Source organism: Mycolicibacter heraklionensis (assembly GCF_019645815.1).
In the GTDB taxonomy this organism is placed as follows: Bacteria; Actinomycetota; Actinomycetes; order Mycobacteriales; family Mycobacteriaceae; genus Mycobacterium; species Mycobacterium heraklionense.
The window spans coordinates 4,574,834-4,687,899 of record NZ_CP080997.1 but is presented as its reverse complement, the minus strand read 5'-3'; the positions used below and the strand labels follow the sequence as shown (position 1 = coordinate 4,687,899).

109 protein-coding genes, 3 tRNA genes and 1 other RNA gene (2 of these 113 running past the window's edge) are annotated in these 113,066 nt (G+C 68.1%); 61 read left to right on the top strand and 52 right to left on the bottom strand.

The features are described from left to right. The 3 genes from K3U94_RS22135 to K3U94_RS22125 form a co-directional block, all read right to left on the bottom strand. Positions 1-141: the 5' end (the start) of an amidohydrolase gene (locus K3U94_RS22135; RefSeq protein WP_220695043.1), read on the bottom strand. The gene continues 1,104 nt to the left of window position 1, outside the view; 141 of the gene's 1,245 nt are visible here — the first part of the coding sequence; the start codon lies at positions 139-141; its stop codon lies beyond the left edge, outside the window. Further along, the gene (locus K3U94_RS22130; RefSeq protein WP_230987659.1) at positions 138-1,136 is read right to left on the bottom strand and encodes a phosphotransferase family protein; all 999 of its coding nucleotides are present in this window, start codon (positions 1,134-1,136) and stop codon (positions 138-140) included. Before K3U94_RS22130 ends, K3U94_RS22135 begins: the two co-directional genes overlap by 4 nt. 92 nt (positions 1,137-1,228) lie before the next feature. After that, the gene (locus K3U94_RS22125) at positions 1,229-1,573 is read right to left on the bottom strand and encodes a nuclear transport factor 2 family protein (protein WP_220695041.1); all 345 of its coding nucleotides are present in this window, start codon (positions 1,571-1,573) and stop codon (positions 1,229-1,231) included. A gap of 75 nt (positions 1,574-1,648) precedes the next feature. On the opposite strand from K3U94_RS22125, the gene K3U94_RS22120 reads away from it, so the two are divergent. From K3U94_RS22120 to K3U94_RS22100, 6 genes are all read left to right on the top strand, one after another. After that, positions 1,649-2,353 carry a response regulator transcription factor gene (locus K3U94_RS22120; RefSeq protein ID WP_220696912.1) on the top strand — a complete coding sequence of 235 codons (705 nt, stop codon included), beginning with the start codon at positions 1,649-1,651 and terminating at the stop codon, positions 2,351-2,353. Next, a complete protein-coding gene (locus K3U94_RS22115; RefSeq protein ID WP_220695040.1) occupies positions 2,331-3,854 on the top strand; it encodes a sensor histidine kinase in 1,524 nt (507 codons plus the stop codon). The genes K3U94_RS22120 and K3U94_RS22115 overlap by 23 nt, the downstream gene beginning before the upstream one ends. A gap of 113 nt (positions 3,855-3,967) precedes the next feature. Next, entirely contained in the window at positions 3,968-4,126 is a 159-nt protein-coding gene (locus tag K3U94_RS22110; protein WP_220695039.1) for a hypothetical protein, read from the top strand. A gap of 3 nt (positions 4,127-4,129) precedes the next feature. Next, positions 4,130-4,264 carry a hypothetical protein gene (locus K3U94_RS24190; protein WP_267878332.1) on the top strand — a complete coding sequence of 45 codons (135 nt, stop codon included), beginning with the start codon at positions 4,130-4,132 and terminating at the stop codon, positions 4,262-4,264. Between the two features lie 47 nt (positions 4,265-4,311). Next, the gene (locus K3U94_RS22105) at positions 4,312-6,183 is read left to right on the top strand and encodes an alkyl/aryl-sulfatase (protein ID WP_220695038.1); all 1,872 of its coding nucleotides are present in this window, start codon (positions 4,312-4,314) and stop codon (positions 6,181-6,183) included. Between the two features lie 34 nt (positions 6,184-6,217). After that, positions 6,218-6,829, top strand: a complete 612-nt coding sequence (locus K3U94_RS22100; RefSeq protein WP_220695037.1) for a histidine phosphatase family protein — start codon at positions 6,218-6,220, stop codon at positions 6,827-6,829. Position 6,830: 1 nt separating this feature from the next. Here K3U94_RS22100 and K3U94_RS22095 read toward each other — a convergent pair whose 3' ends face one another. Next, the gene (locus K3U94_RS22095) at positions 6,831-7,163 is read right to left on the bottom strand and encodes a LapA family protein (protein WP_220695036.1); all 333 of its coding nucleotides are present in this window, start codon (positions 7,161-7,163) and stop codon (positions 6,831-6,833) included. A 103-nt stretch (positions 7,164-7,266) separates the two neighbouring features. Here K3U94_RS22095 and K3U94_RS22090 point away from each other — a divergent pair, with 103 nt between their 5' ends. Then, positions 7,267-7,863: a putative glycolipid-binding domain-containing protein gene (locus K3U94_RS22090; protein WP_047321509.1), complete on the top strand. Its 597-nt coding sequence runs from the start codon at positions 7,267-7,269 to the stop codon at positions 7,861-7,863. Here the strand turns inward: K3U94_RS22090 and K3U94_RS22085 are convergent. Next, positions 7,829-8,770 (bottom strand): prephenate dehydrogenase, encoded by a 942-nt coding sequence (locus K3U94_RS22085; RefSeq protein ID WP_047321508.1) that lies wholly within the window; start codon positions 8,768-8,770, stop codon positions 7,829-7,831. The genes K3U94_RS22090 and K3U94_RS22085 overlap by 35 nt on opposite strands. A gap of 84 nt (positions 8,771-8,854) precedes the next feature. Between K3U94_RS22085 and K3U94_RS22080 the strand changes: the two genes are divergently transcribed. From K3U94_RS22080 to K3U94_RS22070, 3 genes are all read left to right on the top strand, one after another. Next, positions 8,855-9,376, top strand: a complete 522-nt coding sequence (locus tag K3U94_RS22080; protein ID WP_047321507.1) for a tRNA adenosine deaminase-associated protein — start codon at positions 8,855-8,857, stop codon at positions 9,374-9,376. Then, positions 9,373-9,840 carry a nucleoside deaminase gene (locus tag K3U94_RS22075; RefSeq protein ID WP_047321506.1) on the top strand — a complete coding sequence of 156 codons (468 nt, stop codon included), beginning with the start codon at positions 9,373-9,375 and terminating at the stop codon, positions 9,838-9,840. Before K3U94_RS22080 ends, K3U94_RS22075 begins: the two co-directional genes overlap by 4 nt. Before the next feature lie 29 nt (positions 9,841-9,869). Then, positions 9,870-9,960, top strand: a tRNA-Ser gene (locus K3U94_RS22070). Positions 9,961-10,081: 121 nt separating this feature from the next. On the opposite strand, the gene K3U94_RS22065 is transcribed toward K3U94_RS22070, so the two are convergent. The 4 genes from K3U94_RS22065 to K3U94_RS22050 all read right to left on the bottom strand — a co-directional run bounded on the left by K3U94_RS22065 (position 10,082) and on the right by K3U94_RS22050 (position 13,861). Next, positions 10,082-10,924, bottom strand: a complete 843-nt coding sequence (locus K3U94_RS22065; RefSeq protein ID WP_220695035.1) for a formate/nitrite transporter family protein — start codon at positions 10,922-10,924, stop codon at positions 10,082-10,084. 165 nt (positions 10,925-11,089) lie between these two features. Beyond that, positions 11,090-11,413 carry a DUF4333 domain-containing protein gene (locus tag K3U94_RS22060; RefSeq protein WP_220695034.1) on the bottom strand — a complete coding sequence of 108 codons (324 nt, stop codon included), beginning with the start codon at positions 11,411-11,413 and terminating at the stop codon, positions 11,090-11,092. A gap of 298 nt (positions 11,414-11,711) precedes the next feature. Beyond that, a complete protein-coding gene (locus K3U94_RS22055; RefSeq protein ID WP_220696911.1) occupies positions 11,712-13,175 on the bottom strand; it encodes a neutral zinc metallopeptidase in 1,464 nt (487 codons plus the stop codon). Positions 13,176-13,177: 2 nt separating this feature from the next. Further along, positions 13,178-13,861: an Rv3717 family N-acetylmuramoyl-L-alanine amidase gene (locus K3U94_RS22050; protein WP_220696910.1), complete on the bottom strand. Its 684-nt coding sequence runs from the start codon at positions 13,859-13,861 to the stop codon at positions 13,178-13,180. A 107-nt stretch (positions 13,862-13,968) separates the two neighbouring features. Here K3U94_RS22050 and K3U94_RS22045 point away from each other — a divergent pair, with 107 nt between their 5' ends. Both K3U94_RS22045 and K3U94_RS22040 read left to right on the top strand, forming a co-directional pair. Continuing rightward, a complete protein-coding gene (locus tag K3U94_RS22045; protein ID WP_220695033.1) occupies positions 13,969-15,336 on the top strand; it encodes a WS/DGAT/MGAT family O-acyltransferase in 1,368 nt (455 codons plus the stop codon). Between the two features lie 3 nt (positions 15,337-15,339). Then, the gene (locus tag K3U94_RS22040; RefSeq protein ID WP_220695032.1) at positions 15,340-15,813 is read left to right on the top strand and encodes an NUDIX hydrolase; all 474 of its coding nucleotides are present in this window, start codon (positions 15,340-15,342) and stop codon (positions 15,811-15,813) included. Here the strand turns inward: K3U94_RS22040 and K3U94_RS22035 are convergent. Genes K3U94_RS22035 through K3U94_RS22030 form a run of 3 tightly spaced genes read right to left on the bottom strand, consistent with a single transcriptional unit; the run spans position 15,810 to position 18,264 of the window. Further along, positions 15,810-17,666: a fatty acyl-AMP ligase gene (locus tag K3U94_RS22035; RefSeq protein ID WP_220695031.1), complete on the bottom strand. Its 1,857-nt coding sequence runs from the start codon at positions 17,664-17,666 to the stop codon at positions 15,810-15,812. The genes K3U94_RS22040 and K3U94_RS22035 overlap by 4 nt on opposite strands. A 34-nt stretch (positions 17,667-17,700) precedes the next feature. Further along, positions 17,701-17,835 carry a DUF8730 family Cys-rich protein gene (locus K3U94_RS24470; RefSeq protein ID WP_491562383.1) on the bottom strand — a complete coding sequence of 45 codons (135 nt, stop codon included), beginning with the start codon at positions 17,833-17,835 and terminating at the stop codon, positions 17,701-17,703. Positions 17,836-17,847: 12 nt separating this feature from the next. Further along, a complete protein-coding gene (locus K3U94_RS22030; RefSeq protein WP_047319757.1) occupies positions 17,848-18,264 on the bottom strand; it encodes a DUF302 domain-containing protein in 417 nt (138 codons plus the stop codon). 76 nt (positions 18,265-18,340) lie between these two features. Between K3U94_RS22030 and K3U94_RS22025 the strand changes: the two genes are divergently transcribed. From K3U94_RS22025 to K3U94_RS22015, 3 genes are all read left to right on the top strand, one after another. Next, on the top strand, positions 18,341-19,246 hold the full coding sequence (locus K3U94_RS22025; protein ID WP_220695030.1) for a haloalkane dehalogenase: 906 nt from the start codon (positions 18,341-18,343) through the stop codon (positions 19,244-19,246). Between the two features lie 118 nt (positions 19,247-19,364). Further along, a complete protein-coding gene (locus K3U94_RS22020) occupies positions 19,365-20,399 on the top strand; it encodes an ATP-dependent DNA ligase (RefSeq protein ID WP_220696909.1) in 1,035 nt (344 codons plus the stop codon). Position 20,400: 1 nt separating this feature from the next. Further along, positions 20,401-21,423, top strand: a complete 1,023-nt coding sequence (locus tag K3U94_RS22015; RefSeq protein WP_220695029.1) for a DNA polymerase domain-containing protein — start codon at positions 20,401-20,403, stop codon at positions 21,421-21,423. A 4-nt stretch (positions 21,424-21,427) separates the two neighbouring features. On the opposite strand, the gene K3U94_RS22010 is transcribed toward K3U94_RS22015, so the two are convergent. The 4 genes from K3U94_RS22010 to K3U94_RS21995 form a co-directional block, all read right to left on the bottom strand. Then, positions 21,428-22,666 (bottom strand): GNAT family N-acetyltransferase, encoded by a 1,239-nt coding sequence (locus K3U94_RS22010; protein ID WP_220695028.1) that lies wholly within the window; start codon positions 22,664-22,666, stop codon positions 21,428-21,430. A gap of 50 nt (positions 22,667-22,716) precedes the next feature. Continuing rightward, the gene (locus K3U94_RS22005; protein WP_220695027.1) at positions 22,717-25,062 is read right to left on the bottom strand and encodes an MMPL family transporter; all 2,346 of its coding nucleotides are present in this window, start codon (positions 25,060-25,062) and stop codon (positions 22,717-22,719) included. 33 nt (positions 25,063-25,095) lie between these two features. Beyond that, positions 25,096-26,025, bottom strand: a complete 930-nt coding sequence (locus tag K3U94_RS22000; RefSeq protein WP_220695026.1) for a DMT family transporter — start codon at positions 26,023-26,025, stop codon at positions 25,096-25,098. A gap of 375 nt (positions 26,026-26,400) precedes the next feature. Then, on the bottom strand, positions 26,401-27,102 hold the full coding sequence (locus tag K3U94_RS21995) for a TetR/AcrR family transcriptional regulator (protein WP_220695025.1): 702 nt from the start codon (positions 27,100-27,102) through the stop codon (positions 26,401-26,403). A gap of 56 nt (positions 27,103-27,158) precedes the next feature. Between K3U94_RS21995 and K3U94_RS21990 the strand changes: the two genes are divergently transcribed. The 4 genes from K3U94_RS21990 (at position 27,159) to K3U94_RS21975 (ending at position 31,806) form a co-directional block, all read left to right on the top strand. Further along, the gene (locus K3U94_RS21990) at positions 27,159-27,635 is read left to right on the top strand and encodes an MmpS family transport accessory protein (protein WP_047319764.1); all 477 of its coding nucleotides are present in this window, start codon (positions 27,159-27,161) and stop codon (positions 27,633-27,635) included. Further along, positions 27,632-30,541: an MMPL/RND family transporter gene (locus tag K3U94_RS21985; RefSeq protein WP_220695024.1), complete on the top strand. Its 2,910-nt coding sequence runs from the start codon at positions 27,632-27,634 to the stop codon at positions 30,539-30,541. Before K3U94_RS21990 ends, K3U94_RS21985 begins: the two co-directional genes overlap by 4 nt. A gap of 217 nt (positions 30,542-30,758) precedes the next feature. Beyond that, complete coding sequence (locus tag K3U94_RS21980) at positions 30,759-31,232, top strand: DUF5078 domain-containing protein (protein WP_047319766.1); 474 nt, start codon at positions 30,759-30,761, stop codon at positions 31,230-31,232. Between the two features lie 10 nt (positions 31,233-31,242). Next, positions 31,243-31,806 (top strand): hypothetical protein, encoded by a 564-nt coding sequence (locus tag K3U94_RS21975; protein WP_220695023.1) that lies wholly within the window; start codon positions 31,243-31,245, stop codon positions 31,804-31,806. A 21-nt stretch (positions 31,807-31,827) separates the two neighbouring features. On the opposite strand, the gene K3U94_RS21970 is transcribed toward K3U94_RS21975, so the two are convergent. The 3 genes from K3U94_RS21970 to K3U94_RS21960 form a co-directional block, all read right to left on the bottom strand. Continuing rightward, entirely contained in the window at positions 31,828-33,162 is a 1,335-nt protein-coding gene (locus K3U94_RS21970) for a DUF4226 domain-containing protein (RefSeq protein ID WP_220695022.1), read from the bottom strand. A gap of 30 nt (positions 33,163-33,192) precedes the next feature. Continuing rightward, positions 33,193-33,933, bottom strand: a complete 741-nt coding sequence (gene lucA, locus K3U94_RS21965; RefSeq protein ID WP_220695021.1) for a lipid uptake coordinator LucA — start codon at positions 33,931-33,933, stop codon at positions 33,193-33,195. Positions 33,934-34,015: 82 nt separating this feature from the next. Further along, a tRNA-Ser gene (locus K3U94_RS21960) sits at positions 34,016-34,101 on the bottom strand. 90 nt (positions 34,102-34,191) lie between these two features. Here K3U94_RS21960 and ffs point away from each other — a divergent pair. The 4 genes from ffs to K3U94_RS21940 all read left to right on the top strand — a co-directional run bounded on the left by ffs (position 34,192) and on the right by K3U94_RS21940 (position 38,186). Then, an RNA gene (gene ffs / locus K3U94_RS21955) (signal recognition particle sRNA small type) lies at positions 34,192-34,286 on the top strand. Positions 34,287-34,318: 32 nt separating this feature from the next. Then, positions 34,319-35,593, top strand: a complete 1,275-nt coding sequence (locus tag K3U94_RS21950) for an aspartate aminotransferase type Ic (RefSeq protein WP_220695020.1) — start codon at positions 34,319-34,321, stop codon at positions 35,591-35,593. A gap of 1 nt (position 35,594) precedes the next feature. Continuing rightward, complete coding sequence (locus tag K3U94_RS21945) at positions 35,595-36,197, top strand: CHAP domain-containing protein (RefSeq protein WP_220695019.1); 603 nt, start codon at positions 35,595-35,597, stop codon at positions 36,195-36,197. 54 nt (positions 36,198-36,251) lie between these two features. After that, positions 36,252-38,186, top strand: a complete 1,935-nt coding sequence (locus K3U94_RS21940) for a DNA polymerase III subunits gamma/tau (RefSeq protein ID WP_220695018.1) — start codon at positions 36,252-36,254, stop codon at positions 38,184-38,186. A gap of 12 nt (positions 38,187-38,198) precedes the next feature. Here K3U94_RS21940 and K3U94_RS21935 read toward each other — a convergent pair whose 3' ends face one another. Next, positions 38,199-39,515 carry a class I SAM-dependent methyltransferase gene (locus K3U94_RS21935; protein ID WP_220695017.1) on the bottom strand — a complete coding sequence of 439 codons (1,317 nt, stop codon included), beginning with the start codon at positions 39,513-39,515 and terminating at the stop codon, positions 38,199-38,201. Between the two features lie 82 nt (positions 39,516-39,597). Between K3U94_RS21935 and K3U94_RS21930 the strand changes: the two genes are divergently transcribed. Then, positions 39,598-40,815: an FAD-dependent oxidoreductase gene (locus K3U94_RS21930; RefSeq protein ID WP_220695016.1), complete on the top strand. Its 1,218-nt coding sequence runs from the start codon at positions 39,598-39,600 to the stop codon at positions 40,813-40,815. 10 nt (positions 40,816-40,825) lie between these two features. Here the strand turns inward: K3U94_RS21930 and K3U94_RS21925 are convergent, their stop codons facing one another. The 3 genes from K3U94_RS21925 to K3U94_RS21915 are packed head-to-tail and all read right to left on the bottom strand — an operon-like array spanning position 40,826 to position 44,333. Then, on the bottom strand, positions 40,826-42,130 hold the full coding sequence (locus K3U94_RS21925; protein ID WP_220695015.1) for a class I SAM-dependent methyltransferase: 1,305 nt from the start codon (positions 42,128-42,130) through the stop codon (positions 40,826-40,828). Continuing rightward, positions 42,127-43,506: an FAD-binding oxidoreductase gene (locus K3U94_RS21920; RefSeq protein WP_220695014.1), complete on the bottom strand. Its 1,380-nt coding sequence runs from the start codon at positions 43,504-43,506 to the stop codon at positions 42,127-42,129. Before K3U94_RS21920 ends, K3U94_RS21925 begins: the two co-directional genes overlap by 4 nt. Positions 43,507-43,559: 53 nt before the next feature. Continuing rightward, positions 43,560-44,333: an Rv3717 family N-acetylmuramoyl-L-alanine amidase gene (locus K3U94_RS21915; RefSeq protein ID WP_220695013.1), complete on the bottom strand. Its 774-nt coding sequence runs from the start codon at positions 44,331-44,333 to the stop codon at positions 43,560-43,562. Positions 44,334-44,463: 130 nt separating this feature from the next. Between K3U94_RS21915 and K3U94_RS21910 the strand changes: the two genes are divergently transcribed. Both K3U94_RS21910 and recR read left to right on the top strand, forming a co-directional pair. Continuing rightward, positions 44,464-44,799, top strand: coding sequence for a YbaB/EbfC family nucleoid-associated protein (locus tag K3U94_RS21910; protein ID WP_220695012.1), 336 nt, complete (start codon positions 44,464-44,466; stop codon positions 44,797-44,799). Then, the gene (gene recR, locus K3U94_RS21905; RefSeq protein WP_047319776.1) at positions 44,800-45,411 is read left to right on the top strand and encodes a recombination mediator RecR; all 612 of its coding nucleotides are present in this window, start codon (positions 44,800-44,802) and stop codon (positions 45,409-45,411) included. A gap of 73 nt (positions 45,412-45,484) precedes the next feature. Here the strand turns inward: recR and K3U94_RS21900 are convergent, their stop codons facing one another. The 7 genes from K3U94_RS21900 to K3U94_RS21870 all read right to left on the bottom strand — a co-directional run bounded on the left by K3U94_RS21900 (position 45,485) and on the right by K3U94_RS21870 (position 51,572). Then, entirely contained in the window at positions 45,485-46,657 is a 1,173-nt protein-coding gene (locus tag K3U94_RS21900; protein ID WP_220695011.1) for an NAD(P)/FAD-dependent oxidoreductase, read from the bottom strand. Beyond that, complete coding sequence (locus K3U94_RS21895; protein ID WP_047319777.1) at positions 46,654-46,836, bottom strand: rubredoxin; 183 nt, start codon at positions 46,834-46,836, stop codon at positions 46,654-46,656. Before K3U94_RS21895 ends, K3U94_RS21900 begins: the two co-directional genes overlap by 4 nt. After that, a complete protein-coding gene (locus K3U94_RS21890; protein ID WP_047319778.1) occupies positions 46,833-47,006 on the bottom strand; it encodes a rubredoxin in 174 nt (57 codons plus the stop codon). The genes K3U94_RS21895 and K3U94_RS21890 overlap by 4 nt, the downstream gene beginning before the upstream one ends. Beyond that, on the bottom strand, positions 47,006-48,241 hold the full coding sequence (locus K3U94_RS21885; RefSeq protein WP_047319779.1) for an alkane 1-monooxygenase: 1,236 nt from the start codon (positions 48,239-48,241) through the stop codon (positions 47,006-47,008). Before K3U94_RS21885 ends, K3U94_RS21890 begins: the two co-directional genes overlap by 1 nt. A gap of 106 nt (positions 48,242-48,347) precedes the next feature. Continuing rightward, positions 48,348-49,616, bottom strand: a complete 1,269-nt coding sequence (locus K3U94_RS21880; RefSeq protein ID WP_220695010.1) for a PucR family transcriptional regulator — start codon at positions 49,614-49,616, stop codon at positions 48,348-48,350. A gap of 13 nt (positions 49,617-49,629) precedes the next feature. Next, the gene (locus K3U94_RS21875; protein WP_047319781.1) at positions 49,630-50,349 is read right to left on the bottom strand and encodes a type 1 glutamine amidotransferase; all 720 of its coding nucleotides are present in this window, start codon (positions 50,347-50,349) and stop codon (positions 49,630-49,632) included. Next, positions 50,346-51,572: a Mur ligase family protein gene (locus tag K3U94_RS21870; RefSeq protein ID WP_220695009.1), complete on the bottom strand. Its 1,227-nt coding sequence runs from the start codon at positions 51,570-51,572 to the stop codon at positions 50,346-50,348. The genes K3U94_RS21875 and K3U94_RS21870 overlap by 4 nt, the downstream gene beginning before the upstream one ends. Positions 51,573-51,645: 73 nt before the next feature. Between K3U94_RS21870 and K3U94_RS21865 the strand changes: the two genes are divergently transcribed. Further along, positions 51,646-52,635: a DEDDh family exonuclease gene (locus tag K3U94_RS21865; RefSeq protein ID WP_220695008.1), complete on the top strand. Its 990-nt coding sequence runs from the start codon at positions 51,646-51,648 to the stop codon at positions 52,633-52,635. A 108-nt stretch (positions 52,636-52,743) separates the two neighbouring features. Further along, positions 52,744-53,853, top strand: a complete 1,110-nt coding sequence (locus K3U94_RS21860; protein ID WP_082134115.1) for an alpha/beta hydrolase fold domain-containing protein — start codon at positions 52,744-52,746, stop codon at positions 53,851-53,853. Here the strand turns inward: K3U94_RS21860 and K3U94_RS21855 are convergent. Continuing rightward, positions 53,835-55,655 (bottom strand): sigma-54-dependent Fis family transcriptional regulator, encoded by a 1,821-nt coding sequence (locus K3U94_RS21855; protein ID WP_220695007.1) that lies wholly within the window; start codon positions 55,653-55,655, stop codon positions 53,835-53,837. The two genes, K3U94_RS21860 and K3U94_RS21855, sit on opposite strands and share 19 nt — an antisense overlap. 38 nt (positions 55,656-55,693) lie before the next feature. Beyond that, positions 55,694-57,502: a 2-isopropylmalate synthase gene (gene leuA, locus K3U94_RS21850; RefSeq protein ID WP_220695006.1), complete on the bottom strand. Its 1,809-nt coding sequence runs from the start codon at positions 57,500-57,502 to the stop codon at positions 55,694-55,696. 302 nt (positions 57,503-57,804) lie between these two features. Between leuA and K3U94_RS21845 the strand changes: the two genes are divergently transcribed. The 4 genes from K3U94_RS21845 (at position 57,805) to K3U94_RS21830 (ending at position 61,969) form a co-directional block, all read left to right on the top strand. Next, positions 57,805-58,263, top strand: a complete 459-nt coding sequence (locus tag K3U94_RS21845) for a hypothetical protein (protein WP_220695005.1) — start codon at positions 57,805-57,807, stop codon at positions 58,261-58,263. A gap of 195 nt (positions 58,264-58,458) precedes the next feature. Further along, positions 58,459-59,724 (top strand): aspartate kinase, encoded by a 1,266-nt coding sequence (locus tag K3U94_RS21840; protein ID WP_220695004.1) that lies wholly within the window; start codon positions 58,459-58,461, stop codon positions 59,722-59,724. Position 59,725: 1 nt separating this feature from the next. Continuing rightward, a complete protein-coding gene (locus K3U94_RS21835; RefSeq protein WP_220695003.1) occupies positions 59,726-60,772 on the top strand; it encodes an aspartate-semialdehyde dehydrogenase in 1,047 nt (348 codons plus the stop codon). Between the two features lie 84 nt (positions 60,773-60,856). Next, a complete protein-coding gene (locus K3U94_RS21830) occupies positions 60,857-61,969 on the top strand; it encodes a DUF4185 domain-containing protein (protein WP_220695002.1) in 1,113 nt (370 codons plus the stop codon). On the opposite strand, the gene K3U94_RS21825 is transcribed toward K3U94_RS21830, so the two are convergent. Further along, positions 61,962-62,681, bottom strand: a complete 720-nt coding sequence (locus K3U94_RS21825; RefSeq protein WP_220695001.1) for a hypothetical protein — start codon at positions 62,679-62,681, stop codon at positions 61,962-61,964. The genes K3U94_RS21830 and K3U94_RS21825 overlap by 8 nt on opposite strands. A gap of 218 nt (positions 62,682-62,899) precedes the next feature. Between K3U94_RS21825 and K3U94_RS23825 the strand changes: the two genes are divergently transcribed. The 17 genes from K3U94_RS23825 (at position 62,900) to K3U94_RS21740 (ending at position 81,574) form a co-directional block, all read left to right on the top strand. Next, positions 62,900-63,235, top strand: a complete 336-nt coding sequence (locus K3U94_RS23825; protein ID WP_047319791.1) for a hypothetical protein — start codon at positions 62,900-62,902, stop codon at positions 63,233-63,235. Positions 63,236-63,316: 81 nt separating this feature from the next. Beyond that, a complete protein-coding gene (locus K3U94_RS21815; protein ID WP_047319792.1) occupies positions 63,317-63,688 on the top strand; it encodes a hypothetical protein in 372 nt (123 codons plus the stop codon). A gap of 135 nt (positions 63,689-63,823) precedes the next feature. Beyond that, on the top strand, positions 63,824-65,272 hold the full coding sequence (locus K3U94_RS21810; RefSeq protein ID WP_220695000.1) for a catalase: 1,449 nt from the start codon (positions 63,824-63,826) through the stop codon (positions 65,270-65,272). Between the two features lie 22 nt (positions 65,273-65,294). Continuing rightward, positions 65,295-65,927 (top strand): sensor domain-containing protein, encoded by a 633-nt coding sequence (locus K3U94_RS21805; protein ID WP_434084938.1) that lies wholly within the window; start codon positions 65,295-65,297, stop codon positions 65,925-65,927. Between the two features lie 64 nt (positions 65,928-65,991). Further along, entirely contained in the window at positions 65,992-67,278 is a 1,287-nt protein-coding gene (gene egtA / locus K3U94_RS21800; protein WP_220694998.1) for an ergothioneine biosynthesis glutamate--cysteine ligase EgtA, read from the top strand. Then, positions 67,275-68,555, top strand: a complete 1,281-nt coding sequence (gene egtB, locus K3U94_RS21795) for an ergothioneine biosynthesis protein EgtB (protein ID WP_220694997.1) — start codon at positions 67,275-67,277, stop codon at positions 68,553-68,555. The genes egtA and egtB overlap by 4 nt, the downstream gene beginning before the upstream one ends. After that, entirely contained in the window at positions 68,555-69,256 is a 702-nt protein-coding gene (gene egtC / locus K3U94_RS21790; protein ID WP_220694996.1) for an ergothioneine biosynthesis protein EgtC, read from the top strand. Before egtB ends, egtC begins: the two co-directional genes overlap by 1 nt. Continuing rightward, positions 69,253-70,218 carry an L-histidine N(alpha)-methyltransferase gene (gene egtD, locus K3U94_RS21785; RefSeq protein WP_220694995.1) on the top strand — a complete coding sequence of 322 codons (966 nt, stop codon included), beginning with the start codon at positions 69,253-69,255 and terminating at the stop codon, positions 70,216-70,218. Before egtC ends, egtD begins: the two co-directional genes overlap by 4 nt. 176 nt (positions 70,219-70,394) lie before the next feature. Beyond that, on the top strand, positions 70,395-71,246 hold the full coding sequence (locus K3U94_RS21780; protein ID WP_131721500.1) for a hypothetical protein: 852 nt from the start codon (positions 70,395-70,397) through the stop codon (positions 71,244-71,246). A gap of 28 nt (positions 71,247-71,274) precedes the next feature. Then, positions 71,275-72,075, top strand: a complete 801-nt coding sequence (locus tag K3U94_RS21775; RefSeq protein WP_220694994.1) for a hypothetical protein — start codon at positions 71,275-71,277, stop codon at positions 72,073-72,075. Positions 72,076-72,147: 72 nt separating this feature from the next. Continuing rightward, a complete protein-coding gene (locus K3U94_RS21770; RefSeq protein ID WP_220694993.1) occupies positions 72,148-72,930 on the top strand; it encodes a hypothetical protein in 783 nt (260 codons plus the stop codon). Between the two features lie 110 nt (positions 72,931-73,040). Beyond that, the gene (locus K3U94_RS21765) at positions 73,041-73,577 is read left to right on the top strand and encodes a hypothetical protein (RefSeq protein ID WP_200900662.1); all 537 of its coding nucleotides are present in this window, start codon (positions 73,041-73,043) and stop codon (positions 73,575-73,577) included. 535 nt (positions 73,578-74,112) lie between these two features. Continuing rightward, complete coding sequence (locus tag K3U94_RS21760) at positions 74,113-74,628, top strand: hypothetical protein (RefSeq protein ID WP_220694992.1); 516 nt, start codon at positions 74,113-74,115, stop codon at positions 74,626-74,628. 186 nt (positions 74,629-74,814) lie between these two features. Beyond that, positions 74,815-77,595, top strand: a complete 2,781-nt coding sequence (locus K3U94_RS21755; RefSeq protein WP_220694991.1) for an AAA family ATPase — start codon at positions 74,815-74,817, stop codon at positions 77,593-77,595. 437 nt (positions 77,596-78,032) lie between these two features. After that, positions 78,033-79,574 (top strand): IS21 family transposase, encoded by a 1,542-nt coding sequence (gene istA, locus K3U94_RS21750; protein ID WP_047318348.1) that lies wholly within the window; start codon positions 78,033-78,035, stop codon positions 79,572-79,574. Positions 79,575-79,632: 58 nt separating this feature from the next. Continuing rightward, the gene (istB, locus tag K3U94_RS21745; RefSeq protein WP_046301961.1) at positions 79,633-80,388 is read left to right on the top strand and encodes an IS21-like element helper ATPase IstB; all 756 of its coding nucleotides are present in this window, start codon (positions 79,633-79,635) and stop codon (positions 80,386-80,388) included. A 355-nt stretch (positions 80,389-80,743) separates the two neighbouring features. Further along, the gene (locus tag K3U94_RS21740; RefSeq protein ID WP_220694990.1) at positions 80,744-81,574 is read left to right on the top strand and encodes a hypothetical protein; all 831 of its coding nucleotides are present in this window, start codon (positions 80,744-80,746) and stop codon (positions 81,572-81,574) included. Between the two features lie 21 nt (positions 81,575-81,595). On the opposite strand, the gene K3U94_RS21735 is transcribed toward K3U94_RS21740, so the two are convergent. The 3 genes from K3U94_RS21735 to K3U94_RS21725 all read right to left on the bottom strand — a co-directional run bounded on the left by K3U94_RS21735 (position 81,596) and on the right by K3U94_RS21725 (position 87,346). Beyond that, positions 81,596-81,892 (bottom strand): hypothetical protein, encoded by a 297-nt coding sequence (locus tag K3U94_RS21735; RefSeq protein WP_131721504.1) that lies wholly within the window; start codon positions 81,890-81,892, stop codon positions 81,596-81,598. A gap of 46 nt (positions 81,893-81,938) precedes the next feature. After that, entirely contained in the window at positions 81,939-84,806 is a 2,868-nt protein-coding gene (locus K3U94_RS21730) for an AAA family ATPase (protein ID WP_230987281.1), read from the bottom strand. A 212-nt stretch (positions 84,807-85,018) separates the two neighbouring features. Beyond that, a complete protein-coding gene (locus K3U94_RS21725) occupies positions 85,019-87,346 on the bottom strand; it encodes a DUF7159 family protein (RefSeq protein ID WP_220694989.1) in 2,328 nt (775 codons plus the stop codon). 293 nt (positions 87,347-87,639) lie between these two features. On the opposite strand from K3U94_RS21725, the gene glpK reads away from it, so the two are divergent. Together glpK and K3U94_RS21715 are read left to right on the top strand one after the other, a co-directional pair. Further along, the gene (gene glpK / locus K3U94_RS21720; protein ID WP_220694988.1) at positions 87,640-89,157 is read left to right on the top strand and encodes a glycerol kinase GlpK; all 1,518 of its coding nucleotides are present in this window, start codon (positions 87,640-87,642) and stop codon (positions 89,155-89,157) included. Positions 89,158-89,159: 2 nt separating this feature from the next. Further along, positions 89,160-89,888, top strand: a complete 729-nt coding sequence (locus K3U94_RS21715; protein WP_220694987.1) for an HNH endonuclease family protein — start codon at positions 89,160-89,162, stop codon at positions 89,886-89,888. 14 nt (positions 89,889-89,902) lie between these two features. Here K3U94_RS21715 and K3U94_RS21710 read toward each other — a convergent pair whose 3' ends face one another. Together K3U94_RS21710 and K3U94_RS21705 are read right to left on the bottom strand one after the other, a co-directional pair. Next, complete coding sequence (locus K3U94_RS21710) at positions 89,903-90,682, bottom strand: PadR family transcriptional regulator (protein WP_220694986.1); 780 nt, start codon at positions 90,680-90,682, stop codon at positions 89,903-89,905. A gap of 99 nt (positions 90,683-90,781) precedes the next feature. Beyond that, positions 90,782-91,612 (bottom strand): RDD family protein, encoded by an 831-nt coding sequence (locus K3U94_RS21705; RefSeq protein ID WP_047319808.1) that lies wholly within the window; start codon positions 91,610-91,612, stop codon positions 90,782-90,784. Positions 91,613-91,636: 24 nt separating this feature from the next. Here K3U94_RS21705 and K3U94_RS21700 point away from each other — a divergent pair, with 24 nt between their 5' ends. After that, the gene (locus K3U94_RS21700; RefSeq protein WP_220694985.1) at positions 91,637-92,629 is read left to right on the top strand and encodes a stage II sporulation protein M; all 993 of its coding nucleotides are present in this window, start codon (positions 91,637-91,639) and stop codon (positions 92,627-92,629) included. Positions 92,630-92,708: 79 nt separating this feature from the next. Here K3U94_RS21700 and K3U94_RS21695 read toward each other — a convergent pair whose 3' ends face one another. Genes K3U94_RS21695 through K3U94_RS21675 form a run of 5 tightly spaced genes read right to left on the bottom strand, consistent with a single transcriptional unit; the run spans position 92,709 to position 97,998 of the window. After that, a complete protein-coding gene (locus tag K3U94_RS21695) occupies positions 92,709-94,028 on the bottom strand; it encodes a DUF58 domain-containing protein (RefSeq protein ID WP_220694984.1) in 1,320 nt (439 codons plus the stop codon). Beyond that, entirely contained in the window at positions 94,025-95,002 is a 978-nt protein-coding gene (locus K3U94_RS21690) for an AAA family ATPase (protein ID WP_220694983.1), read from the bottom strand. The genes K3U94_RS21695 and K3U94_RS21690 overlap by 4 nt, the downstream gene beginning before the upstream one ends. Beyond that, positions 94,999-96,108, bottom strand: coding sequence for a DUF4350 domain-containing protein (locus K3U94_RS21685; RefSeq protein WP_220694982.1), 1,110 nt, complete (start codon positions 96,106-96,108; stop codon positions 94,999-95,001). The genes K3U94_RS21690 and K3U94_RS21685 overlap by 4 nt, the downstream gene beginning before the upstream one ends. After that, entirely contained in the window at positions 96,105-96,713 is a 609-nt protein-coding gene (locus tag K3U94_RS21680) for a DUF4129 domain-containing protein (protein WP_220694981.1), read from the bottom strand. Before K3U94_RS21680 ends, K3U94_RS21685 begins: the two co-directional genes overlap by 4 nt. A 10-nt stretch (positions 96,714-96,723) precedes the next feature. Then, positions 96,724-97,998 carry a hypothetical protein gene (locus K3U94_RS21675; RefSeq protein ID WP_220694980.1) on the bottom strand — a complete coding sequence of 425 codons (1,275 nt, stop codon included), beginning with the start codon at positions 97,996-97,998 and terminating at the stop codon, positions 96,724-96,726. Positions 97,999-98,023: 25 nt separating this feature from the next. Between K3U94_RS21675 and K3U94_RS21670 the strand changes: the two genes are divergently transcribed. Further along, on the top strand, positions 98,024-98,488 hold the full coding sequence (locus tag K3U94_RS21670; RefSeq protein WP_047319815.1) for a GatB/YqeY domain-containing protein: 465 nt from the start codon (positions 98,024-98,026) through the stop codon (positions 98,486-98,488). Here K3U94_RS21670 and K3U94_RS21665 read toward each other — a convergent pair. The 5 genes from K3U94_RS21665 to ponA2 form a co-directional block, all read right to left on the bottom strand. Continuing rightward, positions 98,485-98,886, bottom strand: coding sequence for a hypothetical protein (locus tag K3U94_RS21665; protein WP_220694979.1), 402 nt, complete (start codon positions 98,884-98,886; stop codon positions 98,485-98,487). The genes K3U94_RS21670 and K3U94_RS21665 overlap by 4 nt on opposite strands. A gap of 84 nt (positions 98,887-98,970) precedes the next feature. Next, positions 98,971-99,044, bottom strand: a tRNA-Pro gene (locus K3U94_RS21660). A gap of 306 nt (positions 99,045-99,350) precedes the next feature. After that, on the bottom strand, positions 99,351-100,463 hold the full coding sequence (gene cds1, locus K3U94_RS21655; RefSeq protein WP_220694978.1) for an L-cysteine desulfhydrase Cds1: 1,113 nt from the start codon (positions 100,461-100,463) through the stop codon (positions 99,351-99,353). Then, positions 100,460-101,425 (bottom strand): metallophosphoesterase, encoded by a 966-nt coding sequence (locus K3U94_RS21650; protein WP_047319818.1) that lies wholly within the window; start codon positions 101,423-101,425, stop codon positions 100,460-100,462. The genes cds1 and K3U94_RS21650 overlap by 4 nt, the downstream gene beginning before the upstream one ends. A gap of 38 nt (positions 101,426-101,463) precedes the next feature. Then, a complete protein-coding gene (gene ponA2, locus K3U94_RS21645; RefSeq protein ID WP_220694977.1) occupies positions 101,464-103,884 on the bottom strand; it encodes a transglycosylase/D,D-transpeptidase PonA2 in 2,421 nt (806 codons plus the stop codon). 373 nt (positions 103,885-104,257) lie between these two features. On the opposite strand from ponA2, the gene K3U94_RS21640 reads away from it, so the two are divergent. Further along, positions 104,258-104,602: a WhiB family transcriptional regulator gene (locus K3U94_RS21640; protein WP_047319820.1), complete on the top strand. Its 345-nt coding sequence runs from the start codon at positions 104,258-104,260 to the stop codon at positions 104,600-104,602. Between the two features lie 25 nt (positions 104,603-104,627). Here K3U94_RS21640 and bagB read toward each other — a convergent pair whose 3' ends face one another. Then, complete coding sequence (bagB, locus tag K3U94_RS21635; RefSeq protein WP_047319821.1) at positions 104,628-105,785, bottom strand: ATPase BagB; 1,158 nt, start codon at positions 105,783-105,785, stop codon at positions 104,628-104,630. Beyond that, the gene (gene bagA, locus K3U94_RS21630) at positions 105,782-106,804 is read right to left on the bottom strand and encodes an ATPase BagA (protein WP_220694976.1); all 1,023 of its coding nucleotides are present in this window, start codon (positions 106,802-106,804) and stop codon (positions 105,782-105,784) included. Before bagA ends, bagB begins: the two co-directional genes overlap by 4 nt. A 47-nt stretch (positions 106,805-106,851) precedes the next feature. Here bagA and sp36 point away from each other — a divergent pair, with 47 nt between their 5' ends. The 3 genes from sp36 to K3U94_RS21615 are packed head-to-tail and all read left to right on the top strand — an operon-like array spanning position 106,852 to position 108,261. Then, a complete protein-coding gene (gene sp36, locus K3U94_RS21625) occupies positions 106,852-107,013 on the top strand; it encodes a Sp36 family protein (RefSeq protein WP_109519602.1) in 162 nt (53 codons plus the stop codon). Then, positions 107,010-107,477, top strand: coding sequence for a RidA family protein (locus K3U94_RS21620; RefSeq protein WP_220694975.1), 468 nt, complete (start codon positions 107,010-107,012; stop codon positions 107,475-107,477). Before sp36 ends, K3U94_RS21620 begins: the two co-directional genes overlap by 4 nt. A gap of 7 nt (positions 107,478-107,484) precedes the next feature. Continuing rightward, positions 107,485-108,261 (top strand): MBL fold metallo-hydrolase, encoded by a 777-nt coding sequence (locus tag K3U94_RS21615; RefSeq protein ID WP_047319824.1) that lies wholly within the window; start codon positions 107,485-107,487, stop codon positions 108,259-108,261. A gap of 26 nt (positions 108,262-108,287) precedes the next feature. Here the strand turns inward: K3U94_RS21615 and crp are convergent, their stop codons facing one another. Further along, positions 108,288-108,962 carry a cAMP-activated global transcriptional regulator CRP gene (gene crp, locus K3U94_RS21610; RefSeq protein WP_013830875.1) on the bottom strand — a complete coding sequence of 225 codons (675 nt, stop codon included), beginning with the start codon at positions 108,960-108,962 and terminating at the stop codon, positions 108,288-108,290. 260 nt (positions 108,963-109,222) lie between these two features. Between crp and nth the strand changes: the two genes are divergently transcribed. Genes nth through marP form a run of 4 tightly spaced genes read left to right on the top strand, consistent with a single transcriptional unit; the run spans position 109,223 to position 112,641 of the window. Then, the gene (gene nth / locus K3U94_RS21605) at positions 109,223-110,020 is read left to right on the top strand and encodes an endonuclease III (RefSeq protein ID WP_200900664.1); all 798 of its coding nucleotides are present in this window, start codon (positions 109,223-109,225) and stop codon (positions 110,018-110,020) included. A 14-nt stretch (positions 110,021-110,034) separates the two neighbouring features. After that, positions 110,035-110,661 carry a TlpA family protein disulfide reductase gene (locus K3U94_RS21600; protein WP_220694974.1) on the top strand — a complete coding sequence of 209 codons (627 nt, stop codon included), beginning with the start codon at positions 110,035-110,037 and terminating at the stop codon, positions 110,659-110,661. A 37-nt stretch (positions 110,662-110,698) separates the two neighbouring features. Beyond that, positions 110,699-111,451 (top strand): NUDIX hydrolase, encoded by a 753-nt coding sequence (locus K3U94_RS21595; RefSeq protein WP_220694973.1) that lies wholly within the window; start codon positions 110,699-110,701, stop codon positions 111,449-111,451. Then, entirely contained in the window at positions 111,448-112,641 is a 1,194-nt protein-coding gene (gene marP / locus K3U94_RS21590) for an acid resistance serine protease MarP (protein ID WP_220694972.1), read from the top strand. Before K3U94_RS21595 ends, marP begins: the two co-directional genes overlap by 4 nt. Here the strand turns inward: marP and K3U94_RS21585 are convergent, their stop codons facing one another. Continuing rightward, a protein-coding gene (locus K3U94_RS21585) for an alpha/beta fold hydrolase (protein WP_220694971.1) crosses the window boundary here: on the bottom strand, positions 112,642-113,066 show its 3' portion. The gene runs 532 nt beyond the window's last position; 425 of the gene's 957 nt are visible here — the last part of the coding sequence; its start codon lies beyond the right edge, outside the window; its stop codon occupies positions 112,642-112,644.

Below are 113,066 nucleotides of genomic sequence, written 5' to 3'. Positions count from 1 at the left end.
CAGTGCCTGCGCGGCGGTCCGCGCGGTGCGCACTTCGTGGAACCCCAACTCCGGGTTGCGGTGCAGGTCCTTGAAGATGTCGACCAGCCGTCGTGTGTCGGCGGCGACGATCCTGTCGATCTCGTCGATGCGGTCCGTCATTTGGCGCTCGCCATCCAGGTCTGGGCCCGGTCGAAGAGCCAGACCGCGGCCTGGTGCAACTGGTCGCCGACTTCCTTCTGCGCCATGCCTGCCGACGCCCTGGCCAGAGTGCCCTCGATGACGATGGCCAGCTTGAAAGCGGCCATCACCGTGTACCACCCGATGTGCGTCAGGTCGCGAGAGCTGCCCGCGGCGTACCGCGCCACCAGGTCATCGGTGGAGGCCAGCCCGTCCATGCCGGTCAGCGTGTGGCTGAACACGCTGGACCCGTCATCCTGGCGCCAGGTGGCCAACAGCCAGCCCAGGTCCAGCAGCGGGTCCCCGATGGTCGACATCTCCCAGTCCACGATCGCCGCCACCTCCGGTCCGGTGGGGGAGAACATCACGTTGGCTGCGTGATAGTCGCCGTGCAGGATCCCCGGCTGCCAGGACGCCGGCACATTGCGCTGCAGCCAGGCGGCGACGTCGTCCAGGCCTGGCAAGTCGGGCCCCGGATAGTTCTCGAACTGCCGGTAGGAGTCCAGTTCGGCAAGCCATCGCGGCACTTGGCGTTCCAGGAAGCCGTCGGGCTTTCCGTAGTCGGCCAATCCCACCGCGACATGGTCGACGGCACCGAGCTTCGCCAGCGCGTCGGCCATCGACAGCCCCATCCCGTACCGGACCGCCGGATCGCCGGCGTGCAGCGCCGGCAGTTCCCCGCTCGCGTTGAACCCGTCGACCGGTTCCATCAGGTAGAACACCGCATCACCGAGCACCGCGGGGTTGTCGCAGACCGCGATCAATCCCGGATGCGGCACGTCGGTGCCGGCCAACGCCGCCAGCATCCGGGTCTCGCGAAGCATCACCGCGTTGCTGCGCGGTCGCAGATGCCGCGGGCCGCGTCGCAGCACATAGCTGCGACCGGATCGGGTGAACTGCAGCATGACGTTCTGGGTGCCGCCGGACAGCTCGGTGATGTCGTCCAGCTGGCCCTCGCCCAGGCCCTGGGCGGACATCCATCCCGCGACTGCTTCGAGGTTCACGGGTGGAAACCTAACCTGTCAGGCCGCAGCGGTTGAGTGATTTCGCGGGCACCGTTTCGACGGCGTCAGCTCTTGGGCCGCACCTGCTGGGAGATGGTCTGCACCCGGATCGAGTCATCGCCGAACAGGAAGGTGTCCACCCCGTCGACGCCGAAACCCGGTGCGTCCAGCGTCCATTCCAGCAGCAGCACGTTGCCGCTGTAGGTCTGCGACTTGATCTCGAAGTTCGCATCGGCCAGTGCGGCGGACAGCTGGCTGAACGCGGCCCGGATTCCACTGCTGCCCTGCGCCACGCCGGCGGCGGTGATCAGCTCGGATTCCTCGGTGTAGTCGACGAGCAGCTCGTCGACGTCGCGGGCGAGCAGAGCCTGGAGGTGGTGGTCGAAGATTTCCTGCGGTGAGCGTGCCATGCGATGAAGATATCGGCGCGACCGACATACTGGAACGTGATGTCTGCGCCACGGGGATCGGTCGAACGTGTCGTGATGTCGCGCGCCGACGGCAAGCCCATCACGGTGCTGGTGGTCGACGACGAGACGGTGCTGGCCGAGATGGTCTCGATGGCGCTGCGTTACGAGGGCTGGACCACCGCGACCGCAGGAGACGGCGCCTCGGCGATCGCCGCCGCCAAGGCCGAACGCCCCGACGTCGTGGTGCTCGACGTGATGCTTCCCGACATGAGCGGACTCGACGTGCTGGGAAAGCTGCGGGAGATCAACCCACGGCTACCGGTGCTGTTCTTGACCGCCAAGGACGCCCTGGAGGATCGCATCGCCGGGTTGACCGCGGGTGGCGATGACTACGTCACCAAGCCGTTCAGTATCGAGGAAGTGGTGTTGCGGCTACGGGCGCTGTTGCGCCGCGCCGGGGTGAGCACCGCCGAGGCCGGCGCCCAGATCGTGGTCGGGGACCTGGTTCTCGACGAGGACTCTCATGAGGTGACCCGTGGCGGTGACCCGATCACCTTGACGTCCACCGAATTCGAGCTGCTGCGCTACCTGATGCACAACGCCAAGCGGGTGCTGTCCAAGGCGCAGATCTTGGACCGGGTGTGGGACTACGACTTCGGCGGACGGGCCAACATCGTGGAGCTCTACATCTCCTACCTGCGCAAGAAGATCGACAACGGCCGCGCCCCGATGATCCACACGCTGCGCGGTGCGGGCTATGTGCTCAAGCCGGCTCCGTAAAACGCCGCGAGCCGGCACCTGGCGCAACTGGTCGCTGCGGGCGCGGCTGCTGGCCGGTCAGATCGTGCTGCTCACCGTGGCCTGCCTGGGCATTGGCGCGGTGACGGAGCTGGCCCTCTACCAGTATCTGGTCGGCCAACTCGACCACCAGCTCTCCGACGCCTCGCACCGCTCGGCGCGGCTGCACGGCCAGCCACCGCCCCCGCCTGGGCATCGGCACCACCGGCCGCGGCCGGGGCCCGGCCCGGACTTCCTGGACGCCCCCGGCCAGCCGGCCGGCATGGTCGGCGCCGTGGTGGAAAGCGGGGCCCCGCCCGGCTCGGGTCAAGACGTCGAGGCGGGCTACCTGAGCATCTCGGGTCAGCGGGAAGAGCTGAGTCCTTCCGCCACAACACGATTGACCGATGTGTCGGCCGGGGACCCGCCCGTGACCCGGCGCCTCGACGGCGTGGGCCGCTACCGCGTGGTGGCGACCACCGCCCGGCGCGGCGACGACGTGATCGTCACCGGGCTGCCGCTGGCCGCGGTGGACGACACCATGGTCCGGGTGTTGCTGATCTTCGGGCTGGTCACCCTGGTCGCCGTGGCAGCGGTGGCCACCGCCGGCAGCGCGGTGATCCGGCGAGCGCTGGCCCCGCTGCGCCGGGTCGCGCAGACCGCCGGTGCAGTCGCCGGTCTGCCGCTGGATCGCGGGGAGGCGACGCTGCCGGTGCGGGTCGCCGAATCCGACGCCAATCCCCGCACCGAGGTCGGACAACTGGGCGCCGCGGTCAACCGGATGCTCGACCACATCGCTGCCGCGCTGTCCACCCGGCAGGACAGTGAGACTCGGGTGCGTCAGTTCGTCGCCGACGCCAGCCATGAGCTCCGCACGCCGCTGACCGCAATCCGTGGTTACACCGAACTGGCACAACGAATTCCGATATCCGACAGCGCGGACTCGCAAGCCCTGACGCACGCTTTGAGCCGGGTGCAGTCCGAAACCGAGCGGATGACCCAGCTGGTCGAAGACCTGCTGCTGCTGGCGCGGCTGGACTCCGGCCGTCCGTTGGAGCACGAGCCGGTCGACCTGTCCCGGCTGGCGGTCGACGCGGTCAGCGACGCCCACGTCGGGGGTCCGGACCATCAGTGGCAACTCGATCTACCCGACGAGCCGGTGACCGTGCCCGGTGACGCCGCGCGGTTGCACCAGGTGATGGCCAACCTGCTCACCAACGCCCGGGTCCACACCGGCCCGGGAACCGTGGTGACCCTTCGGCTGGGTGTCGACGGCGACGACGCGGTGCTCAGCGTCACCGACGACGGCCCGGGCATTCCCGCGGAGTTCTTGCCGGAGATCTTTCAGCGGTTCGCCCGCGGGGACACCTCCCGGTCGCGCAAAGGGGGCAGCACCGGACTCGGGCTGGCGATCGCCTCGGCGGTGGTCCGGGCCCACCGTGGGACCATCGGCGTCACCAGCGAACCCGGCCGCACCGCGTTCACCGTCCGCCTACCCCGCTAGCGCCTTTATTTCCGCGAGGGTGCGTGTTTGTGCGGCAACACGCCGGGTTTGCCGTACAACTGCGCACGCTCGTCGGGGGTTTGCGTCCGCCGCCCGAGGGGTAGGCGACCCGAATGAATCCCGAACTGCCACCCGAACCGGGCCGGCCGGAAGAGCCGCCGCACCGGCGTGTTCCCGAGGAGCCACCGGAACGACTGGTGCCCGCGGAACCGCCGGAACGACTGGTGCCCGAAGACCCGCCGGCACCACCCGACGACTCCCCGGAGAAATGACCCATGCGTGCTGAAGAAGGCGACGAATCCATCCGCGACTACGCGCAGGAGGCGCGGGAGACCCGTGACCGGGTCGCCCGCCCCTCATGGCTGGGCCGGCTGCGCAACGCACTGACCGGGTGGCGGCGGCGCCCCTGACGCGTCGGGCCGCACCGCGGCACCGCATTGGTGGCAAGCTGGACGCCATGGAAAACCAGCCGGTGAGTGCGACGGTCGAGGCCGCCCATGCTGAGCACCGCAGAACGCTGCCCTTCAGTGACACAACGGATTTCGCCGACGCCGACCGCGGCTTCATCGCTGCGCTGAAGCCGTGCGTCATCACCGCCGCGGACGGCCGGGTGGTCTGGGACAACGACAGCTACGGCTTCCTCGCCGGTGATCCGCCGACCTCGGTGCATCCGTCCCTGTGGCGCCAATCCCAACTGGCCGCCAAGCAGGGACTCTACGAAGTCGTCGAGGGCATCTACCAGGTGCGCGGGTTCGACATCTCCAACATCACCTTCGTCGAGGGCGACTCCGGGGTGATCGTCATCGATCCGCTGATCTCCACCGAGGTCGCCGCCGCGGCGCTGGCGCTGTATCGAGAACATCGCGGCGGAGACCGCCCCGTCACCGCGGTCATCTACACACACAGTCACGCCGACCACTTCGGCGGTGTGCTGGGCGTGACTTCGCAGGCCGACGTCGACGCCGGCCGGGTGGCCGTGCTTGCCCCGGAGGGCTTCATCGAGCATGTGGTGGCCGAGAACGTCTACGCCGGCACCGCGATGCTGCGCCGGGCCGGCTACATGTACGGCACCGTGCTGGCGCGCGGTCCGCGCGGGCAGGTCGGCTGCGGCCTGGGACAGAACACCTCGACCGGGGAGGTGTCGGTCATCGTCCCCACCGTCACCATCTCCCAGACCGGCGAGACCCACGTCATCGACGGCGTGCAGATCGAGTTCCAAATGGCGCCGGGAACCGAGGCGCCGGCCGAGATGCACTTCTACTTCCCGCAATTCCGGGCGCTGTGCATGGCCGAGAACGCCACCCACAATCAGCACAACCTGCTGACGCTGCGTGGCGCGCTGGTGCGCGACCCGCATGCCTGGGCCGGCTACCTCACCGAAGCCATCGACACCTTCGCCGGACGGGCCGACGTCGTCTTCGCCTCGCACCACTGGCCGACCTGGGGAACCCAGCGGATCGCGGAATACCTCGGGCTGCAACGGGATCTGTACGCCTATCTGCATGACCAGACGCTGCGGCTGCTCAACCAGGGCTATACCGGTATCGAGATCGCCGAACAGCTCCAGCTGCCGCCCGCCCTGGACAACGCCTGGCACGCCCGCGGCTACTACGGATCGGTGAGCCACAACGTCAAGGCCGTCTACCAGCGTTATCTGGGCTGGTTCGACGGCAACCCGGCCCGGTTGTGGCCACACCCGCCCGAGGCGGCCGGCCCCCGCTACGTCGCGGCGATGGGCGGCGCGGACCGCGTCGTCGACCTGGCCAAGGATGCCTTCGACAGCGGTGACTTTCGTTGGGCGGCAACACTACTCGATCATGTGGTGTTCACCGACGCCAATCACGTCGCCGCCCGAAAACTCTATGCGGACACCCTCGAACAGCTGGCCTACGGCGCGGAGAACGCGACCTGGCGCAACTTCTTTCTGTCCGGCGCCACCGAATTGCGCACCGGCAACTTCGGCACCGTCGGCCAGGTCACCTCGGCGGCGCTGATCTCCCAACTCAGCCCCGAGCAGCTCTTCGAGAGCCTGGCGATCCGGGTCAACGGGCCACGGGCCTGGGATCTGGCACTGGCCCTGGATGTCTCGTTCGCCGACACCGGCGTCAACTATCGCCTCACCCTGCGCAACGGTGTACTCGTCCACCGCAAGACTCCGGCGGACCCGGCCAGCGCGGACGTCACCGTCACGGCGGCCACCAAGCTGGCGCTGCTGGCGGCGCTGCTCGGCGGTGGGGAGTTGGAGATCTCCGGCGACCAGACCGCGTGGGCGAACCTGCTGGGCGTACTGGACAAACCCGACCCGAACTTCAACATCGTCACCCCGTGAAGTCGGGCGGAACTGGCCCCTTAGGGTGACAGGCGTGCAGTTGCTGCTGATCCGCCATGCCCTGCCGCTGCGCAGCGAGTACGGCCAGGGCTCAGACCCCGAGCTGTCCGAGGTCGGGGTCGAACAGGCGCAGCGCCTGCCGGACGCGTTGGCGCGCTTCCCGATCACCCGGCTGGTCAGCAGCCCGCAGCGTCGTGCGATCCAGACCGCGGAGCCGCTGGCCGCGCAGCTCGGGCACAGCGTCGACATCGATGAGCGGTTCGCCGAGTACGACCGCGACCTGGCCGGCTATCTGCCCGTCGAACACCTACGCACCGAGCGACCGCAGGACTGGGCCCGGATGGCCCAGGGCCACCTGCCCGCCGACGTCGACGAGGCCGCGTTCTGCGCCCGGGTCGCCGCCGCCGTCGTCGACGTGGTGGCCGGCTCCGAGCCTGATGACACGGTCGCGGTGTTCAGCCACGGCGGCGTGATCAACGTGGTGCTGCACCAGATCCTGGGCACGCAGCGCCTGCTGTCGTTTCCCATCGACTACGTGTCGATCACCCGGCTGTTGTACTCGCGGTCCGGGCAGGGCGCCGCGGCATCGATCAACGGCACCGAGCATGTCTGGGACCTGCTGCCGCGCAATCAGGCGCGGTTCTGATCTACCGCTGAGCCGCGAGGGACTTCTTGGCGGCGCGACGCAGCTGGAAGATCCGCGCGGTACCCACCAGGGCCGTCACCAGCCCGCCGCAGATCGCCGCCAGCAGGATCGCCACGCCCTTCGGCAGGCTCCAGGTCCAGGTCAAAAACGCCAGATCGACCGGATCCGTGTTCTGGGTGACGAACACCAGCAACACGATCAGGACCAGAAAACCAGCGATCAGTGCGCTCCACAGCGCGCCGGCACGGGTGAACGGCATCGCCGCCGGGGGCGGCGGCGGTGTGCTGGCTTCGCCCTGAGACGGGTCGACGGGCACGCTGGGGTCGCTGCTCATGGGGACATCTTGCCGCGTGTGGCCCGGAAATGAACCGGTTCTGATGAGTTTGCGCACCGGGGGCCTCACTGCGGATCGTTGGGCCGTCGCTTACGGTGGATTGGTGAGCGCAGCCCCGTCCGGCCCGTGGCCGGCGATTCTGACCTGGCGGGCGCCCGACGCCCCGCGGATGGAGTCGGTACGTGTGCAGCTGTCCGGAAACCGGATCAGGGCCAACGGCCGGATCGTGGCCGGGGCCACCGCGGAGCATCCGGCGTTCGGCGTCTATTACGACCTGCACACCGATGAGTCCGGCGCCACCAAACGGCTGGGACTGACCGTCACGCTCGCCGAACGCGAACGCCAGCTGGTGATTGCCCGCGACGAAGAGAACATGTGGCTGGTCACTGATGCCCGGGGGCAGTCACGCGCCGGCTATGACGGTGCCCTGGACATCGACATGCTGTTCAGCCCGTTCTTCAACACGCTGCCGATCCGGCGGGCCCGGCTGCAGGAGCGATCGGCCGCGATCACCTTGCCCACGCTGTACCTGAACCTGCCGGACATGTCGGTGGTGGCGGCGACCGCCAGCTACAGCAGCGCCGGAAACCGGTCCGGCATCAAGGTGATCACACCGGGAACCGATGCCCGGGGCACCACCGTCACCGTCGACGCCGACGGGTTCGTCATCGACTATCCCGGGTTGGCAACGCGGATCTGATCACCCCGCCGGCCCGCCCGGCGGCGGCCAGTTCCCGGCGCCAGTCGCTGGCGCCGACGACGACGGTGACGATCTCGCTGCGGGGGAAATTGTCGTAGCGAGTGCGGGCGGCGTGGCCGTGATTGACCAGTTCGGCCACCGAGTCCGAGGCCGACAGCGAATCCCGCGCATCGGCCAGCAGCGCGATGGCGCGGTCCAGCGCCGGTAGCAGTCGTTGCCAGTTGGCCTCGCACATGGCCCGGACCAGGTCCGGTGCCGTCCCGGCGACCCGGGTGCCGTCGCGGAACGATCCGGCGGCCAGCGCGAACGCCAGCGGTACATCCGCTGCCGTCACGGCCAGCGCCTCCGCCATCAGGTGCGGCAGATGCGAGATGGCTGCCGCGGCCGCGTCGTGTTCCTCCGAGCGGGCCGGTACCGCCACCGATCCGCAGTCCAGAATCAGGTCCAGCACCGTCGAGAACACCGCCGGGTCCACGTGGTCGTCGACACTGATCACCCACGGTGCGCCGTGGAACAGATCGGCGTGCCCGGCCGGCCAACCGGAGTGCGCCGTCCCGGCCATCGGGTGCCCGCCGACGAAGCGGGCCTGCAGTCCCGCGGCGGTGATCTCGTCGAGCACCGGGCTCTTGACGCTGGTGACGTCGGTCAGGGGGCATTCGGGTGCCAGGCGGCTGATGGGGCCGAGCAGCATCGGCAGCGCCGGCACCGGGACGGCGATCACGATCAGCGCACCGGTCTGTGCGGCGCGCTTCAGGGCCGTTTCCAGCTCGGTGGTGGCGTCGAAGCCGTCGGCGACCGCGGCATTCACCCCGTCGGCCGACCTGTTGTAGCCGAACGCCGCCCGGCCCGCCGCCGCGGCCGCGCGCAGCACCGAACCGCCGATCAGGCCGAGCCCTAAGACGCACACCGGAGTTTTCACTGTGCTTACCGCCACCTGTCCAGGTTGGCACACGCTGGTCAAGGGCGTAACCGGCGACTACCGTAGGCGCCCATGGGAGCACAGAGCTCGTCCGCACCGGGCCGGCCCGCGGAGACGCTGGACGGATTTGGCGTGGCTGTTGTGCGCGAAGACGGCAAGTGGCGTTGCACGTCGATGCGTGCCGCGGCCTTGACCAGTTTGTCCATAGCAGAGACGGAGCTGCGGGAACTACGCAGTGCCGGAGCTGTTTTCGGTCTGATCAATGTCGACCACGAGTTCTTCGTGATCATCCGCCCGGGCCCGGCCGGCACTCGCTTGCTGCTCTCGGATGCCACGGCAGCGCTGGACTATGACCTCGCCGACGAGGTGCTCGAGGAGATCGACGCCGACATCGACGCCGACGACCTCGAGGACGCCGACCCGTTCGAGGAGGGCGACTTGGGGGTGCTGTCCGACATCGGCCTGCCCGCCGCGGTGCTCAGCGTCATCCTCGACGAGCCCGACCTTGCCGTCGAAGAGCAGCTGCACCGAATCGCCAACGAGATGGGATTCGACGAGCAGCTCACCGCGGCGCTGCCGCGCCGCGATCGGTGACCGCCCCGCCCACCGATGAGGACCTGATCCGCGCGGCCCTGGCGGCTGCCGGCCAGGCCGGGCCCCGCGATGTGCCGGTGGGTGCGGTGGTGGTCGGTCCTGACGGCACCGTACTGGCCCAGGCGGCCAACGCACGCGAAGCGCTTGGAGACCCGACCGCACACGCCGAACTGCTGGCGATCCGCGCTGCCGCAGCTGTCCTGGGTGACGGCTGGCGGCTGACCGGTGCGACGCTGGCTGTCACGCTGGAGCCGTGCACCATGTGCGCGGGCGCGCTGGTGGCCGCGCGCGTGGAACGGCTGGTGTTCGGGGCCTTCGAACCCAAGACCGGTGCGGTCGGCTCGCTGTGGGACGTGGTGCGGGATCGCCGGCTCAACCACCGGCCGCAGGTCCGCGGCGGAGTGCTGGCCGCCGAGTGCGCTGCGCCACTGGAAGCCTTCTTCTCCCGGCAGCGATTGGGCTGATGGCCCCCTCGTTGGGTACGCTGTCCCGCGGTGGCGTGTCCGAGCGGCCTAAGGAGCACGCCTCGAAAGCGTGTGTGGGGTAACCCCCCACCGAGGGTTCAAATCCCTCCGCCACCGCCATTGTGATGCTAGTGATCACCCCGGCCGCTGCCGGGGTGATCACTAACTCGCGAGATCCGGTCCACGCAGGAAAAGTTCGAGTAGCGGCCTGCGTCAGCCCGATCTCGCGGACTTATGGCCATCAGACTCCCGCAGTGACGTCCTTCTGCACCGCCGGAGTGCTGCGTTTGGGCGCGGTCCGCGAATGAGTCGCGTACATCGCCAACCCGGTGAATGCCAATCCACCCACCAGATTGCCCAGCACCGTGGGAATCTCGTTCCACTCGATGTAGTCCAGGATGGTGAAGTGCCCGCCGAGCATCAGGCCGGAGGGAAACAGGTACATGTTGACGACCGAGTGCTCGAATCCCATTGCGAAGAACAGCATCACCGGCAGCCACATGGCGATCACCTTTCCGGTGACGTCGGTGGCCAGCATGGCCCCGACTACCCCGGTGGACACCATCCAGTTGCACAGCATGCCGCGCACGAACAAGGTCAGCATGCCCGGAAAGCCGTGTGCGGCATAGCCGAGCGTGCGAGCCTCGCCGATGTGGCCGATCGCCTGACCGATTTCGTTGGGCGGGCTGGAGAAGCCGTAGGTGAACACGATCGCCATCAGCACCGCGACGGTGAAGGCACCGGCGAAGTTGCCGAGGAAAACCAGTCCCCAGTTCCGCAGCACCCCGCCGATGGTGACGCCCGGACGCTTGTCGAGCCAGGCCAGCGGCGCCAACACGAACACACCGGTCAGCAGGTCGTATCCGAGCAGGTAGAGGATGCAAAAGCCGGCCGGAAACAGCAGTGCCCCGATGATCGCCTGGCCGGTCTGCACGGTCATGGCCACCGCGAACGCCGCGCCCAGCGCCAGTGTCGCACCGGCCATGAATGCGCGGATCAGCGTGTCGCGGGTGGACATGAAAATCTTGGACTGGCCGGCGTCGATCATTGCATTGATCAACTCGGGCGGCTTGACGTAGGTCATCGAACTCCTCAGGTACCCCGGGGCGCAGTAGTTGTATCGGCGCATGTGAACCTACGGTGCCGCTACCCGCGCCGAGGAAGATCGCCAGCCAACTCCTAGTCAGCCCACAGACGTTGCCCAACAACGTCTTCGGGGGCCCTTTGCCGCGTTTCACCAGCTAAAACATCACCGAGGCCGGTCGACCGCATACGTCCCGGCGTCGTCGGTGAACTCCACGAGCACGCGGCGCTGAGCGCCGTCGACAGTGACCACACAGCTGAAACTGGTGCCCTTACGCACGGTCGGATTCACCCCGTTGTTGCATCGGACGTTGGTCACGTTGTCGCGTCCATAGCCGTTGATCGGGTCGGTGAGCACCTGGCGAACACCGTCTTGGGCCTTGTGCACATCGAGCTCGACGGAGCCCGAGCCGCCGACGGCGCCGCGCAGCACCAACGTCAGGAGCACACCGGCGGCGAGTAGTCCGGTCAGGCCCGCGGCGATCAGCACGGCGCGGTTCGACGGGGGTCGCGGGTCCGCCGGTTTCGGGGCACCAGTAGCGGAGGCCGTCCGCGGCTGGCGACGGTCCTGCGGTACCGGAGGCCGCGGGCCCGACGGTGGCGGCCGGTGCGCCCGTGGGGGCGGTGGCACTCGGGGCGGCGGGGGTGCCGGGGGCCGACGCAACTCCAGATACCAGGGCTGTTCCGGTGGACGTGGGCGCTGCGGCCCACGCGGTCGCGGAATCGGCGTGGTCCGCGGCTCCGGCGGCTCTTGCGGGTCTTGCGGACGGTTCATGACAGCTCGCTCATCACGGGAACCGCTCGAAGCATCCGTCGATGTCGCCGTGCAGCCCGGAGCGGAACGCGAGGATCCGGGTGAAACCCGCCGGCACGGTGTTGTCCTCGGCATCGCTGGCGACGATCCCGTTCATCAGCAGGCCGGTCACCGCCTCGTCGAGATCCCCGCCGGCCAGCGTCAAGCCCTGGCCGGATGACAGCGTCATGGGCTCGGCCATCCGACGCTGGGCCACCCCGGTCAGGCACGCGGTGCGCAACGCCGCCGCCGCCGACTCCAAGCCGACCTCGCGTTCCCGTTGCACCGCAAGCGCATACCGCGACGTGACGGCCGACAAACCAGTGTTGTCGCCCTGCGGCATACCCAGCGTCGACTGATCGGTCGGCGCGCTCATCTCCTGCAGTCCGGCCAGATCGACGACTATCAGGTTGGACTCCGGGCAGTAGGCCACCGGGTCGGGGCGGCGGCCACTGGGGCATTTGCCCGAGGTGGCCAGCTCCGGCGGGCGGGACAAGCCGAAGATCTGGCCCAGCTGCTCCATCAGGGTCGACAACACCGACTCGTCGATCGTGAGGTCGCTTTGCGGGTTCTCCGAATCGAACAGGGAATTGGGCAGATTGCCACGGCGCTTGCGGATCTCGTCCATGTCGATCTCGGCGCACATCGCCGCGCCGCCGTCGAAGCCGGTTTGGAAGGCGCCGACCCGGTCCAGTGCGGTGCCATGCTCATCAGAGATCGAGACCGGATTGTCCGGCGTCGACACCGGGTCGCGGATCACGATCAGCCCGGCCAGCACATGGTTGAGGCCGTCGCCGGTGCTCAACTGCACCCGTGCGGAACTGCCCGCGGCCACCCACTGCAGATACACCCCGGCAAAACAGTCGGCCTGCTGTTCGCGGACCAGGGTGCGCGTCAGCGGGTTGACGATTCCCGCCATGTTCTGCAGGGCGTGCCCGTATTCGTGAGCCAGCGTCCCATTGATCGCCATGTCGCCGAAGTACTTTCGGGCGGTGGGCAAGAATTTGGCGCGGTCCCAGGCCATCGTGTCCATCCGACGGCAATACATCGCGTTCGGCAGATGGTAGACGTCGCCGCCGCACACCGACGGGCCGTCTGCGTCGGTGGAGTCATACGACATCAGCGTCGAGACCGGCTGGAAGCGTCCGCGCAGCGCCTCGGCGTAGTGCTGCGTCCAGAAGTCCTCGATGTCATCGATTGCCAGCAGAGACAGCCGGTCGATGTCTCCGCCGTCGCTGTTTTGCACCCGGGCGGTGACCGCCGGAACGTCGCCGCGCGGGCCGCTGGGCCCCTCCGCGGTGGGCAGCCCGCCGACCCGTCCGGGGTCATACAACATCGATATCGCGTGCCCAGCGATCACCGTCGGCGTGGTGTTCTGTGCGCACCCCGCCAGCGCCAAGACCAGGGCTGTCACTCCGAAAACCGTTCTGGCGGTTCGGCCGAATCCGCGTTGCAACATCGTCACCTGCTGAGGTAAGCCACGATCCCACTGGTGACGGCCGTGGCGTACTGCGCTCGCCCGTCGGCGCTCTCCAGCAGCGCCGCGTCCTGCGCGTTGCGCATGTTGCCCAACTCGACCAGCACCGCCGGATACTCGGCCAGATTCAGCCCGGCCAGATCCGCCCGCCCGTAGAGGCCGTCGGCGCCCAGGTAACTGGATTGCGGAATGCCCGCGGCCGTCAGGGCGTCTCGGATGGCACCGGCCAGCGCCACGGCCGGACCGGACTGGGCGTCGTTGAGCGCCGGGCTGGAGTAATTGACGTGGAACCCGCGGCCGGAAGCCGGCCCGCCGTCGGCGTGGATGGACACGATTGCGTCCGGGTGCGCGGCGTTGGCCGCGGCGGCCCGCGCATCGATGCATGGGCCTACCGAGGTGTCGTCGCCGCGCGAGAGCTCGGTGTGCACGCCCAGCCGCTCGAGTTCCGCGCGGATCCGGTTGGTCACGTCCCAGTTCAGGCTGTGCTCGGGGTAGCCGTCGTCGGCGGCGGTTCCGCTGGTCTGACAGGGCTTGGTGCCGCCGCGCCCGTTGGGAACCTGCCGTGCGATCGAGGCGTCGTTGGCGCCGCTGTGCCCCGGGTCCAGAAACACCGTCTTGCCCGCAACGGCGGGGTTTTCGGGGTCGGCCGGAGCGGTGGGCGCAACCATGCCGGCCGCGAGCAAGCACGCGGCCGAGGCGACACAGACAACGGTCCGGCGACGCACCGGGCAAGACTAGCAAGCGGCCGCGGGGTCCTCCGGGGTCTAATGGATCGATGCAGCTGATGTCACCGCTCGACTCGGTCTTCCTGCTGACCGAAACGCGTGAGCACCCCATGCACGTCGGCGGGCTGATGTTGTTGGAGCCGCCGGAGGGCGCCGGGCCGGAGTTCGTCGGCGAGATCTACCGGGGCCTGCTGGGCGCCCGTGATCTGCAGCCCGCCTTCCGGAAACGCCCGGCGTCGCTGCTCGGTGGCATCTCGAGCGTGGGCTGGGCCTTCGACGACGACGTCGACCTCGAGTACCACGTGCGGCGTTCGGCGCTACCGGTGCCGGGCCGGGTGCGCGATCTGCTGGAGCTCACTTCGCGACTGCACGGCAGCCTGCTCGACCGGCACCGCCCGCTGTGGGAAGCCCACGTGGTCGAGGGTCTCAACGACGGACGGTTCGCCGTCTACGTCAAGATCCACCACTCCCTGATCGATGGTGTCTCGCTGCTGCGACTGATGCGTCGCACCCTGTCGACCGACCCACGCGACCCGGAACTGCGCACTCCGTGGTCGGTCCGGGCCCAAGGGCCCAAGTCGCGGCCGCGGCCGGATTCCCCATCCCGGTTGAGCGAACTGACGTCGATGGTCAAAGGCGTTGCCGCCTTGGGGCCGTCGACGGTGAAGCTGGCGCGAGCCGCGCTGCTGGAGCAGCAGCTGACCCTGCCGTTCGAAGCACCGCGCACCATGCTCAACGTCAAGATCGGCGGTGCCCGCCGCTGCGCGGCGCAGTCCTGGCCGGTGGAGCGGGTCATCGCGGTGAAACGAGCAGCCGGGGTGACCCTCAACGACGTGGTGCTGGCGATGTGTGCCGGGGCGCTGCGCGCCTACCTCGGCGAGCAGCAGGCCCTGCCGGAGCATCCGCTGGTGGCGATGGTCCCGGTGAGCCTGCGCACCGAGGCCGAAGCCGACTCCGGCGGCAACATGGTCGGCACCATCCTGTGCAACCTGGCCACCGACCTCGAGGACCCGGCACAGCGGCTGGCGACCATCAGCGAGTCGATGCGCCGCAACAAGAAGGTGTTCAGCGAGCTGCCCCGCACGCAGGCGCTGGCACTGTCGGCGGCCAACATGGCGCCGCTGGCCTTGGCGGCGATCCCCGGCTTCGTCTCGGCGGCCAAGCCACCGTTCAACATCGTCATCTCCAACGTGCCCGGCCCGGCCGAGCCGCTGTACTGGCAGGGCGCCCGCCTGGACGGCAACTACCCGATGTCGATCGCGCTGGACGGACAGGCGCTGAACATGACGGTGGTCAGCAACGCCGGCAACCTCGATTTCGGGCTGGTCGGCTGCCGTCGCTCGGTTCCGCACCTGCAACGCCTGCTCGGGCACTTGGACACCGCGCTGGAAGACCTGGAACACGCCGTGGGTGTGTGAGGCGTGGCCAGGCGCAGCGCCGGGCTGCTGCTGTACCGTGACGGCGCCGACGGCGGCATTGAGGTGCTGATCGCCCACCCCGGCGGCCCGTTCTGGGCGCGCAAGGACGACGGGGCATGGTCGATCCCCAAGGGGGAGCAGCCCGAGGGTGAGGACCCGTGGGACACCGCGCGACGTGAATTCGCCGAGGAGATCGGCCTTCAGCCGCCGGACGGCGAGCGCGCCGACCTCGGCGTGGTGCGGCAGGCCGGCGGAAAGGTGGTCACGGCGTTCGCCGTGCACGGCGACCTCGACGTCACCGACGCCCGCAGCAACACCTTCGAACTGGAGTGGCCGCCGCGGTCAGGACAGGTGCGGGAGTTTGCCGAGGTCGACCGGGTCGGCTGGTTCTCACTGGAGCAGGCGCGTACCAAGCTGTTGGCCGGGCAGCGGCCCCTGCTGGACCGGTTGGTGGAGCGCCTGGGAATCGAGCCCTAACCGCCGGTCTGGGGCGGCGGCGTTCCTTGTTGCTGCTGACGCCGCTGCGCCAAGCTGGAAACGATCATCCGGGCCAGCGTGCTCGCTCCGGCTCCTGCGGTCCCCTGGGAGGACCGTACGGCCGGCGCCGCCGGAGCATGCCACTGCGCCAGCGGGTGCAGTTCGCCGGCGAGGAACTGTCGCCGGCATTCGCCCCGCTGAATCTTGCCGCTCGAGGTGGTGGGCACCCGCATCGCCGGGACCAGCAATACGTCTTGGGTGTCCAAGCCGTGCTGTTGGCTGACCGCCGTGCGGATGGACTCGATGATTCCCGGATACTCGCTCTCGGCGACCTGCTGCCGGTAGTCCAGTTCCTGCACGATCACCAGTCGGGCGTCGGCATGCGGTTTCGGTTGCACCGAGAAGACCGCGCCGCGGTCAGTCAGCAACGCCGGATGGCTGTCCTGCACGGTCGGCTCGATGTTGTTCGGGAAGTAGTTGCTGTCGCCGATGATGACGAGGTCCTTCCACCGCCCGGTGACGAATACCTCGCCCTGGCAAAGAAATCCCATGTCTCCGGTGCGCAGGAAGGGGCCTTCACCGGTGTCCGACAGGAATCCGGCGAAGGAGTGAGCGTTCTCTACCGGCCGTGCCCAGTAGCCCTGCGCAACGCTGGGCCCGGACACCCAGATCTCGCCGACCTCGTCCGGCCCGCGCTGCTGGCGGGTCTCCGGATCGACGATCACGACCCGTTGGCCGTACACCGGTGGGCCGCAGCTGACCACCGCGACGGCGTCGGTGGTGGCGTCGACGTCGACGGTGCGGTTCTCGCTCAGCGCCTTGCTGTCGACGTAGCGGACACCGGCGACCTCCGGAGTGGTGTCGGCGGAGACCAGCAGGGTGGCCTCGGCCAGGCCATAGCACGGGAGAAACGCCTCGATGCGGAATCCCGCCGGAGCGAACGCGTCGGCGAACTCCTGAATGGTCGATGCGTGGATCGGCTCGGAACTGCTCGCGGCGGTGGTCCAGTGCGACAGATCCAGTGCCGCACGCTGCTCGGGGGTGCTCTGTTTGACGCACAACCGGTAGGCGCTGTTGGGCGCTGCGGTCGTGTTGGCGCGAAACCGAGACATGGCTTCCAGCCACGCCATCGGCCGTTGGAAGAAGACGATCGGCGACATCAATACGGTGGTGCAGCCGACGTAGATCATCTCCAGAACCCCACCGATCAGGCCCATGTCGTGCTGCTGCGGCAGGAAGTAGACGCTCGTCTCGTTCTCGTGGCCGTGGTAGGCCCGCCGGATGGACTCCAAGTTGTGCATGAGGTTGCCGTGCGTCACCACGACACCCTTCGGTGACTTGGTCGAACCGGAGGTGTACTGGATCATCGCCGTGGTGCTCGGGTCGATGTCGGGCGCCTGCCACGCTTCGGGGGAGACGGCCTGGTCGATGGCGCACCACCGTAGCGCCGATATGCCGGGCACATCGGCAGCCGCCGCCTGAAGTTGGTTCTGGGTGGTGGAGGTCGCCACCGCGAAGGTGGCCTGCGCATCGGGCGCGACCAGCTTCAGGCGGGCCAGTGGAGTGTCGACCGGCACCGCGATCGCCCCAGCGTAGAAGCAGCCGAAAATGCTGATGATGCTGTCCAGGCCCGGTCGACAGATCGCCAGCACTCGTTGCCCGGCAGCGCCTTGGCGCTGCAGTTCGGCCCCCACGGCCCGAGCCTTGGCGTCGAGTTCCCGATACGTCAGGCTGGCCGTGACGTTGTTACCGTCCGGCGCGAAGCGGAACGCGACTTTGTCCTCGTACCGGTCGGCCTGCAGCCGAAGCAAGTCCACCAGGGTGGGCGTTGTTGGAATGAACTGCTCAGGCATGCCCACACCCTAATCCGTGCGCCCAGGGGCGCTACTAGGAGCGCTTTGTCTCCGGGTGGCCGCCGCACCACTGTTCCGGTGGCACCTGTGCCTTCACCTCGGCGATGTGGTCACCGCAGCCGTCCCAGGTGGTCTTGCCGCAAACCCGACACGGCACGGGGTAGCACATCGGCGGTTCCTTTCAGGTTGTGCGCAACGCAACCGCCAGCGTATCGATGACGGTGCGGATCTTCTCGCTCACCTCGTCGGCGATCGCCGCCAACGCCGGATTGTCGATGACCTGGGCCATCAGTTGTGGGTTCATGGCCTCCACCAGCACTGTGCCCGGGTGCTCGGTGTCTTCGCGAACCACGATGTTGCACGGCAGCAGCACTCCGATGCGTTTCTCGACCGTCACGGCTCGGTGCGCCAGCGGTGGGTTGCAGGCACCCAGGATCAGGTAGCGCTCCATCTCCTCGCCGAGCTTGGCCTTCAGCGTCGCCTGCATATCGATCTCGGTCAGCACGCCGAAACCGTTGTCCTTCAAAATCTCTCGGGTCTTCTCGGTGACTGCGTCGAAATCGGCGCCGGTCACCGCAGTGCTCATTGCCACGGACATGAGACCTCCTTAGTGGTGTTGACCCCAGCCTACCAGACACCCCGGGGGGTATATACCGCCGCGGTATCGTCGCCTCATGCAAACCCTGCGCACGCCCGACGACAGGTTCGTCGGTCTCCCGGATTTCGCCTACCCGCCGCAGTTTTGCGACCTCGACGACGATGACGGCGGCACGCTGCGGGTGGCGTGGGTACAAGACGGTCCCGAAGACGGGGATCCGATCCTGATGCTGCACGGCGAGCCCTCGTGGTCGTATCTGTACCGCAAGATGATGCCGATCCTGGCCGAGGCGGGGTACCGGGTGATCTGTCCGGACCTGGTCGGGTTCGGCCGTTCCGACAAGCCGACCCGAGCCGAAGACCACACCTACGCACGCCATGTCGAGTGGATGCGCGCGCTGGCGTTCGACGTCCTGGACCTGCAGAACGTGACCCTGGTGTGTCAGGACTGGGGCGGGCTGATCGGTCTGCGGGTGCTCGCCGAGAACCAGGACCGGTTCAGTGGCGTCGTCGTGGCCAACACCGGTCTGCCCACCGGGGACATTCCGATGCCGGAGGTCTGGTGGCGCTTCCGGGAGGCGATCCAGACCGCGCCGACGATCAATGTCGGATGGTTCGTGCAGTCCGGATGTCGCCGGCCGATGAGCGATGCCGTCCGGGCCGGCTACGACGCCCCGTTCCCCGACGACAGCTACTGCGTCGGTCCCCGGACGATGCCGTCGCTGATCCCCACCACGCCGGAAGACCCCGCGGCCCCGGCAAACCGTGCGGCGTGGGCCGCCCTGTGCGCCTCGCAGACCCCGATGCTGGTCGCGTTCAGCGACGGCGACCCGATCACCGGGGCCATGGCGCCGATCTTCCAGCGCGAGATGGTTGGCGCGCACGGCCGGGCGCACCCGGTGATCCACGACGCCGGGCACTTCCTGCAGGAGGACGCCGGCGAAGAACTCGCCCGTCACGTCGTGGAGTTCCTGCGCCGCTGATCGCTTGCGCCGGCGGCGAGGGATTGCGGGCGAGTTCGGGTTGTCGCGCAAAGCCGGGCAACAGACACACCACCTGCCGGCGGTGGCTTCTGTGACAGATGAGGCCGCAGCGCCCATGATGGACACCATGGACCCGCCCGTGGCGCCGCCGGTAGCTCCGATGCTCGCCAAGGCGGCCGCCCACGTTCCCGAAGATGCGGGCTGCTGGTCCTACGAACCCAAATGGGACGGCTTTCGCGCCATCGTGTTTCGCGACGGCGGCGACGTGCTGCTGCAGTCCCGTAACGGCAAACCGCTGGGCCGCTACTTCCCGGAGCTGCTGGACGCGCTGCGCGCCGAGGTCGCCCCACGCTGCGTGCTCGACGGCGAGGTGGTGGTGCCCCGCCGGATCGGCGGGCGGACCCGGCTGGACTGGGACTCGCTGAGTCAGCGGATTCATCCCGCCGAGAGCCGGGTGCGGCTGCTGGCCGAACAGACCCCGGCGCAGTTCATCGCGTTCGATGCGCTGGCCACCGGCGAGGCCTCGCTGCTCGACGAGCCGTTCCGGGTGCGACGGAGCGCGCTGGCCGAGCTGATCGGCGGCGGCCCCAGCTGTCACGTCACCCGCGCCACCGCCGACCCCGAGCAGGCCATGCGCTGGCTCACCACGTTCGAAGGCGCCGGGCTGGACGGGGTGGTCGCCAAGCGGACCGACGGACCGTATCTGCCCGGCAAGCGCGAGATGGTCAAGGTCAAACACCACCGGGACGCTGACTGCGTGGTGATGGGGTACCGCATTCACAAGAGCGGCGCGGGCATCGGTTCGCTGCTGCTGGGGCTGTACCGCCCCGATGGTGAGCTGGCGATGGTCGGTGGCGCGGCCTCATTCAGCGACGCCGACCGGCTGGCCCTGCTGTCCGAGCTGGAGCCCCTGCGGATCGGCGACGTCCGCGACGGTGAGCCCAGCCGGTGGAATTCTGCCGCCGACAAGCAGTGGGTCCCGATCCGGCCGGAGCGAGTCGCCGAGGTCGCCTACGACCAGATGGAGGGGGATCGGTTCCGGCACACCGTGAAGCTGCTGCGCTGGCGCCCCGACCGTGACCCGGCCAGCTGCACCTTCGACCAACTCGAGGTGCCGCTGAACTACGACCTCGCCGACGTGCTGGAGGCCTGACATGGCCGAGCCCGAAGTATTGGACGTCGACGGGATCCCAGTCCGATTCACCAGCGGCGACAAGGTGTACTTCTCCAGGCTGGGCGCCGGCGGCACCAAGCGGGCGTTGGCCGACTACTACCTGGCGGTGGCCGGCGGACCACTGCTGCACGCCCTGCGCGACCGGCCCAGCCATCTGCAGCGGTTCCCCGACGGCATCGACGGCGACGAGGTCTACCAGAAGCGGCTGCCGCGCGCACACCCGGACGACCTGGAATCGTGCCGGGTCACTTTCCCGTCCGGCCGTACCGCCGACGTCCTCAAGGTCACTCGTCCCGCCGACATACTGTGGGCCGTACAGATGAGCACGGTCACCTTCCATCCCTGGCCGGTGCGCTGCCCTGACACCGACCACCCCGACGAACTGCGCGTCGATCTGGACCCGCAGCCCGGCACCGGCTTCGCCGAGGCACGCGCGGTCGCGCTGCAGGTGGTGCGCCCGCTGCTCGACGAGCTCGGGCTGGTCGGCTACGTCAAGACCTCCGGCGGCCGCGGCCTGCACGTCTACCTGCGGATCAAGACCGACTGGGACTTCATCGAGGTGCGCCGGGCCGGTATCGCGCTGGCCCGCGAGATCGAGCGGCGTGCGCCGGACACCGTCACCTCCTCGTGGTGGAAGGAAGAGCGGGGCGCGCGGATCTTCGTCGACTTCAACCAGAACGCCCGCGACCGCACCATGGCGTCGGCCTATTCGGTACGCGCCACGCCCATCGCCACCGTGTCCACGCCGTTGACATGGGAGGAGTTGTCTGAGGGCGCCGACCCGGACGACTACACCATCAGCACGGTGCCGGACCTGGTCGCACGGCGCGGCGACCCGTGGAGCTCCATCGACGACCTCGAGCAATCCCTCGAGCCCCTGCTCGAACTGGTGGCCGCCGACGAAGCTCGGGGGCTAGGGGACATGCCCTACCCGCCGAACTATCCGAAAATGCCGGGCGAGCCCAAGCGGGTGCAGCCCAGCCGGGACACCGACCGCAGTTAGCGCCTCAGAACAGCGTGCTGCAGTACGGGACCCGCTCGGTGCAGAAGGCCGCATCGAGCTCCCGAAGGGCACCGTCACGCAGTTCGGTGATGCGTTGTGCCCGGTGCAGATCGGCGGCGCGGTGGGCGCCCATGTAGATCGTTCCCAATTCACCCAGACCGAGTCGCACATCGGCCGGCCCGTCGTGCGGTGTGCATTTCCCGATCCCGTCGCGGACCTGGAGCCGGAATCGCCCGCCGGCGGCGGCCAGCGGGTCGGCAACCTCCAGGGTGAGGTCGGCATCAGCGGAGTAGCTACGCGCACCGAGCACCTCGGGCACCTTCATGATCCGGATCCAGAGAAAATCGGTAAGCCTGGTGGTCTGCGCCGCCGCCTGGTCCTTGAGTTTGAGCGGCAGCGGATCGTCGACGGGAACCCTGATGTCGATGTTGTCGAAAATTTCGAAGCCCGACAGCGTGGAGAGCAGTTCGGTGTGGGCTTCATCGGTGATGGGACAGAAATCCTGGATCACCACGGTGCCGAAGGGTGGCCGAAACGCGTGTGCCGGCGCCCCGAGCACCCGGTAGGTCATGAAGCCATCCGGATGGATGACGAAATTCAGCGGTGATGCGTTGTCGCGCTGTGACGTCCGGTCTTCCAGGAAGTCGGCCCACCAGGCGGCGTCGCGGCTGAGTTCGCCGTGCTTGGTGGCGCACCACCGGTCGAAGAGCGCGGGGAGTAGATGACCCGCCTCCTCGGCGGTCACCTCGCGAGCCCGGTTTCGGGCGGGCATCTCACGCAGCTCAGCCGAGCGGGCATCGATGTGGTGCTTCCGGTAGTAGCTGGCGACGCCGGCACCCATGATCTCGTAGGCGGGTGGCTGGGTCGGCACACCGCACAGAATCGGATAGCCACGCTCCTGCAGTATCCCGAAGCCCTGCAGGCTGATCTGTTGCCAGATTCCCCTGCCCTGATGGGTCGCGGCGACGGTGACCATGGCCAGCCAGGCGGCGTCCAGGGTGGCGCCGCCCGGCACGGTCAGATTCAGCCGGTAGTACAGCGATGTGCCGACCAGAAATGGGTGCTGCGGATCGGAGATATCTTCAGCCACCAGAACGTCGCCTACCTTGACCCGGCGTTTCCAGGCCTCGATATCGTGCGTGTCCGCCGAGGTTCCGTAAATGCGGGCTTGATTTTGGTAGACCGCCAGCCAGTCGTCCTCGGTGGCCAGTCGTATCCGGATGTTGTTGTCCGTAGTGCTCATCGTCCCTCCCTCTCGGTAGCCGGTCATGGAGTTTCTGGGGTGTGGCCAGGTCATGGTGGAACGGACGCGCACTCCGTGTCGGCGGTTTCGGCGGGCTCGGATGCCGCGTCAGCTGCCCGGCGACGCTCTCCGGCTTCGGCGGCTGCGGCCCGGCCCGGGGCGAAGCGTCGGTGCAGCCGCGTCAACGGTTTGGGTGCCCACCAGGTCCACGGGCCGGCCAGGTGAATAAAGGCCGGTACCAGCACCATTCGCACCAGGGTGGCGTCGGCCAGCACGGCGAGTGTCAGTCCGAGACCGAGCATCCGCATGAACGAGATATGCGCGGGTATCAGCGCGGCAAAGGAAATCGACATCACCAACGCCGCCGCGGTGACGACCCGACCGATGCCGGCCAAGCCCAACGTGGTGCTGGCATCGGTGGCCGCGCGTTCTTCGGCCCTGCTTCGCGACGCCGAGGCGCCTTTGGCGGTCAGCCAATACTCGTGGATCCGCGAGATCAAGAAGATTTCGTAGTCCATCGACAGCCCGAAGGCGATACAGAACAGCAGCACCGGGATATTGACGTTCAATGTCCCGGTGGGCGTCGTGCCCAACGCGCTCAGGTGACCGTCTTGGAAGATCCACACCATCGCGCCGAATGCGGCGGTCAGGGACAGCACGTTGCAGACCAGTGCCTGCAGCGGCAGCACAGCACTGCCCGTGAGCACGAACAGCAGCGCAAAGGTGACGACGGCGATCAGTCCCAGCACCGCGGGCAACCGGGTGGTGAGCGCGTCGACGCTGTCGCGATTGGTCTGCGCCAACCCCGCCATCTGCACTGAGCGCCCCTGCGGTCCGGCGACCTCGTGCAGCCGGTCCAGTTGGGCGTTGGAGGCATCCGAGAACAGCGGTGCGGTGCTGGAGACGGTCACGAATGCGCTGCCGTCGGCAATGCCGGTGGGCGCGGCGGGCGGGCCGGTCCGGCGTCCGGCCATGAACGTTCCGGTCGGGGCGGTCACCGTCGACACGTCCGCCACCCGGGAGAGCTCGGCGGCGTATCGCCCCAGGTCAGCCCCGCTCAGGCCGTCAGCCTGGGGGATCACGACCGACACCGCAATCCCCACGTCGTTGGCGAAATCGCTCTCCAGCATCTCGGCGACCTGCCGGGACGACGCCGATTCGGGCAGCACCCGCTCGTCGGGGAACCCCCATTTCACCCCGAGGAACGGTGCACCGAGCAACAGCAGCAATGCGACCACAGCCGCGCCCACCGGCAGGGCGTGACGCAACACGAACCTCGTGGACCGGTACCAGAACACCCAGCCGGCCGGCTCGTGGGCAGGACTGCGCCGCCGCGCCATTCCGAACAGCACCCGATGCGCCAGGACGCGGACGTCCAGCGCGTCGAGTCGGGGTCCCAGCAAGGCGATCGCCGCGGGGGTCACCACCACGGCGGCAATCGCCACGATGACCGCGGTGGCCACCACGGTGTAGGCCGCCGACTTCAACAGCGTCATCGGAAACAGGGCCATCACCGCCATCGACAATCCCACCGTGGTCGCCGAGAACAGCACGGTGCGCCCAGCCGTCGTCATGGTCCGCAGCAGGGCGTGTTCCCGGTCGCTGCCCCGGGTCAGTTCCTCGCGATAGCGGCTGATGATCAGCAGGGTGTAGTCGATCGCGAGGGCCAGGCCCATCGCAATGCTCAGATCCAGGGCGTAGGTCGATACCTCGGTCGCGGAGTTGATCAGCCGCAGCACCGACATGGTGCCGACGATTGCCAAGGCGCCCAAGCAGATCGGCAGCACCGCCGCCACCAGGCCGCCGAACACCCAGACCAACACGGCGAAGCTCAGCGGAATCGCAAGGGATTCCATCAGCCACAGGTCGTGTTCGTTCTGCCGGGTGATCTGGGCGTAGGCCACCGCCATACCGCCGGCGCGCACCGTGACGCCGTCGCGGTCATGCGCCAGGTCGCGGGCAAGCGCCTCCGCGTATTGCTGTGCGTCGTTCTCCCCGCCTTTGAGGTTGGCCACGATCAACCCGGATTTGGAGTCCTTGCTCACCAGTCCGTCGGCGGTCTGCGGTGGCGACGTCCACGCCGAGGAGACATTGAGCACCCACGGCGAGTGTTTCAGCTGCCCGACGATGTCGGTGGCGACGTGGCGGGCCTGGGCGCTGTGCACACCCTCCGGGGCGGTCACCACGATCAACATCTTTTGATCGGTTTGGTCGAATTTTTCCCTCAGCAGCTCGGTCGCCTGGGCCGACTCCGACGTCGGGTCCTGGAACCCGCCCGCCGACAGCTTGTTCACCACGGGGAGACCGAAGATCGCGGCCGCCAGCGCGATCAAGGCTGCGAGCGCGATGGTGCGGCGCGGCGCGGCGATGGCAAGTCGAGTGATTGCTTGCAGCATCTCCGGCGTCCCTTCTGCTGTCGGATTCCTCGGTCACGCGCTGCTGAGATGTCGAGTGCCTGCTGCACCCGTCGCCGGAACCACGGAGGCCTCACCGCGATCCGGGGGATTTGTCGCCTCGGCCGCTTCGACGCGTGCGAGCTTGATGATTGCCGCCACCATCACCAGCGTCGCCGCTGACAGGATGACTATCGGGAGACCGCCGGTGTTGAGCGTCTCGCCGAGAACGACGACACTCAGGCCCGCCGCCACAACCGGTTGCGACACCTCCAGCGCGGGCATCGACGCGGTCAGCGGTCCGGCCCGAAACGCTGCCTGCCCCAGTACGAAGCCCCCCGCCACGGTCAGCAGGCAGCCATAGAACTCGGGTGTGCGCGCCAGCTCCCACAGCCCGTCGCCCAGCCGGCTGGTGACCTGTTTGGTGAGGACGGCGAACACACCCCACAGCGATCCCGCCACGAGCGCCAGCAGCATCGCCGACAGTGCACCGTGCCGACGTCTCGCCAACGCGATGCAGCCCAGCAGCAGCGGCCCGAAAACGGCGGCCACCGCGGCCCAGGTGTGGCCCGACACGTGCGCGAGGCTGGGCCGCGGATTGCCGACGGTGACGATCAGGATGACGGCGACCGTCAGCAGTCCGGCCCACATCCATTCGCGGGCGCTCATGGTGCGGTGGGTCCACCTGGCGTTGATCACCAGTGCGAACAACACCGACGGTACGAGCATCGCCTGTACCAGCAGCACCGAATACTGGCTCAGGGCCGCAGCCTGTAGCCCGATACTCGCCGCCAGCAGTACCGCACCCCACCGCCACCGCCGATCCCGGACCAGCTGCGCCAGGAGTTCGAGGTAGCCGAGTCGGTCGTTGAACCGATACGCGGAATGCTGCTGCAGCACGTCGCCGAGTGCGATGCACGCGGCAGAACTCAATGCGAGCAGTGAGGCGATACACGCCTTGACCATGAGCGGTACCTCCGGTGACATTGAGCGGCGGGGTGACAAACCTTCACACCGCCGGCTGAGCAGGGTTGGACAGCGTTGGCGGTCAGGCGGTGGTCGCCTTTCGTTTCCCGCCGCCCCTGACTTCGATGAAGCGGGGCTGTCGAGGTTCTCGCCGAGAAGCACCTGGTGGCTGAGTACCCCGCGTTCCGGGTCGGAAACACCAGTTCGCGGCTCGGGTCGATGTCAGGTCACGAGGGCGCGGAACGATCGAGTGTTCAATCCGGTCTGTACGCAGTGACAACACGTTGTACCTCCGTGACATATCGAAGAAAATCTATGTCAATAGGTATAGGTTTCTGATACCACAGGAGATATGTTGGCGCAAGTGGAGCCTGTTCAGGCCTTGGCGGGAACGGACTCCGGCGGCCGGAGCAGCCCGACGCAGGTGGCGGTGAGCAGCCGGGTCAACGCGGTGGTGAAGTCCAAGTTCCACTCCGGCGGCACCTGCCGCTCCGCGGCATAGGCGTCGGCCAGCTTCGTCGGTGGGTGCGCCACCTGCCACAGCGGCGCTGCCAGCGAATAGGACGCCAACAACAGGTCGAAGGCACCTTGCTTGCCCAGTCGGGGCAGTGCCTGCAGCAGGGCGTCGGCCATGGTCAGCCCCGCCGCGGTGATCTTTCGCCGGATCTCGATCACCCGCTCGGCGTCTACTTCGTGGTCGAGGTGCAAGTGCAGGTTGGCCAGCATGTCGCAGAACAACGGGTCGGCGGCCAATCCGCTGGCCAGGGTGGCGGCCACCCGGTCCGGCGACATCGCTTCGGACTGTTGCAGTGCCGTGCAAACGGTGTCTGACCAGCCTTCCCAGCTCTCGGCGGCTAGTCGCAGCAGCACCTCTTTGTGGGAGCTGAAGTAACGCCGTACCGCCGAGTGGTGCACCCCGGCCCTGCCGGCCACCGCGGTCAGGGTCACCGATGCCACGCCGGTCTCTATCGCCACCGAGCGGGCGGCCTCCATCAACGCTTCAGCCCGCTGACGCTTGTTCGCGTCGCTGCGGGCGCGTTTGAAAGCGACCTGACGCACAGCGAGAGGATAACGCACATGATGTGCGTTGCGGGCCTCCGTGGGTGTGCTGTAGCGTGCGTTTACGCACGTTGATGTGGGTTAGGGTATCCAAAGCTTCCTGGTGTGAGGGGACTTCGATTTTCAAGGTACTGAGCCGGGTGTGGATACCCCTGGTGATATTGGCAGTGGTCTGCGTCGCCGCATTCGCCGTGACGCGCATCCACGGCCTGTTCGGCTCTGAGAAGCGCCCGTCCTATTCCGACGGCCAGGTCGACGAGACCAAGCCCTTCAACCCCAAGCGGTTGACCTATGAGATCTTCGGCCCGCCCGGAACGGTGGCTGACATCAGCTACTTCGACGTCAACTCCGAACCGCAACGCGTGCAAGACGTTACGCTGCCGTGGCAGCTCGAAATCGTCACCACTCTTCCCGCGGTGGTGGGAAGCATCATGGCCCAAGGCAATAGCAACAGTATCGGCTGCCGCATCATCGTGGACGGCGAAGTCAAGGCCGAACGAATCTCCAACGAGGTCAACGCCTATACCTTCTGCCTGCTGAAGGCGGCATGAGCCAGCCCGGTACGCGTCGTGCCGGCGGAGCGCCGGAGCGACCGTTCATCGCACGGACCATCCGCCGGTTCGCCATACCGATCATTCTGGCGTGGTTGGCGCTGATCGCGGTGCTCGTCGCCACCGTCCCGCCGCTGGAAGAGGTCGGCAAACAGAACGCCGTCTCGGCGAGTCCCCAAGACGCCCCGGCCATGCAGGCCATGACCGAGATGGGCCGGATCTTCCAAGAGTCGGACTCCGACAGCACCGCGATGGTCGTGCTGGAGTCCGACCACGAGCTGGGCGACGCCGAACACGAGTACTACGCCGAAGTGGTCGAGAAGCTCAAGGCCGACACCGCACACGTCCAGCACGTGCAGGACTTCTGGGGTGATCCGATGACCGCGGTCGGCGCCCAAAGCGCCGACGGCAGAGCGACTTACGTGCAACTGAATCTGGTCGGCAATATCGGCCAGGCGGCGGCGAACGACTCCGTCGAAGCCGTTCGCCAGATCGTGGACTCGGTCCAGACACCACCCGGGTTGACCGTCTACGTGACCGGCACCGCGGCGCTGGCCAAGGACATGAACCATGCCGGCGACAAGTCGATGTTCAAGATGATGGTGGTCACCATCCTGGTGATCCTGACCATGTTGTTGCTCGTCTACCGGTCGATCATCACGGTGGCGCTGCTGTTGGGCATGGTCTACATGGAACTGAACGCGGCCAGCGGAGTGGTGGCGTTCATGGGTCACCACCACTGGGTGGGGTTGACGACGTTCTCCGTCAACCTGCTGGTCTCGCTGGCGATCGCTGCCGGCACCGACTATGCGATCTTCCTGATCGGCCGCTATCACGAGGCGCGCCAAGCCGGTGAAGACCGGGAGTCGGCGTACTACACGGCATTCGGAGGCGTCGCGCACGTCATCCTGGGCTCGGGTCTGACCATCGCCGGAGCGGTGTTCTGTCTGCACTTCACCCGGATGCCCTACTTCGTCACGCTGGGTATCCCGTGCGCGGTGGGCATGCTCATCTCGGTCACCGCGGCGTTGACGCTGGGCCCGGCGATCATCACCGTCGGCAGCCGGTTCGGGCTGTTCGACCCCAAGCGCGCCACCAGCACCCGCGGTTGGCGGCGGGTGGCGACGGTGATCGTCCGCTGGCCGGGTCCGGTGCTGGTCGCCTCACTGGCGATCGCGGCCGTCGGCCTGCTGGCGCTGCCGGGTTATCAGCCGGCCTACGACGACCGGAAATACATCCCCACCGACATCCCCGCCAACGAGGGCTTCGCCGCGGCCGACCGGCATTTCTCGCAGTCGCGGATGCTGCCCGAGATCCTGCTGGTCGAAGCCGACCACGACATGCGCAACCCGTCGGACTTCCTGATCATCGACAAGCTGGCCAAGTCCATCTTCAAGGTCGTCGGGATCTCCCGGGTGCAGGCCATCACCCGCCCGCAGGGAACCCCGCTGGAACACACCTCGATCCCGTTCCAGATCAGCATGCAGAACGCCGGTCAGCTGCAGACCATGCAGTTCCAGAAGAAGCGCATGGATGACATGCTGACCCAGGCCGAGGCGATGGCCCAGACCATCGCCACCATGCGCCAGATGTATGGCTACATGAGCCAACTCGCCGCCACCACCCACGAGATGGTCGTCGACATGGACGACCTACAGGCCCAGATCTACCAGATCCGGGACCACATCGCCGATTTCGAAGACTTCTGGCGGCCCATCCGCAACTACTTCTACTGGGAACCGCACTGCTACGACATCCCGATCTGCTTCTCGTTGCGCTCGGCGTTCGACATGGTCGACAGCGTTGATCCGATGAGCGAGAGCATGGACAAGATGATCGCGCACATGGGGGACATGGACGCCCTCATGCCGCAGATGCTGACCACCTTCCCGCCGATGATCGACACCATGGACACCATGCGGACCATGATGCTGACGATGCACAGCACCATGTCCGGCATCTTCGACCAGATGGACGAGATGAGCGACAACGCCACCGCAATGGGTAAGGCGTTCGACGAGTCCAAGAACGACGACTCGTTCTACCTGCCGCCGGAGGTGTTCCAAAACCCGGACTTCAAGCGCGCGATGAAGATGTTCATCTCCCCGGATGGCAAGGCCGTCCGGATGATGATCAGCCACCGGGGCAATCCGGCTACCGCCGAAGGCATTTCGCACATCGACAAGATCCGTACCGCGGCCGAGGAAGCGCTGAAGGGCACGCCGCTCGAGGACGCCAAGATCTACCTCGGCGGTACCGCGTCGCTGTTCAAGGACATGCACGACGGCTCCAACTATGACCTGCTGATCGCCGGAATCGCCTCGCTGTGCCTGATTTTCATCATCATGCTGCTGATCACCCGGGCGCTGATCGCGGCGTTGGTGATCGTTGGCACCGTGGCGCTGTCGCTGGGCGCGTCGTTCGGGCTGTCGGTGCTGTTCTGGCAGTACCTCATCGGCATCCAGCTGCACTGGCTGGTGCTGGTGATGAGCGTGATCATCCTGCTGGCGGTGGGCTCGGACTACAACCTGCTACTGGTGGCCCGGTTCAAGGAGGAGATCCACGCCGGGCTGCATACCGGCATCATCCGGGCGATGGGCGGCACCGGGAAGGTCGTGACCTCGGCCGGGCTGGTCTTCGCCTTCACCATGACGTCGATGGCCGTGAGCGACCTGCGCATCATCGGCCAGATCGGCACCACCATCGGCCTGGGGCTGATGTTCGACACCTTGATCGTCCGGTCGTTCATGACGCCGTCGATCGCGGCGCTGCTGGGGCGCTGGTTCTGGTGGCCGATCAACGTGCTGCCGCACGTCGGCGGGAAGGCCGCCCGGCATCGACAAGCCGCCGCCCTCGCTCGCGGCGGGGACGCGGCGGACACCGAGGAGCTGGCCCACAACCGGTAGCCGGCTGTGAGCGATCGCATGCTCAGAGGCCAGAAAACAATTAGGTAGCATGACTAAAGTTATGTAGCATTGCTTACTGAGTTCGGATGGCGAGTCGGGCCGACTGCCGGCCCATTCGCCTCACCTGCTTCACCCGGCTCAGCGGTCTCACCGGCGGGTTTGGCGTCGAAAAAACGGACAGAGTGAAAGGGCCCGGGGAATGGCTACAGTGGATTCCATGCGTACGCACCGCCCGATTCTGCGGGGCATCGTCGTGACCGCTGCCGCCGTGGGCGCAGCCGTGGCCGCGGTGCTGTTGCCCGCCACCGCCTCCGCCGACGCGACCGACGACTTCCCGATCCCGCGTCGCGTGATCCGCACCGACTGCAGTGCCGAGCAGATGCTGGCCGCCAGTCGCGACCTGTCGCCGATCTACTACGAGCGCTACATGATCGACATGCACAACAAGCCGGTGCAGGTGCAGCAGGCCGCCATCGACAAGATGCACTGGTTCTTCTCGCTCAACCCCGAGCAGCGCCGGGCCTACTCCGAGGAGCTGGCGACCAACTTCGCCGACCCGCTGACGGTGTCGTGGCCCAACCACGCGAAGATCTTCTTCAACAACAAGGGCGTGGTCGCCAAGTCGACCGAGGCCTGCAGCCAGTACCCGCGCGACGACATGTCGGTGTGGGACTGGGCCCCCAAGCCGTAACAGGAGACCGATGAACGGTTCCATCCGTCGAGTCATACGGGTTCTGCTCGTCGCCGGCGCGGCGGGCGGCCTGCTCCTCGGGGCTCCGGGATCGCCCGCGGGCGCTCAACCAGCGGGGTTTCCCAACTTTGACGACTTCACCGCGGTTCCGGTGGACAACTACATCTCGACAGGCCCCAAGGGGCCGGGACGCTGGGTGAACTTCTCCACGCCCTACAACGTGGCCTGCCAATTCGACGCCATTGACCCCCCGGCGGGGTCGTCGCAGGCCATCATGTGCGACGGCGACATGCCGGGCTTGGCCAACGCGCCGCTCGGCTCGGGCGCCCCGGTGCCGGGTGGCTGCGTGATCGGGACCGTGCGCTCCCAGGGCGCGGCGGGCCTGCGGCTGAACCGCGAATCGACCGGTTGCGGCCGGCAGTTCTCCAACGGAGCCTTCTTGGGCGTCGGGCAGAAGCTGTCGTACGGCAACGTCACCTGTGCGGTGGGCACCGACCAGCTCGTCGCCTGCCTGGACACCTCGCTGGGGCATCACGGGTTCGTGCTGAGCCCGTCGGGCAGCTCGGCGTTCTGACCCTTCTACACCCAGCCTGCGCTACGGGTTGATGTTGAAGGTGGTCGTGTAGGTCCGCGGGTGATAGGGCGGCGGTGGCGCATCCGGCCCGACCGGCCAGCCCTGCGGCGTCGGCCACGTGCTGACCCGCATGGTGACCTGCTCTTGGCCGTTGGGCAGCGTCTCGACGTTGACGATGCTCGGCCCGTACGGGACGGCCGGCTGATTTCCGGGGCTCGGGATGAACCCGGGGCCGGTGAGGTCCTGTGCAGGAGCCTGGAGCAGGCCCTGCGGGCTGCCCGCGGTGACGCCCACGATCTGCCCGCCGTCGCTCGCGCTGGTCAACAGATACCCGCCCTGGGGTAGGGCCACGATCTGATTCTCCCGATCGGCGGGACCGAGATTGCTGAAGGTGCCGACCTCGTGCAGGCTGTTCATCCACGCATTGGGTGGGTCACCGGCGGCGACCGGAGCCGACTGCCACAGGGCGCGCTGACCGTCCTGACCGACGTTCCCGACGATGATCATGGTTCCGGATGCCGGGTCGTAGACGCCGCTGGCCTGGGAGATGCCCACCTTGGTGTCCGAGCCGAGCGGGGTGCCCAGCAGCGGTCCCAAATCCGTTGCCGGATCGGCCAGATTCTGCACCCGCGACTCCGGCGCGATGTAGTTGTCCGGTGAGGTGCCGGGCCCGTAGGGCCGCACACTGTAGAACGCGTATTGCTGACCGTCGGGGCCCACCGCGGTACCGGTCGGCAGTGCCCGGAATCCCTCGTCGACGGGGAAGGGGTTGTCGATATCGGGTTTGCCGGGGATGTGCAGGCGGGGGTGGCCGGTCTCGGGGTCGCCGGTGATGACGATGCCGGTGCCCGGGATCGTCGCGCCCAGGTCGTAGGGCGAACCGTCCTGCTTCTCCGGCATCGGCGGGCTGCCCACGCCGGCGATGGTGGGATCGTGCGGCTGCTGACCGTCAGCCGGAATCGTGTTGTCCACCAGCCGGATACGCGGGTCCTGGCCGTCCTCACCACTGCCGAGCCGGTAGTGGCTGGTCAGGGTCTGCACCAGCTGAGCCCGGTGCCGGCTGTCGGCGACGGCGTCGGAGACCACCCGGTGGATCTCGCGGGTCTTGGCGGTCAGGAATCGCTGGAACTGGCGGGAACCGGCAGGGGTGTCCAGGCCCGGCCAGGTGGCCGCCGACTGACGGATCTCGGCCTCGATGGCGTCGAGGCGCTGCCGTGAACTCACGTTGTTCTGCACGGCCTGCCGCAGGATCGTCTGGAATTCGTTGTCGGCCGCTACCGATGCCGCTAGCCGGTTCGCGAGCGCCTCTTCACGCGCGCGCGCCGCATCCGCGAACGCACCGAGGTTCTCGGCCATAGCGCACAGGCTAGTCGGGCCGGGTTGGGCTTACTGGCCCTTTTTCGCCCGGCGCTTGCCGGACGGGCGCAGCTTGTCGTCGGCGGTCGATGCCGGCTCGCCCGCCTCTTCGCCCGCCGACTCGTCGATCTCCGCGGTTTCGGTCTCGGCGTCGGCGTCGTCGGCTTCGGTGGCGTCAGCGTCGACGTCGTCGTCAGCGTCGTCAGCGTCGACGGTCTCTTCGGACTCGTCGTCGGCCTCAGAGCCTTCGGAGTCCTCGGCCTTCGCGTCGCCGGACTTCTTGCCCCACCGACGCCGTTGCTTGGGCTGCTTGTCGGCCTTGGGCTTGATCGGTTTGGGCGGTGGCGGCGGCATTTCGGCGACGAACGCCAGGTAGAACGCGCCGATCCCCAGCAGGGCGATCGCGGCCGCGGCCCCGTAGATCCCGAACAGCCACATGCCGAAGCTGTCCAGCGACAACCAGATCTCGCTCACCGCGGTCCCGACGATCAACGCTCCGGCCACCAGGTGCGCGATGATCGAGCCGGTCAGCAGCGACAGCGCCAACTGCGGGGTGCCGTACTCGGGCTTGCGGGCCTGCTTCAACACCGCTGCCACCGGCAGGGCCGTTGCCCCGACCAGCAGCCCGAGGATTACCCGCATCACGGTGCCCAACACATGCGGGCTGTAGCCGGTCAGCTCCCACCACCGCGGCAGGACAAACAGGAAGTACAGGATGGCGGCGAGGGTCGAGAGCGACGCGTGCCAAACCGTGGCGACGGTACGACTCACGCCACCTCCCATGCTCGTCAGCTAGTGATTCAGGTGCGACCGGACCTTGATCTTTTCGGTCCGGCCGCACCTGAATCGGGTGCGGAGGATAGGGGATTTGAACCCCTGAGGGCTATTAACCCAACCCGCGTTCCAGGCGAGCGCCATAGGCCACTAGGCGAATCCTCCGTCGGCAATGGTAGCTGAGTCCCCTGCCGGGCCCGCGCACTGCTCTTCCCGCCCGGCTTCGCCGCGCCTGTAAACACCGCTAGACTCACCTGCGGACCCCGCGCGGCGTCCATCCTGTGAACTCCCCCAGGGCCGGAAGGCAGCAAGGGTCAATGGGCTCTGGCGGGTGCGCGGGGTCCCCTTATATGTCGGGCCTTCGACGCTGAAAGGCGCACCCGTGTCGCTGCATACCCTCAACCGTGCCGACCTGACCGCGCAATATGAGCGCTACCAGCGGGATTACGCCGAGCTGCAGGCCAAGAAGCTGTCCCTGGACCTCACCCGCGGCAAGCCGGCGCCCGAGCAGCTCGACCTGGCCAACGGCCTGCTGGCCCTGCCCGGCCCGGACGACTACCGCGGCGACGACGGCACCGACACCCGCAACTACGGCGGCCTGCACGGTCTGCCCGAGCTGCGGTCCCTCTTCGGGGAGCTGCTCGGCATCGCGGTGCCCAACCTGATCGCCGGCAACAACGCCAGCTTGGAGTTCATGCACGACGTCGTCGTCTACTCGATGCTGCACGGCGGCGTGGACTCGCCGCGGCCGTGGGGGGCGGAGCCGGTCGTCAAGTTCCTGTGCCCGGTGCCCGGCTATGACCGGCACTTCGCGATCACCGAGACCCTGGGCATCGAGATGATCTCGGTCCCGATGCGCGAGGACGGCCCGGACGTCGACCTGATCGAGGAGCTCGTCGCCGCAGACCCGGCGATCAAGGGCATGTGGACCGTGCCGGTGTTCGGCAACCCGACGGGCATCACCTACTCCTGGGAGACCGTGCGCCGGCTGGTGCAGATGAAGACCGCCGCACCCGACTTCCGGCTGTTCTGGGACAACGCCTACGCGGTGCACACCCTGACCAGCGAGTTCCCCCATCAGATCGATGTGCTCGGGCTCGCCGCGGCCGCGGGCAACCCGAACCGGCCCTACGTGTTCGCCTCCACCTCGAAGATCACCTTCGCCGGCGCCGGTGTCAGCTTCTTCGGCGGCTCGCTGGGCAACATCGCCTGGTACCTGCAGTACGCCGGCAAGAAGTCGATCGGCCCGGACAAGGTCAACCAGCTGCGCCACCTGCGGTTCTTCGGCGACGCTGACGGCGTGCGGCTGCACATGCGCCGCCACCAGGAGATCCTGGCGCCCAAGTTCGAGCTGGCTGCCGAGATCCTGGAGAACCGGCTCGGCGAGTCCAAGATCGCGTCGTGGACCGACCCCAAGGGCGGCTACTTCATCAGCCTGGACGTCTGGCCGGGCACCGCGCGCCGCACCGTCGCGCTGGCCAAGGACGCCGGCATCGCGGTCACCGAGGCCGGTGCGTCGTTCCCGTACCGCAAGGACCCCGAAGACAAGAACATCCGGATCGCCCCGTCGTTCCCGTCGCTGGACGATCTGCGCAACGCCGTCGACGGCCTGGCCACCTGTGCGCTACTGGCCGCCGCTGAGCACCTGCTGGGCTGACATGACGGGCGTCTGGGGCCGCACGGCGGTGGCGGCAGCTTTCCTCATGCTGGGCCCGGTACCGGCGGCGCACGCGTTGCCGGGTCCGCCGGTCGACCCGCGCCCGGTGCCGGTCGTTGACATCGGACCCGACGGCGGCGAGTCGCTGCCACCGAGGGCCGCCGAAGAACTCGACGTCTTCCGCCGCGACGCCGCCGACGGCGCGCTGGGAAATCCCGTGATGTACGGCGACGGCCAGTGTTATCCGCTCGTGCAGCGCTACATACAGGCGCTGGGTCCGTGGCGGAACAGAGACCCCAGCGGCAACGCCTTCGATCTCTACGAGCATTTCCCCACCAACGGTCTGGCGCAGTTTTTCGACCAGGTGCCGTTCGACGGTGGGCTCAACGAGCCGCGGGTCGGGGACGTCGTGGTCTACGGCCCCGGGGGGTTTGTCAGCGAGCACGGGCACGCCGGGGTGGTGACGGCCGTTCGTGGCAGCGGCAGCCTGCTGCGGTATGAGATCGCCGAACAGAACTCCGGCGGCCGGTTGTTCGTGACGCTGAACTGGCGTGACGTCAGCCCCATGTGGAACACGCTGGGGTATCTGCGCCCCAAGGTGTAGCGCTGTGCCTGCCGGGCCTGCACCGTCGTCGGGCCGAGCAAGTAACCTGCTGGCGTGGCGCTCTACCGCAAATACCGTCCGGCAACCTTCGCCGAAGTGGTGGGGCAGGAGCACGTCACCGAACCCCTGTGCACCGCCTTGGCGGCGGGCCGGATCAACCACGCCTACCTGTTCTCCGGGCCCCGCGGCTGCGGCAAGACGTCGTCGGCGCGCATCCTGGCCCGATCGCTGAACTGCGCGCAGGGGCCGACCCCGACGCCGTGCGGAACCTGCGACTCGTGCGTGGCGTTGGCCCCCAACGGGCCGGGCAGCATCGACGTCGTCGAGCTCGACGCGGCCAGCCACGGTGGCGTCGACGACACCCGCGATCTGCGGGATCGCGCCTTCTACGCGCCCGCCCAGTCGCGCTACCGGATCTTCATCATCGACGAAGCGCACATGGTGACCACCGCGGGTTTCAACGCGCTGCTCAAGATCGTCGAGGAGCCGCCCGACCACCTGATCTTCGTGTTCGCCACCACCGAGCCGGAGAAGGTGCTGCCGACCATTCGGTCGCGCACCCACCACTATCCGTTCCGGCTGCTCGCGCCGCGGACCATGCGGGAGCTGATCGGCCGGATCTGCGAGCAGGAGCACGTCGCCGTCGACGACGCGGTGTACCCCCTGGTGATTCGTGCCGGTGGCGGTTCGCCGCGCGACACCCTCTCCGTGCTCGACCAGCTGCTGGCCGGCTCGGAGCCAATGCCCGGCAGCCCCGACATCAGCCACGTCCGCTACCAGCGGGCGCTGGGCCTGCTGGGGGCCACCGATGTCGCCCTGATCGACGAGGCGGTCGACGCCCTGGCCGCCGGGGATGCCGCATCGCTGTTCGGCGCCGTGGAGGCCGTCGTCGACGCCGGCCATGACCCGCGCCGGTTCGCCATCGACCTGCTGGAGCGGTTCCGGGACCTGATCGTGCTGCAGGCGGTCCCCGACGCGGTCGCCAAGGGTGTGGTCGACGCGCCGGAGGACATGCTGGAGCGGATGCACGAGCAGGCTGCCCGGCTCGGTCCGGCCACCCTGGCCCGCTACGCCGAGGTGGTGCACGCCGGCCTCGGCGAGATGCGGGGGGCGACCGCCCCGCGGCTGCTGCTGGAGGTGGTGTGCGCCCGGCTGCTGTTGCCCTCGGCCGCCGACACCGAAGCCGCACTCCTGCAACGGGTCGAGCGCATCGAGGGCCGGCTGGACATGTCGATCCCGGCGGGGACGGTGCGGACCGGGGCTGCGGCGTCCCAGGGCGCGCCGTCTGCCGCCGCCGGCGTCGCGCCGGCAGCACCAGCCGCGTCGGCCGGCAAGCAGTTCACCCGCCGCTCTGCGCGGGCAGCTGAGCCCGCGCCCGAGCCGCCGCCGGTGCCCGCCGCTGCCCCCGCGCCCGAGCCGGTGTCGGCACCCGCCGCGGCGGCGCCCGAGCCCGAACCCGCTCCGCCACCCGCGCCGGCCCCTGCACCGCAGCCCGAGCCCGAGCCCGCGCCGCCCGCACCCGCTGCCGCAGTCAGCCCCGGGGAACCCGACGCCGCCGCCGTGCGCGCGATGTGGACCACGGTGCGCGACAAGGTACGTCAGCGCAGCCGCTCCACCGAGGCGATGCTGGCCGGCGCGACCGTGCGCACGGTGGACGGCAACACCCTGGTGCTGACCCACGAAACGGCCGCACTGGCCAGGCGACTCTCCGAACCGCGCAACGCCGACGTCATCACCGAGGCGCTCAAGGATGCCCTCGGGGTCAACTGGCGGGTGCGTTGCGAGGCCGGCGGACCATCCCCGGAAGCGGGCCGCCCGGCTGCGCCCGCTCAGGCCGATGTGGAATCGGCGCGGCGCGCCGACGAGGAGGCCATGCTGGCCGAGGCCGCCGCCGCGGGCGCCGACGCCCCGCCTCGCCGCGACCCCGAAGAAGTGGCCCTGGAGTTGTTGCAGAACGAGCTGGGCGCCCGCCGGATCAGCGGCGACTGAAGGCTGCTTTTTCTAGGGGGTCCACCAGGGCCGCAGCGGCAGGCCCCCATCCCCACCCTGCTTGTCGACGTTGCCGGCCAGCACGTGGTGTAACTGACATTGGTTGCGCTCGAAGCCGATTACCGCCGCCGCCATGTACAGTCCCCACACCTTGGCGCGGCCCAGGCCGACTTCGGCGACGGCCTCGTCCCAGTGGTCCACCAGGTTCTGGCACCAGCCGCGCAGCGTCTTGGCGTAGTGGAGCCGGAAGTCCTCCTCGTGCAGGACCTCGAGACCGGTCTGCTGGATCTCGGCGGTGATGGTTCCCACCCCGGTGATCTCGCCGTCGGGGAAGACGTACCGGTCGGTGAATGGGTCGCCCTTGTAGATCGAATTGTCCGCCGTTGTGATGCAGTGGTTGAGCAGCAGACCACCGGTGCGCAGTTTCGACTTGAGGAAACGGAAGTAGGACGGGTAGTTCTTCACCCCGATGTGCTCAGTCATTCCGATCGAAGAGACGGCGTCGAACTCGGTCTCTCGCACGTCCCGGTAGTCGCAGTGCCGGACTTCAGCGAACTCGGAGAGCCCTTCATCGGCGATCGCCTGCTGCGCCCAGGCGACCTGCTCTGCAGCCAGGGTGGCGCCGAGCGCGTGCACCCCGCGGCGCGCGGCGTAGCGCACCATGCCGCCCCAGCCGCAGCCGACGTCAAGCAGGCGATCTCCGGGCTTCAGGCGGAGCTTGTCGAAGATCAGCCGATACTTGTTCTCCTGGGCTTCTTCCAGCGTCGCGTCGGCGGTCGGGTAGATGGCGCAGGTGTAGGTCATCGACGGACCCAGCACCCACTCGTAGAAGGCGTTCGACACGTCGTAGTGGTGATGAATCGCGTCCGCGTCCCGAGACTTGCTGTGCCGCAGCCCGCTGGCGGTGCGTCGCCATTTAGGTGGCGCCTCCTCCGGGGGCGGAGCGATCGGCTTGAGATTCCTCAGCCCGATGGAGCGGACGATGTTGGCCATATCGCGCGGCGACGGGTGCTTGAATTCGAGGTCCGCCATGGCGTTGAGCACCTCGTAGGGATTTCCCGGATGGACACCACGCAGTTCCAGGTCACCCGAGACGTAGGCCCGGGCTATGCCGAGTTGGCCCAGTGAGGTGGCCAGATACGCGGTGGCGCGCGGATTCAGCAGATCGACTCCTAGTTCTGCGTCATCGGGGCCGGCACTGCTGCCGTCGTAGGCAGAGATCTTCAGCGGTGGCTGCCCCCCGCCGGCCAGTAGCACCAGAATCTCAGCTAGCCCCAGCTTGCCGTTCGCGGTGGTGTTCGTGCTTCTGATGAGTGTTTTAGCCGTCATGAGTTACCCCCCGTTGTTCAGATGCGGGTAACCGCCCGGGCAGCACCTCAAACCCGGGTAACGTGGCACCCCAATGGGCGATATGACCGAAACGACCACCTGCGCGATCGTCGGTGGTGGACCCGCAGGCATGGTGCTTGGGTTGTTGCTGGCGCGGGCCGGCGTGCGGGTGACCCTGCTGGAGAAGCACGCCGACTTCCTGCGCGACTTCCGTGGCGACACCGTGCATCCCACCACGCTGCGACTCCTCGACGAGCTCGGGCTCTGGGAGCGCTTTGCGACGTTGTCGCACAGCGAGATCCACCAGGTCAGCCTGGATGTGGCCGGGCGCGACGTCACCGTGGTCGACTTCGGCCGGTTGCGGCGCCAGCCGCACCCCTACGTTGCGATGGTGCCGCAGTGGGACCTGCTCAACCTGCTTGCCGAATCCGCGCAGACCGAGCCGACGTTCACCTTGCGGATGCAGACCGAAGTCACCGGGCTGCTGCACGAGGACGGTCGGGTGGCCGGAGTGCGTTACCGCGACACCGACGGTACCGGCGAACTGCGTGCCGATCTCACGGTGGCCTGCGACGGGCGCTGGTCGGTCGCGCGGCACGAGGCCGGCTTGCACTCACGCGAGTTTCCGGTGAACTTCGATGTCTGGTGGTTCCGCCTGCCGAACGACCGCGCCGCCCAGCCCACCCTGTTGCCCCGACTGGGGCCGGGGCGGGCCGCGATCATGATTCCGCGCGACAGTTATTTTCAGGTCGCCTATCTGGGGCGCAAGGGCACCGACGCGGACAGGCGAGCGCGCGGTATCGAGGCGTTCCGCCGTGACGTGGTCGAGCTCATTCCGGAAGCCGCGGATTCGGTGCAGGCGCTGCGGAGCATGGACGACGTCAAACACCTCGATGTCCGGGTGAACCGGTTGCGGCACTGGAGTATTGACGGGCTGTTGTGCATCGGAGACGCCGCGCACGCCATGTCGCCGGTGGGTGGTGTCGGCATCAATCTGGCGGTGCAGGATGCAGTGGCCGCGGCGACCCTCCTGGCCGAGCCGCTGCGGCAAGGCCGGGTGACCCCTCGTGACCTGGCCGCCGTGCAACGGCGTCGACAGCTGCCCACCGTCGTCACCCAGTCCGTCCAGCGCCTGGCGCACCGAGCGCTGAACCCGATCTTGAACGGCAAGAACCTCAGCCCGCCGGCGAGTGTGGGCACCCTGGTCGCGATGTTTCCCTGGCTGTCGGCGATTCCGGCCTATCTGGTCGGTGTGGGGGTGCGGCCGGAGCGGGCGCCGGCCTTCGCGCGCCGCCAGTAACCGCTACCGGCTAGGGCCGCCACCACGGCCGCAGCGGCAGGCCGGCCCCGTCGGAGCCGTTGACCGCCAGCGCATGATGAAGCTGAATCCCGTTGTGCTCGAAGCCCAACCGGGAGCCCGCCATGTACAAGCCCCACACCTTGGCGGTGGCCAGCCCGACCTCGGCGACGGCGTCGTCCCAGTGCGCCACCAGGTTGGCGCACCAATCGCGCAGGGTCAGCTCGTAGTGGTTGCGCAGGTTCTCGGTGTGCAGCACCTCCAGGCCGGCGTCCTGGATCTCGCTGATGATGCGGCCTGAGCCAGCCAGCTCCCCGTCGGGAAACACATAGCGATCGATGAAATCGCCTGCGGTCGCACCGGATTTGTTGTCCGCCCGGGTGATGCAGTGGTTGAGCAGCAGGCCGCCGGGACGCAGCCTGGACTTGAGGAAACCGAAATAGGCGGGGTAGTTGGCCACGCCGATGTGCTCCGTCATCCCGATCGAGGAGACCGCGTCGAAGCCGGATTCGCCGACGTCGCGGTAATCGCAGTGCCTTACTTCGGCCAGGCCGGCCAACCCCTCGGAGGCGATCGCGCGCTGCGCCCACCGGGCCTGCTCGGCCGACAGCGTCGCACCGATGGCGCGCACCCCGTGCCGCGCCGCGTAGCGCACCATGCCGCCCCAGCCGCAGCCGACGTCGAGCAGCAGGTCGCCGGGGCACAACCGCAGCTTGTCGAAGATCAGCCGGTACTTGTTCTCCTGGGCCTGCTCCAGCGTCGCATCCGGGTCCGGGTAGACCGCGCAGGTGTAGGTCATCGACGGGCCCAAGACCCATTCGTAGAAGTCGTTGGACACGTCGTAGTGGTGATGAATCGCCTCGGCATCCCGAGACTTGCTGTGCCGTAACCCTTCCGCGATGCGTCGCCACCGGGGGAGTGCCTCTTGGGGCGGCGGGGCGATCGGCACCAGGTGCTCGATTCCGATCGAGCGCACGATGTTGGCCAGCACTCGCGGCGAGGGCCGTTTGAAGTGCAGCTCGTCGGCCAGCGCCTTGAGCAGCAGGTAGGGATCCCCGGGGTGTACGCCATGCACCCCCAGGTCCCCGGCGATGTAGGCGCGGGCCATACCCAGGTCGCCCGGAGCGGTGGCCAGATAGGTGGTGCCGCGCGGGGTCAACAGGTCCAGGCCCAGGGGCGCGTCGTCGGGGCCGGTGCTGCTGCCGTCATAGGCGGTGAAGCGCAGCGGCAGGTGCCCGTCGGTGGCCAGGGTCTCCAGCACCTGGGCCAGGCTCAATCGGCCGGTCGGAGTGCGGACCTGCTCGCTGTCGATCGTCATCGTCGTCGCACCGCCTTGGCGTAGAGATCCAGTAGTCGCGAGTCGGGGTCGTAGGTCTTCTTGATCGCTCGGTAGGTTTCACCGCCGTAGAGCTCGTCAAACTCCGCGGCGGTGTAGTAGGAGTCGGAGTACAGCGACTTGTGGCCGTCGAGCTCGCTCACCTTGGCCTCGATCAGGCGATTGGTGGCGCCCTCGGTGGCGCCGGCCGGGACCGACGACCAGAACCCCACGTTGACGTAGGTGCGGTTGGGCCGGATCGGGTACAGCGGCCACTCCTCATCGCTGCGCAGCCGCAGCGGGCACAACCACACCGGCTCGATCGGCACGTGGGCGAAGAACCAGTCCAGAAATTCCCGGCAGCGCTCCAGGGGGACCTCGATGTCCTGCACCACCCGCTCACGTGGCGGGCGGTGGTGTCGCTTCTCGATCCGGTCGGCGATGGCGAACCGCTGGTCGTAGGCGATCAGCTTCGAGTAGACGCTGCTGCGCCGGTAGCGTCGCGGCCACCAGCGTCGCACCAGGGGACGCTGCGCCCCGAACGCGCGCGAGCACCAGAACCAGTCGGTGTCCCAGCGCCACAGGTAGTCGTGGATGGTCAGCCGGTCGTCTTTGATCCCGTGCGCGTGCCGGATCGAGCGGTAGTAGATCTGCTGGCCGGTGTAGTCGCTGACGGCGCCGGGGGAGTCGGTCGCGATGCCGACGCACAGGTAGCTCTCCCGGGGGCTGAACACCACCCCGTCGAGGTAGTCCACCGGAACGCCTTCGAGCCCGCCGGTGTCGATGATGCGGTCCATCGTCGAAACCAGCTCGTCCAGGGAGTCGAAGCGGATGTGCCGCAACGCGACGAACGGTTTGACGGCTTCCAGCTCGATCCGGAGTCGTGTCGAATATCCCAGCGTGCCATAAGAATTCGGAAAAGCATGGAACAGGTCCGCATGTTGGTGTCGCGACACGGTCAGCAGTTCGCCCGCGCCGGTAAGCACGTCCATCTCCAGCACCGACTCATGGGGAAGCCCATTGCGGAACGACGCCGACTCGATTCCCAAGCCGCTGACCGCGCCGCCCACCGTGATCGTCTTGAGCTGCGGGACCACCAACGGTGCCAAACCGTAGGGGAGGGTGGCGGCGACCAGGTCCTCGTAGGTGCACATGCCGTCGACGTCGGCGGTGCGGTTCTCCGGGTCGACGGCGAGGACGCTGACCAGGCCCGAGGTGTCCAGACCGGGTGCCTGGCGCTTCGCGCGCGCCCGAAACAGGTTGGAGGTGGGCTTGGCCAGCCGGACCGATTCGTCGGCGGGGATGTTCCGGTAGCTGTCCAGCAGTCGCTGCACCCCCCGCGCGTGGGATGTCGGTGTATCGGCCGGCCGAACGGACATCACCTCCCACGCTAACGGGGGATCGGCGGATCTGCACGCAACGGCGTGGCGGTTCAGGGCAGTTGCGTTTGACTGCTCAGGAAGCTGGCGATGCCGCGTGCGACCGCGTCGGCGTAGCGCTGCCGGCCCGCTGGGCTCTCCATCAGGGCTGCATCGGTGGTGTTTTTCATGTTGCCCAGCTCGACCAGGACCGACGGATATTCGGCCAGGTTCAGCCCGGCGAGGTCGGCGCGTCCCTTCAAGCCGTCGGTGCCGATGTAATTGGCTGGGGGAATGCCGGCGGCCTGCAATTGGCTGCGCATGATCTGGGCGAACCGTACCGCGGGGCCCTCCTGGGCCGGGTTGAGCGGCGGTGCCGAGTAGTTGACGTGGAATCCGCGGCCGGCGGGCTGGCCGCCGTCGGCATGGATGGACACGATGGCGTTGGGGTGCAGCGCATTGGCCGCCGCGGCGCGGGCGTCGACGCACGGCGCCGGCCCGTTGTCGTCACCGCGCGACATCGCGGTGCGGACCCCGGCGGAGTTGAGGGCCTGGCGGATCCGCAGCGTGGTGTCCCAGGCGAAGCTGTGCTCGGGATAGCCGGAGTTGGTCGCGGTGCCGCTGGTCTGGCAGTTCTTGGTGCCGCCCCGGCCGTTGGGCACCTGACGTGACAGGGCAGCCGGGTCACCCGCGCCGCTGTGGCCGGGGTCGAGGAACACGATCATGCCGGCGATATTGGCCGGACCGGCCCAGGCCAAGGGAGCCAGCGGGGCGCTCGGCACCGCGGCGGCCACCACCAGGCCGATGGTGATCGCGATACCGACACGGACAAGAACTGGTACGCGCACACCGCCAACGTAGGCCGAGGCCGACTACGCTGGGATTCTCACACGCACCGGGTCTCGGAGCTGAAACCAAGCCGCAACCCAGTCGAGACCACGCACACGACAACGCACACGACAACGCAAGGGGAGTGTCATGCAACCAGGAGGCCCGCCCGACATGTCGGCGCTGCTGGCCCAGGCGCAGCAGATGCAGCAGCGACTGCTGCAGGCACAGCAGGAGCTGGCCGTCACCGAGGTGCACGGGGAGGCCGGCGGAGGCCTGGTCAAGGTCACCTCCAACGGCAGCGGCGAGGTGCTCGCGGTGCACATCGACCCGAAGGTCGTCGACCCGCAGGACATCGAGACACTGCAGGACCTGCTCGTGGGAGCGCTCGCGGACGCCTCGAAGAAGGCGCACACGCTGGCCCAGCAGCGGCTCTCGCCGCTGGCCGGCGGCATGGGCGGCGCGCTCGGCATGCCGGGAGCCTAGGTGTTTGAGGGTCCGGTTCAGGACCTGATCGACGAGCTGGGCAAGCTGCCGGGCATCGGCCCCAAGAGCGCCCAGCGGATCGCGTTTCACCTGCTGTCGGTGGAGCCGCCGGAGATCGACCGGCTCACCGCGGTGCTCACCAAGGTCCGCGACGGAGTGCAGTTCTGTGAGGTGTGCGGCAACGTCGCCGACGCGCAGCGTTGCCGGATCTGCGGGGATCCGCGGCGTGACTTCGCCCAGATCTGCGTCGTCGAGGAGCCCAAGGACGTCGCCGCCATCGAGCGCACCCGGGAGTTCCGCGGCCGCTACCACGTGCTCGGCGGCGCGCTGGATCCCTTGTCGGGAATCGGTCCCGAGCAGCTGCGGGTGCGTGAGCTGCTGAACCGGGTCGGGGAGCGGATTGACGGCGTCGACGTCAGTGAGGTGATCATCGCCACCGACCCCAACACCGAGGGTGAGGCCACCGCTACGTACCTGGTGCGGGTGCTGCGCGACATCCCCGGTCTCTCGGTGACCCGCCTGGCGTCCGGCCTGCCGATGGGCGGTGACCTGGAATTCGCTGACGAGCTGACCTTGGGCCGGGCTTTCACCGGCCGCCGCGCCATGGCCTGATTCCTTTACCGCGAGATCGCACTCACGCAGGAACCTTCTCGAACTTTCCCTGCGTGGATGCGATCTCGCGGCGTTAGGCCGGCTGCAGGACGTCGGAGATCGGCACACCCGCGGCGATGCCGGCGCGGGCCGTCCGGACCTTCTCCGGGATGCCTGCGCCCACCACCGCGACCAATGCCCCGTCGCGCTCGTAGTAGGCCAGGAATCGGCGGCCGTCATCGTCGACCAGGTGCACGGTGTCGCCGGCTCTCGGCCGGCCCAGGCACTGGATCTTGACGTCGTACTGGTCGCTCCAGAAGTAGGGCACGGCCGGACTGACCACCGCTTCGGAGTTCAGCATCGCCGCCACCAGGGTCTTCGCCTGGTCGGCGACGTTGCTCCAGTGCTCGACGCGGACCTGCGCCCCGGTCGCGTCCCGCCAGGACGCCACGTCGCCGATCGCCCAGACGTCCGGGGCGCTGGTGCGTCCGACCGCGTCGCAGACCACGCCATCAGCCACGTCGACGTCGCTGCCGGCCAGCCAGTCGGTGGCCGGGCGCGACCCGATGCCTACCACCACCAGGTCGGCCTCGATGACCGACCCGTCGGCCAGCGTCACCGCCTCGACGCATTCACCGCCGGAGACGGAATCCACCGCCACACCGGTACGCACATCGACACCCTCATCCCGGTGCAGCCGGGCGATCAACGCCCCGGCCTGCTCGCCCAGCACGGACGCCAGCGGGGTGGGTTGCGGCTCCACCAGCACCACCTGCACTCCCAGGCCGCGCAGGCTGGCCGCGACCTCGCACCCGATGAAACCCGCGCCGATCACCACGGCCCGGCGCGCGTTCGCGGCCCGGCGCTGCAGCGCCACGCAGTCGTCGAGCGAGCGCAGCACGCAGATGCCATCCAGGTCGCCGAACGCCGGGATGCGGTTGGGCACCAAGCCGGTGGCGATCACCAGCTGGTCGTAGCCCAGGACCTCCCCGTCGGCCAGTGTCACGGTGTGGGCCGCCACGTCGACGGCGCGGGCCGGGCAGCCGAGCCGCAACTCGATGCCGTTGTCCTCGTAGAACCCCGCCGGCTTCAAAGCAACGCTGTCGACCTCGCCGCGCAGCATCTGCTTGGACAGCGGCGGACGGTCATAGGGCGGGTGCTCTTCGGCGCCGACGACGGTGATCGGGTCCGTGTAGCCGTTGCGGCGAAGCTGTTCGGCGGTGCGTACCGCCGCCAGGCCCGCCCCGACGATGACCACCCCGTTCACGACCGGGCCACTTCCACCATCTCGAAGTCGGCCTTCGCCGCACCGCAGTCCGGGCAGCTCCAGTCCTCGGGGATGTCGGCCCAGCGGGTGCCGGGGTCGATGCCGTCCTCCGGCCAGCCCAGCGCCTCGTCGTACTCGAAGCCGCACTGCAGGCACCGGAACAGTTTGTAGTCGTTCATGAGCTCTCTCCTATCGGTTCGAAATCCAGCTTTTCGCGTACTGCGCAGTCCGGGCAGGTCCAGTCGTCCGGGATCTGCTGCCATCCGGTGCCGGCGGGGAACCCCTCTCGGGGCTCCCCGGCGGCCTCGTCGTAGACGTACCCGCAGCCCGGGCACCCGTACCCGGCCATCAGGCCGCTACCTGGTAGCGGGCCAGGATCTTCTCCCGGCGGCGCGGCGAGATGTTGGCCCGGGTGATGTCACCGGCGTAGTGCTCGAGCACCCGGTGGTCCATCAGCTTGCGCCACACCGGCGGGAAGTAGGTCACCCCAATGAGCGCTCCATATCCGGCCGGCAGGTTCGGCGAATCCTCGAAGCTGCGCAGCGTCTGGTAGCGCCGGGTGGGGTTGGCGTGGTGGTCGCTGTGCCGCTGCAGGTGGTAGAGGAACAGGTTGGTGACCATGTGGTCGGAGTTCCAGCTGTGCTGCGGCGTGCAGCGCTCGTAGCGGCCTTGCGAACCCTCACCGCCCTGCTTCTGGCGCACCAGCCCGTAGTGCTCCAGGTAGTTCACCGACTCCAGCAGCGACGACCCGTAGATGGCGTTGATCAGCACGTAGGGCACCAGTGCGACACCGAACACCGCGAGCATCACGCCCCAGAACAGCACCGACATCGCCAGCGCGTTGATCACGTCGTTGTCCGCCCAGGTCCGCGGGTTCCACGGGCTCTTGCCGGTCCGGCGGACCCGCTGGGCCTCCAATTCCCATGCCGAGCGGATGCCGCCGAAAGTGCTGCGGGGCAGAAACTCCCAGAACGTCTCACCGAAGCGGGCCGACGCGGGGTCTTCCGGGGTGGCCACCCGGACGTGGTGGCCGCGGTTGTGCTCGACATAGAAGTGGCCGTAGCAGACCTGGGCCAGGGTGATCTTGGCCAGCCACCGCTCCAGCGACTCCCGCTTGTGCCCCAGCTCGTGGGCGGTGTTGATACCGACCCCGGCCACGGTGGCCGTCGTCATCGCCACCCCGATCTTGCCCAGCCAGCCCAGTGACCCGTCGAAGCCGAGCCAGCCCAGGTCCGAGGCGGTGAACAGGTAGGCGCCGAAGATGGCGCTGGCGTACTGGAAGGGGATGTAGGCGTAGGTGGCGTAGCGGTAGTACTTGTCGTTCTCCAGCGCCGTCATCACCTCGTCCGGCGGGTTCTGCCCGTCGGCGCCGATCCACAGGTCCAGCGCCGGCAGGATGAGGTAGAGCAGGATCGGCCCGATGTACAGCGGGATTTGCGCCGTCGTGTGCAGGCCGGCCTTGTTCAGCGCCCAGACCAGCGGCAGCACCAGGAAGAGCATGGTGGGCACGATCAGGCCCAACAGCCACAGGTGACGTTTCTTGTCCTGCCAGACCTTCGGTTCGCTGGCCATTTCGGTGCTCATTGCATTTCAACCTCTCGCCTTGGTCACACCATGTTTTTCGGATGTGCCTGACGTTAGGTAGCGCGGCAGCCTCGTCGCTCGTCTCGCGCGGCCGGAATTCGGCCGGCTATTCGTCTTCGGAAGACAACACGGCGGCGCCGTACCACTGGCACAGCAGCAGGGCGATCTCAACGTCCAGGCGGTCCTCGGCGATCGGCCGACCGCGCCGCTCGATCGCCCGCTGCACCCGGTACTTCATGGTGTTGACATGGAAATGCAGTTGCTCGCCGGCCGCCTTGAAGCTGGACCCGGTGCGCAGGAACACCCGCAGGGTGTCGCGCAGCCGGCCGTCGCTCTCGGTGTCGCAGGCCAGCGGGCCGAGCACCTCGGCGACCCAGGCCCGTGCGGCGGCCAGGTTGTCGCCGCCGAGCAGTGCCGCGGCGCCAAGACCGGGATCGCCGGCCGCGCTGACCCGGTTCATGGTCGCGCCGGAGGCGACCGCCAGGGTGTGCGCCGCCAAGGCCTGCTGGTGCGAGCGGCGGAAACCCTCGACACCGGGAAGCGGGGCACCGATCGCCACCCAGGGCTCGCCGTCCGCGGCGAGCGCGCACGCGCGGATCTGTTCCACCACGTCGCCTCCGCCGGTCGAGGGCAGCGGAAGCCACGCCCACCCGCATGCGCTGTCGGCCGGGACGAACAGCGGCGGACCGTGCACCGCCAGCGTGTCGGCGAGCTGTTTGATGAAACCCTCCGCGGCGGCCAGCTTGTCGCCGCCGGCTTTCGGATACCACACGACCACTGCGACGTGGGTGCGCCGCAGCGGGTAGCGGATCGCCGTCGTCATCGCGTCGACGTCGCTGCTCTCGCCGGCGAGGATCTCGCGGACCCGCAACGCGCGCACCGCATTTCGACTCTCCAGCCAGCGCTCCCGCTCGGCCTGGTAGACGGCGACCACCTGCTGCGACATCTCGTCGATATAGCCGAACATCAGCGTCGACATCGCGCCCAGCACACTCAGGCTCAGGTCCGGCTCCAGCTCGGCGGCCCGGACCTCCTCGAGTACCAGCCGCAGCGCCTCCGAGTGGCCCAGCCGGTAGCCGCGCACCAACGCGTTCACCGGCACCCCGCGCTGGGCCAGCCGGCGGGCGTGCTCCAGCGCAACCGGTGGGGCCGCGATGTCGGCCACCGGGATGTTGTGCCGGATCGCCGAAAAGTACGCGTCGACGTTCGCCGACACCGTCTCGTGCAGCAGATGCAGCAGTGACGAATCGGTGGTCAGGTCCGGCGACTCCTTGGCGACCAGGTCTTCGATGACTCCGATGGTCTCGGCCAGGCGATCGTAGAGGCGCTGGGAGATTTCAATCGCGGCCTCGGCGACCGCGCTCTGATCGGTCATGGTCCGACCGTAGTCAGACCCGCCGGGGTGCAGCCAGCCGTTCGGCGCGCAGCACGTCCACTTCCGGCAGCTCCAGGGGCGCCAGGTCGCCGACCACCTTCGACAACAGCAGATCCGCCAGTTCCGGGTTGCGGGCCAGGCACGGCCCGTGCAGGTAGGTGGCGACGACGCTGCCCTGCACCGCGCCGTCGTAGCCGTCGCCGGCCCTGTTGCCGGCGCCCTTGGTCACCTTCGACAGCGGTGTGGCCGATGGTCCCAGCACGGTGCCGCCGCGATGGTTCTCGAAGCCGGTCAACGGCTGCGTCAGCCCGGCCAGCAGCGGCGTGCCTACCACCTCGCCGATGGTGCGCACGTCCTGCGGGGAGGTGGTCACGTCCAGCATCCCGACTCCGTCGACCCGCTCGCCGGCCGAGGTCTCATACCAGTGCCCGAGCACCTGGATGGCCGCGCAGATCGCCAGCACGGGCGCGCCCCGCGCCGCCGCGCGCTGCAAGCCCGGGTGGGTGATCAGATGCCGGGTGGCCAGTCGCTGTGCGTAATCCTCGGCGCCGCCCAGGGTGTAGAGGTCCAAGGACTCGGGCACCGGTTCGGCCAGGGTGATCTCGACGATCTCGGCGGGAATCCCGCGCAGCAGCAGCCGCTGCCGCAGCACCACCGCATTGCCGCCGTCCCCGTACGTGCCCATCACGTCCGGCAGCACCAGCCCGATCCGCACCGGATCAGCCCTGTTCATGAGGGTCCCAACCTCCGCTGCAATTGCAGGAAGGCGGTGTAGTTGGCGACCACCTCGACCGGCCCGGGTGGGCAGGACGCGATCGCCGCGAGGGTGTCGTGCACCAGGGTGTGCCGCACACCGGCGTAGCCCAGCCGCACTGCCAGGTCGGTTCCGCGCTCGCCGGCCGCCACCACCGGCACCTCTTCGAAGTGCTCGAAACGCACGTCCCACAGCCAGGACAAGTCCTCACCGTCGGGCACCTGGCCGTTGACGGCGATCACCACCCCGGCGGCGTGCTTGTCGACCATCGACAGGGCTTCCTGCCAGCCGGCCGGGTTCTTGGCCAGCAGCATCCGCACTGTGTGATCGCCGACCTGCACGCTGCGGTAGCGGCCGGCCACCTCGTCGACCGCCGAGACCGCGGCTACCGCTTTGACCGGATCGGCGCCCAGGGCGACGGCGGCCGCGACGGCCTGGGCGGCGTTGCCGCGGTTGACGGTGCCGGGCAGGGCCAGCCGCATCGGCAGCACCAGCCCGTCCGGCCCGTAGAGCGAGTCGTCGTCGAACCACCACTGCGGCGTGGGCCGGCTGAAGTCACTTCCGGTGGAACGCCAGTGGCCATCGTGGCGGTCGATCACCTCGCCGGTACGCGGGCAACTGACCGAGTCGCCCGACCAGCCGGCGCGCGCGGCGACCCAGACCACGTTGGGACAGTCGTAGGCGGCCGAGGTCATCAGCACGTCGTCGCAGTTGGCGACCACCACCGTCTGCGGATGACGGGCGAGGCCGGTGCGCAGCGCGCGCTCCACGGCATTGATCTCGCCGACCCGGTCCAGCTGATCGCGGGACAGGTTGAGCAGCACCACCACGGCCGGCGATACCGCATCGGCGACGTGCGGGACATGCATCTCGTCGACCTCGAGGGCCGCCAGTGGCGCGGTCCGGTCGGCGGCCAGCGCCGCCACCAGCCCGGCGTCCATGTTGGCGCCCTCGGAATTGGTGGCCACCGCGCCCAGGTCGCTCAGCGCGGCGGCGAGCATGCGGGTGGTGGTCGACTTGCCGTTGGTGCCGGTGACGATGGCGGTGCGCCGCCCCGCGCCGAGCTGACGCAGGATCGATCGGTCCAGGGTCATCGCGATCAGACCGCCGATCATGGCGCCGGCACCGCGGCCGGTCACCCGCGACGCCCACCGGGCACTCGCACCGGCGGCCAGCGCCAGGCGTCCGCGGGCGGTGATCATGGCGTGAGTTTAAGTTGACGACACGGCTGGGCTTCGTCCGGCGTTCGTCACCCCTGCGTGCCATCCTCATCACATGAGTGCTCGGTGGGGCCGCCCGGCCCGCGAAACCGGCGACGGTTGGGTCGTGGTCGACGTCGAGACGTCGGGATTTCGGCCCGGGCAGGCGCGGGTGCTCAGCGTCGCCGCGCTGGCTCTCGATGCCGACGGCCGGGTAGAGCAGGCGGTGTCGCACCTGGTCAACCCGGGCACCGACCCGGGGCCCACCCACGTGCACGGGCTGACCGCCGAGATGCTGGCCGGCCAGCCGCAGTTCGCCGATGTCGTCGACGAGGTCGTCGCACTGCTGCCGGGCCGCACCCTGGTGGCCCACAACGTGGCCTTCGACTACACGTTCCTGGCGGCCGAAGCGGAGATGGCCGGCGCCGTGCTGCCCGTCGACTCGGTGATGTGCACCCTGGAGCTTGCTCGGCGGCTGGACCTGGGCCTGCCCAACCTTCGGCTGCAGACCCTGGCCGCACACTGGGGCGTCGTCCAGACGCGGGCGCACGACGCGCTCGACGACGCCCGGGTGCTGGCCGGGGTGCTGGAGCCCGCCCTGCAACGCGCCCGGGAGCGTGACGTGTGGCTGCCGGTCCGGCCGGTGACCCGGCGCCGCTGGCCCAACGGCCGGATCACCCATGAGGAACTACGGCCGCTGAAGGCGCTGGCGTCGCGGATGCCGTGCGCGTACCTCAACCCGGGCCGCTACGTGCGGGGACGTCCGCTGGTGCAGGGCATGCGGGTGGCGTTGTCGGCGGAGTGCACCCGCACCCATGAGGAACTCGTCGAACGCATCCTGCACGCCGGGCTGGCCTACAGCGATGTCGTCGACGCCCACACGTCGCTGGTGATCTGCAACGAAGACCGCCCCGAGCAGGGCAAGGGCTACCTGGCGCGCGAGCTGGGCGTGCCGACGGTCTCCGATCGCGACTTCATGGCGTGCGTCGGCCGGGTGGTTGACGGCACCGGCATCGAGGAGTTCGTCAACGCCGGGTCGGCCGGCGAGCAGATCTCGTTGTTTTAGTCCCTGGTGGCCGACGGCGAGTGTCCCAATTTGGGACATCGGCAGATGAACGGATAACGCCATGCTGTTAACCGTGATGAAACATTTGCGGTCATCGGCCGTCCCGCGATGACCACCGCTGTACGTGAAGACCGGGCAACCGCCGACGTGACCCCGCTGCGGGGCCGGGCCCGTCGAGGCGCGTCGACCCCGGCTCGCCGGCGGTATTCCTCGATGCCGGACGAGGTCATGGAGAACGGTCCCAGCCTGGCCGGCCAACTTGTCGGGCTCGCCGCCCGACTGAGCATCTGGCCCATCTTGGCGATCGGCAGTCAGCTGCCGAAGGCGCCATGGCCGTGGGGCCTGGTGGACCACGCTGCCCGGGTCGTCCCCTCCGCCCCGGGCAGCGTTCACCACACGGTCCGGTTGTCGCGCTGTACGGCACGGCTGGTCCGCGCCGCCGGCGTGCTGCCGGCGGACGGCACCGGGCGCGTCGTGCTGTACCTGCACGGCGGCGCTTTCATGACGTGCGGAGTCAACACCCACCACCGGCTGATCACCACACTGTCGAAGTACGCGGACAGCCCCGCTTTGGCGGTCAACTACCGGAAGATCCCCAAGCACTCGGTAGGCGCCGCGGTCGACGACTGCTATGAGGGCTACCAGTGGTTGCGCAGCCAGGGTTACGCGCCGGACCAGATCGTGTTGGCCGGTGACTCCGCCGGCGGCTACCTGGCTCTGGCGCTGGCCCAACGGCTCCTCGATGAGGCGGAACAACCCGCGGCCCTGGTCTGCATGTCGCCGCTGGCGCAGATCGCCAAGGCGTCCCGGCGTGCGCACCCCAACATCGGGACCGATGTGATGTTCCCGGCCAGGGCCTTCGACGCGCTGGTCGACCTGGTCACCCACGCCGCCAGACGGCGCAGCGTGGACGGCACACCGGAGGAGATCTTCGAACCGCTTGACCACATCGAATCCGGGTTGTGCCCGACCCTGATCCACGTGTCCGGCTCCGAGGCCATGTTGCAGGACGCCAAGCTCGTTGCGGACAGCTTGGCCGGGGTGGGCGTTCCGGTCCAGCTGCGCGTGTGGCCGGGCCAGATGCACGTGTTCCAGATCGCCGGCTCGATGGTGCCGGAGGCCACCCGCTCGTTGCGCCAGATCGGCCAGTACATCCGTGAAGTGACCGATTGGATGGCGGTCCCGGACGGGATCGACGACTACGTGGTGATCCCGTAGGTCTTCAGCTTCCGGTACAGGCTCGACCGCGACATGCCCAGTTGCGCGGCGGCAGCGGCCCGGTTGTCGCCTGCCTGTCGTAGGGCCGCGACGATCGCGTCTCGTTCGATGACTTCGAGCTGAGTCAAGGCGCGGCGGGCGACACTCTGGCAGTACCCGGGCAGGTCGGTGTCGGCGATCTCACCGATCTGGCGTTGGCGAAGGGCATGCACCAGGGCTTCCCGTAGCTGAGCGATGTTGCCGGGCCAGGAATGTCGGCCGACGAGCCGGTGCGCCGCCGGACTGAGCCGCACCTTGCGTTCCGGTGCGATCCCGCGCAGCAGGGCGGCGGTGATGCCCGGCAGATCATCGGTGCGGTATCGCAGCGGCGGCACGGTGATCGCGGCATGAAAGTGGCCCAGTAGCGCATCGAACGCCGGCGTCGAGCCGGACGGTTCCTGCGACACCGTCGCGACCATCCATCCGGGTGAGTCGAGCGATTCGACCGCAGCGAAATAGGCGTTCAGCGCTTCGACGCCGGCCGCGTCTGCCCGGTCGATGTCCCGCGCGATGTGCAACGTGGGCCCGCCCGGATCGTCCGGCAGCGGGCCGGCGATGCCTTGCGTCGCAAGCTGTTCGGCGTCGACCGTGACGCTGCGCGCGCCCGGATAGACCGACTGAAAAAGCTGCGTCGCCAGGGTGAACTTACCCACCCCGGGCTCGCCAACCAGCAGCACCGGAGTTTGGTTCTCCAGCGCCGCCCGTAGCTCGTCGCAGGCTCGCACCCACGCCGGAGAGCGACCGCCGGCCAGCGATTCGTGTGAGCCGAACAACGTGGTCAGTCCGAGCGGAAGCACGCCGGGCTCGGCGGATGCCCCTACCGATCCGGCGCGCCGAGACGTCGCCGGTTCGGCGATCACCAGCATGCCGGCGATCTCCGTGCCCGCGAAGACACGGGTCCCGCGTATGCGCACCAGGCGTTGGCTGCCCGGCAGCACGAGGGTGTCGCTGGCGCGTTCTCTGCGGGCCAGCAGGAAAGTCGCGTGGTCGCGGAGCACCTGTTGTTCGCCGGCATCGAACATCTGCTGGGCGGCTGGGCTGGCGATCAGCAGCGCGGCGCCGAAGGCGAAGACCGCCGCCCGGGCCGACCGGGCCGTCACCCGTAAGTAGGCGTCGAAGACGGCCTGCTGGGTCTGGCTGCGGTCGAGCAGCAGGTTGCGGCTGATCTCTCTCGCGGCGTTCTTGACCAGAATGTGCATGACGGGATTCCACGCCTGGGTCAACGTGGCGATTGCCACGACGCCCTCGACGCGTCCGGTGACGGGGTCGAGGATCGGGGCGCCGCTGGCGGCGAAGCCCTCCAGGCTTTCGCTGTAATGCTCCGGGCCGACGATGCTGACGGCTTGGCCTGACTCGAAGACAGTCCCGGCGCCGTTGGTGCCCACGGCCGCCTCCGAGAAGTCGAATCCCGGCGCGTACTGGACTCGGTCGAACAGGTGCGTGGCCGTCGACGAGGAGTCGATCCGGTGGACGACCCGCACCCTGCGGTCGGTCAGGCCGACGGCCAGGGGCAGGTTGGCGGCGGAGGTGTCGTTGCCCAGCTGGTCCAGCACTGGTCGCGCGCAGCGCGCCAACAGCGAATCGGTGTCGATCTCATCGGTGAACGTGCTGATCGGGCGGACGACATCCACACCGGCATCCCGGCTGCGCTCCCACGAAGCGACAACCAGGTCGGAGACGCCCGCGACGCTCGGCCTGCCGAACTCCAGGAATGCCATCCGTTCGGCGGCAGCCCTCAGCAGCGGGTTGTCATCCCCGGACATCGCGTCACTCGCGTCATACCTGCCCCCCCGTAGTCGCGTCAGCCGAGCCGGGCCGCCCGGTTCACCGCGGAGACCACCGCCCGCAGCGACGCGGTGGTGATCGACGGCGCGATCCCGACGCCCCAGACGACCGTGTCACCGATCTGCGCTTCCACGTACGCCGCGGCCTGGGCTTCTTCACCGGCGCTCATCGCGTGCTCGGAGTAGTCCAGCACGTGCACCTGCACACCGACCTGGCTCAGTGCGTCGACGAACGCGGCCAGCGGGCCGTTGCCGGCCCCGGTGATCTCGGTCTCCACACCGTCGACCTTGACCACTGCCTCGATACGGTCGGTGCCGTCGTCGGTCTCGGCGGCGAGCAGCTTCTGGTGCATCCGCTCCAGCGGACGGATCGGGTTCAGGTACTCGTCGGCGAAGGCGTCCCACATCTCCTTCGGCGTGACCTCGCCGCCCTCCCCGTCGGTCAGTTGCTGGATCACTCGCGAGAACTCGATCTGCAGCCGGCGCGGCAGCACCAGGCCGTGGTCGGTCTTCATCACATAGGCCACGCCGCCCTTGCCGGACTGCGAGTTGACCCGGATCACCGCCTCGTAGGTGCGCCCCACGTCGCGGGGGTCGATCGGCAGGTACGGCACCTGCCAGAGCATGTCGTCGACGTCGGAGTCGGCCGCGTCCGCGTCGATCTTCATCTGGTCCAGGCCCTTGTTGATGGCGTCCTGGTGACTGCCGGAGAACGCTGTGTAGACCAGGTCGCCGCCGTAGGGGTGACGCTCGGGCACGTTCAGCTGGTTGCAGTACTCGACGGTGCGGCGGATCTCGTCGATGTTGGAGAAGTCGATCTGCGGGTCCACGCCGCGTGAGAACAGGTTCAGGCCCAGCGTCACCAGGCAGACGTTGCCGGTGCGTTCGCCGTTGCCGAACAGGCAGCCCTCGATCCGGTCGGCGCCGGCCTGATAGCCGAGCTCCGCGGCGGCGACCGCGGTGCCGCGATCGTTGTGCGGGTGCAGGCTCAGGATCACCGAGTCGCGGCGCTTCAGGTTGCGGCTCATCCACTCGATCGAGTCGGCGTAGACGTTCGGGGTGGCCATCTCCACGGTGGCCGGCAGGTTGAAGATGATCGGGTTGTCCGGCGTCGGCGCTATGACGTCGCCGACGGCGTCGCAGACCGCCTTGGCGTACTCCAGTTCGGTTCCGGTGTAGGACTCCGGCGAGTACTCGTAGCGCCACCGGGTGCCCGGGTACTTGGCCTGCTCTTCCAGGCACTTGCGCGCCCCGGCCACCGCGATGGCCTGCACCGCTGCCTGGTCGGCGCGGAACACCACCCGGCGCTGCAGCACCGACGTGGAGTTGTAGAAGTGCACGATCACGTTCTTGGCGCCCGCGCAGGCCTCGAAGGTGCGCTCGATCAGCTCGTCACGGCACTGGGTCAGCACCTGCAGGGTGACGTCGTCGGGCACGGCGCCGTCGGTGATGATCTCGCGGACGAAGTCGAAGTCGGTCTGGCTGGCCGACGGGAAGCCGACCTCGATCTCCTTGTAGCCCATAGAAACCAGCAGGTCGAACATCCGGCGTTTGCGGGCCGGGCTCATCGGGTCGATCAGCGCCTGGTTGCCGTCGCGCAGGTCGACCGCACACCACAGCGGGGCGCGCTCGATGACGCGGTCCGGCCAGGTGCGGTCGGGCAGCGTGATGGATTCGACCTCGTCGGCGAAGCTGCGGTAACGGTTGACCGGCATGGCCGAGCCGCGCTGGGGGTTCCAGGCGGGCTGTCCGGGGCCTCGCGGCCCGGCGGGTTTGGTGATGCTGCGGCCCGACGTGAAGGCGTCAGGGCTGGAAAAGGTGGTCACGATGTTCGCTCCGGCTTGTCAGGGCTTGTCCAGGGGACTCAGACCGGCGCATCGACGAAACCCGCGACGGGAGGCCGGTCTTGGTCAGACCCCGTCGCGGCGTCCGAGCAGGAGCGCGCGCAGCACGTCGGCCAGTGTAGCGCCTACCGGCCGGGCGCCAAACTCTCGGGCAAACGGTCGCGATGCTCGGGCGGACCACCGGCCGTTCCACTGAGGGGAACCAGGTGTTGACCCGCCGGGAGAGCGGTCGATAAAAACGTCCTAGCTCTCAGGGAAAACCCAGAGAAACATTAGGGGGAAGCATGCGTACCACTCAACACCGTATAGCCCCAGCGCTGGGTGCGGCCGCCGGTGCGCTGCTGACTGCCGGATTCCTGTCGGTCGGTGTGGCAGGGGCTGACGAGATCTATTTCGTGCCGAACCCGTACACCTCGCGTCCCTCCGAAGTGGCGGGCAACACCCCATACTCCCCGACGGTGGTCACCGGCACCGAAGAGTGGAACCCGTACATCGTCGACACGCAGCGGATCGATTACGACACCGTCCTGAGCGGCCTGGACACCCACACAGCCTCCGCATTCTTCACCAACGACATCCTCGCGATCGATGGCGGCGTGACCATCGACCTGATGAACTTCGGTGGCGGTTGGGAGAACGAATGGCTGGAGACTCCGCTGACCGGCATTGGCGGAGCGGATCTGCTCATCTCCCCGTTCGGCGATTTTCAGCTGTGGGGTCCGGCCGACGTTTTCAACACCTAGGCAGCTGAGCTGTGCCCGGTATCCCGGGCTGCTGTTCCTCGACCCGGGAAACGCGTGCCATCGCGTTTTCCGGTATCCCGTTAGCTTGTACCGGGGTGGCCAGTATCGTCACCTGGTACGCCAGCACGGCCGCATCGTCGCCGAGTGGGCCCACGTATCCTGTTGTCTGCATTCCCAGACTCCGAAAGGACGACCGTGGCGCTCGTCGTGCAGAAATACGGCGGATCGTCGGTGGCCGACGCCGACCGGGTCCGCCGGGTCGCCGAGCGCATCGTCGAGACCAAAAGAGCTGGTAACGAGGTGGTGGTGGTCTGCTCGGCGATGGGCGACACCACCGATGACCTGCTGGATCTCGCGCAGCAGGTCTGTTCTGCTCCGCCGGCCCGCGAACTGGACATGTTGCTGACCGCCGGGGAGCGGATCTCCAATGCCCTGGTCGCGATGGCCGTCGAGGAGCTGGGCTGCAATGCCCGCTCGTTCACCGGGTCGCAGGCCGGCGTCATCACCACCGGTGCGCACGGCAAGGCCAAGATCATCGACGTCACCCCGGGCCGGCTGCAGGCCGCGCTCGGCGAAGACCAGGTGGTGCTGGTCGCCGGTTTCCAGGGCGTCAGCCAGGACACCAAGGACGTCACCACCTTGGGCCGTGGCGGCTCGGACACCACCGCGGTTGCGCTGGCCGCGGCGCTGAAAGCCGACGTCTGCGAGATCTACACCGACGTCGACGGCATCTTCAGTGCCGACCCGCGCATCGTGCCCAACGCCAAGCGGCTGGACACCGTCACCTTCGAGGAGATGCTCGAGCTGGCCGCCTGCGGCGCCAAGGTCCTCATGCTGCGCTGCGTGGAGTACGCCCGCCGCTACCACCTGCCCATCCACGTCCGGTCCTCCTACTCGGACAAGCCCGGCACCATCGTTTCTGGATCGATCAAGGACATCCCCATGGAAGACGCCATCCTGACCGGAGTCGCGCACGACCGCAGCGAAGCCAAGGTGACCGTGGTCGGTATTCCCGACCTGCCCGGCTACGCGGCCAAGATCTTCCGCGCCGTGGCCGACGCCGATATCAACATCGACATGGTGTTGCAGAACGTGTCGAAGGTCGAGGACGGCAAGACCGACATCACCTTCACCTGCCCGCGTGACAACGGACCGGCCGCGGTGGCCAAGCTGGAGTCGCTCAAGAGCGAGATCGGTTTCACCGAGGTGCTCTACGACGCCAAGGTGGGCAAGGTGTCGCTGATCGGCGCCGGAATGCGCAGCCACCCGGGCGTGACGGCCACCTTCTGCGAGACGCTGGCCGACAACGGGGTCAACATCGACCTGATCTCCACCTCCGAGATCCGGATCTCGGTGCTGTGCGCCGAAGACGATCTGGACAAGGCCGTCGTTTCGCTGCACGAGGCGTTCGGCCTCGGCAGCGACGAGGCGGCCACGGTCTACGGCGGGACGGGACGCTGACATGGTTGCCATCGGTGTAGTCGGTGCGACCGGTCAGGTCGGCCAGGTGATGCGGACTCTGTTGGAGGAACGCAACTTTCCCGCCGACGAGGTCCGGTTTTTCGCCTCGGCGCGCTCGGCGGGGCGCAAGTTGGCGTTCCGCGGTGCCGAGATCGAGGTCGAGGACGCCGAGACCGCTGACCCGTCCGGGCTGGACATCGCGGTGTTCTCGGCCGGGGCGACGATGTCGCGGGTGCAGGCGCCGCGGTTCGCCGCCGCCGGGGTCACCGTGATCGACAACTCGTCAGCGTGGCGCAAGGACCCGGACATTCCGCTGGTGGTCTCCGAGGTGAACTTCGATCGCGACGTGCGCGGAAAGAAGTTGGCCAAGGGCATCATTGCCAACCCGAACTGCACCACCATGGCGGCGATGCCGGTGCTCAAGCCGCTGCACGACGAGGCCGGCCTCACCCGGCTGATCGTCTCGACCTACCAGGCGGTCTCGGGCAGCGGGCTGGCCGGCGTGCAGGAGCTGGCCACCCAGATCCGTGCCGTCGCCGACGGCGCCGAGCAACTGGTGCACGACGGTGGCGCGGTGGACTTCCCGGCACCGGACAAGTACGTCGCGCCCATCGCGTTCAACGTGATCGCGCTGGCCGGCTCGCTGGTCGACGACGGTTCGGGCGAGACGGATGAAGACCAGAAGCTGCGGTTCGAGAGCCGCAAGATCCTCGGTATCCCAGAGCTTTTGGTGAGCGGCACCTGCGTTCGGGTGCCGGTGTTCACCGGGCACTCGCTGTCGATCAACGCCGAGTTCGCCCGGCCGCTGTCTCCGCACCGGGCCGCCGAGCTGCTGGCCGACGCCCCCGGTGTGACGCTGACCGACGTGCCGACCCCGCTGGCTGCCGCCGGCGCCGACGACTCGCTGGTGGGCCGGATCCGGGTTGACCCGGGTGCTCCCGACGGGCGTGGCCTGGCGCTGTTCGTCTCCGGGGACAACCTGCGTAAAGGCGCGGCGCTCAACACGATTCAGATCGCCGAGCTGCTGGCTGCATCTTCCGGGTCCTGACGCGGCCCTGCCAAGGCGCCGAACGTGCACTCAGCCCGAAAGTTTCCACGATTTTTCGGGCTGAATACACGCTCGGCGGGGTGCATGGCCATGGTGGCGTTGATGACCGGCCCGTGGGTCGCGCATGCCGAGCCGCCCGCGCCCATCCCACGTCCGGTGCTGTGGCCGCTGGCCGAAGGCCAAGTGGTTCGGATCGGCCCCAACGCCGGAACGGGAACGCCCACCGGCGATTACGGTATCGGCGCCACCGACCTGTGTGAGTTCATGGAGTTCCCCACCGCGGTACTGCAGATCTGCGGGGACAGCTTCGCCGGCCAGGGCGTCGGGTACGGCGGCTGGTATTCGCCGATCGCGCTGCGCGCCGACCCCGATTCGGTCGACGACTCCGAGGGGGTGCGCTACACCGGGGTGCTCGGGGTGGACAAACCGTTGCTGGCCGACCCGGCGCCGCCCGGTTGCACGCAGCTGCCGGCCGGGATCGTCTCGATCAACCGGACCAACTATCTGATGGTGACCACCGCCAAGATGCTGGTGCCGCAAAGCTCACGGTTGGTGAAAGCCGATCCGGCGCAACCGGGTTGGCAGACGGTGCCGGGATCGGTGCGGCCCGCCTCCTACCAGGATCACGGTCAGTCCCAGATCAGCGGCTACTACGACCCGGTTCCGACGCCGGACTCGGCCACCGGCTGGGTGTACATCGTGGCCAACAACTTTGACCGCAGCGCTTCGGTGACGCTGTACCGGGTCGCCCCGGCCAAGTTCACCGACCGGTCGGCCTGGCAGGGCTGGTCGGCCACCGCGGGTTGGGGACACGCGCCCACGCCGCTGTGGAACGACCAGATCGGTGAACTCAGCCTGCGCCAGATCGACGGCAAGCCGGTGCTGTCCTACTTCAACGGCACCACCGGCAACATGGAAGTGCGGGTGGCCTACGAACCGACCGGGTTGGGGACCGCGCCGGTGACCACGGTGGTGCAGCACGCCGAGTGGCCGGATCCGCCGGTGCCCGTCGAGACCCTGCCCTCGCCGTTCGACAACCGGCTGGCCCAGCCCTACGGCGGCTACATCTCACCGGGATCGACGCTGGACGAGCTGCGGGTGTTCGTCAGCCAATGGAACACCCAGCCGCGAGACCGCGCGCCCTATCGGGTGATCCAGTTCGCGGTGAACCCGTTCAAGCCCTGGTCGGTCAGCTGAACAGGTGCCACAGGTCGGCCCAGAAGTCCGTGGCATCGCCCGGGTTGAACGGGTTGCCCTCCGGGGAGTAGTCCTGGATGTAGTCGCCGATGGCGCTCGCGGTGTTGTTGCTGCTGCCGTCCCAGCCGGAGTAGGCGATGGCGTGCAGACCTTCGGCGGTGGCGGTGTTGTAGTGGCTGTCGTAGACACCCGCCACAACCGATGCGCCCGCACTGGCGACGGCGTAGTCGCCGGTCGCGGTGGCCACGTTGCCGTTGCCCCAGGCCGCCGCGGCGCTGGAGTGATCGCCCACCGCCGAGGCGTAGTTGAACCATCCGGTGTCCCCGACCACGGCCAGGCTGTGGTCGCCCTCGGCGGAGGCGTAGTTGAAGAAGCCGCTCATCGCGTTGGCGTCGGAGTAGGCGCCATAGGCGATCGCGAAGTTACCGAGGCTTGACGACGCGGACGCGGTGCCCAGGCTCACCAGGTCGACCCCGCTGATCGAAATGGCGAAGTTGCCGAAGCCGTCGGGAAGGGTCGGCAGCGATACCGCGGCCGCCGTGCCCACCGTGGCGGCGGCATCGCCGATGTCCGCCGCCGCCAGCGCCCCGGCGACCCCCAGTGCCCCCGCGCCGCCGTCAACCGGCGACGTCCCGGCGAAAGCGACCCCCGGCGTCGCCGCCAGAGCAGCACCGATGCCCAACCCGGCCGCCAACACGCTAAGGCTGCCCACACGTTTCAGATTCCCCATTGTCGTGCCTTCCCCTGCTGCTCCCAGCCCTGGTGGCTGGTGATAGGACCGATGCTAGGAGCGGGAGGCGGTGTGGGGATACAGGGTTTTCCCTGGACTTTCTGACGTTATTTCTAGGGTGGCCGGGACGCGCGGGCTCATAGCTCCTGCATAGCCAAGACCTAGCGGTACCTGGTGTTGGCCCCGGCAAGATGCCTTACATGAGCGAAACACCTGACACCACAACCACCCCACCCGCACCGCCGGGTGAGCCCAAGCCCTACTGGCTCTATCGGCTCGCGGCCTGGGTCGCGATCGTCGCCGGAATCGTCTTCATCGTCTCGTCGATCTTCTTCGCCGGCGTCTGGGTCAGCCGCGGCGGCCCGGGCGGACACCACTGCCACGGACATCACGGGCATCACGGCCAGCACGCGATGTTCCACAAGGGCCACCACCGCGGACCGGGGCCGATGGGACCCGGCCCGGACCAGCGGGGACCCGGTGAGCTGCCGCCCTCGGTGAGCACCCAGTCCCCGCCGCCCCCACCCGGCCGGTAACCCGGTCCGGCCACGAGCAACCGGCCGCCGCCCCTCCCGAAGGGCGGCGGCCGGCGTCGTTCTGGGGCATGATTGATCGGTATGAGCGAGCCGCCAGTCCCCACCCCACCGCCTCCTCCGCCACCACCGCCGAACCGGCTCTACCAAGCCGCGGCCTGGGTGGTGATCATCGCCGGAACCGTCTTCGTCGCCACCGTCATCTTCGGCACCGGTGCCTACCTCAGCGGCGGCGGCTGGTTCGGGCATCGTCACCACGGACCGTGCATGATGCATCACGGTCCCCCGATGGGCCCCGGGTTCGGGCCAGGCGGCCCCGGCTTCGGGCCCGCAGGTCCCGGTGCGGAACCGGAGTGGCCGGGTTTCCGGCCGGCCGGTCCCGGTAACGGTCCCGGTGGCCCCGGTGGTCCGCCCGCACCGCCACCGCCCCCGCCGTCGGCTCCGCCGCACCGCTGATCCTTCTCAGAGCTGCCGAGTGCGGCGGTTTGCTGCGCGACCTGTCATCTCAGGCGTAGGTAGCCGCACACTCGCCGGCGGTTTGAGTCAAACGCTTTGAGTCACAAGCTCTTGAGCACAAGAGGAGACAAGCAGATGACCGAGCACTACACCACGACCGATGCCGGCATCCCGGCGCCCAGCGACGGCGAATCGCTGACGATCGGCCCGGATGGCCCCATCCTGCTGCAGGACCACTATCTGATCGAGCAGATGGCGATGTTCAACCGGGAGCGCACCCCGGAACGTCAGCCGCACGCCAAGGGGGGTGGGGCATTCGGGCACTTCGAGGTCACCGCGGACGTCACCCGGTACACCAGGGCCGCGGTGTTTGCGCCGGGCGCCAAGACGCAGACACTGACGAGGTTCTCCACCGTCGCGGGTGAGCGGGGCAGCCCAGACACCTGGCGGGACCCGCGAGGTTTCGCGACGAAGTTCTACACCTCTGAGGGCAACTTCGACCTGGTGGGCAACAACACCCCGGTCTTCTTCATGCGTGACCCGCTGAAGTTCCAACACTTCATCCGCTCCCAGAAGCGTCGCGCGGCCAACAACCTGCGCGACCACAACATGCAGTGGGACTTCTGGAGCCTCACGCCGGAGTCGGCCCACCAGGTCACCTGGCTGATGGGGGATCGGGGTATTCCGAAGAACTGGCGCCACATGAACGGCTATTCCAGCCACACCTACAGCTGGATCAACGCCGCCGGTGAGATCTTCTGGGTGAAGTACCACTTCATCAGCGACCAGGGCGTGGATTTCCTCACGCAGGAGGAGGCCGACCGGTTGGCCGGTGTCGATGCCGACTATCACCAGCGGGACCTGTATGAGGCGATCGAGCGCGGTGAATACCCGAGTTGGACGCTGAAGATGCAGATCATGCCGTTCGAGGAGGCGAAGACCTACCGCTACAACCCGTTTGACCTCACCAAGGTATGGCCGCACGCCGACTACCCGCTGATCGACGTCGGCAAGCTGACCCTGGACCGCAATGTCAGCGACTATCACAGTGAGATCGAGCAGGCGGCGTTCCAGCCCAACAACATGGTGCCCGGCACCGGTTTGAGTCCGGACAAGATGCTGCTGGCTCGAGGTTTCTCGTATGCCGACGCGCACCGCGCCCGGATCGGGACCAACTACAGCCAATTGCCGGTCAACGCACCGAAAGTCGACGTGCACAGCTACTCCAAGGACGGCGCCATGCGGTTCGTCAACGCGACGGACCCGGTGTACGCGCCGAACTCGATGGGCGGCCCCAAGGCCGACCCGGCTCGTGCCGCGGAAGTGCGCTGGCACGCCGACGGAGACATGGTGCGTGCCGCTTACACGCTGCGCGAAGACGACGACGACTTCAGCCAGGCCCGCACCCTGGTCCGCGACGTCCTCGATGATGATGCACGGAAACGGTTGGCTTCCAATATTATTGGTCATGTGTCGGCCGGTGTCACCGAGCCGGTGCTGTCCCGAGTGTTCGAATACTGGCGCAACATCGACCCCGATCTGGGGCGCGCGGTGGAGGCCGGGGTGCGGGCCAACCTTGCCTGACGGCCGGCGGGCCGCCGCGACCCTGCTGGCGGGACTGGGACTGGCCGCTGCCGGCGCAGCGGTCGCCCCGGTCGCCGCAGCCGGGCCCTCCGAACCGGGCGTGGTCTCTTACGCGGTGCTGCCCAAGGGATCGGTCGGCAACATCGTCGGCGCACCGATGGGCTTCGAAGCGGTCTCCGGCGAGCCGTTCCAGGCCTTCTGGGTCGACGACCCGGCCTGCAACAACTGGGCCGACATCGGCCTGCCCGAGGTCTACAACGATCCGGATCTGGCGTCGTTCAACAGCGCCCTCACGCAGACCTCGGCCACCGATCAGGGGCACTTCGTCAAGCAGGCGGTGGGGGTGTTCGCCACCAATGAGGCTGCCGCCGCGGCCTTTCACCGGGTCGTCGACCGGACGGTCGGCTGCTCGGGCCGCACCACCGCGATGCACCTGGACAACGGAGCCACCCAGGTCTGGGCGTTCGGCGGCGGGCCGGCCACGGCAACGGACGCGGCCTGGACCAAGCAGGAGGCCGGCACCGACCGGCGCTGTTTCAACCAGACCCGACTGCGGGCGAACGTCTTGTTGCAGGCCAAGGTCTGTCAGTCCGGTAACGCCGGCCCGGCGGTGAACGTGCTGGCAGGCGCGATGCAGAACTCCCTGGGTCAGTAATCACCGGTTCTCTTGTCGCCCGTCTCCGGTAGCGTCGGGAAGATCAACGGGCGGAGGGGTTGATATGGGGTTCGCCGCGGCGACGCAACTGTCCCGCGGAGATGAGGCTTGCCTGGGCGGCCCCGAACTGTCCGGTGCGTCCGACGCCGCCGACTACATCACCGGACGCTGCCTCACCGATGGCCCGCACGGCCGGGTGGGCCTGGAGATCGAGGCGCACTGTTTCGACCCGGGCGACCCGCACCGTCGCCCCGGCTGGGCCGAGATCGGTGACGTGCTGCAATCCCTGCCGGCGTTGCCGGGCCGCAGCGTCGTCACACTCGAGCCCGGCGGTGCTGTGGAGCTTTCCGGCCCGCCGCTGACCGGTGCCCCCGCCGCGATCGAAGCGATGGCCGCCGATCAGGCGGTGCTGCGCGCGGCGTTCGCCGACGCCGGGCTGGGTCTGGTGCAGCTGGGCGCTGACCCGCTGCGGCCCACCGAGCGGATCAACCCCGGCGAGCGCTACGCGGCGATGGAGCAGTTCTTCGCCGCCAGCCACACCGGCTCGGCCGGCGCGGCGATGATGACGTCGACGGCGTCGGTCCAGCTCAATCTGGATGCCGGTCCGCGTTCCGGTTGGGCCGACCGGGTCCGGCTGGCCCACGCGCTGGGTCCGACGATGGTGGCGATCGCCGCGAACTCCCCGTTGCTGGCCGGGGAATTCTCCGGCTGGCGCTCCACCCGCCAGCGCGTCTGGAGCCGGCTGGACTCGGCACGCTGCGGTCCCGTACTGGGCCTGGACGGCACCGATCCCGCCACCGACTGGGCGCGGTACGCGCTCAAAGCGCCGGTCATGCTGGTGCACACTCCCGAAGCGATTCCGGTCAGCCGCTACGTGCCGTTCGCCGACTGGGCCGACGGACGGGTGCGTCTCGGCGGCCGCCGCGCCGGCATCGAAGACCTCGACTACCACCTGACCACACTGTTTCCCCCGGTCCGCCCGCGCGGCTGGCTGGAGATCCGCTACCTCGACAGCGTCGACGACACCCTCTGGCCGGCACTGGTGTTCACCCTGGCGGCCCTGCTCGACGACCCGGTCGCCGCCGACAGCGCCGCCGAAGCCGTCGCACCCGTCGCGACCGCCTGGGACGTCGCCGCCCGGATCGGCCTGGCAGACCCGCGGCTGCAGGCGGCCGCCGAGCGCTGCCTTGGGCTGGTCGCTGACCGTGCCCCGGCATCCCTGCGCGAGGGGATGGACCGGCTGGTCGGCATGGTCGAACGGGGCCGCTGCCCGGCCGATGACGTCACCGACGAAGTGACCCGGACCGGCGCTAAGGCGATGGTGGTCCGAATGGCGCGCAGACAGTTATGACCACAGCCGAAATATTGGCCCGCGACCTGACCCGGGCGCGGCGGCGCACGCTGGCGCTCGTCGATTTCGACGACGCGGAGCTGCACCGCCAGTACGACCCGCTGATGAGCCCGCTGGTATGGGACCTGGCCCATATCGGTCAGCAGGAGGAGCTGTGGCTGTTGCGCGACGGGAACCCGGCCCGGCCCGGCCTGCTCCCGGCGGATGTCGAGGGCCTCTACGACGCCTTCACCCACGCACGGGCCAGCCGCGTCGACCTGCCACTGTTGGCGCCCGAACAGGCCCGGAAGTATTGCGCCACCGTACGTTCCAAGGTTTTCGACAAGTTGGAGTCGCTGCCCGGCGACTTCTCGGACGGCTTCGTGTTCGGCCTGGTGCTCAGTCACGAACACCAGCACGACGAGACCATGCTGCAGGCGCTGAACCTGCGTGCCGGCCCACCCCTGCTCGGCGCGGGTGGCGGCCTGCCCGCCGGCCGGCCCGATCTGGCGGGAACCTCGGTGCTGGTACCGGGCGGTGAATTCGTGCTCGGCGTCGACCCGACGGATGAACCCTTCTCGCTCGACAACGAGCGTCCCGCGCACCGCGTCGATGTGGCGGCGTTTCGGATCGGCCGGGTGCCGGTGACCAACCGTGAATGGCGGGCGTTCATCGACGACGGCGGCTACCGGCAACCTCAGTGGTGGAGCGAACGGGGTTGGCGTCACTGTGTGCAGGCCGGGTTGACGGCGCCGCAGTTCTGGGGTTCGGACCATCGATCCCGGGTCCGGTTCGGTCACACCGAGGACCTGCCCGACGACGAACCGGTGCAGCACGTCAGCTACTTCGAGGCGCAGGCCTACGCGGCATGGGCCGGGGCCCGGCTGCCCACCGAGACCGAATGGGAGAAGGCCTGCGCGTGGGATCCGGCCATCGGGGCGCGACGCCGGTATCCCTGGGGTGCAACGGATCCCTCGGGCGAGCTGGCCAACCTCGGCGGTGCGGCGCTGCGTCCGGCTCCGGTCGGGGCCTACCCGGGCGGGGCGTCGGCGTACGGTGCGCAACAACTGCTGGGCGATGTCTGGGAGTGGACGAGTTCGCCCCTGCAACCGTGGCCGGGCTTTGCTCCGATGATCTACCAACGCTATTCGGAGCCGTTCTTCGGCGGCGACTACCGGGTGCTGCGCGGCGGGTCGTGGGCGGTCGCCCCCGAGATCCTGCGGCCGAGCTTCCGCAATTGGGACCACCCCTACCGGCGGCAGATCTTCGCCGGTGTGCGACTGGCCTGGGACGCCTGATGTGCCGGCACCTGGGCTGGCTGGGTAGGCCGCGGTCGCTGGCGGAGTTGATGCTGGAACCGCCGCAGGGCCTGCTGGTGCAGTCCTACGCACCACGCCGGCAGCAGCATGGGTTGCTCAACGCCGACGGTTGGGGCGCAGGGTTTTTCGACGCATCCCAGGGCGGGGTGCCGCGACGGTGGCGCAGCGCGGCACCGTTGTGGGGCGACGTGTCCTTCGCCTCGGTCGCGCCGGTGCTCGCCAGCCACTGCGTGGTGGCCGCGGTGCGCTCGGCGACCGTCGGTATGCCCATCGAAGCCAGCGCCACCGCGCCGTTCACCGACGGCGCCTGGTTGCTGTCGCACAACGGCGTGGTGAACCGCGCGGCGTTGCCCACCACCGCGGAGGCGGAATCGGTCTGTGACAGCGCGATCCTGGCCGCGGCGATCTTCGCCCGCGGCGTGGAATCGTTGGGTGAGGTGGTCACCGAGATCGGTGCCGCCGATCCGCAAGCCCGGCTGAACATCGTGGCCGCCAACGGTTCTCGGATGTTGGCCACGACCTGGGGGGATACCTTGTCGATGTTGCACGGGGCCGACGGCGTGGTGCTGGCCAGCGAGCCCTACGACGACGACCCGCGCTGGGTGGACATCCCGGACCGGCACCTGGTGGACACGCACGACGGCGAGGTCCGTGTCACCGCCTTGGACTCCATCCGATGACGGTCTCCATAGCCAATCACCTGGCGGCCGATGCGGCTCGATCCGCACTGCGGGCCGACGTCCGGTACGGACTTGCGCAGGATCCGAAATCCTTGCCGCCCAAGTGGTTCTACGACGATATCGGCAGCGAGTTGTTCGACCGGATCACCCGGCTGCCCGAGTATTACCCCACCCGCGCCGAGGCCGAGATTCTGCGAGCGCACTCGGCCGAGGTGGCGGCACTGTCGGGCGCGGACACTCTGGTCGAACTGGGCAGCGGCACCTCGGAAAAGACCCGGATGCTGCTGGACGCGATGCAGGATGCCGGGGCGCTGCGCCGATTCATCCCGTTCGACGTGGACGCCGGGGTGCTGGAGGCCGCGGGGGAGGCGATCGCTCGTGACTATCCCGGCGTGCGAGTGCAAGGTGTCTGCGGCGACTTCGAGCACCATCTCGCCGAGATCCCCGATGGCGGCAGGCGACTGTTCGTGTTCCTGGGATCGACCATCGGCAACCTGACACCGGGACCGCGGGCCGAATTCTTGGCCGACCTTGCCGCCGTCATGCACCACGGTGACAGCCTGCTGCTTGGCACCGATCTGGTCAAAGACACCGGCAGGCTGGTGCGTGCCTACGACGATGCGGCCGGGGTGACCGCGGCGTTCAACCGCAACGTGCTCGCGGTGGTGAACCGCGAACTCGATGCCGACTTCGACTTGGACGAGTTCGCCCATGTGGCGCGCTGGAATTCAGCCGAACAGCGCATCGAGATGTGGCTACGGGCCCGCCGCGCCCAGCACGTCGTGGTCGGGGCGCTGGACCTGGCGGTCGATTTCGCGGCCGGCGAGGAGATGCTGACCGAGGTCTCCTGCAAGTTCCAGCCGGAGCAGGTGGCCGATGAGCTGGCCGCCGCGGGGCTGCGGCGCCGACGCTGGTGGACCGACGCGGCAGGCGATTTCGGCCTATCGCTGTCCTTTAAATGAGGTTCGCCGCGGTGGAGCTCCAGATACAACCCTTGGGCACAGCATTGGCGAAAGTGTAGGCAGATCCCTTATTGGTCGGCGTCCCTAACCGGCCATACGCTTCGCACATTCGAAAGGTGTGGCTCAGGGCCCGTCGGGCAGCGAATGGTGCCACGCACGTGCACCGAGGGACTGTCATGAGAAAACGAACACTGACACTGATCGCGATGGTGGGCGCCGCGGCCTGGCTGATCGGGATCGCCCCGCCGACCGCCCGTGCCGACGCGTTGCCCAATGGCTACGACGTGACCTGCACGCAAAACGGCAACGACGTGATATGCAACATCTCGGGTTGCCCGCGCGTGAAAGACGACGAGGCCGGGGACGCGGTGCACCTGCTGACCAACGGCCAGGGCCAACAAGAGCTCAAAAAAGACTGCAACGGCACCGCAATTGGAACCATCGCCGGGTTTGGCGCCAGCCCGTTCACCTTGGGGGTCCAGGGCTGCCGCAAGCATCCCGTTGGTTCGGATGATTGCGGCCCATGGTCGGACTACAAGTACACCCCACCAGCGAAAGCAGCGGCCCCGGCAGCCGAGCCGGTCCTTTGCACGGCAGGGCCGGACGCGGGGAAGAAACTGCCGCCCGGTTCGACGTGCTCATCAGCACCCGCAGCTCAGGCTCAGGCCGCACCGGTGCAATGCCCGGCAGGCTCGGTGGAGCCCACCGTTCCAGCCGGCGGGGTCTGCAGTCCGCCGGACCATGACGTGGCGATGACCATCACCCAGAGTGGTTTGAACGCGACCGTGGATATCACCAACAATTCCAGTCTGCCCGCCGATTGCACCTACACCGCAACAAAAACCGCCGGGCTCGGACCGCAAACAGTCACGAGAACCATCGCCGTCGGCCCGAAGAGCACCGGCGCGATCACCGACATGTTGTGGCCACCGCCCCTCACCACCTACGACGCAGTGGCGATCTGCACGATTACCTACCTGGGGTCGCCGTGGCCCGTCGGCAAAGCTAGCCAGACCGTGACCGGCTGACGGACGATCCGCTCGCCAGGGGGCAGTCATGAGAAAACGAACATCGACACTGTTGTCGATCCTGGCCGCCGCAGCGTGGCTGTTCGGGACCAACGCTGCGCCGTCGATGGCGCCGACCGCTCGCGCCGAGACGTTGTCCAACGGGTACAGCGTGACCTGCTCGCCCAACGGCACCGAAGTGTCCTGCGACATCTCGGGTTGCCCGCGCGTGCACGACGACGAGGCCGGGGATGTGGTGCACACCTTGTACAACGGTCAGAACCAACAAGAGCTCAGCAAGGGCTGCAACAACGACGCAACTGCAATCGTCGCAGGCGTCAGCGGCCCGTTCACCCTGTCGGTCCAGGGCTGCCGCAAGCATCCCGTGGGTTCGGATGACTGCGGTGCATGGGCGGACTACCGGTACTTCCCATCGGCGGCCCCGGCCGCGCCGGCCGCGCCGGCGGCAGCGCCCGCTGTACCGGGCGCAGCACCGGTGCAATGCCCGGCGGGCTCGGTGGAAGCCACCGTCCCGGCCGGCCAGCCATGCGCCCCGCCACACGACGACGTGGCGATGTACATCACTCCGCAAGGCGTAGACGCGCATGTGGCCATCACCAACAAATCCAGCCTGCCCGCCCAATGCGCGTACACCGCAACAAAAGTCGTCGGCCTCGGGCCGCAAACGGTGAGCAGAACGGTCGAGGTGGGTCCGAACAGCACCAGTTCGATCACCGACATGCTTTGGCCGCCCCCCTTCACCATCTACGACGCAGAGGTGGACTGCACGGTCATCTATGAGGGCCTGACATGGCCCATCGGTAAGGCCGGCCAGAAGTTGTCCGGCTGACGAGATCGTCCGCGCGGAACTTGAGGAAAGGGAACTGTGATGAGAAGACGAACACCTGCACCGATCGCGATTGTGGCCGCCGCGGCCTGGCTGTTCGGGATCGCCGTGCCGTTGATGGCGCCCATCGCCCGGGCCGACGCTTTGCCGAATGGCTACAGCGTGACCTGTACGCAAAACGGTTCCGAAGCGATATGCACCATCTCTGGGTGTCCGCGAGTCCACGAAGATGAGGCCGGGGACGTGGTGCACCTCAAGTCCAACGGCGGGCCCCAAGTAGAACTGAGCAAAGGCTGCGGCAGCGACGCAACAGAAACCGTCAAGAACGGCAATGACGCTTTCACGCTGTCGGTCCAGGGCTGCCGCAAGCATTCGGTGGGGTCGGACGACTGTGGCGCATGGTCGGACTACCAGTACACCCCACCGGCCAAACCGGCAGCACCCGCCGCAGCGCCCGCTGCACCGGCAGCACCGGCAGCACCGGCTCAGGCCGCACCGGTGCAATGCCCGGCGGGCTCGGTGGAGGCCACTGTTCTGGCCGGCCAGCAATGCGCCGCGCCGCACGATGCCATAGCGATGAACATCACCAAGAGTGGTATCAACGCGATCGTCAATATCACCAACAATTCCGGTTTGCCCGCCCTGTGCAACTACACCGGAACAAAAACCGCCGGAATCGGGCCGGCAGTAGTCAAGGAGAGCCTCAAAATCTCCCCGAACAGCACCGGTTCGCTCACCGACATGATGTACCCGCCCCTCGGAGACACCTACGAAGCAGAGGTGGAGTGCACAGCCACCTACAACGGCCAGGGGATGTCCATCGGTCGGGCCAGTCAGACCGTGACCGGCCACCTGTGATCGGCCGACGGAACCGCCCGGCAAATAGTCAATGGCACCAGTCACATTGCCGACATATTGTGGCTTCGCCTCTTCACCGGCGTCGACGACCGTCTCTGGAAGGAATCCCGATGGACAAGAGCAGCAAAGGTATCCGCGGCGGACGCAGGTGCGCGGTTCTTCTCAACACGGCGGCGCTCGCCACGGCGGCCGCCTGGAGTGCGCTCGCTTTGGCGAGCCCGGCCAATGCCCAGGTGTTCGACAAGCATCTGGCGATGGATTGCCCAAAGCCCTATAGCCAACAGTGCCTCGGGCATCCCGGCATCGTGGTTCACACGAACGGGCCACTGTATGCGAAGTTCACCGCAGACGGGAATCCTCCGTCCTGCGCGCCCGGTGATGCGGCGATACTTTTCAACGATTGGCCCGGCAATCATGCGGTGGTTCAGCCTGGAGAGTCCGTCGAGCTCGCCCAAAATCGTGGCGATTCCGAAGATGTCTACGTCGAAGTGCAGATGACCGGCGTTCTCGGCGGTTGCAACACCGGCGCTATGAGCGGCTGGTCCGGCAACCTTCACGTCGAAACCGACGACGACGCCGCGCGGTATGTCGGTCAGCCGATACCGCTTGACCGTCCGCCGTCGAAGCCGCCTTACGTGCGGCAGTAACGACCCGAGGAGTCGTGGTGGCAAGAAACGTCAACATGCCGGCGTTGCCCCTGGCTGCGCTGACGGCATGGGCAACCGTCATCGGTGCGGTGCCGGCATGGGCGGATCCGCACCCGGTACCCGACCCGACATGTGCGTCGGGCCTCGTCTGGCGAGCGGCGTATCCCGGCGACACGGTCTGTGTCCGGCCGGGAGACCGCGACCGCACCGCGCAAGAGAACGCCGACGCCGCGAGCCGGATCGATCCCAACGGCGCATACGGCCCACAGAGTTGTCAGCAAGGGTTCGTGTGGCGCGATGCCTACCGTTCGGACGCGGTTTGTGTCTCGCCCGATACCCGACGCGAAAATCAGGACTGGAATCACTACGAGTGTGGGACGGCAGAGGACGCCCAACGCCACGCCGGATACTGTGGGCCACTACCGCCGCCGCCCCGTGACCTTCAGTAGTGCCCGGTGCGTGACAGCCGGGACGCGGCGAAACTGTAGTGATATCCCTGATTCCGAGCGGACCGTGGCGGGCTTAGCGTGGACCAATGCAGCAGCAACGCAACATCCTGGCCGTCTTGTTCGCCGCCGCGCTGGCGTGGCCGCTGACGTCTGCGTGCGGAGCCAGCGGCACCGACCAGTCGCCGGCCGCGGCGCCCGGGTCGGCGCAGCCGGCGAAGCGCATTGACGCCTGCTCGATGATCTCCCCGCAGGACATCTCGTCGCTGCTCGGAGCCCCGGTGGCCGGAGTCTCGACGGGCACGGAGCCCGACATGGGCGACTGCACATGGACGAATCCGTCTAACGACGAATCGGTTTCGCTGACGATCGGCAATGCCGGCACCGCACTCAACAACACGCTTCCCGCCCCCGACGCCAACTTTCCCGACCCAACGACGCCGGGGCCGGACGGCATGCGCTACATGAGCAGCGGCTCGGTGGAATTCGCGGCAGGTAACCGCACGAATACCGTTCAGGTCGCGGTACTTCGACTGTTAGGGGATCAGGCCAACGCTGCGGCAGTGGATCTGGCTCGTAAGGTGGCGCCGCTGGTCCCCAAGTAGCCGGTGCGGTAGTCGTCGCGGCGGCCGCATATTTGTCAGCGGCCATGGCCGATTGCCAGCGCGGCTCATTGCCAACCTATACGATTTTCTGCGGGGGGAACTGTCATTCCAACCGTCAAGGATCGGATGCGGGCGCATGAAAATGTTCGGGTCCGGCCCGACGGGAAGACTCGGAAGCCGCCTGTCGTGAGCTCGCTCGTCGGCCGCAGCCGCGAGGTCCGCGCCATCGCCGAGTTGCTCAACGACGCGGCCGATGCCTCAACGGGGCTGATCATCGAGGGCGAGCCGGGCATCGGCAAAACGACGCTGTGGCTGGAAGGGCTACAACGCGCTCGCCAACACGGGGCTCGAGTCCTGGCTGCACGGGCGAGCGCGGCCGAATCGGTCCTGGCCTACGCCGCCCTTGCCGACCTGTTGAGTGAGGTTGATCGCGATCTCTGGGCCGATCTGCCCTCGCCGCAGCGACACGGGCTCGCAGCGGCCATCCTCAATGAGGACGAAATCGTCTCTCCTGCGGTCAAGCAACGTGCGGTGGGTGCCGCATTTCTGGCCGTGCTCAACAAGCTGGCCGACGAGTCGCCCGTGATGGTCGCCATCGATGACTTACAGTGGCTCGACCCCGCCAGTGCGGCCGCGGTGGCCTTCGCCGCGCGGCGCCTTTCCGGTCGAGTGGCATGGCTCTGCACCACGCGCAGCGGCACGTCATCCGCTCCCGCGGGGTTGCTCGAGCTGAGCCGGCCCGATTCCGTTCGGCGAATCAGTTTGCCACCGTTAATGGTTGGAGAGCTGCAAGATGTGCTCACCTCGCATCTGGGAAGTCCCATACCCCGGCCGAGGATGCTGCGCATCCACCAGATTTCCGGCGGTAATCCCTTCTACGCACTGGAATTGGCCAGGGAAATCGACCAGAACGACCCCACCGCTTACCTGCGACTTCCTGCCAGCCTTGGAGAGTTGACATCCTCCCGGATCAGCCGGATCCAAGGCGATGTCGATGATGCGCTGCTCGCGATTGCCAGCAGCGCGGACCCGACCATACGCGTCGTTTCCCAGGTCATTGACGTTGCACCACAACATCTTCTAGAGATGCTCGACACGGCCGAGATGCAGCAGATCATCACCATCGAGGGCAACCGTATTCGTTTCACCCACCCGCTGCTCGCTCACGCCGTACACATGGGAGCGACGCCTCCTGTCCGGCGACGTATGCACCGGCGCCTTGCCGAGGTCATCACACAGCCCGAACTGCATGCCCGTCACCTCGCGCTGGCCGATCCTGTCGGGGAACCGGAAACGCTGAGCGCCCTCGACGACGCCGCAGAGATCGCGCGCGGTCGCGGAGCGCCTGCCGCCGCTGCTGAGCTGTTGGAGCTGGCAATCGGATTTGGCGGTACCACGGAAGAACGGCGAATCCGGTTAGCGCAGTGCTTGTTCGACGCCGGCGATTCACATCGCGCGGGCGAGGCGCTCAAGGCGGCCATCGCTGATCTGACACCAGGTCCTCGAAGGGCCGAGGCGTTGCAGCAGCTGGCCATGGTGCGGCTCTACGACGACAGTTTCCTGGACGCCTGGGAGTTGTGCCGCCAAGCAGTGGCCGACTGTACCGACGATTCGGAGCTCCGGGTGATCGTCATGACAACCCTGGCATTCACGCAGCTGAACATCGGCCAACCGGATGCGGCGCTGGCAACCGCCGAACAGGCGGCTGTCCTCGCCGAACGGATAGGCCTTCCTGAGGCGCTCAGCCGGGCGTCGGGCATGCGCGAAATGATGCGCTTCTTCAATGGCGAGGGCGCCGCGGCAACGGATCTGCGCCGCGTCGCCGAACTGGAAGACCTCGATACCTCTGTGCCGGTAGCACTTCGCCCCAGTGTGCAAAGCGCCTTGCTGCGCGGCTGGACGGGCGACCTTGTGGGAGCCCGCGAATCTCTCGAAGTGATCGGAAGCCGGTGCGAGGCCAATGGCGGAGAAGGCGAGATGGATTTCATCGCCTTTCAATCGGTGATGTTCGACGTCTGGCTTGGCAACCTCCCGCGCGCCGCCGACACCGCGAACGAGGCCACGCGGCGGGCTCGCCAGTTCGGCGGCCACGCGGCACAGTTCATCGCGTCGTCGTTGCAGTCCGTGGTCGCGAGCTATCAGGGTCGTGTTGAAGATGCGCGCCGTCACATCGATCTCGCGCTCGCCGCCGGTAGAGCAAGCGGCTACGTCACCATGCTGTCGACGCCTATTACCGCTCATGGCTTTCTGGAACTCTCCCTCGGTGATCACGCGGAGGCGTTGGCAGCGGTCGAGCCGCTGCTACCCATGGTCCATCTCGCACCGCGCTTCACCGAGATCGTCGCCTGCGGCTTCGTGCCTGACGCCGCCGAGGCCCTGATCCACCTCGATCGCCTTGACGAGGCCGAGCGGCTGACCGAGATTCTGGAAGGCAATGGGACGCGGTTGAATCGCGCGTGGATGCTGGCCGTCGGAGCGCGGTGCCGGGCGCTGATGTCGGCTGCGCGCGGAGATGTTGCGACGGCTGTGACGTACGCAAACACCGCGCTGGCTCACCATGATCGCATTGAAATGCCCTTCGAACGGGCACGAACGCTTCTGGTTCTCGGCCGACTGGAACGTCGGCTGCGTCATTGGCAGACCGCGGCCGCAGTGCTGGCCGAGTCTTTACAGACCTTCGAGAAGGTCGGGACCCCACTGTGGGCCAGCCAAGTCCGCGCGGAGCTGGACCGCGGCACCGCCGGTCGAACCCGCTCACCCGGCCTGACGCCCACCGAACGGCGCATCGCCGAATTGGCGGCAACAGGAATGAACAATCACGACATCGCCACGATGCTGTTCATCACCCGAAAGACAGTCGAAGTCAACCTCTCTCGAATCTACCGTAAGTTGGGCATCCACTCTCGCATCGAGCTCTATCGCGTCATGGCCCAGGCCGGCGTCCTATCCGAGGATCCCGCCAGTTGACCTGGCCCGACCGTCTGTCGTTGCGGTGCGCCGCCGAAACTGTAGTGAAACTCCTGATGCGTCGCGGAGGCGTTGCTCCGTAGCGTTGTACGTCTCAACACATTCAGCGTTCGACGGGAAGAGAACGTCGTGCCTATATGCACTCTTAAATCCGGAGGATTCCGACCGCTCACGAGTCATGCGAAAACGGGTGACATGCGTCTGTCGGTGTTCCTGTTGTGTTGTCTGCTGATTGCCGCAACGGAAATCGTGTCAGCGGTCACGTATTTCCCCAGGTTTGAGGGGTTGTCCGTCACGTAATTCCCCACCTGCCGTCACGTAATTCCCCACCCCGGGGTGTGTCGGGTGGGGTTGGGGTGCTGCTCAGGTTCGCTCCGTTCAGGTGCCCCGCTCCGGGGGCCTGGAAGGGGCCTGAGGTGGCAAGGAGAGCGTGGACCGTGACCGACTTCGTGGAGATGTTCCGACACTGGAACGCCGGCCGATCCCAGGTGCAGATTCATGAGGCACTGGGCATCGACCGCAAGACGATCCGCAAGTATTTGACCCCGGCGCTGGCCGAGGGGCTGATGCCAGCGCCTGATGGGTCGTTCGACGAGGAGCTGTGGCGGGCGCGGATCGCGCGGTGGTTCCCTGAGCTGGTCGACCCGACCGCACGGGCACTGACCTGGCCGCTGATCGCGGTGCACCATCAGTGGATCAAAGATCAGCTTGCGGCGCCAGTGACGGTGGCCACCATCGCCCAACGGCTACGCGACGACTATCACGTCGATGTGTCGGAGTCGACGGTGCGGCGTTACATCACAACAGCTTTCGCTGAACAACGCCTCGAAGGCAAGGCCACTGTACCGCGGGGCGCTGTCGAACCCGGCAGTGAAGCCCAGATCGACTACGGCAGGCTCGGCATGTGGTTCGACCCGGAGGCGGGGCGTCGGGTGGCGGTGTGGGCGTTCGCGATGATCCTGGCGTGCTCACGGGCCCTGTTCGTCCAGCCGGTGCTGCGGATGGATCAGCACTCGTGGAACGCCTCGCACGTGGCGGCATTCGAGTTCTTTGATGGTGTTCCAGCGCGGTTGGTCTGCGACAACCTGAAAACCGGGGTGCTGCGGGCGGATCTGTATGACCCACAGATCAACCCGGCCTACGCCGAGCTCGCCGCGTTCTACGGCACCCTGATCGACCCCGCGCGGGCACGAAAGCCTAAAGACAAGCCTCGCATTGAGCGGCCGATGCCCTACATTCGGGATTCGTTCTTCGCCGGGCGGGAGTTCACCAGCCTGGAGCAGATGCAGGCCGAGGCGCTGCGGTGGTCCACCGACGTCTATGGCGTCCACAAGCACCGCGGCCTGGACGGTCAGAGGCCAGCATCGGTGTTCACCGCGGTGGAACGCGATGCACTGATGCCGTTGCCGCAGCGTCGATTTGAGTCCGTGACCTACACGGTTGGCACCCTGGCACCGGACTGTCATGTCAAGTCGGGCAAAGCGTTCTACTCAGCACCGTGGCGGTTGATGGGCCAGAAACTGCTGGTGCGCACTGCAGGTGATGTGGTGCAGATCTTCCACAGCGATGCGGTTGTGGCGACCCATGTGCTGCATCTGTCGGGCCGATCGACCAACTACGAGCACTACCCGCCGAACAAGATCGCCCATACCCTGCGCAACGTGACGTGGTGTCGCACCCAAGCCGAGCAGATCGGACCTGGTGCCGTCGCGATCGTCGCCGAACTGTCGGCGGTCAACGCCATCCACCGACTGAGGGCCATCCAGGGGATCATCCGGCTACGCGACAAATACGGTGACGCCCGCCTGGACGCGGCGTGTGCTCGCGCACTGGCGATCGACGATCCGGGCTACCGCACCGTCAAGGGGATCCTGGCCGCCGGTACCGAATACGGCGAGGAATCGCCGCGGCCTACCACCCCGGCAGTGCCGGCGTTGCTGCGCGGCCCCGCCGCCTTTGACACCGAACGTACCGCCTGACGCTTACTAGCCGCTAATCCTGCTCTGCGCCAACTCGATTCAACAAAGGACTACCGTCATGACCATTCACGACCCCAGCCTTCGTGCCGCACTCAAGACTCTCAAACTGACCGGCATGCTCGACACCCTCGATGCCCGCCTGGCCCAAACCCGCGACGGGAAACTCGGCCACCTGGAATTCCTGCAGGTGCTCTGCGAAGACGAAATCGCCCGCCGCGAGACCGCCGCCCTGGCACGGCGAATACGGCGCGCCCGCTTCGAACAAGCCAACACCTTCGAGGACTTCGACTTCGCCGTCAGCCCCAAGTTGCCCGCCGCGATGCTGCGCGATCTGGCCGCACTGCGCTGGCTCGACGCCGGCGAATCGGTGATCCTCTACGGACCCGTCGGAGTCGGCAAAACCCATGTAGCACAAGCACTCGGACACCAAGTAGCTCGACGCGGCGGCGACATCCGCTTCGTCAAATGCTCCCGAATGCTCGCCGACCTCGCCGGCGGTCACGCTGACCGCACCATCGGCCAACGCATGCGCGAATACACCCGCCCCCTGGTCCTCATCGTCGACGACTTCGCCATGCGCGAGCACACCCCCACCCAAAGCGACGACCTCTACGACCTGGTCTCCGACCGCGCCATCGCCGCCAAGCCGCTGATCCTGACCAGCAACCGCGCCCCCAAGGATTGGTACCCGCTGTTCCCCAACCCCGTCGTCGCCGAATCACTGCTCGACCGGCTGATCAACACCAGCCACCAAGTCCTCATGGACGGCCCCTCCTACCGGCCCCGCAAGCGCCCCGGAGTCACCACCACCTGACACCGACCGCCAACCCCGCTACCCTCACCACCAGCAGCTCCCAACCTGGGGAATTACGTGACGACTACCCCTGGGGAATTACGTGACCGTCGACAATCGTCCCCGGGCCCATGGCGGCGTACGCGAATGATGGATGTCCGCAAGGCCTTGTCCCACGCAATGCGCGCCCGGGCGATCAAGTGTGTGTTACCAAGCAAGTTGCTGACGAAGTAGCGCAGGAGAACGCCAATGCGGCCAACCTCCGCGAGCCCAATGGCGGCGCCTATGGCCCCCTCACCTGCAAGCCCGGATACGTGTGGCGCGAGGCATTCGAGGGTGACGGTGTGTGTGTCACTCCGGACCGGCGCAAGGAGACGTGGGGACAGAACGCCGCCGCGGGGACCGGCCCGACCGGCGGAATCCCGGCCTCAAAGGTGCCGCCGACCGGGTCGCCCCTGCAAACTCCTGGCGCTCCGCCACCGCCCAACTCTCCGAAGCCATCGCGTCCGCCCGGGCCTGGGGGAACTACGCCGATTCGGACTGCGCCGCCGACGACGATTACGACGCCGATTCGGACTGCGCCGCCGACGACCATTACCACGCCGACTCGAACAACGTCACCGCCATCTACCACCAGCAATCCGTCGACGACGACACGTCCGCCGGCGCCGCCCGCGAATACCTGCGACCCCAAGGTCGACATATGCGTCGGTTAGGAGTACGCGGCGTCTATACGGCGATCGACGTAGCGACGGCCGTCAGCCTCATCGCAGCAGCGGTCTTGTGGGTGATGGTCACGGCCGACACCACGCCACGGGAGTTCGTTCTGGTCTCGATGTCCGAGTCGCCGCCGCCACCGGCGATCCCGCTCACGCCGAACGACCAGGGATATGTAAGAGTCGAAACGATATCGGGATCAACCGGCTGTTCGATCGCGAGTGAGCTGGTTGCCTGCCAAACCTCAGCGGACAACTGGCCCAACAAGCCCGACGGGCGACCATTCCACACTGTCAGCGTGAATGCGAACGGTCAATTCAATTGGGTCGACGCCGATCTCGGCGCACTTGCGGGCCGCGTCGCCCTGGAGAGTCAGACCTATAGCGCCCAGGGCTGGACGATCATCGCCAGCCCAGTCGGCACGACGTTCACCAATGATCGCACTGGCCATGGAATGTCGGTAACCGATCAGGCGGTTAGGCCCTTCTGACCGCCCGGCCTGGGTGACCGATCAACAGTCAAGTGTCCCCGGCCAGCCGATCGCAGCACTGATGCGTTCCGCAGGTGCGCCCGCTTCGACGCATACCTGCGCGACGGCTCCCGCCGACTCAGCTATGAAGATGCCGAACGTGTAATCGTCCGCCGGAACCGCCAGCACCATCAGGACTCGCATGGTCTCGCCGTGGGCCGCGATGGATGCCGCGCCGTCGTTGAGGCGCCCGGCCGTCTCGTTGATGGGACACGCAGGCGCTCGGGGTCCGTACCACTCCACGAGGAAGCGCTGTGGACCAACCTCGTTGATGCCCATCACCATAAGCTATCGGGACGCGTGCTGACTGGCATCAGGGTTTTACCTACTCTTTGGGTACTGGGTCCGCGTCCGTACATGTGAGTGCCTGGTAGAGCTCGGCGCGCGAGCGGATGGCCAGTTTGTGGTAGATCCGGCTGAGGTTGACCTCGACGGTCTTGGGGCTGATGAACATGGCAGCGGCTATTTCGCGGTTGGTCATCCCGGCCACGGCGAGTTCGGCAACGCGTTCTTCGGAATCGCTGAGTCCAGCGGTGGTGCGGCGTCCGCCGGGCCTGCCCCTGGCCAGCTCGGCCTTGGCGCGATCGTTCCACAGGTTCGCGCCGAGTCGCTCGAAAGTCTGCTGGGCTTCCTGCAATGTTGCTGTGCTCGTGTCGCGTTGGCGCAGGCGACGCTGTAGCTGGCCGAGCAGCAGCTGGGTGCGGGCCATTTCAAAGGGCATTGGCAGGCGGTGGTGTTCGGTCATGGCGAGCTCGACTGCTGCGATGGCTGCGCCACGGTCACCGCGTGCGGCCAACAGCATCGCTCGGCAACGCAGTCCCACGGCCAGCATCCAGGCGCGATCGAGGCGATGGCCGTTGCGTTCCAACGCGTCGATCAACGGCTCGGCGTCATCGAGGCGACCTAGCCGGATCAGCGCCTCTGCCGCGTCAGGCAGGAAGAGAGCACCGACGATCTCGGTTGAATGCGGAGACTCTGCGAACACCGCCAATAGTGGTTTCAGAGTGTCAAGCGCCGCTTCGTATTTGCCCAGCGATACCTCTAAGAAGCCCAATGCGGTGATAGTCCACTGAAGCACCCGGTATGTCCCGCTGGAATGGCTGGATGCCAGCGCGTCCGCGACGCCTTGTCTGGCCTCAGACTCTCGGCCGGCATAGACGTCCAGCCACGCGCGCGCGGTGAGCGCCGCGATATGCGAAAGTTCGCTGCCCAGTTGCAGTGCTATTTCTGTGGTCTGCTCTGCGAGCTGAGCAGCCTCTGCGATGTTTCCGAGCCAGAAGTCGACCAGGAAGCTGTGGAAGGCGACGAAGATGAGTTCGTCATCTTCGCCGTTCTCAATGGCTTGCCGTCTGATGGACAGCAGCTGCGCGCGAGCGAGTTCGAGCTGACCGGTGAACGCCAACAGCAGTGAGTTCTGCACCCGCGGCCGCAACGGCATCAGCGCATGGGGCTGGCCACCGACCAACGCCAGTGCCCTTGCCATCGTGGCATCGTCGAAGCCGTCGCCGCGAAGAAAGTGCATCAGGGTGCGCATGCTCAGCGCTTGGCTCAGAGCGTGCGGTTCCCCGAGCTGCTCGGCATGGGCCACGGCGTCTTCGGCAGCCAGCACAGCCTCGTGCAGTCGGCCCGCGTTGAAAAGCGCATACGACAACGTCACCGATACCTGGACTCGAAGATCGATCCTGTCGCCAACCTCATCGAGTGCGCGCTGCAACAAATCGGTGGCCTCTACAAAACCGTCGTCGTAGAGGCGAATAATCGCCAGCTGGCTCAAGGCTTCCGCGCGCAGATTTCCGGGTGACAGTCGTTCGAGGTTCGCCTCCAGCAGCTGACGGGCGCTCTGCCGATCGCCGGCCAAGAAATAGTAATGGGCAGAACGGATTCGACGCTCAGGTATGTCCCCGCCCAGGCCGATCGCCAGCTCCAGCAGTTCGGCCGCAGCGGCGGGAGCGCCCCTGGTGTGTGCGATCTCGGCAGCATCGTCGAGAGCGTCCAGGGTTTGCGGTTCGCCGGTTGGGTCGGCCAATGCGAGGTGGCGCGCACGAAGTTCGGGCTCAGCGACCAATTCAGCTAGGCGGCTGTGCATTTCGCGTCGGCGCCGCGATGTGGCACCACTGTAGACGCCGTGCGCCAGGATGGGGTGGGTGAACTGGATTCGGTTTCCCTCGATGGCCACCACCGCTTGGGTTTCGGCATCTGCGAGCGACTCGACAAGACGGCCGGGTGTGGTATGGACAGCCTGGGCCACCACCTGTACGGTCGGATCAGGCAGGCTGGCTATCGCGAGCAGTGCGTCCTCAACATCGGTGCCGAGGCGGCCCACCCGCGCGTTGACCAGATCGCTGAGGCTGCTGGGCAAGGCCAACGCACCAGTGCGCTTGGTGCCGATTTCGCGGGCCAGTTCCAATGCGAAAAATGGATTTCCACCGGCGATCGCGTGAATCCGAAGCAGCGTGGGACGGTCGGCCCTGACGCCGAGCCGATGCGCGATAACCTGCTGTAATTCTCCAACCGTCAACGGGTGCATGCGAATGCGGTACACATCATTGGGTCTGGGGAGCTGTAGCCGTGATGTCACATCCGAGGTGCGCGTGGTGCAGACCAGCGCTGCGCCCTCAGGAAGCCTTCGCGCTGCGGACGCCACAACATTGGCGCTGGAGGTGTCGAGCCACTGAAGGTCATCGATGGCGATCAGCACCGGGCCTTGCTCAACGAGCCGGCCGATAACTGCGACGAAAGCCGCTGCTACCGCCCGCGTGTCGGCCTTGCGCGCGCCGCGGCGGTTGCGTAACAGCGCCGCGTCCAAGCCCTGCTGCTGCGGTGCGGGAAGGTCCGCCCAGATCGCGTCGTCGACGTCATTGAGCAGATCGGAAAGCGCCGTATAGGCCAGCACCGATTCGGCCGCAGCCGCCCGGGTGGTGAGTACCCGGAATCCACGCTCACGGGCACGGGCCGCAGCATCCAGCCACAGCGTCGTCTTACCGATACCCGGGTCGCCCTCAATGATCAGAGCGCATGGCCGGCGAAGCGCCGTGTCGAGGAATTCGACCAGCGCGTGATCTTCGGCTCGCCGACTGACGATTCGTTTTGCCATTGCCGGGCCGCGGCTCAAGTGGTGATGGGTCGCCGGCGCACCGGACTCATCGCGCGACGCTTCGGCGGCGCCGCATCGTGGCGCTGCCTGTTCCGGCATTCCCGCCGAAGATGCACGGGCTAGATGGTACTTTGCGCGACTTTCTCTCAGCAAACATCCAGCGATCTGTGCGGATAGCCGGATGAAGCTGACAATCAGGCCATTTGCCTGGGATTATAGGGCGTCGTGGGCAGTAGGTCCGATAACCGACGAACTCCGACTGGCAACGCAGTGGAGCGGTGTTGGGACAGCGGGTGAGCCGACTTCACACGCTAGTGGCCGAACAGGCCCTTGCCGCCGCCGCCGAACAATCCGCCGCCGCCTCCGCCGCCGAAGAGTCCGCCGCCACCGCGGTGTCCTCCGCCGCCGAACAGCCCACCGCCGCCGCCTCCACCGAACAGGCCACCGCCGGGCTTGCCGCCCCCGCCGAACAGTCCTCCGCCGGGGTTACCTCCGCCGCCGAAGATGCCGCCGGGCTTGCCGCCGCCGCCGAACATGCCGCCACCGAGGTTGGGCATGGAGGGGGCGCTCGGTGCGGGCAGCGAGGGCAGCGACGGTGCCTGGGGCGCCGGGAGCGATGGGAGCGAGGGCGCTTGGGGTGGGGTGAACGCCGGCAGGGACGGCGCCTGGGGTGCGGTGAACGCCGGCAGCGGGGGCGCCTGGGGTGCGGGTAGTGACGGCATGACCGGCGCCTGGGGAACCGGAAGTCCGGCCGGAGGGCCTGAATTCGGCAGCTGGATCGGCAGATTCGGCAGTTGGATTCCCGGGTTGGGGTTGACTGCGGGTGCGTCGGGAACCTTGACCGGCAGCTCAGGCAGCTGAATGCCCGGGTTGGGGTTGACGGCGGGAAGTTCCGGGACCTGAACCGGTGGATCCGGCACTTTCACCACCGGGGGGTTCGGGTTGATCACCGGGAGGTCAGGTTTGACGACCGGGGGATTGGGCTTGATCACCGGGGGATCTGGTTTGACCACTGGGGGATTCGGCTTGATCACCGGCGGAATGGGTTTGATCACCGGGGGATTGGGCTTGACGACCGGGGGATCGGGGAGCTCGACCGGCGGGTGCGGCTTGACGATCGGCGGAATGGGTTTCACGACCGGGGGATTGGGGAGCTCGACCGGCGGCTTCGGATTGACCACGGGAGGGTCGGGCTTGACGTCGGGCGGTTGAGGCTTGACCACCGGCGGAGCAGGGGCCGCCGGCTTCTTCCCGGGCAACCCCAACAGGAATGACAGATCAGGCAACCCCGCAAGGACGGGCCGGTGTGGGGCCGGCCGCGGAAGCGGCGCCACGACGAAGGGCGATGGGGCGTGCGCCGCCGGGGGTTGCAGGGGCAACGGCGGGCCGAAGACCGGGGCGGGAACAAACAGTGGCCCAGTGCCTGCCCCGGCCGCCAGCGGCACCGGTGCCGGCAGAGCGGGCGCCGGGGCTCCTACCGGCACCGCCGCCGGGAGATCGGGCGCCGAGGGGAGGTTCAACGGCGGCAGCGGTATCGAGTCCGCAGGTACCTGCCCCATCACCGGCGGTTGTCCCCCGGACGGCTCCGTGGCGGGCACCTGAAGGTTGGGAGCCCGGTGGGGGATGGTCAGCGCTCGCCCCAATTCCGGACGCAACGCGACCAGGTTGGGGGTGATGTCCAGCGTCATGGCCACCATCAGCGCCGAGGCCGCAGCGAAGGTGGCCGACGCCAGCGCCGCACCGGCCACCAGCAACGGGCGCCGGGGCGGCTGACCCACCGGGGCGAAGATCTCGGTGGCTGCTTCGGCCTCGTCGTCGGGCACCGCGCTGTAGGCCAGATCGTCGGCTCCGAGACCGGGGTCGAAGCCGGGGATGTCGTAGTAGCAGGGGCCTAAAGCGCCGGATGCGGGTTCTTGCGTATAGGCCAGCGCGGCGGACTCCGCGTCGACGCCGACCAGGCGGGCAGACGCCAGTGCCGCACCGCGGGCCAGGGCGGCGTGCGGCTCCGCGGGCTCACACACCTCGGGGTCGACCGTCGCCTCCAGCCGCGGCCGCAGCGCGGTCGAATCGCCCTCGGAGCAGATCAGGAACAGTCCGTCCGGAGACGTCTCGGCGGCGTTGAGCCGATCGGCGACGGTGTCGACCGCGGCGGTGGCGTCGCCGTTATCGAGGGCTTGACGAAAGATCCGGGTGACGGTGCCGTCGGTGCAGTCCACCATGGCCAGCGTCGCGGTCGCCGACTCGACGGACAGCAGCCCCATCTGGTCGCAGCCGACCGTCTGCCCCAGGTTGTGGGCCAGGCTTGCCGCCGCGAGCACCGGAGAGACAAGGGCGACGTTTTCCAGGCCCTCGAGGGCGCCGCTGGAAAGCCGTGAACTCACTGCCGCCGCGTCGAGGGGATCCGTCACCGTCACTCCGGTCGAGACCAGGTGCAGACCCGCTGAGTCCGCGGCGTCGCGGGCCCGCAGGATCGCCGCGATCAACGCGTCGACGGCGGCGAACTCGACGGAGTCGTCGGTCGGCACGTCAATGCTGCGCTCTTCCAGCGTGACGCCGTCCCCGCGTTCTCCGCAGACCAGCACGGTGTGGATGGTGGTGGGTGCGCTCGACGCAAGTGCCACACCGAGGACGACGTCCATTGCTCCTCCGATTCAGTTCTGACCTGCACGCGGTCGGCCACGGCGGCTTGTGGGGGCAAAGACATCGGCGGCGTTCCGACACCGTTTGTTCACCATCACGAGATCTACTCGCAATACATCGAAATATGCGCCCGAGTGAATGAATAGCGTCTGATGGCTTCGTGAAGAATGTCTAATTTTGTGGACTGACCCGTTCGGGGCGTCGGATCCGCCGTGTAGCGCCACCCCGATCGGACCAGGTGGGCCATGATGGACGCGGCACCGACCGGCACCGGTATGGACAGGAGTCAGACTTGGCCGATTTCGTCGCGTCGATCGACCAGGGCACCACCAGCACTCGCTGCATCATCTTCGACCATGACGGTGCGGAGGTGGGCCGCCATCAGCTCGAACACGAACAGATCCTGCCGCGAGCCGGCTGGGTGGAACACGATCCGTTCGAATTGTGGAACCACACCGCGGCCGTGCTGGTCTCAGCGCTCAACACCACCAAGCTCCACGCTTCCGACCTGGCGGCGCTGGGCATCGCCAACCAGCGCGAAACGACGGTGGTGTGGAACCGCAAGACCGGCCAGCCCTACCACAATGCGATCGTCTGGCAGGACACCCGAACCGACGCCATCGCGGCGGCCCTGGAGCGCGACGGCCACGGTGAGGTGATCCGGCGCAAGGCGGGCTTGCCGCCGGCCACCTATTTCTCCGGCGGCAAGCTGCAGTGGATTCTGGACAACGTCGAGGGTGTGCGCGCCGACGCCGAGCGCGGCGACGCGCTGTTCGGCACCTGCGACAGCTGGGTGCTGTGGAACCTGACCGGCGGGCCACGCGGCGGCGTGCACCTGACCGACGTCACCAATGCCAGCCGCACCATGCTGATGAACCTCGAGACCCTGGACTGGGACGACGAACTTCTGGCGTTGTTCTCGATCCCGCGGGCAATGCTGCCGCGCATCACGCCGTCGTCGACGCGACGCCGGCATGCGGTCACCACGAGTACCGGGCCGTTGCGCGGCGAGGTGCCGATCGCCGGCATCCTGGGCGACCAGCAGAGCGCGATGGTCGGCCAGGTGTGTTTGTCGGCGGGCGAGGCGAAGAACACCTACGGCACCGGAAACTTCTTGCTGCTCAACACCGGTGAGCAGATCGTCCGCTCCAACAACGGATTGTTGACCACGGTCTGCTACCAGTTCGGCGATGCCAAGCCGGTGTATGCGCTGGAGGGCTCGATCGCGGTCACCGGTTCCGCGGTGCAGTGGTTGCGCGACCAGCTGGGCATCATCAGCGGCGCCACGCAGGTCGAGAGCCTGGCCCGCCAGGTCTCCGACAACGGCGGGATGTACTTCGTGCCGGCGTTCTCCGGTTTGTTCGCGCCCTACTGGCGTTCGGATGCGCGCGGCGCGATCGTGGGGTTGTCCCGCTTCAACACCAACGCACATCTGGCCCGGGCCACCTTGGAGGCGATCTGCTACCAGAGCCGAGATGTGGCCGAGGCGATGGAAGCCGATTCCGGTGTGCACCTTGAGGTTCTGAAGGTCGACGGCGGTATCACCGCCAACGCCCTGTGTATGCAGATCCAGGCCGACGTGCTCGGCGTCGACGTGGTCAAGCCGGTGGTGGCCGAAACCACCGCTCTCGGGGCGGCGTATGCGGCCGGACTGGGGGTCGGGTTCTGGAAGGGGCCCGACGATCTTCGTGCCAATTGGCGCGAAGACAAGCGCTGGACCCCGAACTGGTCGGATGAGCAGCGGGCCGAAGGCTATGCCGGGTGGCGAAAGGCCGTGCAGCGCACGCTGGACTGGGTCGAGCTGCCCTGAGAATGGCCGCACGCAGACGGGTGTTGCCCGGGGCGCTGGTTGCGCTGGTCGTGGTGGCGGCCGTCGGCTGGGCGTGGTGGCAGTACGACGGTCGGTTTTCGCAGCCGTCGGGTCCCTCGCCGACTCCGGCGCCGCCGACGCCCGGCGCGGCGCCGCTCGACCCTGGTTATGACGATGCCCGCCGCATGCTCGAAGCGCTCCCGGTCAAGGGCTGGGACCGCGAGCAGGATTTCAAGCGCTACCGGTTCGGTGAGCGGTGGAGCGACGATGTCGATGTCGAATTCGGCCACAACGGCTGCAACACCCGCGACGACATCCTGCGTCGCGACCTGGCCCAGATCGAACTTCGGCGGGGCACCTGCCTGGTGCAGCGCGGCGTGCTGCACGACCCGTACTCCGGGGAGACCATCACGTTCGTCCGTGGACCGGAGACATCCGAAGCCGTGCAGGTCGACCATCTCGTGTCGTTGGCCGATGCCTGGTACAAGGGAGCGCGGTCCTGGGACGATCGGCGTCGCCGCGATTTCGCCAACGATCCGCGCAACCTGCTCGCGGTCAGCGCACAAGCCAACTTTGACAAAGCATTCCGCGACGCCGCCGGCTGGCTGCCGGCGAACGCCGCGTTCGAATGCGAATTCGTCGCCCGTCAGATCGCGGTCAAAACCGCCTACGGACTGTGGGTTTCATCCAACGAGAAGACCGCGATGCATCGGGTCCTTCGGCACTGTTGACCCGTACCTGACCCTTACTCGGTCTCGCCGAGGATCCCGTAGATTTCCTTGCGGGCGCTGTTGATGATGTCGACGATGCGCTGCTGCTGTTCGGGCGTGGCGGCCTGGCCGGCCTGCGCGACCGCGCCGAACAGCTGACCCGTCGCGGTGCGCAGGTTGAGCTGCCCCGGGTCGGCGCCGTCGGTGATCTGCTCCCACGGCGGGGTCTCGATCGTCTCGGCGACGCCACGGCCTTCTTCGGTCAATTCGAAAAGGCGCTTCTTGCCGTCTGTTTCGCTGGCGGTGATCAGTCCCTCATCGACCAGCATCTGCAAGGTCGGGTAGACCGATCCGGGGCTGGGACGCCACAGTTGTTGGCTGCGTTCGGCGATCTGCTGAATGATCTCGTAGCCGTGCATCGGGCCCTCGGCCAGCAGGGCCAGGATGGCGAGCCGCACGTCGCCGCGCCGGCCGCGATTGCCGCGCCGGTGCCCACGGTGCCCGCCCGGACCGAAGCCGAAGCCGAAGCCGGGGCCGCCAGGGCCGAAACCAGGTCCGAACCCCGGACCGAATCCGTGCCGGAAATCCGGGCCGAACCCGGGTCCGGTGGCCTCGTGGCCGGCACCGAAGCCGAATGGGGCGCAATGGTCGGCGGCGTGGTCGCGCAGCTGCCTGCGAAACTCGCGCCGGGCCTGCCGGCGCGCGATGTGGGCGGCGCGGCGCTGATGCGGCGTCGCCGGGCCGAAACCGAAACCGACGGGGTGTTCGGCATCTTCTGTGAAGGGTCCGCCGGGCGGACCGAAGGGGATGTTCATGCGTACCTCATTGCTCTCGATGGGGAGCGTCTTTCACTCCCGATACGTTGACGATATATCGGGAACTATCGGAATGCAACACCGTGTTGCGCGGAGGGTTCAGCCCGGGGGGAAGAACCCGCCCGCATTCGGTGGCGGCCACGGCGCCGGAGGCGGCGGGAAATACGGTCCGGGCGGCACGGCCTGAAACCGCGCCAGCTCGCGTTGATGCCGTTCGGCCAGCACCGCGGCCAACACCAGTTCGGGTGGGGCATCCGGGGGCGGTGGCGGTGAGATGTGCGCCAGCACGTCACCGGAGATCCGGTAGGCCATCATCTGCCGGGTGTGCGGGTCGAGCTGTGCGGCTCGGGCCAGGAATTGCCTTGCCAGCTCCGCGGACTCGGCGCGTAGGCCCGACAACTGCAAGCTCGACGCCCACCAGGCCAGCCCGGGCGGCATCATGGGCGGCGGAGTCAAAGCCGGCGCGCGTTCGCTGATCACCACCGTGCCGGCGAAGATGTCGCCCAGGCGTTTTCCGCGCGGTGACAGCAGGCTGCAGATCACCGCTGGGCTGCCGGTCAGGCCCCAGATTTCGATAACCGAGGCCAGCGCCCGAAAGAGTGCCTGCCGGAAGCGTTCCGGGCCGCCGTCATCGGAAACCACCCGCAGTCCCATCGCCATCTTGCCCAGCGACCGGCCCCGGGTGAGCGTCTCCATGGTGACCGGGTAGCCGACCAGCAGCAGCACGGCGAAGATGATCATGATTGCCGTGGTCAACGCGTCGTCGAACCGGCCGAGAGTGGTGGCCCACAGCACGATCGCGCACAGGTAACCGACCATTACGACGGTGATGTCGATCAGCGCGCTCACCGCGCGCACCGGCAGCTGCGCGATCGCGATGTCGAGGACGACGGCGTCGCCGGTCACCAGCTCGGGGCTGCGGTTGGGCATAGCTCAGACGCTACGCTCGGCGACGTGGATGTCGACGCCTTCGTGCTGACCCACCGACCGACCTGGGAGCGGCTGGAGTCACTGGTCAAGAACCGGCGACGGCTCACCGGCGCTGAGATCGACGAATTGGTGGACCTGTATCAGCGGGTGTCCACTCACCTGTCGGTGGTGCGCTCGTCGTCGTCGGATGCGGCGCTCATCGGCCGACTTTCCGCCCTGGTGGCACGGGCGCGTGCCGCCGTCACCGGCGCCCATGCGCCGTTGGCCTCGGAGTTCGTCCGGTTCGTGACGGTGTCGTTTCCGGTAGTCGCCTACCGGGCCTGGCGGTGGTGGCTGGGCACCGCCGTGGTGTTCCTGGCGGTGTCGGCGGTCATCGCCTGCTGGGTGGCCGGCAACCCCGATGTGCAGGCGGTGATCGGCACCCCCGCGGAGATCGACCGGCTGGTCAACCACGACTTCGCCGCCTACTACAGCGATCACCCGGCCGGGTCGTTCGCCCTGCAGGTCTGGGTGAACAACGCCTGGGTGGCCGCCCGCGCCATTGCGTTCTCGGTGCTGCTGGGCCTGCCGATCCCGGCGCTGTTGTTCTCCAACGCGGCCAACCTCGGATTGGGTCTCGGGCTGATGTTCCACGCCGGCCGGGGCGGTTTCATGCTGGGACTGCTTGCCCCGCACGGACTGCTGGAGTTGACGGCGGTGTTCCTGGCCGGCGCGGTGGGCATGCGACTGGGCTGGACGGTGATCGCACCAGGGGATCGGCCCCGCGGACAGGCGCTCGCCGAACAGGGCCGGGCCGTCGTCGCGGTGGCCGTGGGGTTGGTCGTGGTGCTCGCCGTGGCCGGGCTGCTCGAGGCGATGGTGACCCCGTCGTCCCTGCCGACCTGGCTGCGGATCGGCATCGGCGTCGTGGTCGAGGCGGCGTTTCTGGCCTATGTGGTGCACTTCGGGCGCAAGGCGGTGGCCGCCGACGAGACCGGTGACATCGCCGATGCCCCCGACGTCATCCCCACCGGTTAGCCCCGTACTGCGCGAGCGCGCGTGTCTGCACGGCGCCACGCCGCTAGTCGTGACATTCCGTGCACGCTCGCGGCCGGGGTCAGAGCCGTCCGGCGGCCTTCATCGCCAGATAGGCGTCGGCCAGTGCCGGCGCCAGGTCCTCGGGTGGGGCGTCGATCACCTGCACGCCGCTGCGTCGCAACCGGGCCGCCATCGCGCGGCGGTCATTGCGGGCCCGCTCGGCGGCGCCCGCGTCGTAGACCACGGCCGCGTCGCCGCGTCCGTGTGCCAGTCGTTCCACCCGCGGATCGGCGACTGCGGCCAGGATCACCTGGTGTTCTGCAGTCAGTTTCGGCAACACCGGCAGCAGGCCTTCCTCCAGGGCGGAGGCGTTGAGATCGGTCAACAGCACCACCAGGTTCTGTCGGCGTGCCCGCCGGGACAAGGTGGCCACCATCGCCGCGGCGTCGGACTCGACCAGCGCCGGCTGCAGCGGCGCCATCGCGTCCACCAGCTGAGCGAACAGCCGGGTCCGCGACGCCCCGAACACCCCGGCCCGGGCCACCTGGTCATGGGCGAGCAGATCGACGTGGTCGCCGGCGCGTAATGCCAACGCCGCCAGCAATAGTGCGGCATCCATCGACCAATCCAGCCGGGGCCAGCCTGCGGGGTCACGTGCGGTGGGGTCGATCCCGATCCGGCCGGCCGCGGTGCGGCCGGTGTCGAGCACGATGACCACCCGCCGGTCACGCTCGGGCCGCCAAGTCCGCACCACCACCTCGGAACGCCGCGCGGTGGCCCGCCAGTCGATCGAGCGCACATCATCGCCGACGACGTATTCGCGCAGCGAGTCGAACTCGCTGCCCTGACCGCGCACCAGCGCCGGAAGATTCCCGTCGACCTCCCGCAGTCGGGCCAGGCGTGCCGGCAGGTGCCGGCGGGACAAGAACGGCGGGAGTACCCGCACGTGCCCGGGCACCTGTCTGGATCGCTGCCGCCCGGCCAGCCCCAGCGGCCCGATCGAGCGCACGGTGACCCGGGCGGCCCGCTGGTCGCCGCGGCGGATCGGCCGTAGCTCGGTGACCACCCGGGATTGCTGGCCGGCCGCCAACTCCAGCGGATGGGAGCGCGGTGCGGCGCAGGCGCTGGGCGGCCAGGCGTCACGAAGCTGCCCGCGGAATCGTCTGCCGCCGTTGCCGATCCACAACGTGGTCGTCAACGTCTGGCCGAGCCGTACCGCGGTGTCCATGGACCGCTCGATGCGCAGCGTCGCGGGATCTGTCGTCAACGCGACGTCGAGCACCACCGCCAGGATGAGCCCGGCCAGCAGCACCGCGAACGCCGCCGCCGGCCAGGGGGCCAGCGTGACCGGCACGGCGCAGAGCAGTGCGATCAGTGCGGCGCGACCCGTCAGAATCACCAGCGCGGCACCGGAACCGAGGCCAAGATGCTGTCGAGAACCCCGTCGGCGGTAGCACCTTCGAGGTCGGCCTCCGGGCGCAACATCACCCGGTGCCGCAGCGTGGAGCGGGCCATCGCCTTGACGTCGTCAGGCGTGACGTAATTGCGCCCGGACAGCCACGCCCACGACCGCGACGTGGCCAGCAACGCGGTCGCGCCACGGGGCGAGACACCCAGTTGCAGGGCAGGCGAGCGCCGGGTCGCCGCGACCACGTCGACGATGTAACCCAGTACCTGATCGGCCACCAGCACCTGGCGCACCGCGGCGCGGCCGGCGGCCAACTCCTGCGCACCGGCCACCTCGGCCACCGCGGACAGGTCGTGCGGGTCGAAGCCGTGGGCATGCCGGGACAAGATGTCGATCTCGGCCTCGCGCACCGGCAGTGGCACGGTCAGCTTGAGCAGGAACCGGTCGAGCTGGGCCTCCGGCAGCCGGTAGGTGCCCTCGTACTCGATGGGGTTGGCGGTGGCGGCGACGATGAACGGGTCGGGCAGCGGCTTGGCCGCGCCGTCGACGCTGACCTGCCCTTCCTCCATCGCCTCCAGCAGCGCCGCCTGGGTTTTGGGTGGGGTGCGATTGATCTCGTCGGCCAGCAGCAGGTTGGTGAAGACCGGTCCCGGCCGGAACACGAACTCCGCGGTGTGGGTGTCGTAGACCAGCGAGCCGGTGATGTCGCCGGGCATCAGGTCGGGGGTGAACTGGACCCGTTTGAAGTCCAGCCGCAACGCGGCGCTCAGAGTTCGGACCAGCAGTGTTTTCGCAACGCCCGGAACACCTTCGAGCAGCACGTGGCCGCGGCACAACAGTGCGATCACCAGGCCGCTGACCACCGCGTCCTGGCCGACCACGACCTTGGCGACTTCGTTGCGCAACGCCAGCAACGCGTCACGGGCTGCGGCCGCCGCCGGATTCTCTGCGGGAGTGTGAGTCACGAGTGGGTGACCTGCCTTTCGATGTCGTCGAGTGCACCGGCCAGAGCGACCAGGGCGTCGTCGGAGTCCGGAGGTGTCCCGAACAGCAAGTGCCACAACCAGTCCGGGTGTGCCCCAGTCCGCGCCGACACTGCCGCGACCAGCTCGGGCGGCTCCGGTCCCGGGCCCAACCCCAGGCGTGGAGCCAGTCGGCGCAGGGCCGCGGCGCGCAGGGCGGCGGCGGCTCTGTCGCGGGCCCGGTGGGAGCGGTAGAGCCGGCCGAGGCCCTCGACCGTCTCCGATGCGCGGACGACGACGGGCAATTGCTCGGCCACCAGGGGGCCGAGCCGGCGGCCCTTCCACAGCGCGGCCAGTGCCAGCGCCACACACAGCTGCCAGAACAGCCATCGCACGTTCGGCGGGATCAGGCCGGCTATCGCTGCCTTTCCCGCCTTTGCGCCTTGAATATGTTGGGGCGCATACCAGATCAGGCGTCCTGAAGTCCCGGCGAGGTTCATCGCCAGCGCGGCGTTGCCCTCCCGGGCCAGGTCGGCGTTGGTCATGAAGGTCTCGCTGCCGATCACGGTGATGGTGCGCGAGCCGTCGTGATAGCGCACCAGGGCGCCGTCGTAGCAGCTGGCCGCGGAGTGGCCTTGGGTCACAACGTAGGTCGCGGTGGTGCGCAGGTCGACCGGTCCGGCTCGTTGGGCCTCGCGCAGGCCGCAGCCGGGCTGGCGGGTGAACGCGCGTACGGGGCCGGACCGCACCCGGGGTGCCAGAGCCCTGCGGGCCAGGGCGTCCGGTGCCACCAGCAGCAGGTCGCCGGGCAGGCCGGCCAGCCGGTTCATCAGCTCACTGCCGGCGATGCGCGGGGTCTGGGCCACCAGAACCAGGGTGTCGGGACGCGCCTCGCGGGCCACGTCATCGACGGTGCCGGCGGGCACGACCTCGACCCCGCGGTGACGCAGCAGCGCCACGAGCGCGTGTGCGCCCTCGGGTCCGGTGGCATTCGGATCCATCCGGCCGCCCGGTCGTGGGGTGGTCAGGTAGGCGCCCACCGCCGAAACCGCCACGATCACAGCCAGGGCCACGGCGACCCACAGCCACGTTCGCCGGATGGCCGTCACCGGTACTGCCGAGCCTGCGTCGTGGCCCGCACCCGCTCGTCGAGTTCCGAGACGATCCGATATCCCTCCGGGGTGGCGGGCAGCTCGCCGTAGCTGACATCGTTGAACGTCTCGGCGGCCCTGAACAGTTCACCGGCCAAGACGGGCAGCGCCGCGCCGGCATCGCGGGCCAGCTCGGTGGCGGTACGGCCCGTGGCGGGAAGCAAGACCCCGGTCTCCTCGAGTTGACGAGCCACTGCTCGCAGCCGGTGCCGGATCGCCGCGCCCCAATCTCCCGATGCCGCGTGGCGCTGCGCGGCGGCACGGTGTTCGGCGGCGCTGAGTTGTGTTGCGCCGTATAACGGGTCGCCGCGGTGGCCGTCGTGCAGCATCCGGCGGCTGACGTGCACGGCGGCCACCACGGCCGCCGCAAGGACGATCAGCAACACGCTGATGGTGAACCATCCGCCGGGCAACTCCGAACCTTTGAGCACCAACCGCCGTACCAGCGTCTCGATGAAGTCGAGGAACTGTTGCTTGGGCGACGGCCGCGGGTACATCGGTTTGGCCAGCTCGCGTTCGGCCGCCTCGCGGGCGGCTTCGCGGTCGATGTCGACGGTGGGCACCCGGTGGTCCTTACCCCGGGGGCCGGGTCAGCCAGAGGTTGTCGGTCCAGCCGCCGACGTACGGTCCACCGGCCGCGCCGGTTCGCAGCACCAGGTCGAATGCCTCGCCCCGGATGCGCCGGTCGGTGTACAGCAGCACCGACACACCGGCGGTGAAGGGCAGCACGATGATCTGGCCGATCGTCGCGCCGATTCGGGAGAACAGGCTCAACTGCGCGCCGCCGGTCAGGGCGTCCGCGCCGTGGGTGACCACCATCCCGAAGATGTTGAACGGAAACGCCACCGCGCTGCTGATCAGGGAGACGATCAGGGCGGTCAGCGCCATGATGCCCAGCACCCGCCAGAAACTGTTGCGCACCAAGTAGAACGACCGGCGCATCGCCTCGAACACCGGTTGGCGTTCCAGCACGATCACCGTCGGCGCGAAGACCAGCACCGTATAGCCGTAGGCCAACGCTGCGATCAGCGCCGGTACCAACGGCACGGCGATCAACACGGCGGCGCCGGTGCCGCCCGCTCCGTCGGCGAAGGCGATGATGGCCGCCGCGAAGCCACACAGCACCACCGCGCCCAAACCGATCAGGGCGGTCAGGCCGACCAGCGAGCCGAAGCGGTCGCGCACGATCGCCCAGGCTTCGGCGATGGAGATCGGCGACCCGAACACCGCGCGCCCGACCACGACGGTCAGCAGGCCGGTCAACACGATGGTGCCGAGCGCAGTCACGATGGCCGCGCCGGCGGAACCGGTCAGCCACGCCGCCACGTCACCGCCGGAGAGCTCCGAGGACGACCTACCCGGACCCGATGGCCCGAGCGCCGACAGCAGGCCGAACTGGGCGATCCCGCTGATGATCTGAGTAGCCACCACGACCACGGCGGTGAGCCCCAGCACGGTCTTCGGGTTGGCCCGGATGTAACCGACGGCGCCGTTGTAGATGTCGGTCAGGCTCAGTGGGCGCAGCGCAATGATGCCGGGCTTGACTTCAGGCTGCGGGTATCCCGGAGGTGGGCCGTATCCCGGTGGCGGTGGGCCGTAGCCGGGCGGGGGACCGTAGCCGGGCGGGGGACCGTAGCCGGCAGGCGGTGGGCCGTAACCCATCGGCGGCGCGCCGTAGCCGGGCGGTGGGCCGTAGCCGGGCGGCGGTGCGCCGTAGCCCGGTGCTGGGGGTCCGTAGCCGGGCGGGGGGCCGTAGCCCGGAGGTGGCGGGCCATAGCCGGGCGGCGGGCCGTAGCCGGGCGGCGGAAAACCAGGCCCGGGGTAGCCGGGCGGAGGCGGATTCACCATGTGGCTGAGCGTAGCGTTATGGGGCATGGCGGAACTCAAATCCCAGTTGCGTGCGGATCTGACGGCGGCGATGAAGGCGCAGGACAAGCTGCGCACGGCGACCCTGCGAATGTTGTTGGCGGCGATCCAGGCCGAAGAGGTCGCCGGCAAACAGGCCCGGGAACTGACCGACGAGGACGTCCTCAAGGTGCTGGCGCGCGAGGCCCGCAAACGCGCGGAGTCCGCGACCATCTACACCCAGAACGGCCGGGGCGACCTCGCCGCCGAAGAACACGCCGAGGCCCGGATCATCGACGAGTATCTTCCGGCGCCACTCAGCGACGCCGAATTGGCTGACGTCGTCGACACCGCGCTGGCGCAGGTGGCCGAGGCGATCGGGGAGCGGCCGCACATGAAGCACATGGGCCAGGTGATGAAGGCCGCCACCGCGATCGCCGCGGGTAAGGCCGACGGGTCCCGGCTGTCGGCCGCGGTCCGGGAACGGCTCTAGGAGCCGGTCGCCGGCAACTGCCAGCCCGTGAGCGCGGCGATGAAGCCGTCGGGGTCGGTAACGCTGACGTAGAGGCGCCGGACGGGCTTGTTGAACCAGCCGGCCGTCGGCGCCTTCGTCGGCTTGACGCCGTGGGTCAGCAAGATTTCGACCACGCCGTGCCGGGATCCGTTGACGAGCCAGCCATTACACGCCTGATGAACGCCCCAGCCCCACATGCGTTCCGGCGCGGGCCGGGCGGATTCGATGTTGTTCACCGCGATGTCGATGGCGAAGGCCCAGCCGCTGCGGACTTGCAGCAGTCCCTCGGCCACCCGGATGCTCGCCCGCCCGGGGCCCAGGCCCAGCACGGTCGCCAGTGGTCGGTACCACCGGTCGTAGCGCATCGGGAAGTCCACGGGAGACATTGTCTACCGCCGAGACAGCCGGTGGACCGGATTGACGAAACCGCGGGTCAAGGCCCGTTGAACTGCAAAAAACTGTCGGGGTGGCGGGATTCGAACCCACGACCTCTTCGTCCCGAACGAAGCACGCTACCAAGCTGCGCCACACCCCGTGTGAAGCCACGACAGCGTATCGCACCTGCCCGCCGGTCACCCAAACGGCTGGTGACAGCGCCCGGCTGAGACCCCTGCGCCCCACGCCGAGGCCCAGCTCACTAGTCCCCGGGAGCATGAAACTCCCCACATTCCGGCGTGGGGACTTCGCAAACATAGGCGGACTTAGGCAGACTGGCTAACAAGGTTTAGTGCAAAGGGAGTCAAATCATGACGCTGTTAGGCGGAGCGGTGTATGCCGGTTTCTTCGCTCTGGCTGCGGTGTGGCTTGCAGCCACCAACCCCGACGCAGCCGAAGAGCGGGCTCAGGCGAACGCGAACCGGCAGGACCTCTCGAACTCGGCCAATACTGCCGCCGGGCCAGTCGGGTCCAGCCCCTGCTGCGCCAGCCAGTCGTCGTTGTAGTAGGTGTCGGCGTAGCGGTCGCCGCTGTCGGCCAGCACGGTGACCACCGACCCGCTGCGCCCATCGGCGACCATCTCGGCCAGTAGCCCAAACGCTCCCCAGACATTGGTGCCGGTCGAAGCACCCACCCGACGGCCCAAGACCGCGCTGACGTGCCGCGCAGTGGCCACCGAGGCGGCATTGGGCACGGTCACCATCCGGTCCACCACGTCGGGCAGGAACGACGGTTCCACCCGCGGTCGGCCGATGCCCTCGATCCGCGACGACTCCTCGACCACCACGTCGTAGCGGCACTGCGAGTAGGCCGGATAGAAGGCCGAGTTCTCCGGGTCGACCACGCACAACCGGGTCGCGTGCCGGCGATAACGGATGTAGCGGCCGATCGTCGCGCTGGTGCCGCCGGTACCCGCCCCCACCACGATCCAATCCGGGATCGGATGGGCCTCGTCGCGCATCTGGGAGAATATCGACTCGGCGATGTTGTTGTTGCCGCGCCAGTCGGTGGCCCGCTCGGCGTTGGTGAACTGATCCAAGTAGTGCCCGCCGGTGTCGGCGGCGATCCGCTCCGCTTCGGCGTAGACATCGGCCGAATGCGCCACGAAATGACAGCGCCCGCCCTGCGCCTCGATCAGCGCCACCTTTGACGCACTGGTCGATGCCGGCATCACCGCGATGAACGGTAGGCCGAGCAGGGCCGCGAAATAGGCCTCGGACACCGCGGTGGACCCCGATGACGCCTCGACCACCGTGGTGCCCTCGGCGATCCGGCCGTTGCACAGCCCGTAGAGGAACAGCGAACGGGCCAGCCGGTGCTTGAGGCAGCCGGTGATGTGGGTGGTCTCGTCTTTGAGGTACAGCGCCACTTGAAGACCCGAGCCCTCGTCCGCCCATGCGGGCAGCGGGTAACGCAGCAGATGGGTGTCGGCGCTGCGCCGTGCGTCGGCTTCGATCAGCCGGATCGCGTTGTCGGCCCAGCGCCGTGGATGCCCGTGGTCGGCGATCCGCCCAGTCAACGGGCCGACACGGAGGGCTGGGTCGAGCCGCGGGTGAGCTGCGAGTCGTCACCGCCGGTCGGCGCCGCCACCAGGGTCAGCAGGCTCGCCTCGGGGCGGCAGGCGAACCGCACCGGCGCGAACGGCGAGGTGCCGATCCCCGCCGAGACGTGCAGGCGCATGTGCGCACCCCACTGCGACGGCCCCTTGACCCGCGAGCGATCCAGCCCGCAGTTGGTCACCAGCGCGCCGTAGAACGGCACGCACAGCTGGCCGCCGTGGGTGTGGCCCGCCATCACCAACTGGTAGCCGTCGCCGGCGAACCGGTCCAGCACGCGCGGCTCCGGCGAATGGGTGAGCCCCAGACGCAGATCGGCGGTCAGGTCGGCCGGACCGGCGATGGTGTCGTAGCGGTCCCGCTCGATGTGCGGGTCGTCGACGCCGGCCGCGGCGATCCGATGGCCGGCCACGTCGAATTCGCGACGGTTGTGGGTCAGATCCAGCCAGCCCCGCTCGGTGAACGCCGCGCGCAGGTCCTGCCAGGGCAGCGGGACGCCGTGCACGCGGTGCGTCGGCTTGGTCAGGTACTTCGCCGGGTTCTTCAGCCGCGGCCCGAAGTAGTCGTTGCTGCCGAACACGAACACTCCCGGCACCGAGAGCAGATCCCCCAGGGCCTGCACCACCGCCGGCACGGCCTTCGGATGCGCGAGGTTGTCGCCGGTGTTGACCACCAGGTCCGGCTCCAAGCGCACCAGCTCGCGCAGCCAGGCCTGCTTGCGGCGCTGGCCGGGACGCATGTGGATGTCGCTGATGTGCAGCACCCGCAGCGGTGACGAGCCGGGAGCCAGCACCGGCATCGTCGCCTCGCGCACCACAAACGCGTTGCGTTCGATGATCGCGCCGTAGCCGATAGCGAGAGCCGCCGGCCCGAGCACCGCCGAAGCGGCGACGACGGACCGGGTCAGGGCAGGTGAGGCAGCCATGGCGTTCAGACTACTGCGCCCGGACCCAGGCACCGCGATTACGGCGGCGGTGCCGGGGGCGGCAGCAGCGGAATGGTGATCGGCGGCAACCCCGGAATCTCCACCACCGTCGAACCCACCGGGCCCATCGGAGGCAGACCGTCCGGTGGAGGTGGCGGTGGCGGCGGGATGCCGTTGCTGACCTCGATGGTGACGATCGAACCGGGAATGGTCTGCCCACTCGGTGAGGTGCCGACGACCGCCCCGGAACGGGCGCTGCTGTTGACCCAGTTCGGCTGGTCGGCGACCTGGAACCCGACTTCCTTGAGCCGTGCGCGGGCGGCGTCGACGTCCAGGCCGGTGACGCTGGGCACTCGAGAGTTGGGCCCGCCATCGACGTACCGGGGATCGGTCGGCGGCATGATGACGTCGCCGAAGTCGGTGGCGATCGGTTTCATCGCCGCGAACCAGGTCCGGGCCGGCTCGTTGCCGCCGTAGAGGTCCCCGTCACCGCAGTGCCGCAGCGGGAACGAGCACAGGTCCGACGGCGAGCTGGAGTCGTCGAAGATGTAGTTGGCTGCCGCGTAGCGGTTGGTGAAGCCCAGGAAGCCCGACGAGCGGTGCGCCTCGGTGGTACCGGTCTTGCCCGCCATCGGCAGGTCCCAGCCCACCGAACCGGCGGCGGGCGCCGCGGTGCCGCCGCCTTGAATGTCCTTGCTCAAGGCGTTGGCCATGGTGTTCGCGAGCCCTTCGGGAACCACTCGCTCACAGGTCTCGGTGGTGACGGCCACCTCGTTGCCGTTGCGGTCGAAGACCTTGTCGATCGGGTTCGGCGGGCACCAGACCCCGCCGGAGGCCAAGGTGGCGGCAACGTTGGACAGCTCCAGCGCGTTGACCTCGATCGGGCCCAGGGTGAACGAGCCCAGGTTCTGCCGTTTGACGAAATCGGCCAGGCTCTCGTTGCTGTCCGGGTCGTAGTCGCGCGCGGTGCCCGGATCGGCGTAGGAACGCAAGCCCAGCTTGATCGCCATGTCCACGGTGCGGCCGACCCCGACCTGGGAGATCAGTTTCGCGAACGCCGTGTTGGGCGAGGTTGCCAGCGCGGTGGAGACGTTCATCGGCGACCGGTAGGGGGCGACGTTGACCACGCACCAGGTCTCCTTGGGGCAGCCCTTGGCGCCGCCTGAGCCCATGCCCTTGGTCTGGAACCGGCCGGGCACCTCGAGGTCGGCACTGATACCCATGCCCATCTCCAGCGCCGCGGCCACGGTGAATGTCTTGAAGATCGACCCGGCGCCGTCGCCGACCAGTGAGAACGGTTGCGGCCGCATGGTTTCGCCGAGGTCGGCATTGAGACCGTAGGTGCGGTTGCTAGCCATCGCCAGCACCGGGTGTGCGTCACTGCCGGGCTTGATCACACTCATCACGCTGGCGATGCCCTGCACGTTGGGGTTGGCGAAGCTGTCGATCGCCTCTTTGATCGGGGCCTGCACGTCGGGGTCCAGCGTGGTGTGGATGACGTAGCCGCCGCGGGCCACCTGCTCTTTGCTGATCCCCGCCCGCGTCAGGTATTCCTGCACGTAGTCGCAGAAGAAGGCCCGGTCGCCGGCGGCGATACAGCCCCGCGGCAGCTCGTTGGGCTGCGGCAGGATGCCCAGTGGCTCCTGTTTGGCCGCTCGCAGCGCGTCGGCCTCGCCGGGGAGGTTTTCGATCATGGTGTCCAGCACCAGGTTCCGTCGCGCCAGCGCGCCCTCGGGATTGGTGTAGGGGTTCAGCGTGCTGGTCGACTGCACCATTCCGGCCAACAGGGCCGACTGCTGCCAGTTCAGGTCGGAGGCGTCGACGCCGAAGTAGGTCTGGGCGGCGTCCTGGATGCCGAAAGAATTGTTGCCGAACGACACCAGGTTCAGGTAGCGGGTCAGGATCTGCGGCTTGGTGAAGGTCCGGTCCAGGGTGAGCGCCATTCGGATCTCCCGGAGCTTGCGCGCGGGGGTGGTCTCGATCGCGGCGCGCTTCTCGGCGTCGGTCTGGGCCAGCACCAGCAGTTGGTAGTTCTTGATGTACTGCTGCTCCAGCGTCGAGCCGCCGCGGGTGTCGATGTCCCCGGAGGCGTAGCCGGCCAGCCCGGTCAGTGTCCCCTTCCAGTCCACCCCGCTGTGCTCGGCGAACCGCTTGTCCTCGATGGAGACGATCGCCAGCTTCATCGTGTCGGCGATCTTGTCGCTGGGCACCTCGAACCGGCGCTGCGAGTACAACCACGCGATCGTGTTGCCCTTGGCGTCGACCATCGTCGACACCGCGGGCACATCACCGCTGACCAGCTGGGCCGATCCGTTGGCCACCACATCGGAGGCGCGGTTGGACATCAGGCCGACACCGCCGGCGACGGGGAACAGCAGCGCCGCGAGCAGGACGGCGGCGAGCAGACAACACCCGGCCAGTTTGAGCACAGTAGGGCCGGTCGGGGGACGCTCCGACATGGCTAACACACTAGCGGTGGTCGCAAGCGCGCCGGAGCCGGGCGAAGCGGGCCCACCGCCATCGACCCCGGGCCGCTTAAATTGACGCGAACGTCAGAAAATATCGGGTTCACCCAGCGCCGCGCCGCTGATCGCGGCAAAGATCACGATCGGACTGCACGGTTGTCCCAAAAAAGTGCCGATCAACCTGTTGCGCAGACACCACCTGACCACCTAACTTGGACATCAAGTGCGATTCAGGTAACACTGATGAAGCGATGTGGCGTAGATCGCAGTATTGGGTCGGCGTCGATGTTGAATAGGTGGCTGCCGGGGCGGCCGGGACGGAGGATCGTCAGTGTCTGTTGCAGGGACAGCGGTTCACAACACCAGCATGCCAACGGCTTCAGCATCCCAAGCATCCCAAACCCCCCGAACCGTGCTGCGCGGCGTGCAGGACGAGGGCCGAATCGCCTGGGTTTCCAAGGCCGTATGCCGCGGCGCGGATCCCGACGAACTCTTCGTACGCGGTGCGGCACAACGCAAAGCCGCGGTGATCTGTCGGCACTGCCCGGTCGTGCTCGAATGTCTGGCCGACGCGCTGGACAACCGCGTCGAGTTCGGGGTGTGGGGCGGCATGACCGAGCGGCAGCGCCGGGCACTGCTCAAGCAGCACCCCGAGGTGACCTCCTGGCGCGAGTACTTCGCCGCCCAGCGCAAGCAGCGTGACGCCGGCTGACGCCCGGCTGAGTCCCTCTTCGCTTCTACTTCTGCGCCGTGAGTTGATCGGCGATCGCGCCGAGCGCCTCCAAATCGGAGACGTCGAACGGCAGTGACGGCACCCCGACGATAGGAACCCGCGGGTTGGCCCGGGTGAAACGCGACAGCAGTCGGATCTCACGCTTGGCGGTAGCGCCGCGTTCGGCATGAATCTGCAGCGCCGCGATGGTGAGCGCCTTCGCCCCTTCGGGCAGCGATTCGCCGGTCTGGGGTTCCTGCAGCGTCTCGATCGCGTCGATGGCGCGCTCGATGGGCAGGTCGCACAACATCGGATGGGTGCGGTTGAGAATCAGCCCGGCCAGCGGCATGTGTTCTTGGGAGAGTCGGTCGACGAAGAACGACGCCTCCCGTAACGCGTCGGGCTCGGCCGCCGACACCACCACGAACTGGGTGCCGCGGCGCTTGAGCAGGTCGTAGGTGCGGTCGGCCTTCTCCCGGAAACCGCCGAAGGTGGCATCGAGGGACTGCACGAAATTCGCTGCATCGGAAAGCATTTGAGAACCCAGCACGGTCGACAGGGCTTTCATTGCCAGGCCGAGCGCGCCGGCGACCAGTTTGCCGATGCCCCGACCGGGGCCCAGCAGCAACTTCCACAGCCGACTGTCCATGAAGCTGCCCAGCCGCTTCGGCGCGTCCAGGAAGTCCAGGGCGTTGCGCGACGGTGGGGTGTCGACCACCACCAGATCCCAGCGGTCCTCGGCGAGCAGCTGGCCGAGCTTCTCCATCGCCATGTACTCCTGCGTGCCGGACAGCGAGGTGGCCACCGTTTGGTAGAACTGGTTGCCCAGGATCGCCTCGGCTCGCTCCGGGCCGGAGTACTGCGTCACCATCTCGTCGAAGGTGCGGCGCATGTCGAGCATCATCGCGTGCAGCTCACCCGGCACTTCCGCGGGCAGCGGAACCCGCTGCGGGTGATTGCCCAGGTCGTCGATGCCCAGCGCCTGCGCCAGCCGACGGGCCGGGTCGATGGTCAGCACCACCACGGTGCGGCCGTATTCGGCGGCCCGCAGCGCCATCGACGCGGCGGTGGTGGTCTTGCCGACGCCGCCCGCGCCGCAACACACCACCACGCGGTTGGAGGTGTCGGCCAGGATCGCCGCCAAGTCCAGCGCCAGCGGCTTGCCGGTCGTATCGGGTGTCATCGAACCCCCTGTTGGCCGAGAATTTCCGAGAGCTCATAGAGGCTGCCGAGGTCGACACCGTCGGTGATCGTCGGCAGATGCAGGCGCGGCACATCCAACTGCTGCAGCTGCTCGGCCGTTTCCGTCCGGGCGCTGATGAGGGTGGCGTGCTGGATGGTTTCGGTCAGCAGACCGGCGAAGTCGTCGTCGGCCAGGGTGATCCCCGCCGCGGCCAGCCCGGCCCGGACCGCGTCGGCGTCGACGACACCTTCGGCTGCCTTGGCCAGGTCGGCGGGATCCAGGTGAGCGGGTATGTCGCGGTTGACGATCACGCTGCCGATCGGCAGGTCCAGCTCCCGCAGCTCGTCGATGGCCTCCAGGGTCTCCTGCATCGGCAGGGCCTCCAGCAGTGTCACCAGGTGGATCGCGGTCTGATCGGAGTGCAGCAGCTTCACCACGCCGTCAGCCTGCGAGTGCACCGGGCCGCCCTTGGCCAATTGCGACACCGCCTTGGTGACGTCGAGGAACCGGGCGATCCGGCCGGTCGGCGGTGCATCCACCACGATCGCGTCGTAGACCGGCTTGTTGTTCTTGTCGGTCTGGATCACGTGGTACTTGATCTTGCCGGTGAGGATGACGTCGCGCAGGCCGGGCGCGATGGTGGTCGCGAACTCGACCGCCCCGACGCGCCGCATCGCCCGCCCGGCGATCCCCAGGTTGTAGAACAGGTCGAGGTATTCCAGGAACGCGGCCTCGATGTCCATGGCCAGCGCGTCGACCTGCCCACCGCCCTCGGCGGTCGCCACCTTGAGCGGATCGATGGGTAGCGGCGGCACGTCAAAGAGTTGCGCAATGCCTTGGCGCTCTTCGACTTCCACCAGCAGCACCCGGCGGCCTCCGGCCGCCAACGACAACGCCAGCGCGGCCGCCACCGTCGACTTGCCGGTACCGCCCTTGCCGGTCACGAAATGCAGCCGGGCCTTCGTCAATCGCGAAGGCCAGCCGAGAGCAGGCCCGCTGCTGGATGTGGCTGTCACCACTGCATGCTAACCAAGGGCTTGAGCGTCCTAGCGATAAGCTCGCTGCCATGAGTCAACGCACGGTCTGGGAGTACGCCACCGTCCCCTTGATCACGCACGCCACCAAGCAGATCCTCGACCAGTGGGGAGAAGACGGCTGGGAGCTGGTCTCGGTGCTGCCCGGGCCTTCCGGTGAGCAGCTCATCGCCTTCCTGAAGCGCCCGCAATGAGCTGGCGGGCCCGGCTGACCGACCTCGGCATCGACCTGCCCGACGTGGTGACGCCGCTGGCGGCCTACGTGCCGGCGGTACGCACCGGCAACCTCGTCTACACCTCCGGTCAGCTGCCGATGCAGGCCGGAGAGTTGCCGCGCACCGGAAAGGTGGGCGCGGAGGTCAGCCCGGAGGACGGTCACGCACTGGCCCGGATCTGCGCTCTCAACGCGCTGGCCGCGGTGGATGCGCTGGTCGGGCTCGACGCCGTGGCCCGGGTCATCAAGGCGGTCGGGTTCGTCGCGTCGGCGCCGAACTTCAACGGGCAGCCCGCCGTGGTCAACGGGGCGTCCGAACTGTTGGGTGAGGTGTTCGGCGACGCCGGCAAGCACGCCCGCTCCGCGGTCGGGGTCTCCGAGCTGCCGCTGAACGCGCCGGTGGAGGTCGAGTTGATCGTCGAGCTGAAGGCCGCGGCGGAGTAGCGCAGCGGTGTCGGCCAGTCATCCCGCCTACGGTCGGCTGCGGCCGGTCACCGAGACCGCGTCGGTGCTGCTGGCCGACAACCCCGGGCTGATGACTTTGGAGGGCACCAACACCTGGGTGCTGCGCGGCCCGGGCAGCGACGAGGTGGTGATCGTCGACCCGGGTCCCGACGACGACGAGCACATCGGCCGGCTCGCTGAGGTGGGTCGGATCGCCCTGGTGCTGATCAGCCACCGGCACTTCGATCACACCGAGGGCATCGACAAGCTGGTGGACGCCGTCGGGGCACCGGTGTACTCGGCGGGTAGCGGATTTCAGCGTCGGCTCGGCGGCGGCCTGACCGACGGCCAGGTGATCGATGCCGCCGGGCTGCGGATCACCGTGTTCGCCACTCCGGGGCACACCGCCGACTCGCTGTCGTTCGTGCTCGACGACGCCGTCCTGACCGCCGACACCGTGCTGGGCCGGGGCACCGCCGTCATCGACAGTGAAGACGGCGACCTGACGCGCTACCTGGACTCACTGCGGCGGCTGCGCGGGCTGGGTGGACGCACGGTGCTGCCCGGGCACGGACCGGAGCTGGGCAACATCGAGGCGGTGGCCAGCGGTTACCTGGAGCATCGTGAACAGCGGCTCGACCAGGTGCGCTCGGCGCTGGCCGCGCTGGGTGAGGACGCCACCGCTCGTCAGGTGGTCGAACACGTCTACACCGACGTCGACGAGGAGCTCTGGGGCGCCGCCGAATGGTCGGTGCAGGCCCAGCTGAACTACCTGCGGGGCTGAGTCACCGCCGCTCGGCGAACAGGTACCTAGCGCGCTCGGCGGGCCAGCCGCTCGGAGTCGGAGATCAGCACGCTCTTGCCCTCGAGCCGGATCCAGCCGCGGTGGGCGAAGTCGGCCAGCGCCTTGTTCACCGTCTCCCGCGAAGCCCCGACCAGCTGGGCGATCTCTTCCTGGGTCAGGTCGTGGGTGACCCGCAGGGCCCCGCCTTCCTGGGTGCCGAAACGTTGCGCCAGCTGCAGCAGCTGCTTGGCGACCCGGCCGGGCACGTCGGTGAAGATCAGGTCGGCCAGGTTGTTGTTGGTGCGGCGCAGCCGGCGGGCCAGCACCCGCAGCAGCTGCTCGGCGATCTCGGGCCGGTCGGAGATCCACGACCGCAGGGCGTCGCGGTCCATCGAGACCGCGCGCACCTCGGTGATGGTGGTGGCGCTCGAGGTCCGGGGGCCGGGGTCGAAGATCGACAACTCACCGAACATGTCCGAGGGACCCATGATGGTCAGGAGGTTTTCCCGGCCGTCGGGGGACCGCCGGCCGATCTTCACTTTCCCGGAGACGATGATGTACAGCCGGTCGCCGGGCTCTCCCTCTGCGAACACGGTGTGTCCGCGCGGAAAGTCCACGGGCTGAAGCTGCTTGGTCAGCGCGGCTACGGCGCTGGGCTCAACTCCCTGGAAGATTCCGGCCCTCGCCAGGATCTCGTCCACGATGCCCCTTAGATGTTTTTGATGAAGGTTTGAAATCGTAAGCGCGGGCCGCTACCCGGCCAGCCACCTGAGTCTAGAGCCAGGCGTCAAGCGAGGTTACAACGCTACACACGGTTGGCATGCCGATTCGGAGGAAACTGCGGGTTCCTCTGCTGCTCCCGGCTCAGCCCGGTTTCGATGCGTTCCAGCCCGACCGCTGACAGCATCAGCAGCGTCGGGACGGCGGTGATCAGCAACCAGGACACAAGTCGTCAGTAAACATGGGCAAGGTCTCGTTGGGGTCACGAATTAGTACCCTGTCGGAGGTGACAGTGGACAAAGCCGCCCGTGCGGCGCGGACGGAGACTCGGACCGGGCTGGTCCGGCGCGCTCGTCGGATGAATCGGACTCTGGCGCAGGCCTTTCCCGATGCCCACTGCGAGTTGGACTTCACCACGCCCCTGGAGCTGGCCGTTGCGACGGTGCTGTCCGCCCAATGCACCGACGTACGGGTGAACCTGACGACGCCGGCGTTGTTCGCCCGGTACCCCACCGCCCTGGACTACGCCCAAGCCGACCGCGCCGAGCTCGAAGAGATGATCCGGCCCACCGGCTTCTACCGCAACAAGGCGGCTTCCCTGATCAATCTGGGGCAGGCCCTGGTCGAGCGCTTCGACGGCGAACTGCCCGACACCATGGAAGAACTGGTGCGCCTGCCCGGCGTAGGCCGCAAGACCGCCAACGTGATCCTGGGCAATGCGTTCGGGGTTCCGGGCATCACCGTGGACACCCACTTCGGCCGTCTGGTGCGGCGCTGGGCATGGACCACCGAGGAAGACCCGGTGAAGGTCGAGCACGCGGTCGGTGAGCTGATCGAACGCAAGGAGTGGACGCTGCTCAGCCACCGGGTGATCTTCCACGGCCGACGGGTCTGCCACGCCCGCAAGCCGGCCTGCGGGGTCTGCCTGCTGGCCAAGGACTGCCCCTCGTTCGGCATCGGGCCCACCGACCCGATGGAGGCCGCCGCGCTGGTCAAAGGCCCCGAGACCGAACACCTGCTGGCCCTGGCCGGGCTGTAGCGGCCGTCACGCGGATGAGCGGTTCAACGCGGTGGACCCTGACAGGGCTAGCGGTGCTGGCGGTGGTGGCCGCGCTGCTCACCGGGTTGGTGACCGAACTGCTCCGGGAACCGGCAGCACCGCGTCCCAGCGCGCCCGTCGCCGCCGCCGGCCAAGACCTGAACGTCCTGCGGCAGCGCGCCGACCTGCCGCCCTGCCAGGCCGGGCCGGGCGAGACCGGGCCGAGCGCCCTGAGCGGCGTCACCGTCGAGTGCGCGGCCGACGGTTCGCCCGTCAACGTGGCGTCGATGTTCGCCGGCCGGCGGGTGGTGCTGAATCTATGGGCGTACTGGTGTGGGCCGTGTCGGGATGAGTTGCGGGCGTTCGCCGAATACCAGCGTCGGGTCGGGCCGGGCGTCACGGTGGTGACGGTGCATCAAGACGACAACCAAGCCGCCGGGCTGGCACTGCTGGCCGAACTGGGCGTCCGGCTGCCCACCCTGCAAGACGGCCGCCGGCAGCTTGCGGCGGCCTTACGGGTGCCCAACGTGATGCCCGCGACCGTGGTGCTGGCCTCGGACGGTAGCGTTGCCCGCATCCTGCCGCAGCCCTTCGCCAATGCCGAAGAGATCGCCGCCGCCGTCGAGAACAGCGGCCGCTGATGTGGGGTGATCAGGATCCGGCACAGAGGGAGGCGCGGTGAGCGCTGGGGATTCCCGGTCTCAGGCCCCGTCCTGGCTGCGCCCGCTGGTCGACAACGTCGAGAAGGTGCCGACGGCCTACCTGCACCGGCTGCCCGCCGATGTTCGCGCGATGATCGCGGCGGCCAACGCCAAAGCCAGCGTCACCCGGCGCGGGCGCGACGCGGCGGTGCTGGTGCTGTTCTCCGGCCCGCCGGGCGGCCCGCCGGAGGCGATATCGGAATCGGCTGACCTGCTGGTCACGGTGCGGGCCTCAACGCTGCGCCATCATGCCGGACAGGCCGCGTTCCCGGGTGGCGCGGTCGACGCGGGCGACGACGGGCCGGTCGCCACCGCGCTGCGGGAGGCCAACGAGGAGACCGGCATCGATCCGGGCCGGGTGCACCCGCTGGTCACGTTGGACAAGATTTTCATCGCGCCCTCGGGATTCCAGGTGGTGCCGGTGCTGGCGTACTCCGAGGATCCCGGGCCGGTGACCGCGGTGGACCCGGGCGAGACCGCAATCGTGGCCCGCGTTCCAGTCCGGGCGTTCATCAACCCCGAGAACCGGTTGATGGTTTACCGTGATGCGCGCAGTCGGCGTTGGGCTATGCCGGCGTTCCGGCTCAACCAGATGCTCGTTTGGGGATTCACCGCCCAGGTGATCTCGGCGATGCTGGATGTGGCCGGCTGGGCACAGCCCTGGGACACCAGCGAGGTACTTGGCCTGGACGAGGCCATGGCGCAGGTTGGAGGAGAAGGCGGGATATGACGTCGTCGCAGTGGCTGGACATCGCCGTGCTGGCGATCGCCTTCGTTGCCGCAGTGTCCGGCTGGCGCTCCGGCGCGCTGGGCTCCCTACTCTCTTTCGTCGGTGTTGCCTTAGGGGCGATGGCCGGGGTGTTGCTGGCTCCGCACCTGATCGAGAGCGTCTCCGGTGCTCGGCTGAAACTGTTCGCCGCGCTGTTTCTGATCCTGGCTATGGTGGTCATCGGTGAGGTCGCCGGAGTGGTGCTGGGCCGGGCGGTGCGCGGAGCGATCCGCGACCCCGGTGTCCGGGGCGTCGACTCCGTCGTCGGGGTGGTGCTGCAGCTGGGGGTGGTGCTGATCGCGGCCTGGCTGCTGGCCACCCCGCTGACCGCATCCGATCAGCCGAACCTGGCCGCCGCCGTCAACGATTCGCGAGTGTTGCGTCAGGTCGACGACGTCGCGCCGCGTTGGCTCAAGAACGTGCCCCGCCGGCTGTCGGCGGTGCTCGACGATTCCGGGCTGCCCGCCGTGCTGGAGCCGTTCAGCCACGCCCCGATCGCCGCGGTGGATGCGCCGGACCCGGCGCTGGCAGCCAGTCCGATCGTGGAAGCCACCGCGCCGAGTGTGCTACGGATCCGCGGTGTGGCGCCCAACTGCCAGAAAGTGTTGGAGGGCACCGGATTCGTCATCTCACCTACCCGGGTGATGACGAACGCACACGTGGTCGCCGGCTCGGACAGCGTCACCGTGGAGAGCGGCACCAAGTCCTATGACGCCACGGTGATCTCCTTCGACCCCAAGGAAGACATCTCCATCCTGGCGGTGCCCGATCTGCCGTTGCCGCCGTTGGCGTTCGCCCCGTCCCCGGCCGAGGCCGACACCGACGCACTGGTGCTGGGCTACCCCGGCGGCGGGGTGTTCGAGGCCACCCCGGCCCGAATCCGCGACGTCATCAACCTCGAGGGTCCCGACATCTACCGCAACACGACTGTCACGCGCCGGGTGTACACCATCAGAGGCACTGTGCAGCAAGGTAATTCCGGAGGCCCCATGATCGACATGGACGGCCGGGTGATCGGTGTGGTGTTCGGTGCCGCGGTCGACGACGCTGACACCGGGTTCGTCATGACCGCCGAGGAGGTGGCGGGCCAGCTCGCCCGCATCGGCGACACCCAGCCGGTCTCGACGCAGACCTGTGTCGGGGGAGAGTGATCAGGCGAGAAATCGCATCAGGTGGTCGTTGACCACGTCGGGGGCCTCCTCGTGGGCGAAATGCCCCACGCCGGGCACCGATACGTACTGGCCATGCGGTGCGTACTGGCGGGTCTTGTCGACCGGGTCCGCCAGCACATAGGGGTCGTTCTCGCCGCGTAGATGCAGCAGCGGAATGTTCACGGTGCGAAGGTCCAGCGCCTTCATGAACCGGCGGCCTTCCGCGCGGAGCTGACTGCGCACCGCCCAGCGCTGGTACTCCAGCGCGCAGTGCGCCGCCGAGGGAATCTGTACCGCGGTGCGCAGGTGCCGGATGGTTTCGGCGAAATCCGCGCTCGCCCGCCAGTTCGCCCCGGCTCTGCTGCGCACCAGGCGCTCGAGCCCGGCTCCGTCGTGGCGGGTGAGGGAGCGCTCCGGCCAGAACG

Excerpts from the sequence above, each read along its gene's own strand:
- K3U94_RS22130 (WP_230987659.1), bottom strand. The coding sequence starts at position 1,136 with ATGTCCGCCCAGGGCCTGGGCGAGGGCCAGCTGGACGACATCACCGAG.
- K3U94_RS22125 (WP_220695041.1), bottom strand. The coding sequence starts at position 1,573 with ATGGCACGCTCACCGCAGGAAATCTTCGACCACCACCTCCAGGCTCTG.
- K3U94_RS22120 (WP_220696912.1), top strand. The coding sequence starts at position 1,649 with ATGTCGCGCGCCGACGGCAAGCCCATCACGGTGCTGGTGGTCGACGAC.
- K3U94_RS22115 (WP_220695040.1), top strand. The coding sequence starts at position 2,331 with ATGTGCTCAAGCCGGCTCCGTAAAACGCCGCGAGCCGGCACCTGGCGC.
- K3U94_RS22110 (WP_220695039.1), top strand. The coding sequence starts at position 3,968 with ATGAATCCCGAACTGCCACCCGAACCGGGCCGGCCGGAAGAGCCGCCG.
- K3U94_RS24190 (WP_267878332.1), top strand. The coding sequence starts at position 4,130 with ATGCGTGCTGAAGAAGGCGACGAATCCATCCGCGACTACGCGCAGGAG.
- K3U94_RS22105 (WP_220695038.1), top strand. The coding sequence starts at position 4,312 with ATGGAAAACCAGCCGGTGAGTGCGACGGTCGAGGCCGCCCATGCTGAG.
- K3U94_RS22095 (WP_220695036.1), bottom strand. The coding sequence starts at position 7,163 with ATGAGCAGCGACCCCAGCGTGCCCGTCGACCCGTCTCAGGGCGAAGCC.
- K3U94_RS22080 (WP_047321507.1), top strand. The coding sequence starts at position 8,855 with ATGGGAGCACAGAGCTCGTCCGCACCGGGCCGGCCCGCGGAGACGCTG.
- K3U94_RS22065 (WP_220695035.1), bottom strand. The coding sequence starts at position 10,924 with ATGACCTACGTCAAGCCGCCCGAGTTGATCAATGCAATGATCGACGCC.
- K3U94_RS22055 (WP_220696911.1), bottom strand. The coding sequence starts at position 13,175 with ATGTTGCAACGCGGATTCGGCCGAACCGCCAGAACGGTTTTCGGAGTG.
- K3U94_RS22050 (WP_220696910.1), bottom strand. The coding sequence starts at position 13,861 with ATGGTTGCGCCCACCGCTCCGGCCGACCCCGAAAACCCCGCCGTTGCG.
- K3U94_RS22045 (WP_220695033.1), top strand. The coding sequence starts at position 13,969 with ATGCAGCTGATGTCACCGCTCGACTCGGTCTTCCTGCTGACCGAAACG.
- K3U94_RS22035 (WP_220695031.1), bottom strand. The coding sequence starts at position 17,666 with ATGCCTGAGCAGTTCATTCCAACAACGCCCACCCTGGTGGACTTGCTT.
- K3U94_RS24470 (WP_491562383.1), bottom strand. The coding sequence starts at position 17,835 with ATGTGCTACCCCGTGCCGTGTCGGGTTTGCGGCAAGACCACCTGGGAC.
- K3U94_RS22030 (WP_047319757.1), bottom strand. The coding sequence starts at position 18,264 with ATGTCCGTGGCAATGAGCACTGCGGTGACCGGCGCCGATTTCGACGCA.
- K3U94_RS22025 (WP_220695030.1), top strand. The coding sequence starts at position 18,341 with ATGCAAACCCTGCGCACGCCCGACGACAGGTTCGTCGGTCTCCCGGAT.
- K3U94_RS22020 (WP_220696909.1), top strand. The coding sequence starts at position 19,365 with ATGGACACCATGGACCCGCCCGTGGCGCCGCCGGTAGCTCCGATGCTC.
- K3U94_RS22015 (WP_220695029.1), top strand. The coding sequence starts at position 20,401 with ATGGCCGAGCCCGAAGTATTGGACGTCGACGGGATCCCAGTCCGATTC.
- K3U94_RS22010 (WP_220695028.1), bottom strand. The coding sequence starts at position 22,666 with ATGAGCACTACGGACAACAACATCCGGATACGACTGGCCACCGAGGAC.
- K3U94_RS22005 (WP_220695027.1), bottom strand. The coding sequence starts at position 25,062 with ATGCTGCAAGCAATCACTCGACTTGCCATCGCCGCGCCGCGCCGCACC.
- K3U94_RS22000 (WP_220695026.1), bottom strand. The coding sequence starts at position 26,025 with ATGGTCAAGGCGTGTATCGCCTCACTGCTCGCATTGAGTTCTGCCGCG.
- K3U94_RS21990 (WP_047319764.1), top strand. The coding sequence starts at position 27,159 with ATGTGGGTTAGGGTATCCAAAGCTTCCTGGTGTGAGGGGACTTCGATT.
- K3U94_RS21985 (WP_220695024.1), top strand. The coding sequence starts at position 27,632 with ATGAGCCAGCCCGGTACGCGTCGTGCCGGCGGAGCGCCGGAGCGACCG.
- K3U94_RS21980 (WP_047319766.1), top strand. The coding sequence starts at position 30,759 with ATGCGTACGCACCGCCCGATTCTGCGGGGCATCGTCGTGACCGCTGCC.
- K3U94_RS21975 (WP_220695023.1), top strand. The coding sequence starts at position 31,243 with ATGAACGGTTCCATCCGTCGAGTCATACGGGTTCTGCTCGTCGCCGGC.
- K3U94_RS21970 (WP_220695022.1), bottom strand. The coding sequence starts at position 33,162 with ATGGCCGAGAACCTCGGTGCGTTCGCGGATGCGGCGCGCGCGCGTGAA.
- K3U94_RS21945 (WP_220695019.1), top strand. The coding sequence starts at position 35,595 with ATGACGGGCGTCTGGGGCCGCACGGCGGTGGCGGCAGCTTTCCTCATG.
- K3U94_RS21935 (WP_220695017.1), bottom strand. The coding sequence starts at position 39,515 with ATGACGGCTAAAACACTCATCAGAAGCACGAACACCACCGCGAACGGC.
- K3U94_RS21930 (WP_220695016.1), top strand. The coding sequence starts at position 39,598 with ATGACCGAAACGACCACCTGCGCGATCGTCGGTGGTGGACCCGCAGGC.
- K3U94_RS21925 (WP_220695015.1), bottom strand. The coding sequence starts at position 42,130 with ATGACGATCGACAGCGAGCAGGTCCGCACTCCGACCGGCCGATTGAGC.
- K3U94_RS21920 (WP_220695014.1), bottom strand. The coding sequence starts at position 43,506 with ATGTCCGTTCGGCCGGCCGATACACCGACATCCCACGCGCGGGGGGTG.
- K3U94_RS21910 (WP_220695012.1), top strand. The coding sequence starts at position 44,464 with ATGCAACCAGGAGGCCCGCCCGACATGTCGGCGCTGCTGGCCCAGGCG.
- K3U94_RS21895 (WP_047319777.1), bottom strand. The coding sequence starts at position 46,836 with ATGAACGACTACAAACTGTTCCGGTGCCTGCAGTGCGGCTTCGAGTAC.
- K3U94_RS21890 (WP_047319778.1), bottom strand. The coding sequence starts at position 47,006 with ATGGCCGGGTACGGGTGCCCGGGCTGCGGGTACGTCTACGACGAGGCC.
- K3U94_RS21885 (WP_047319779.1), bottom strand. The coding sequence starts at position 48,241 with ATGAGCACCGAAATGGCCAGCGAACCGAAGGTCTGGCAGGACAAGAAA.
- K3U94_RS21880 (WP_220695010.1), bottom strand. The coding sequence starts at position 49,616 with ATGACCGATCAGAGCGCGGTCGCCGAGGCCGCGATTGAAATCTCCCAG.
- K3U94_RS21875 (WP_047319781.1), bottom strand. The coding sequence starts at position 50,349 with ATGAACAGGGCTGATCCGGTGCGGATCGGGCTGGTGCTGCCGGACGTG.
- K3U94_RS21870 (WP_220695009.1), bottom strand. The coding sequence starts at position 51,572 with ATGATCACCGCCCGCGGACGCCTGGCGCTGGCCGCCGGTGCGAGTGCC.
- K3U94_RS21865 (WP_220695008.1), top strand. The coding sequence starts at position 51,646 with ATGAGTGCTCGGTGGGGCCGCCCGGCCCGCGAAACCGGCGACGGTTGG.
- K3U94_RS21860 (WP_082134115.1), top strand. The coding sequence starts at position 52,744 with ATGACCACCGCTGTACGTGAAGACCGGGCAACCGCCGACGTGACCCCG.
- K3U94_RS21855 (WP_220695007.1), bottom strand. The coding sequence starts at position 55,655 with ATGTCCGGGGATGACAACCCGCTGCTGAGGGCTGCCGCCGAACGGATG.
- K3U94_RS21845 (WP_220695005.1), top strand. The coding sequence starts at position 57,805 with ATGCGTACCACTCAACACCGTATAGCCCCAGCGCTGGGTGCGGCCGCC.
- K3U94_RS21835 (WP_220695003.1), top strand. The coding sequence starts at position 59,726 with ATGGTTGCCATCGGTGTAGTCGGTGCGACCGGTCAGGTCGGCCAGGTG.
- K3U94_RS21830 (WP_220695002.1), top strand. The coding sequence starts at position 60,857 with ATGGCCATGGTGGCGTTGATGACCGGCCCGTGGGTCGCGCATGCCGAG.
- K3U94_RS23825 (WP_047319791.1), top strand. The coding sequence starts at position 62,900 with ATGAGCGAAACACCTGACACCACAACCACCCCACCCGCACCGCCGGGT.
- K3U94_RS21815 (WP_047319792.1), top strand. The coding sequence starts at position 63,317 with ATGAGCGAGCCGCCAGTCCCCACCCCACCGCCTCCTCCGCCACCACCG.
- K3U94_RS21810 (WP_220695000.1), top strand. The coding sequence starts at position 63,824 with ATGACCGAGCACTACACCACGACCGATGCCGGCATCCCGGCGCCCAGC.
- egtA (WP_220694998.1), top strand. The coding sequence starts at position 65,992 with ATGGGGTTCGCCGCGGCGACGCAACTGTCCCGCGGAGATGAGGCTTGC.
- egtB (WP_220694997.1), top strand. The coding sequence starts at position 67,275 with ATGACCACAGCCGAAATATTGGCCCGCGACCTGACCCGGGCGCGGCGG.
- egtC (WP_220694996.1), top strand. The coding sequence starts at position 68,555 with ATGTGCCGGCACCTGGGCTGGCTGGGTAGGCCGCGGTCGCTGGCGGAG.
- egtD (WP_220694995.1), top strand. The coding sequence starts at position 69,253 with ATGACGGTCTCCATAGCCAATCACCTGGCGGCCGATGCGGCTCGATCC.
- K3U94_RS21780 (WP_131721500.1), top strand. The coding sequence starts at position 70,395 with ATGAGAAAACGAACACTGACACTGATCGCGATGGTGGGCGCCGCGGCC.
- K3U94_RS21775 (WP_220694994.1), top strand. The coding sequence starts at position 71,275 with ATGAGAAAACGAACATCGACACTGTTGTCGATCCTGGCCGCCGCAGCG.
- K3U94_RS21765 (WP_200900662.1), top strand. The coding sequence starts at position 73,041 with ATGGACAAGAGCAGCAAAGGTATCCGCGGCGGACGCAGGTGCGCGGTT.
- K3U94_RS21760 (WP_220694992.1), top strand. The coding sequence starts at position 74,113 with ATGCAGCAGCAACGCAACATCCTGGCCGTCTTGTTCGCCGCCGCGCTG.
- istB (WP_046301961.1), top strand. The coding sequence starts at position 79,633 with ATGACCATTCACGACCCCAGCCTTCGTGCCGCACTCAAGACTCTCAAA.
- K3U94_RS21735 (WP_131721504.1), bottom strand. The coding sequence starts at position 81,892 with ATGGGCATCAACGAGGTTGGTCCACAGCGCTTCCTCGTGGAGTGGTAC.
- K3U94_RS21730 (WP_230987281.1), bottom strand. The coding sequence starts at position 84,806 with ATGCCGGAACAGGCAGCGCCACGATGCGGCGCCGCCGAAGCGTCGCGC.
- K3U94_RS21725 (WP_220694989.1), bottom strand. The coding sequence starts at position 87,346 with ATGGACGTCGTCCTCGGTGTGGCACTTGCGTCGAGCGCACCCACCACC.
- K3U94_RS21715 (WP_220694987.1), top strand. The coding sequence starts at position 89,160 with ATGGCCGCACGCAGACGGGTGTTGCCCGGGGCGCTGGTTGCGCTGGTC.
- K3U94_RS21710 (WP_220694986.1), bottom strand. The coding sequence starts at position 90,682 with ATGAACATCCCCTTCGGTCCGCCCGGCGGACCCTTCACAGAAGATGCC.
- K3U94_RS21705 (WP_047319808.1), bottom strand. The coding sequence starts at position 91,612 with ATGCCCAACCGCAGCCCCGAGCTGGTGACCGGCGACGCCGTCGTCCTC.
- K3U94_RS21675 (WP_220694980.1), bottom strand. The coding sequence starts at position 97,998 with ATGGTGAATCCGCCTCCGCCCGGCTACCCCGGGCCTGGTTTTCCGCCG.
- K3U94_RS21670 (WP_047319815.1), top strand. The coding sequence starts at position 98,024 with ATGGCGGAACTCAAATCCCAGTTGCGTGCGGATCTGACGGCGGCGATG.
- K3U94_RS21650 (WP_047319818.1), bottom strand. The coding sequence starts at position 101,425 with ATGGCTGCCTCACCTGCCCTGACCCGGTCCGTCGTCGCCGCTTCGGCG.
- ponA2 (WP_220694977.1), bottom strand. The coding sequence starts at position 103,884 with ATGTCGGAGCGTCCCCCGACCGGCCCTACTGTGCTCAAACTGGCCGGG.
- K3U94_RS21640 (WP_047319820.1), top strand. The coding sequence starts at position 104,258 with ATGCCAACGGCTTCAGCATCCCAAGCATCCCAAACCCCCCGAACCGTG.
- bagB (WP_047319821.1), bottom strand. The coding sequence starts at position 105,785 with ATGACACCCGATACGACCGGCAAGCCGCTGGCGCTGGACTTGGCGGCG.
- sp36 (WP_109519602.1), top strand. The coding sequence starts at position 106,852 with ATGAGTCAACGCACGGTCTGGGAGTACGCCACCGTCCCCTTGATCACG.
- K3U94_RS21620 (WP_220694975.1), top strand. The coding sequence starts at position 107,010 with ATGAGCTGGCGGGCCCGGCTGACCGACCTCGGCATCGACCTGCCCGAC.
- nth (WP_200900664.1), top strand. The coding sequence starts at position 109,223 with ATGGGCAAGGTCTCGTTGGGGTCACGAATTAGTACCCTGTCGGAGGTG.
- K3U94_RS21600 (WP_220694974.1), top strand. The coding sequence starts at position 110,035 with ATGAGCGGTTCAACGCGGTGGACCCTGACAGGGCTAGCGGTGCTGGCG.
- marP (WP_220694972.1), top strand. The coding sequence starts at position 111,448 with ATGACGTCGTCGCAGTGGCTGGACATCGCCGTGCTGGCGATCGCCTTC.